Origin of the sequence: Pseudomonas purpurea (assembly GCF_039908635.1) — a bacterium.
Classification (GTDB): Bacteria; Pseudomonadota; Gammaproteobacteria; order Pseudomonadales; family Pseudomonadaceae; genus Aquipseudomonas; species Aquipseudomonas purpurea.
The window spans coordinates 2,648,015-2,763,357 of the sequence record NZ_CP150918.1 but is presented as its reverse complement, the minus strand read 5'-3'; the positions used below and the strand labels follow the sequence as shown (position 1 = coordinate 2,763,357).

Sequence of the window (115,343 nt, the reverse complement as noted above, 5' to 3'; positions counted from 1 at the left end):
TGGGAGTTCCTTCGCAGTAATGTCCGTCGCCAATCAAGTCCACTTCCTTGATAACAGAGGCCGACGGTATCGTCTGTCCACCCACCGGCACTTCGTACCACACTTTGATGTAGCCATTGGGTTGGCCACTGCCCGGTGCAGGCTGGATAGGCTTGATGTACTGAAGGTACGGTTTGATGTCGACCGCAAACTCCGTCTCCGCTCCACCAACTGTATAGGGCCCATAGAACTCAGTCCCGAGTATTGGTTGCAGACCCTCTTTGTCTAATGTACCGATCGAACGGACAACAACCACCTTGTTCTGCATGTATAACGGATCTACATCGACCTCTACTTTCAGCCAACGATCTGTAGACTCTTCATCGCCCCCCAGCGCCTCACAGTTGACCACATCCCCATCTTCGATCGGAATCGTGGGCGGCGGGAACGTCACACTTGCTTCTTCAACGGTTACCGTCTGTAACTGAGACGACATTCTGTTAGGTTGATTTGGGTATTCGATGGTCCAGTTAGCCTTAATGATTCCAGAGCCAACTTCTTCGAGGATCTCACGGGTGATAGTTGCCCTGAGTTCAGTTTCATCACCTTCCAGATTTTTTTGGAAAACCTGTTTCCCCCCGTACCACATAAAGACACGCTCATTCGCCCCGGACTTCCAGCCATTACCTGCTTCCACCATAGGGGTGGAAATGTAGACAGCGCCTTTCAAGTCTTCTGCCGTTAGTTTGTTCGGCACATTAGATGCGCCGATAACGGTTACATTGACCATGTTCTTGTTCGTATCACTTGGCAATTCTTCGGAAATCGGACCTGCGTAATTAAAGTTCAGAAGAAAAGTTTCTTGAGGTGAAGGCCTGGCGGCCTGGATACCCCGTTTGTGTTCGTAATATGCCATGACTTCGACGGAACCTTTAGCATCACCAAACAATGGCGCCAAGTGTTCGTGATAGTACATTGGGAAGGTCAGGAACAACTGACTTCCCAGGTCCCTTGTCCCCAACGAGTATTTTTTCGTACCGGCAAGGTCCGAGATGAACCCTTCGACCTTGTCATTGCTCAGCCCGTTTACAGGCCGTGTCACTTCTACAACAACGGTGCCTTTCAGATCGCCAAGGTCGAGCGTATCCGGCTTTATGGCACTGGGGACTTTCGGCTTATCAAGTACGGCTGCCGGATGGACATTCACTTCTATGAACTGATCACGCGAAACACTACTGACGTTCCCGGAGACATCAGTCAACCGGTAATACAGGTAATATTTTTTATTTTGCAGAGTGAGCCCGGCCACTGAAAAAAACACTTGGCCATTAGCGGGTAACGCGCCAGAGAACACAAGGTCTGATGGTGCTGATTGTGAATAGTTCTCTGAGAAGAACACCTCGACCTGGTCATCGGACCTATAGAACGCATAGTTAACCGGAATGTTCACTTCCACTAAAGTGTTCCTGTCCAGCCAGTCATTGTCCAGGTCCTTGCCTGGAAGCGGGCTTCGAAACACTCCACCTGTCGGCTGATTGACCGCGTCTGTCTGTTTGTTCTTGTAGGGTTGATAACGGTCCACCCCGAGTTTCACATAAGGTGGGGTGCTCCAGTTATTGCCTGTGCCGCTCTTGACCTCGATGCGTACCTCATACACTGTCGATGAGGTTTGCGATGTGCTCCAATTATCGAGCAACTTGTCGGTCGGGAAATCTATCTCCTTCGGCCATTTCCGATCAGCAACTAGCCCAAGGTCTGTCGAAGGAACAATGATGGTTAGTGGAAGGTTTGGCCCCCTGAGCCTGACTCGATACGTGTCTCCATCATGAGGAGGATTAATTGCATCCCCAACGTATTCGCTCAGTAGCGCCTTAATCGCTCCCACATTAAGCATCGACTTGGGTACCAGATTATCAACCAGCAAACCTTCAATAGTGGTTTCAGCAGCCGACGAGCCAGGCTCATCCGCCCCCAAACGAAGTTTAGCCCGGGATTGTTCAGCCAGTTCCCAGGCTGTCAGTGGCGCTGTTCCTAAATCCTGTTTAGCCGTCATTGCGTACGCTCCATCACCGTTAAACACTTAATTTGAACTCAGCCGCTCTACGCCTGAGATCGCATCAACCTCTCCCGCTGTTCATGACGACAGGAGCTGCTGATTCCCTTGTCCCGGTGAAAATTAAACGCCCTATCGCTGATACCGGCTACTGTCAGATCTGACAGGTCTTTAGACCGTTCGTCTGTTTTAGTACCTCTGTGCGGATTGGTCCGCCACCGACACACTTGACGCACACAAGGCTTTGGTGTTTTCTGAAACCGGTTTCAGCGCCACCCATGACAATTCCAAAAAAGGCTTCGAACCGTGAACACATTTTCCAGCGCCCAGCGCAGCCGCGTGACCATGCTCGATGTGGCCCAGCACGCCGGTGTGTCCAAGGCCAGCGTCTCGCGCTTCATCGGCGAGGACCGCGCCCTGCTTTCCGATGCCACAGCCTTGCGGATCGAGCAGGCCATTGCCGAGTTGGGTTACCGCCCGAACCAGATGGCCCGAGGCCTGAAACGCGGGCGCACGCGGCTGATCGGCATGCTGATGGCCGATATCCGTAACCCGTATTCGATTGCCGTGATGCATGGCGTCGAAACCGCCTGCCGCCAGCACGGCTACAGCCTGGTGGTGTGCAACACCGACCGCGATGACGAACAGGAACGCCAGCATCTGGCGGCGTTACGCTCCTACAACATCGAAGGCCTGATCGTGAACACCCTCGGCCATCACCTTACTGAGCTGCGCGAACTGCACCGCGAACTGCCCATGGTACTGGTGGACCGCAAGGTCGATCTGCTCGACAGCGACCTGGTCGGGCTGGACAACCCGGCAGCGGTGGACCTGGCGTTAAACCACCTGCATGAACGCGGTTACCGCGACATCCTGCTGGTCACAGAAGCCGACGACGGCACCAGCTCACGGGTCGAACGGATCAACCGTTTCAAGGCGCAGATGGCCCAAAAATCCGACTCACAAGGCTCAGTGCTTGAGATCGACAGCACGCTGAACTCGCACCTGAGCACCTTCCTTGCCTCGACCGGCCCCGGACCTAAAGCCTTGTTTTGTGCCAATGGTGTGGCGGCACTTGCCGGCACCCGTGCCTTGCGTGAGGTGGGCTGCCCACTGTTTGATGACATCGGCCTGATCGCCCTGGATGACCTGGACTGGTATCCACTGGTGGGCAGCGGCATTACCGCCCTCGCCCAGCCCACCGCCGAGATGGGTGCCAGCGCCTTCGACTGTTTGCTCAAGCGTTTGCGCGGCGACGACGGGCCGGTACGCCGGCTGGATTTTGCGGCACGGCTGATTGAGCGTGGGTCTACCCGTGGGATTTTGGGTTGACTATTTTTTTGAACAAAAATGAAACCGGTTTCAGGGACCAATAACAATGACTAAATCACCCGTTTCCATCAGCCTCTCCAGCTACGGCGCCGATCTGGTTCGTCAGCGTGGGCAGTTAGCGTTTGTCGAGTTGCTGGCCAAGGGCCGGTGCCGACTGCATCGAGCTGCGCGAAGAACTGCTCACCGATGAAGTACCGGAAACAGTAGCCAGCGCCGTCGCGCAGCACGGTTTGGCCTGCGTGTACTCCGCGCCGCTGGAGTTGTGGCTGGCCGGTCAGTCGCGGCCCAACCCGCTGCTGGCGGATACCCTGTTGCGGGCCCAGGCGTTCGGCGCTCGTTGGCTGAAAGTGTCCCTGGGGTACTTCACCGACACCCATGACCTGCAAGCACTTGCCCTTCTCCTCAACCGGAGCCCGTTGCGCCTGCTGGTGGAAAACGACCAGACCTTGCACGGCGGCCGGATCGAACCCTTTCAACGGTTTTTCGCCGAGGTCGAACAGCAGGCCCTGCCGATCCGGATGACTTTCGACATCGGCAACTGGCACTGGCAAGACCAATCGCCCCTCAGCGCCGCGCGATTGCTGGGGCGGTATGTCGGTTACGTGCATTGCAAAGCCGTGGAGCGGCGGGCCGACGGCAAAACAGTCGCCATCGCGCCCGCGCCAAGTGACCTGCTGCAATGGGAGCACCTGCTGCACCAGATGCCACACGGCGTGATACGTGCGGTGGAGTACCCGCTGCAAGGCAATGACCTGGTGCAGTTGACCGCCGAGCATGTCGCCACCCTCGCCCATCTCGGTCAATCCCGACGGGAGAATGCTCATGTCTGAATTCGATGTGCTGTCGTTTGGCGAAACCATGGCGATGTTCGTCGCCGAAACCTGCGGGGACCTGACGCAGGTTGAACACTTCCACAAACGCATTGCCGGCGCGGACAGCAACGTCGCCATCGGCCTTGCACGCCTCGGTTTCAACGTGGCGTGGCTGAGCCGGGTCGGGACCGACTCGCTGGGCAGCTTTGTCACTCAAACGTTAAAAGAAGAAGGCCTGGAGTGCGCGTACGTCGACATAGACCCTGTAAACCCCACGGGTTTTCAACTCAAGTCCCGCGCCAACGACGGCAGCGACCCGCAGGTCGAGTACTTTCGGCGCGGCTCTGCGGCCAGCCATTTGTCTGTGCAGTCGATTGTCCCTGAACTGCTCGGCGCCCGGCATCTGCATGCCACTGGCATCCCCCCGGCGCTGTCGCCCTCGGTGCGCGACCTGTCGTTTGAACTGATGAGCCGCATGCGGGCGGCCGGGCGCAGTATCTCGTTCGACCCCAACTTGCGTCCCAACCTCTGGGCCAGCGAACCGTTGATGATCCGCGAGATCAACCGGCTCGCCGCCCTCGCCCACTGGGTGTTGCCGGGGCTGAGCGAGGGGCGCTTGCTCAGCGGTTTCGACCAACCTTGCGACATCGCCGCGTTTTACCTGGACCTCGGCGCCGAGGCCGTGGCGATCAAACTCGGCCCTGAAGGCGCCTATTACCGAACACACACCGACGAAGGCTTCGTGCCGGGCGTACCGGTACAGACCGTGGTCGACACGGTCGGCGCGGGCGATGGTTTTGCCGTCGGCATGATCAGCGCTCTGCTGGAGAAACACAGCATCGTCGAGGCGGTGCAACGTGCCAACTGGATCGGCAGCCGCGCCGTGCAAAGCCGTGGCGACATGGAGGGCTTGCCGACCCGTGCTCAGTTATCCGTCGAGTTTGAGACCGCCAATCGCGAGCAGGCTCGCTCCCACAGGGGATCGGTTTCGAACATCAATTCTATTCCCGAGGCAAATGAACTGTGGGGGCGAGCTTGATCCGGGCGGCGATCCGACGATGAGGGCTGCACCGTCACTGAATGTTTGAACCGTTACCTGTTGCGACAAAAACAACAAGCTCAGGAGCACCACCATGCAAACCCCTACACTCGCCAGCCGTCGCTGGTGGTACATCATGCCGATCGTGTTCATCACCTACAGCCTGGCGTATCTGGACCGCGCCAATTATGGTTTTGCCGCCGCCTCGGGCATGGCCGCCGACCTGATGATTACCCCAGGCTTGTCATCGCTGTTGGGCGCACTGTTTTTCCTCGGTTACTTTTTCTTCCAGGTGCCGGGAGCGATCTACGCACAAAAACACAGCGTGAAGAAACTGATCTTCGTCAGCCTGATTCTCTGGGGCGGCCTGGCCACGCTGACCGGCGTGGTCTCCAACGCCTACATGCTGATTGTCATCCGCTTCATGCTCGGGGTGGTCGAGGCCGCCGTTATGCCGGCGATGCTGGTTTACCTGTGCCATTGGTTCACCCGTGCCGAGCGCTCGCGGGCCAATACCTTCCTGATCCTCGGCAACCCGGTGACCATGCTCTGGATGTCGGTGGTCTCGGGCTATCTGGTGCAGCACTTCAGCTGGCGCTGGATGTTCATCATCGAAGGCCTGCCCGCCGTGCTGTGGGCCTTTATCTGGTGGCGTCTGGCTGATGATCGGCCCGCCGATGCCAAATGGCTCAGCCCCGCAGAAAAGCGCGATCTGCAAAGCGCGCTGGCCGCCGAGCAGGTCGGGATCAAAGCGGTGAAAAACTACGCCGAGGCGTTCCGTTCACCAAAGGTAATCGTCCTCGCCCTGCAATTTTTCTGCTGGAGCATCGGCGTCTACGGCTTCGTGCTGTGGTTGCCGTCGATCCTCAAGCACGGCGCGCACATGGACATGGTCGAGGCCGGTTGGTTGTCGGCGTTGCCCTACCTCGCGGCGGTGATTGCCATGCTCGGGGTGTCCTGGGGCTCGGACCGGATTCAACGGCGCAAGCGTTTCGTCTGGCCGCCGCTGCTGATCGCCTCGATTGCCTTCTACGGTTCTTACGCCTTGGGCGCTGAACATTTCTGGTGGTCGTACACGCTGCTGGTGATTGCCGGCGCCTGCATGTACGCGCCCTACGGGCCGTTTTTTGCCATCGTCCCGGAAATCCTCCCGGCCAACGTCGCGGGTGGCGCCATGGCCCTGATCAACAGCATGGGCGCCCTCGGCTCATTTGGCGGTTCTTATCTGGTGGGTTACCTCAACAGTTCAACCGGCTCGCCCGGTGCGTCCTACCTGTTGATGAGCGGTGCCTTGCTGCTGTCGGTGGTGCTGACGCTGTTCCTCAATCCCGGCGCCAGTGACCGGGCACAACCCAAGGTCGCCGCGCATCGTCCCGTAGTCGCCCATTCCTGAATTGAAAACGAGACCGAACCGATGAAAAAACACGTCGTTGTGTACAAGAAACTTTCGCCGCCGTTGATGGCCCGACTTGAGGCACAGGCCCACGTGACGCTGATCGAAACCCTCGATACCGACGGCTTGGCGCAGCTGTGCCAGGCCCTGCCCCACGCTCAGGGGCCTGCTCGGTGCAAGCCTGAAACTCGACGCCGCGCTGCTCGACCTCGCACCCAGGCTTGAAGCCATCGCCAGCGTGTCGGTGGGCGTCGACAACTACGACATCGACTACCTGACCGAGCGCCGGGTCCTGCTCAGCAACACCCCGGACGTGTTGACCGAAACCACCGCCGACACCGGTTTCGCGTTGATCCTGGCGACTGCACGGCGGGTAGTGGAACTGGCCAATCTGGTGCGTGCCGGACAATGGACACGCAACATCGGCCCGGCCCATTTCGGCAGCGACGTGCACGGCAAGACGCTGGGGATTATCGGCATGGGGCGGATCGGGGAGGCACTGGCTCAACGTGGGCACTTCGGTTTTGGCATGCCGGTTATTTATCACAGCCACTCGCCCAAGCCGGCGGTGGAACAGCGCTTCAACGCGCAGTTTCGCAGCCTGAATCAGCTGTTGCAGGAAGCTGACTTCATTTGCCTGACGCTGCCGTTGACCACCGAAACCCAAGGCTTGATCGGCGCGCAGGCGTTCGCCCTGATGCGGTCCGACAGCATCTTCATCAATATTTCACGGGGCAAAGTGGTCGATGAGGCGGCGTTGATCGAAGCCTTGCAGCAAGGCCGGATTCGCGGGGCGGGGCTGGACGTGTTCGAACGTGAACCGTTGGCTGCCGACTCGCAGCTGTTGCAATTGAGCAACGTGGTGGCGACGCCGCACATCGGTTCCGCGACCCATGAAACCCGTGAGGCCATGGCGCGCTGCGCGGTAGAGAACCTGCTGACGGCATTGGCCGGCGAACGCCCGGCCAACCTGGTGAATCCCCTTGCGTGGCAGCCGAAAGCCTGACCACGCCAGAGGATCGAGCAGCACCGCGGTCTGCCTGGCAAACCGCGGTAACGCGCCGAATCAGGCCAGGCTTTTGCTGACCACTTCAAACACATCGCTGGACAGCTCGCCCGAGGCACGAATGCGCTCAAGCTCTGTCTTCATCAGGGCCTGACGCGCATCGTCGTACTTACGCCAGCGGGTCAACGGCGCCAATTGGCGCGAAGCGATCTGCGGGTTCAAGGCGTTCAACTCGATCACCAGGTCCGCCAGGAAGCGGTAGCCCGAACCGTCAGCGGCATGGAAGTTGATCAGGTTCTGCCCGGCAAACGCACCGATCAGTGCCCGCACCTTGTTCGGGTTCTTGATGTTGAACGCCGGGTGCTGCATCAGCGCCTTGACCCGTGCCAGACCACCCGGCAGAACGCTGCCGGCCTGCACACTGAACCATTGGTCCATGACCAGCGGGTTGTCCTTGAAGTGCTCGGCAAAACTGGCCAGCGCGGTGGCTTTTTCGGCCTCGAACGGCGAGTTCACCAACACCGCGAGCGCCGTCAAGCGCTCGGTCATGTTGTCGCACGTCTCGAACTGCTCCAGCGTCGCCGCCAGCACGTCAGGTTTGCCGCTGAGCATCAGGTACGACAGTGCGATGTTTTGCAGGCCACGCCGGGCAAAGTGCTCGGCTTCGGCAACGTAAGCGGTTTTCTTCGACAACTCGCGGTTGGCCTGATAACGCTGCCACAAGGCGTCGAACAGGTGCTCGGCCAGTTGCTTGCGCGCAAACTCTCGGGCGCTATGAATCGCCTCGACATCCGCCACTTCACTGATTTCGGTGAGGTAGGCTTCGCTTGGCAGCGAGAGCATTTCCGCGACCATGGCCTGATCCAGGGTGTCGTCCGCCAACACGGTGCGCAAGGCACTGACCAGACGCTGATCGAGCACCAACGGGGCGCCTTGCTGGTGCTGGGTGATGAGTTCCTGCAACACCTGCACCGACAACTGCTGGCCGGCATCCCAACGGTTGAACCCGTCGCTGTCGTGCTGCATCAGGAACATCAACTGATCGCGGCTGTACGGGAAGCTCAGTTTCACCGGCGCCGAGAAGCCACGCAGCAAGGATGGCAACGGTTGCTCAGCGACATCGACGAACGTGAAGGTCTGCTCGGCTTCGGTCACCGACAACACGCGGGACGTTTCGCCAGCCGTCGCTTCACCGGCCAGGCGCAGGGCCAGCGGCGCACCGTTACGGTCCAGCAGACCCAGTTCGACCGGAATCACGAACGGCAGCTTTTCAACTTTGTCCGGGGTTTGCGGGCAGCTCTGACGGAACGTCAAGCTGTAGGTTTGCGCAGCAGCATCATAAGACTCGCTGACCGCCAAACGCGGCGTGCCCGCCTGGCTGTACCAGCGCTTGAACTGGGTCAGGTCAACACCATTGGCGTCTTCCATGGCCTTGATAAAGTCGTCACAGGTCACGGCCTGGCCGTCGTGGCGCTCGAAATACAGGTCGCTGCCCTTACGGAAACCGTCGCCCCCCAGCAAGGTGTGGATCATGCGCACCACTTCCGAACCCTTTTCGTAGACCGTCAGGGTGTAGAAGTTGGAGATTTCGATAAAGCTGTCCGGGCGCACGGCGTGGGCCATGGGGCCGGCGTCTTCGGCGAACTGGTGCGTGCGCAGGTAGGCCACGTCCTGGATGCGCTTGACCGTGGCCGAGTTCATGTCGGCGGAGAAGACCGAATCGCGGAACACCGTGAAGCCTTCCTTGAGCGACAGCTGGAACCAGTCGCGGCAGGTCACGCGGTTGCCCGACCAGTTGTGGAAGTATTCGTGGGCCACGATGGCTTCGACACGCTGGTGCGCGGCGTCGGTCGCGGTTTCGGCGCGGGCCAGCACGGCGCTGGAGTTGAAGATGTTGAGGCCCTTGTTCTCCATGGCGCCCATGTTGAAGTCGTTGACCGCCACGATCATGAAGATGTCCAGGTCGTACTCGCGACCGTAGACTTCTTCGTCCCAGCGCATGGACTTCTTCAGGCTGTTCATGGCGTGCTGGCATTTGTCGATGTTTTCCGGCTCGACGTAAATGCGCAGCGCCACCGAGCGCTCGGTCATGGTGGTGAAGGCGTCCTCGACGCACCACAAGTCACCCGCCACCAGCGCAAACAGGTACGCCGGTTTCATGAACGGGTCTTCCCAGGTTGCCCAGTGACGGCCATCGTCCTGCGGGCCGCTGCCCACCGGGTTGCCGTTGGACAACAGCACCGGGTAACGATGCTGCTCGGCAATGACCGTGGTGGTGAAGACGCTCATCACGTCCGGGCGATCGAGGTAATAGGTGATCTTGCGGAAACCTTCGGCCTCGCACTGGGTGCAGTACATGCCGCCGGATTTGTACAGCCCTTCAAGGGCGGTATTGGTTTCCGGGTGAATCTTGACGCTGGTATCGACCGTGAAGTGTTCGCGGGTCGGGTGCAGGGTCAGGTGGCTGTCAGTCACTTGATAGTCAGCGGTGCCCAGTTCGGCGTCCGCCAGTTTCACCGACAGCAACTCCAACTGCTGGCCATCGAGCACCAGCGGCGGCAAACCCGCGCCACGGGCCGGATTGCGGCGCATCACCAGTTGCGCATGGACCAGGCTGTGGTCCTCGAACAACTCGAAGGTCAGGTGCGTCTCGTCGATCAGGTATTCGGGGGCCTGATAGTCCTTCAGGTAAATCATCTTCGGTTGTTCGGTGCGCATGCGGGAGTCCTTCTACTGGGGCACGCCTAGTGATGCACGGCGAGTTGGTAAGCCGTGTATTTACGAATATTGATGACACCAGTGTCGAAGATCAGGTACTGGCCCTTGATCCCCATCAGCGTGCCTTCGGCAATCGGGTTCTTGTCCAGGTTGAAGCTGACAATCTTGGCCGGGTACTGCTCGACCGGGTAACGGATTTCAATCGGCTCGATGTCGCTGACCGGTTGAATGGCTTGCAGCCCGAAGCGTTCCTGCAACCCTTGCAGGCCTTCGGCGCAACTGGCGAACAACTGATCGCGAACCTGAGCCAGGTCCACCGCGACCGCATCGCCCTTGAGCAACGCGCGCCAGTTGGTTTTATCGGCCACCTGACTGCGAAACAGGTCTTCGACGAAACCCGACTGCTGACGGGTCGAGACCCGCATGATCGGCAACGCCTGGCTCGCGCCCTGGTCGAGCCAGCGCGTCGGCAACTGGGTGGCGCGGGTAATCCCGACCTTGACCCCCGACGAGTTGGCCAGATAGACCACATGATCGGTCATGCAGAACTGCTCGCCCCAGGCCGGATCACGGCAGGTGCCGGCGTCGAAATGGCAGCGCTCCGGGCTCATGATGCAGAGGTCGCACTGCGCCAGTTTGGTCATGCACGGGTAGCAGTAACCCTGGCTGAAACTGGTTTTGGTCTTGCGTCCGCAATGGGTACAGTGAATCGCCCCCAGGTATTCCAGGCGCACGGTGCTGCCGATCAGGGGATTGACCGGCACCTCGGTGTCGTCCAGGCGAAACGCGTACTGCACGGCCGACGCGTCGAGGCGCGCCGACATCTTGCTGATTGCACCACGGCCAATCTCGATCAATGGATGGCATCCGACTTGAACAGGATATTCGGCACTTCGATCGACTTGGAGCTGCATTCCTGCGGCCCCATGTAACCGGTGCGCTCTTCCTCGGGCAGGTTCTGCATCTCCCAGGCGATCATCGCTTGCAGCGACAGTTCACGCTGTTCGGCGGTGAGCTTGCCACCGTCGGACCACTTGCCGATCTCGACCGCCAGTTTCAGGCTCTGGTAGATCTCGGGGGTGATGTTGTTGATCATTTCACTAAACGAGGACATGACGTCTCCACACAAAAATTTAGACGGCCAGTTTACGGCGGCTGTAGACGCCACCCAACAAACCGGTAAGGCATCCGACGAGCAGCCCGCCGACGTGCGCCGCATTGGCGATTTCGCCGAAACCGATCATCGAGACCAGCCCCGACAGGCACAGCAGCAGCCACACCAGCATCATCACCAGTACCCCGCGAGGCAGGCGATAGGCCGGGTTCGGCGACAGCAGTTGATAGATCCAGCAATGCCCGAGCAGGCCATACAGCACGCCCGACAGGCCGCCGAACAAACCCGGGCCGCCGTAATAGTACTGGGCGTAGTTCGACACCAGGCTGAACAGCAACGTCAAACCCAACAGGTTGATGCTGCCCTGACGCAACTCGATGCGCCGCCCCAGTTCCCAGTACCACATGCCGTTCATGGCCAGGTGCAGGAAGCCGAAGTGGATCAGCATCGGTGTGATCAGCCGCCACCACTGCCCCGCCGCCAGGCTGTCGGCCAATGGCGTGAACTGGATGTACTCGCCCGCGATGCGAAACTCAAGAAAGGTCAGCCAGCGCATCGTGTCGAGGTTGTCACCGAGCAGCGTCACCGCGCCGACAATCACACTCAGCAGCAACACCAGCGCCGTCATCGGGCTATGACGCAATTGCTCGACAAAGCCCGGGCGCTGCATTGGCACTTGCATCGCCGGAATGTCCAACTGCTGCTCGGGATCGCCGGCCGGAAAGCGTTCGTACAAGGAGCGCACATCTTCGCTGATCGAGTCCGGCACCCAGAGCACCTGTTCGCCCGCCTCTTCGCTGACGCGATGGGGCACTTGCATGCGTTGCAGCAACTGGACGAACCCGCTCAAGTCCACCGCCAGCGGCAGGCGTAATACCGCGACTGCACTCATTGCACCCCCTCCGGCCGCTCGACATCGACCCAGACAAATTTACGGGGGTCGAGACGGGTTTCCTGATCCAGTCGATACGCGACCAGTTTGCCGTAAAGCACGGCGCTGTAATCCAGGCATGCCAGGTTCGGCCGGATCGGCGCCGGTTTGCCACTGCGCCAGTAATGCCCGACGAACAGCAAGGGTTCGTCGACGCCGTAGCGCAGCAAGGTGTCTTTCTCCACCGAGGACAGTGGCGTGCGGGCGACCGGCTCAGGCAAGGCGTCGGGCTGGAACACGATGTCGCCGTAGGTTTGCGGGTTGTCTTCCCAGAACTTGGTGCGGAAGAACGAACGCGTCAGACCGTCGCCGCTGGTCATGGTCAACCCGTGCGGCAGGCGCATGTCGGTGCCGCGCAGCAAGCGGTCGAACGCCATGCAGGCGAAACTGCCGGACACGGCGGCAGCCTGGAGGAAGTGTTCATCGACGCAGCCATCGGGGTGCTGGCCACGCAACACGTCGATCAAGCCACCGTCCCAGCACGCATGCACCACCCGGAAACGACCGGCATCGACGAACAGCGGCATCTCGTAGAACCACGCGAGAAAGTCGTGCCAGTCCGCCGGATGGTGCGCAAATTGGGTCAGGGTCTCGTCGATCAGCCGGGCGTGGCGTGGCGTGTGATCGCGCACGTACTGCTTGCCGCTGCCGGGCGGTGCCGGGGTGCTCCAGCCCAGGGCGTTGAACTCATGGTTGCCCATGATGCACAGCGCCTGACCGGCCTCGACCATGTCGTGAACGATGTGCAGCGCCTCGCGAATCCGCGGGCCGCGGTCAATGATGTCGCCGAGAAACACGGCCATGCGGGATGGATGGCGCCAGACGCCTGCCACCTTGTGGTACCCGAGTCGGTCAAGCAGATGCTCAAGGGTATGAGCGCAACCGTGCACGTCACCGATCAGGTCGTAGCTACGCGCGGGATCGAGCATCAGTCGCCTCCACCCCCCAACCGGCTGCCCCAGCCAAGCTTGGTCCGGCAGACTTCGTAATAGTTGTGGTCCAGCGGATGAATCAGCCGCAGTTTCTGCGCCTTCTTGCTGACAGTGATGGTGTCACCCGGCGCGCAGGTGAAATGGTTCTGCCCGTCACAGGAGACTTGCGGGTAGATCTGCATATCCTTGGACACGACGATTTTCAACTCGCTGTTGCCATCGACCACGATGGGCCTTCCTGACAAGGTATGGGGGTACATCGGCACAATCACAATGGCATCGAGCTTGGGATGCATGATCGGCCCGCCCGCCGACAGCGCGTAGGCGGTCGAACCGGTGGGCGTGGCGACGATCAGGCCGTCGGCCTTCTGGCTGCACACGAACTGGCCGTCGATGTACAACTCGAACTCGATCATCCGCGTCGACTTGCCGGGGTGCAGCACCACGTCGTTGAGTGCATCGCCCTGGCCAATGGCCTCGGCGTGGCGACGGACTTCGGCTTGCAGCAGGAAGCGGTTCTCGACCAGATAATGCCCGTCGAGCACTTCGGCGACTTTGACTTCCAGTTCATCCGGGCGGATGTCGGTCAGAAAACCCAGGTTGCCACGGTTGATCCCCAGCACCGGGACGTTGTGCCGCGCCAGGGCCCGAGCCGCGCCGAGCAGGCTGCCGTCACCGCCCACGACGATGACCATGTCACAGACTTCACCGAGCATCTTGCGCGACGAGGTTTGCAAGCCGTGGCCCGGCAGGACTTCGGCGATGGTGTCCTCGAGAATCACGTGCAAATGACGGTCCAGCAGGAATCGTTTCAGTCGGCGAACGGTATCCAGCACCTGCGAACTGCCCAGGCGACCGATGATGCCGATATTACGAAATTGCTCCATGGGGCTCCTGCGAGGGTCTGCGACGGCGAAAACCACGATTATGGGCGAAAGCGGGCCGTAGACAAAATCCTTTCAGCCACGACGTTAGGCGCTATGCTCGCAACATGATCCTGTTCCCCGACTTGCTCGACCTGCCGCGTCAGTTGCGCCAGCCGCCCGTGCGCGATCTCGCGTGGGTCATTCTCGCCCCACCCATGCTCGACCAGACGCCCTGGCCACAGCGCCACCCGCTGGCCGGCAGCGACTGGGTGCAGGCACCCGAGCTGTTGGCGCATTGGCTCCGGCAACTGGACCAGGACAGTCACACCTTGCAGCACTGGCTGCAATTGGGCAGAACCCATCGCCTGGGCCTCTATTACGAACGCTTGTGGCAATTTGCGGTACAGCACGCGCCAGGCGTGCAGCTACTGGCGGCCAACCTGCCGATCCGGCGCGGCGGACATACCCTGGGCGAACTGGACATGCTGCTGCGTGATCGTGACGGAGTCCACCACCTGGAACTGGCCATCAAACTGTACCTCGGACCGCAAAACGGCAATGGCCAGCACACCGAGCAGTGGTTGGGACCCGGTTGCCATGACCGGCTTGACCGCAAGCTGGCCCACCTGAGCGAGCACCAACTGCCGATCTCCGCCCGGGCCGAAAGCCTGGAAATGCTCGGCGCCCTGGACATTCAACACTTCAGCGCACACCTGTGGCTCGGCGGATACCTGCTCTACCCCTGGCCCGGCAAGGCCTCGCCGCCCCTCGGCGCCCACCCGCAACACTTGCACGGGCGCTGGCTGCATCAGCGCGACTGGCCTGCCTTCATCGCCCAGAGCCCGCCCGGCCTCTGGCAACCCCTGCCACGCCACGCCTGGCTTGCCCCGGCGCACTACTCCCCCGAGCACACGTGGGACGAAGCACAACTGGCGCAATGGCTTGACGCACTGGCCGTCGATGCTCCGGCGCAATTACTGGTGCGCCTGGTGCAAACCCCTTCCGGGAACTGGGAAGAGGCCGAACGGTTGTTTCTGGTCGCTGACCGCTGGCCGAACGTCCCGGGGGTTTGAGCGGGTGCAGATTCAAACGGTTTGAGCACAGGCGTACCCCCATATATTTATTACCGTTAATGGCGTATTTGAAAAAAGAATAACGTTATGCAAAAACAGTATCCAAACGAACATGGAAAGCCGCTTTAACTTCTGCCGACGGGCTGTTATTGGCCAGCGAGTACTTAAATGCCGCACATACTGGGCAAGTCGCGATTGACGCACTGCATACCACCCAACCCGCTCATGACTTCAAAAAAATAACACCTACCAAATCTGGTAGGTGTCACAGAATCTGCCTTCCTACATATTCGGATCCGCTATATACGAATGCGACGAGCGCCATTGATAACTGCACGCTCAAGAAAAGTTCGCTCGCCACCTCTAATAACAGCAGATGCCTATTGATGACGCACTGTATACAAAGACCTATGCGTCAGACCCCTACTTAATATCAGACAAGCTTTAGAAGACGCATGGCCCGGACTTTCCACAGGGCCCGTCTCCAGGAAAACGTCGATGATCATTAAAGCCGGATGCTACCTTCTTTCGCTCTCACTGCTCAGCGCCACGCCTGCCATGGCGGCCGGTCAACCCGCTGAAGGCACGCCGCAACAGCGCGCCACGGCGCTGACCCAGTCCATGACCCTGGACGAAAAAATCTCGCTGCTGCACCTGCCTTTCGGGCTGCCGGTCAGGGGCACCCCCATACCGCCGGGCGCGCTGGGGACCGCGGCCTACTGGCCCGGGATCTCCCGCCTCAACCTGCCGGCCCTGCACATCAGCGACGCGAGCCTGGGCGTCGCCAACCCCAGCGGCATTCGTGTCGGCGACAACGCAACGGCCATGCCTTCAGGGCTGGCATTGGCAGCAACATTCGACCCTGCGCTGGCCCGGGCCCAAGGCGAGGTGATCGGCCAGGAAGCGCACGCCAAAGGCTTCGCAGTGATGCTCGCCGGCGGTGTGAACCTCACCCGCGAGCCGCGCAACGGCCGTAACTTCGAGTACCTGGGCGAAGACCCGCTGCTGGCAGGCACCCTGGCCGGCCAGAGCATCGCGGGCATTCAAAGCCGCAATGTGGTGTCAACCATCAAGCACTTTGCGCTGAATGCCCAGGAAACCGGCAAAGTCATGGTCAGTTCCAACCTTCAGGAAGCTGCGGCCCGTGAGTCGGACCTGCTGGCATTTCAACTGGCCATCGAAACGGGCAAGCCTGGCGCGGTGATGACCGGCTACAACCGCATCAACGGTGTGTACGCCGAAGAAAACGATTTCCTGATCAACCAGGTATTGAAAGGCGACTGGAATTACCCAGGCTGGGTCATGTCCGACTGGGGCGCCACCCACTCCACGGAAAAAGCCGTGTTGGCCGGGCTGGACCAACAGTCGGGCGAGAACCTGGACCCCGAGGTCTTCTTCGGCGCGCCGCTGAAAAAAGCCGTGACCGACGGTGCCGTATCGCAGGCCCGGCTCGATGACATGGTCAGTCGCATCCTGCGCAGCCTGTTCGCCGTGGGCAGCCTGGACAACCCGGCGACCGTTGCCGGCGTCGACTTCGACAGCCATGCTCGCGTCGCCCAGAGAATTGCCGAGCAAGGCATCGTGCTGCTCAAGAACGACCACAACCAATTGCCCCTGGCCAAGAACCTCAAGCGCATTGTGGTGATCGGCCGCCATGCCGACAAAGGCGTGCTGTCGGGCGGCGGCTCCAGCCAGGTCATTCCCGTGGGCAGCCTGCGGGTACCCTCGCCGGTCAAAAACAATCCGTTTATCGACACGATCATTTATCACCCCTCCTCGCCGCTGGACGCGATTCGCGCGCACGCCGGCAAGGCTGAAATCGTCTACAACGACGGTTCGGACCTGGCGAAAGCCACGCAACTGGCCGGTACGGCCGATGCGGTCATCCTGTTTGCCGAACAGTGGATGGCCGAGGCCATCGACGCCCGCGACCTGAGCCTGCCCAACGATCAGGAACGACTGATTCAAGCGATTGCCGCCGCAAACCCCAGGACCGTGGTGGTACTGGAAACCGGCGGGCCAGTGAAGATGCCGTGGCTCAAGCAGGTGCCAGCGGTGGTCGAGGCCTGGTATTCCGGTTCCAGGGGCGGCCAGGCGATTGCCGGCGTTTTGTTTGGCCGGGTCAATCCGTCCGGGCGCCTGCCCATGACCTTCCCCCAGGACGAGCAACAGTTGCCACGCCCGCTGATGCAGGACCCGGCGACCACCACGTCCAACCCGGGCGAACCGCGCCGGGGCCTGTTTGATGTGAGCTACGACATAGAAGGCGCGGACGTGGGCTACAAGTGGTTCGCCCGTGAAGGCAAGACGCCGCTGTTCCCCTTTGGTCACGGGCTGTCCTATACCCGTTTCAGCTACGACCAGCTCCACGCCAGCGTCGACGAAGACGCTCGACTGGTGATCCGCATGGCGGTGACCAACCACGGCGGCCGCGCCGGGACCGACACCCCGCAGTTTTACGTCAAGGGGCTTGAAGGCGTCCCCGCGCGCCTGGCGGGATGGCAACGCATCACCCTGGCCCCCGGCGAAACAGGCCAGGTGTCCGTGACTGTCGATCCGCGCCTGCTGGCCCGATTCGACTCGACGAACAGCGGCTGGCACATCCGCCCCGGCCAGTACCGCATCAGTGCCGGCATCAATGCCCTGGAGCACCCGCTGTCGACCCAGATAGAACTGAAAGAGCAACGCCTGGCCCCTTAGGCAGAGCGCGAGGACGGGGGAGCCGCCGCAGGGTCAATCCCCCCGTTCGTAACAGATGCCCATGCTCATCACGCAACGTGCCGAGCACCACCCGATGCACTCGACAACGGCCTGAACAGTTCATCAGTCCGTTGCACTCACTGTTTAAAAATAACTAATTAGTGGAGAGATGTATGGAAGCAACTCTGGATACTGTCACCGCTCGCCCGAACACTCACGCGATCCTTGGCGTCACCAATAACGATGACTCCAGCGCCTGCCTGATTATTAACGGCAAAATCATCGCGGCCGTACAAGAAGAACGTTTCAGTCGAATCAAGGGGCATAAGGGATGGCCGCACAAGTCCATCGAACATGTACTCAAAGCCGCCAACCTGAGTATCCACGAAGTGACAGACCTGGCTTATGGATGGTCGGCGGGGTTCAACCCCGAACTGCACTTGAACTTATATACCGAACGCCTGCGTGAAGTTGACAGCAACGATACTGTCACTTGGAACTGCATAAACGAGCGCATTCACAATGAAATAAAAAACGACAAAGGTGCACGCACCGAGTTTGTCGATTTTGCAACTACCAGCGGCTTCAGTGGCTCGACCCACATGCTCGACCACCATGAAACCCACGCACTGGGCGCATACATCTGCTCCGGGTTCGATGATGCCCTGGTGGTGACATGTGATGGCCGGGGGGACTTCCAGTCCCTCACCGTCACGGACTACACCCAACTGAACGCACAGGTGTTGCAACGCGAAACCTCGACCGACAGCCTCGGTTACTTTTACGGGCGCATCACCAAACTCCTGGGCTACCTGCCCAACCGCCATGAAGGCAAAGTCACGGGCCTGGCGGCAAAAGGCAACCCTGAAACCTGCATGCCCCTGATGCAGAAAATGATCGGCCTGGAAAACGGCAGGCTGCGCGCCAACTGCGGGCCGTGGTTTCAACCTTATTACGATGAATTCTCCGAGGAGCTGCGGCTGGAAGTCGCCAAGTACCGCCCGGAAGACATTGCCGCCGCCGCACAGAAACACCTCGAAGACCTGATTACCGCCATCGTTTCCAACCATATTGAAGTGGACCGTCCGCGCAACGTATGCCTGGCCGGGGGTGTCTTCGGCAATGTGAAACTCAATCAGCGCATACGCGAGCTCCCGGGTGTCAACACCGTCTACGTGCTGCCCTGCATGGGCGATGGCGGCCTGGCGCTGGCCGCTGCCGTCGCGGCTTCGGCGAAAAAGTACCGGTTGAGCCCCAACCTGGACACCATGGCCCTGGGCCCGGACCACGATGACACGGACATGATCGGTGGTGAACTGTCCAGAGACGGTTTGAATGTCTACGGTGCAAACATTCAGGACGAAATGATCGACCTGATCGGCCAGAGCAAAATCATCGGCGTGGTGCGCGGCGCAATGGAGTACGGCCCGCGAGCCCTGTGCAAACGCTCGATCATCTTTCATGCACGCGATAAAACCATCAATGACTGGTTGAACAAGCGGTTGAACCGAACCGAGTTCATGCCGTTTGCCCCCATCACCCCGGAAAACCTGGCCCACCTCTGCTACAACCAATGGTCTGTCGATGACCGTGCGGCGCACAGCATGACCATGACCTATGACTGCACCGACCTGATGAAAGAAATGTGCCCTGCCGTGGTACACGTGGACGGCACTGCCCGGCCGCAAATCATCTCCGAAAAAGCCGACCCGTTCCTTTATGAACTGCTGAACAAGTGGTTTCAGTTGACCGGTGAACCGTCCTTGATCAATACGTCGTACAACCGCCATGAAGAACCGATCATCAACACCCCGCAGGAAGCCGCCACCACGGTGCATGACGGGATCGTCGAAGCCCTGTTCATCAACGACCAGCTCGTCGTGAAACGAAAGTAAGGAGGCGTCATGCCAACGCCAGCGAAGAAAACAGCCCTGCTGCTCGACATGGACGGTGTGCTGATCGACTCACGGGAAGCGATCGAATGGGCATGGGCCGAGGCCGCGAAGCAGTTTGGCTACACGCTTGACGCCCAGCAGATAGAGGACCACATCCATGGCATTCCCGGTCCACAGACCCTGCTCCGGCTGTTTTCCGACCTGGCCCCGCACCACCGGCAACAGCTGTATCAACGGGTGTTCGAACTTGAGAAGGACGCTTTCTCACCACTGAACGTCGGCATGCAGGAGTTGATGACACAGAGCAAGGCCCAGGCCATGCCGTTGGGGCTGGTGACCAGCAGTTGGCGGGAACGGGTCGAGCATGTCCTGAACATCCATGACCTCACGTCGATGTTCGACGTGATCATCACCCGCAGTGACGTCAAACATGGCAAGCCGGCGGGCGATCCGTATGTCCAGGCCAAAAACGCCTTGAATGTCGAGCATGCGACGGCCATCGAAGACTCGATCTCCGGCGTAAAATCGGCGGTGGCGGCCCGCTGTTACACCTATGGCTACGCGAAAACAGCCAGCCTCGGGCAAGAGCTGATCAGTCACGGTGCCAGCCAGATCATTGACACCTTTGAAACACTGACGCTGCATAACGATTGAAAAATCTGCCAGGGAGGCGCCCGAACATCATGAAAATCAGTGTCATTATTCCGACCTACAATCGGCGGCAACTGCTGGATTTCACGCTGGACGCACTGCGCAAGCAGACGCTGGCCAAAGACCAATACGACGTCATCGTGGTCGATGACGGGTCAACCGATGACACCCGGGCAGTGGTCGACAGCCACCGGCCGTTCCAGGACATCAAGTACATCTATCAGGACGATCTCGGGTTCAGGGCCGCCGCCGCACGCAACCTGGGCATTGCCTCCAGCAAACATGAGATCTGCGTGGGCATCGACACCGGCATTCTGCTGCACAAGGATGCGTTGCGCTGCCATCAGGCCGCCCATGAAAGCACCACCCATGACATCGCCGTCAATGCCTACACCTACGCGTTCCAACAGCACGACGCCACGGCCCGGCAACTGATCCAGGCCATTGACCTACAGGACCTGGAAGGCACGTTGCGCACTTTCGAGCGTCAGAAAATCCACCTGGACATCCGCGAAGAGGTGTACAGCCACTTTGCCGATGACATGAACCGGATGCCCGCCCCGTGGGCCCTGTTCTGGGGGTGCCATACCTCGGTCAAACGCCAGGTGCTGCTGGACGTCGGGTTGTTCGATAACCGCTTCGAGTCCTGGGGCTGTGAAGACGATGAGCTGGCCTATCGGCTATACAAGCAGGGCATTGCCTTCAAACTGTGCCGAAACGCCTGCGGGATTCACTATCCCCATCCCAAGAACGAAACCGAAAACACCGACAGTGGCTTGCGAAACCTGGAATACATGTACGCCAAGCACAAGGACCCGGTGATTCTGGAGCGCGGCGAAAAAGGCTGGGAAAACCTTAACCTGATGTCCGCCTGAATCCCGGATCAACAGCTGCACGCCGCCTCAACCACGACCACGTAAACGGACCTACGATGAGCGAAAAGCCGACACGCACCCTGCAATGCGCCACCCAGCTCTGGGACTACATGTCTTCAGGCCGTCAACACACGCCCAGCGACGCGATCATCGTTTGTTGTTCTTATGACCTGAGGGTGGGAGAACACGCCTGCGCGCTGTACAAGCAAGGCCTGGCGCCCGTGATCATCTTCACTGGCAACAAGGGCAACTGGACTCACCACCTCTGGGAAGACCCCGAGTCCCACGTTTTCCGGCGCCTGGCCCTCGAGTCGGGTGTGCCTGCCAGCGCCATTTTTGTCGAGGACAAGGCCACCAATTTCGGTGAGAACATTGCCTTTACCAAAGCGCTGTTCGGTGAGTTGAACAGCGCCATCGTCCTGACCAAACCCAATGCCATTTTGCGCCTTGGCCTGGTCGTGAAAAAAGTCTGGCCCGAACTCCAGGCGTCCCTGGACGCACCGGACATCCGGTTCCCGGCCGATGTCTCCAACATCGTCGGTCTGTACGGTTTGATCGAGGAAATGGTCGGGGATATACAGCGGATCATCGAATACCCAAAGCTCGGCTTCCAGGCCGAACATGCCCTGCCAGAGTCGGTTCTCAATGCGTGGGAGTATCTGGTCAAGCAGGGTTTCAGCGGCCATTTGATCAAGGCCGCGCAAGAATGATGCGATGAGCGCCCCCTCCTCAGTCATGAGCCGAGGTGCCTTGCACCTGGCCTGGCCGATCCTGATCGAGCAACTGCTGCGCTTGTCCGTCGGGCTGATCGATACCTTCATGATCAGCCATATCTCGGACCAGGCCGTTGCGGCGGTGGGATCGACCAATCAGATCAATGTGCTGGCCATTCTGCTGTTCGGGCCGCTGGCCATTGGTTCGAGCATCCTGACCACCCACCACCTGGGCGCCAATGACCCTGCCGGGGCGAACCGGATCGCCAGGAATGCGATGACGGCCTGCACGTGGCTGGGCCTGATCATCAGCGCCTTGGTGTTGCTGTTTCCGGGCGACATATTCGCGGCCTTGCACCTGACCTTCGATTTGCGCGAACTGGCCTATCCGTTCTTGATGCTGGTGGGCGGCACGCTCTTCATCGAGGCGCAGATGCAATGCCTGTGTGCGATTCTTCGCGCCAACGGGCATACCAAGGCCCCCATGATCGTGGCACTTGCGCAGAACATCCTGACCCTGGGCGGCAACTACCTGCTGCTGTACGGGCACTTCGGCCTTCCCGAACTCGGGGTGTTGGGTGTGTCCATCTCCACGGTGGTCAGCCGGATCATTGCCTGCTGCATCCTGTGGTTTCTGGTGAAACGCCATACCGGCTTCGTCTTTGAGTTCAAGCACATCGTCAGCTTCGACCCGCGCACCTTCAAACGCATTCTCCAGTTGGGGCTGCCAGCGGCAGGCGAAGGCATTTGCTGGTTCCTGGGCTACATGACCATCACCGCCCTGTGCGCCAGCCTGGGTGGCAACACCCTGGCGACCCTGACCTACACGATTCAGATCGTCTTGATGGTGATGGTCTACAGCATCGCCATCGGCCTGGCCACGGAGATTATCGTCGGGCACATGATCGGCGCCGGGGACATCGAGGCGGCCAACCGACAATTGCACCGAAGCCTGAAAATCGGCCTGATGATTGCGGTGCCCATGTCCATTACCGTGGCGTGTGCCACGCCTTTCCTGCTCGCCCTGTTCACCGACAACCCCGAGATCATTTCCACCGGCGCCAAACTGATGCTCATCGGGCTCATTCTAGAGCCCGGCAGGGTCCTGAACTTTGTCGTGGTCAATGCCTTGAGGGCCACCGGGGATATTCGCTACATCCTCTTGGTCGCGCCCCTCTCCATCTGGGGAATCATGGTGCTCGGCGGCTGGACACTCGCCGCACACTTTGAACTGGGGCTGATCGGCATCTGGATCGCCATGACCCTGGACGAATGGTGCCGCGGCCTGCTGATGTACCGCCGATGGCGCAGCGGCCAATGGAAGCAGCATGCCCACCAGGCCAGGCTGGACGTCACGCTTGAGTATTGATCAACCGAGCCGCACGGGCTCAAACCACCTGCAATGGGAGTCAGTATGGATAAGGACAAGGATAACCAGGTGATCGGGATGTACGAGGCATACCCTTACCCCACCTTTGGCAACCACAACGATTACGCGGGGACATTCCTGATCCCGGCGATCAGGAGCAAGGCGATCAAGGGGCGCGCCCTTGAAGTCGGTTGCGGCACGGGCTGCGTCACCGTCGACTGGGCCGAACAGTGCCCGGAGCTTGAAATCCTGGCCTTTGACCGCTCACAGAACTCGATTCGTTATGCCCGTGACCTCAAAGTCTCCAGGGAAGTCGCCAACCTGACGTTCGAGCAGCGTGACCTGAACGAGGACAATCCCGATCTCAAGGGCTTTGATTTTGTCTATTGCCACGGCGTACTCCATCACCTGCATGACATCCAGGCAGGCTTGAACAAACTGTTCAACTTCGTGCGACCAGGTGGCTATTGCTACCTCTGGACTTACGCTTCGCTGGGGCGCCGGGAGCTGCATGATCTGCGCGAAATGCTCACGCACCTGGCGATCGACGCGTCCCACCCCGACAGATTGAAGCTGATCGAGGACCTGATCCCGGCGCATTTCCGCCCGCTGGTCTATGGCGAAGAGAAAACCGAACAAGAAAAACTGATCAACCTTCACGACGTGGTCTATCACCCTCGCGACGGCGATTTCCGGGTAGAAGAGCTCTACGGCCTCGTTGAGCAGGCTGGCTTCAACTTCATCCAGATCTTCGAGGCCAACGGCGCGCCCTGGCCTGCGCCGAGCGCCCTGGCGTGGTCGAAGACGCTGATTGAGCGCTGCGAGCACCTCCCACGCCGTCAGCAAGACACCTTGCTGGAGTTATTCCTCAAACCTGCGGGCATTGGCTTCATGATCCAGCGCCCGGAATAAACCCGTCAAACGGACAACCTCATCGCCAGGGCGGCCAGGGTCACCAGCAATACCGGCACCGTCAGCACGATCCCGACCTTGAAGTAGTACCCCCAACCGATGAGGATGTCCTTGCGTTCCAGCACATGCAGCCAGAGCAACGTGGCCAGGCTGCCGATCGGCGTGATTTTCGGCCCCAGGTCACTGCCGATCACGTTGGCGTAGACCATCGCCTCCTTCACCACCCCCGTGGCCTGGCTGGCATCAATCGACAAGGCGCCAATCAGCACGGTCGGCAGGTTGTTCATGATCGAGGACAGCAGCGCGGTCAGCAGCCCGGTGCCCATCGCGGCGCCCCACACCCCGTAACCGGCAAAAACGTCGAGCCAGCCGGCCAGGTACGCGGTCAGGCCCGCGTTGCGCAAGCCGTACACCACGAGGTACATGCCCAGCGAAAAAATCACGATGTGCCAGGGCGCCTCTTTCATCACCTTGCGCGTGGAGATCTTGTGCCCTCGTGCGGCAATGGCCAACAGCAACGCAGCGCACACCGCCGAGATTGCACTGATGGGAATGCCCCAGGCTTCCAGGACAAAACAGCCGAGCAGCAAAATCACCAACACGCACCAGCCAGCCATGAACGTGGCTTTGTCGTGGATTGCACTGGCCGGGTCTGCCAGGTCTTCGGGAGCATAATCACGCGGAATGTCTCGACGAAAAAACCACATCAATACCGCCAGCGTCGCGCCGACACTCACCAGGTTCACCGGCACCATCACCGCCGCGTAGCGATTGAAACCGATGTGAAAAAAGTCCGCCGAAACAATGTTGACCAGGTTCGACACCACCAGCGGCAGGCTCGCGGTGTCGGCGATAAACCCGGCGCCCATCACAAATGCCAGGGTCGCGGTTTTTGAAAAACGCAACGCCAGCAGCATCGAGATGACAATCGGCGTGAGGATCAGCGCCGCGCCGTCATTGGCAAACAAGGCTGACACCAGCGCCCCCAGCAACACCATGTAGGCGAACAGCTTGCGTCCGCTGCCGCGCCCCCAACGCGCAACATGCAACGCCGCCCAGGCAAAGAACCCGGCCTCGTCCAGCAGCAGGCTGATGATGATCAGTGCAACAAAAGTCCCGGTGGCGTTCCAGATGATCTCCCAGACCACCGCAATATCGCTGACCTGCACCACGCCGGCCAACAGCGCCAGCACAGCGCCCAGCACGGCACTCCAGCCAACGCCCAGGCCTTTGGGTTGCCAGATCACCAAGGTAATGGTCAGCAGAAAAATCAACGACGCGGTCAGCATGCGCAACAGCCTTTGAATAACAGAATGTGAAAGGTAGGAATCAGCAGCAGCGTGTCGGCCGCTCGTTCATGGCTTGCAAGCGCTGCACGTCGGCAGCGAGCCAGGGCCTGATTGGCCTCAAGCGTGCCTTGCAGCAAAGTGACCGCCCATGGCGACAGTTGCGGGTGCAGGCGATAAAAAATCCATTGCCCCTGACGGCGATCCGCCAGTACCCCGGTGCTGCGCAACTGCGCCAGATGGCGAGAGATTTTAGGTTGGCTGAGCTCCAGCGCTGCGGTCAGCTCGCACACGCACAGCTCGCCTTCGCGAACAACCAGCAAGGCAATTCGGCTGCGGGTTTCGTCGGCCAGAGCCTTGAACAGCTCTGTGGGATTGAGGATTTCGGACATGAGCAGGAAATCGAAACACATATGGATTGGCGAATATATTGAATTGCGCCCATCCCGTAAAGCCACGGGTTCAATCATCCCCGAATGGCGCGCGGTATCCCCGCGCACCGTCCGGCATTGCGTCAGGCCTTCTTGTGCAACTCGACCCAGGCGCCATAGGCATCGATAAATTTTTGCAGGAACGGCCTCGTCGCTTCGGATAACTTGCCTGCCTCATCAAACATCGAGCCTGCGCCGCTCAGGTAGGCCTCGGGCTGCTGCATGCAAGGCACATCGAGGAACACCAGCGACTGACGCAGATGGTGATTGGCACCAAAACCGCCAATGGCGCCGGGCGATGCGCTGATCACGGCACCCGGCTTGCCACTCCAGGCACTCTTGCCATAAGGCCGCGAACCGACGTCAATCGCGTTCTTCATGGGGGCCGGAACCGAGCGGTTGTATTCCGGTGTCACGAACAGCACTGCGTCGGATGAGCTCACCTGATTTCGGAAAGTGCTGTAGGCTGCGGGCGGTGCTACGTCGATGTCTTCGTTGTAGAGTGGCAAATCGCCAATTTCGACGATGTTCAGCTTGAGATTTGCCGGAGCCAATTCGGCCAGCGCCAACGCGACTTTGCGGTTGATCGACTGTTTTCTCAAGCTACCGACCAGCACAGCAACCGTATAAACCTTGCTCATGGGGAGTTCCCGACTATCTGGCTAAAGGAGCCAGTAGTTATAGATGATTCGGTGCAATCAATGCACGCCGATTCACAGAATCGCCCCACTCGACTATTTTTTTCCCGCAGGAAAACTTACCGCGCTTAACGACGGTCTACAGAACCGCAAATTGAGTGTCTTATCTCCAGAGGTTCTAAGCAGATGGCAGCAGTACTCGTCGGACAATTCCATGCAAGAGACGCCGAAGGCCGTGTCTATTCAGTGCATGAGTTCCAGGAATCCACCCCGTCTTCAGACGGCATCGCCGGCTCGGAGCCCGTCACCACCTATCGTCTGGCCATTGGCGATCGCGTCAACAAGCTCGACGAGAATGAGTTCTTGTTGGTGCAGTCAAATGTCACCATCATCCGCGAACCGGAAACCAACGTTGCCTCATAACCCGCCGTTATGAGCAGAAGTCATATGCGCGGACTTGGGTTAGGATTCAGTCACTGAATCCCTCACCTGCTGAACATGGACTTCACGCATGCGTTTACGTCATATCGAAGTGATCCAGGCGCTCCTGCAAACCAGCCATTTGGGCACCGCCGCCGAAATGCTGCAGTTGTCGGTGGCTGAGGTCGAAGGGATTTTGCGCGACGCCGAGGGGCAACTCGGTTTCATGCTGTTCGCCAGTGTACGTGGGCGCTTGCAGGCGACCCGCGAAGCACGTGAGCTGCACGTCGAGATTGCCCACGTCTACGAAGCCATTGAACCGCTGCAACGGCTCGCCAGCAGCCTCAAGCAGTACCAGGCGCCACCGCTGCGAATCATCTGCACCCCGCCGCTGGCAGAACACTTGTTGCCACACAGCATCGCGGCCTTGCGCCGCCGCATCCCCGATGTCCCTTGCTCACTCCTCGCCCAGCCCACCCGCGACATCGTCAGGAGCCTGCTGCTGCGCGAAAGCGACCTGGGTTTGAGCCTGCATGACCCCGAACACAGCGATATCCACTGCCAGGCAATCGCCCAGGGCAAGCTCCAGTTGCTCGCCCCTCACGGCTGGCTGCAACCCAAGCAAAAATACATTGCCCTGCAAGACCTGGCCGGTCAGGCGTTGTTGGGGCTGGAAGGACATGACCCGCTGAATGCAGTGTTCGACAGCAAGTTGCAGGCCTTGCGCCCCGCGCCGGTGATCCAGACACGCGTGCAGACCCACCAGATGATGCGCTGCATGGTCGAGGCCGGGGAAGGTCTGGCCATCGTCGACCCGTTCACCGCACGCGGCGCCAAGGCCAGCGGGCTGGATGTCTGCCCCGTGTCACCCGCCGTGCCGATCAGCCTTTACGCCCTGACCCTGGCCAATGCCACGCCCTCGCCTGCAACACAAACACTGCTGGCCATCATCACCGAGCAAGCTACAACGCTGTTGACGAGTTGAGCACGCTCTCCAGCGGGTTATCAAACAGGCGATACCAGAAAATCGCCACCTCGGCGGTGTTCGGGTCGATCCCGCGATAACGCAGATGGTCGATCCCGCCCAACACATACCCGCAGCGCTCATAGAGCCGACAGGCGCCAAGGTTGTTGTTCTGGGTTTCCAGCATGATGCCCGGCAGCTTCTTCTTGCGACTCCAGAACTGCGCAACGTCCAGTAAAGCCTTGGCCACGCCATGACGGCGTGCCGGAGCATGCACTGCCAGTTCGTCGATATGGGCAAAGCCGTTCCAGTTAGTGCTGACCACCACGTGCCCGACCGGACAGTCGTCCAGGAACGCCATGAAAATCTCGCTGTCGGGCGCATCGCGAAAGCTGCTGAACTCCTCCGGATCAATGCCGTAGCACTTGCGATACGGGGTGATCGCCTCAAGCGGCCACTGCTCGACTGCTTGCCCCAGTTGCGGCGTGGCGTAGGCACTGACATTGAAACTGAAATCGCTGCCCCAGACATATGGGGCAAAGCCCTCGTCGGCGACGCGCACCGCGAGTCCGGGGTGCTTGGGGTTCATGACCGGTTGCATGCTGGGAAACGTCCTCAAACCTTGATGCAATCGACGGTATAGACCCGCCCATTGCCCTCGTCTTCATGTTGCAAGCCATGCACATCGGCAACAAAGCCCGGAAAGCTGCTGTCGAAGGTGCGGGCAAACGCCAGGTAATCGTTGATCGAACGGGTCGACTCGGTGAAGCGTTCGCCGGGCATGATCAGCGGAATCCCCGGTGGGTACGGCACCAGCATTACCGCAGCGATACGGCCCTGCAACGCATCGATCGAGACGGCCTCGACCTCGCCACGAACCAGATGATCGTAGGCATCGGCCGGTTTCATGGCGATGTCCGGGAGCACGGTGTACATGCGCTTCAAGTGTTTGGCCGTGGCATTGCTGCGGTAACAGGCGTGCAGTTGATCGCACAGATCGCGCAACCCCATGCCCTGATAACGCGCGACATCCTGCCGGGCGATGCACGGCAGGCAGGTCACCAGACTGGTGTTGGCGTCGTAGCTGCGCTTGAACTCCAGCAGTTCGGTCAACAGCGTGCTCCATTTGCCTTTGGTAATGCCCATGGAAAACAGCACCAGGAACGAATACAGACCGGTCTTCTCGACCACCAGCCCGCGCTCCCAGAGAAACTTGCTGACCACCGCCGCCGGAATCCCGCGCGCGCTCAGGGCGCCACCCGCCGTCAGGCCGGGCATGACCAGGGTCACCTTGATCGGGTCGAGCAGCACATAGTCGTCCGTTACTCCGCCAAAGCCATGCCAATCGGCATCGGGCTGCAACAGCCAGTCTTCGGTGACGACCCGGTCGATGCCTTCCACCGAGGGTGGCTGCCAGATGGAAAACCACCAGTCATCCGCGGCGATGTGCTGACGCAAATTGGCCAGCGCACGACGAAAACTCAGGGCCTCATCAAACATTTCCTGCAACAGCGACCGGCCGGCCGGACCTTCCATCATGGCCGACGCTACGTCCAGTGAAGCGATGATGCTGTATTGCGGCGACGTCGAGATGTGCATCATGAACGCTTCGTTGAAACGGTCACGGTCCAGTTGCCGGGCGCCACCGTCCTGCACATGAATCATCGACGCCTGGCTGAACGCCGCGAGCAGCTTATGCGTCGAGTGAGTCGTGAACACCAGCGGGCTGTCGGCGGTGCGCGAAGTGCCCATGCCGTAACGCCCGGCGAAAAACTCGTGAAACGCCGCATAGGCGTACCAGGCCTCATCGAAATGCAGCACCTCGACGCTGTTGCCCAGGCTTTGCTTGATCAGCTCGGCGTTGTAACAGAGGCCGTCGTAGGTAGAGTTGGTGACCACGGCCATTTTGACTTTGGGCACCCGACCCACCGTCAGCGGGCTGGCGTCGATCTTGGCCTGGATCGACTCGCGACTGAACTCGCTCAGTGGAATCGGCCCGATAATCCCCAGCTCGTTACGTTCAGGGCACAGGTACAGCGGGATCGCCCCGGTCATGATGATCGCGTGCAACACCGATTTATGGCAGTTGCGGTCCACCAGCACCAGATCGTCGCGCCCAACCATGGCGTGCCAGACAATCTTGTTGGCGGTCGAGGTGCCGTTGATCACGAAGAACGTGTGGTCGGCACCAAAGTTCAGCGCTGCACGTGCCTCGGCTTCGGCCAGCGGACCGGTGTGATCAAGCAACGAACCCAGCTCCGGCACCGAAACCGACAAGTCCGAACGCAAGGTGTTCTCACCAAAAAACTGATGAAACGCTTGCCCCACCGGGCTTTTATGGTAGGCCACGCCGCCGCCATGGCCGGGGGTGTGCCAGGAATAGTTGGAGTCGGCGGTGTGCTGCACCAACGCTTTGAAAAACGGTGGCAACAGACCATCGAGGTAGTTGCGCGCTGCCCGCGCCACTTGCCGGGCGAGGAACGGTACGGTGTCTTCGAACAGGTAAAGAATGCCGCGCAACTGGTTGAGCTCACTCATGGCATCGGCCGGAGCGTTTTCCAGCGTGACCTGTTCGCCCAAGGCAAAAATCGGCAGGTGCGGCGCACGAACACGGGCCAGGCGAATCAACTCGACCATGTTCTGTAACAGATGGGTGTTTTCCCCGGCGCCTTCGGCGGCAATCAGCATGCAGGCCAGGCCGTGGTGCGTCGACGCGACCAGCCGTCCTTCGGCGTAATCGACCGCCGAGAAAATGCTGAAACCTTCCTGCTCCAGCTCCCGGGCGATACCGCGCACCCGATCACCGGCGACCGTGTCGGCCTTGATGTCGCGGTGAACGATAAGGATCGGGAATTTCAAGTCTTTGTACATGGGGCTCGGCGTCCTGAAGCGGCGGGCCGTGGCCTGCCAATGACCTCAGCGTAGAAGCTTGAGGCACTGCACGTCATCCCACGGCGCGCTGTCTTGTAACAAAAGGTCGCCCGCCCACATTACTGAGCCGGGTTTTCGGCCTCGAGCAACTGAGTCCACAGTGCCGGGGCACCGGCGGATTTGGCAATGATTTCAAGCCGGGCAGCGTGGGCTGCCAGGTCCGCTTCGCTGGCGCGAATGATGCGGGTTGGCTGGCGATCCACTGGCAAACGACGAATCTCGCTGGCACGGTTACCCGAACCTTCACCCGAGCCGTTGCCGTCAGAGGCGTTACCGGCCAGCGACAGGCTGGTCTGGCCGCCGGTCATGGTCAGGTAGACGTCGGCAAGAATCTCCGAGTCGAGCAATGCGCCGTGCAGCTCACGGCCGGAGTTGTCGACGCCGTAGCGTTTGCACAAGGCATCGAGGCTGTTGCGCTGCCCCGGGTGACGCTCACGCGCCATCATCAGGGTGTCGAGGATCGAGCAGTGCTGCGTGATGTCAGCCCGATCTTTCTGGCCCATCAGGGCGAATTCGTTATTGATGAAGCCGACGTCGAACGCCGCGTTATGGATGATCAGCTGCGCGCCCTTGATGAATTCAAAGAACTCATCGGCCACTTCAGCGAAACGCGGCTTGCCCACCAGGAACTCGTTGGTGATGCCGTGGACGCCAATCGCGCCCTCGTCACTCTCGCGGTCCGGTTGCAAGTAAACGTGGAAATGCCGGCCGGTCAGGCGCCGACCGATCAACTCGACGCAACCGATTTCGATAATCCGGTGGCCGTCGGTCACCGGCATGCCGGTGGTTTCGGTATCGAGTACAACGGATCTGTTGGCCATCAGTGGTCAGCTCTCAACGGGTCTATCGTGCAAAAGGCGCGGATTTTAGCATGCTCTTGGGCACCGGGGCGCTTGCCGACGGGCAGAGCGCGCTGCGCAGTTTTTAACAATCCTTAGCAAAGCTCATAAAGATTGGCGAGGCGTCCGTTGTTAGCGTGCATGCCTGCATTATTCACAGGCATTGCGCACCTCATGACAACGACAACCCTACTCATCACCGCCCTGGTGATGGGCAGCCTGATCAGCACCACCGTGCGGGCGACCAGCCTGGTGATCAGCACCGACATTACCCTGAGCCTGACCATGAGTTCCACCAAGGGCACCAGCGGTTCGTTCAAGGATGACAAGATTGTAGTGGCCGCCAAGGACGATGCGGCGGCATTCGTGGCCAGCGAAGGGAAGATTCGCGGGGTCCGGATTGAAGCGGCGCTGGAGCGGATGCGCAGTGTGCTGGCCGGTCAGGTGTACTCGGACCAGCAACTGGCAACCGTTATCCTGATGCTGTGATTTCCTGTGGGTGCCGGTGCAATCATCAGTCTTGTTTGTAACCGCGCACTTCATCAACGCCACGGTTGGCCAACTGGTCGGCACGTTCGTTGCCGTGGTGGCCGATGTGCCCGCGTACCCACTTCCACGTCACGTTATGGCGGTTGACCTGCTCGTCGAGCAACTTCCACAGGTCAGCGTTTTTCACCGGCTCTTTCGCGGCGGTTTTCCAGCCGCGCTTTTTCCAGTTGTCCATCCACTCGTTGATGCCTTTCATCACGTACTGCGAGTCGGTCACCAGCAGCACGTCGCAGGAACGCTTGAGTTCTTCCAGGCCACGAATGGCGCCCATCAACTCCATACGGTTGTTGGTGGTGTTGGCTTCGCCGCCCCACAGTTCTTTTTCAACGCCCTTGCACACCAGCAATGCGCCCCAGCCGCCAGGGCCAGGGTTGCCCTTGCAGGCGCCATCGGTGAAGAGTTCTACGCTATCGCTCATGCCAATCTATCCAGAAAATGCCTGTGGCTTGCCCATCAATGATCGGCAACGCCTGAGGCCGGGCGCAGGCCCGGCCGGAAATTTAGAGTACTCAGGGGTCCATATGATGGCGACGGTTGACCTTGGCCATCGGCAGCGGAATCAGTTTGCCCATCGGCTCGCGACGCACCTGTCGCACCGGGCGTAACCCGACCACGATCTTGCGTGCCACCAATAGATAGAAACCACCGCCAGACAACTGCCAGTCACCGGCCTTGCGCTCCCACCCGGCCAGCCGAGCCTGCCAGGCCTGGGACGCAAGCGGCGGACGATAGCACCCGAAGCGGCGTTTCTCCAGCGCGAAGCCCAGCAGGTTCAACCAGTCGGCCACCCGCGACGGCGAGATGCAGCGCGCCTTGCGCAAGGCATCCTGGGCGAATACGTGGCGCAAGCCCCAACTGCTCCAGGGGTTGATGCCGATAATCAGCAAATGCCCGCCGGGACGCACCGCGCTGGCGGCCTCACGCAGCAAGCCGTGGGGCGACAGGCAAAAATCCAGGCCATGTTGCATCACCACCACATCGGCCGCGTGCTCACTGATCGGCCAGGCCTGTTCTTCGCAGACAATCTCGACACCGGGCAACGGTGCGCCCAGGCGCACGTTGCGCTGCACTTGCGGCGCAGCGGGCGGGGTCTCGGCCGATGGCCCGTAATGCACCAGGTAACCACCGAAGAACCGCCCCAACTCGTCTTCGAGCATGCGCCGTTCTTCATCCAGCAAAAACTGCCCGAGGGGACCTGCCAGCCACTCACGGGCCGCACTGATCAGTGTCAGCCAGTCAGGATCAGCCTGAGCGAACGCTTTATCAGTCATTGCATTCTCCAACTCGGCAAGAAGTTCTAAGATGCGCCAATGTTTTCCGCTTGGCGACTCCGACGATGATACAGATCAGTGCCCTGCCCGCCTTCACCGACAACTACATCTGGTTGTTACAGGACCACCGCACCCAGCGTGCCACCGTGGTCGACCCCGGCGATGCCGCGCCCGTGCTCGCGTGGTTGACGGCTCATCCGGGCTGGACGCTCAGTGACATCCTGGTCACCCATCACCACCACGATCATGTGGGCGGTGTCGAACACCTGAAAGCAATCTCCGGGGCCACGGTGTACGGTCCGGCGAGCGAAAATATTCCGGCCCGCGACGTGGCGCTCCAGGACAACGACCAGGTCAACGTACTCGGTTGGGCGTTCGACGTGTATGCGGTGCCAGGTCACACCCTGGGCCATATCGCGTATTACCACCACGGGCTGCTGTTCTGTGGCGACACCTTGTTCGCCGCCGGTTGCGGGCGCCTGTTCGAGGGCACGCCCCGACAAATGCATGATTCGCTGAGCCGTCTCGCAACGCTGCCCGAGGATACGCTGGTCTACTGCACCCACGAATACACCCAGAGCAACCTGCGTTTCGCCCAGGCCGTGGAGCCGAACAACCCGGACATTGCCGAACGCGTGGAGAAAGTCCGTCAACTGCGCGAGTCCGGCCGCATGACCTTGCCTTCCACCCTCGCCCTGGAAAAGCTCACCAACCCGTTTCTGCGTACCGGTGAAACATCTGTTAAAGAAAAAGTGGACGAACGGAACGGGGTAGATAACCGGGCTCCAAGTGAGGTTTTTGCAGCCCTGAGAGCTTGGAAAGATAAGTTCTAAGGGGGGGGCATTATTGGTCCAAAAATTCTGAATGGTTGACCGCACCCCCTGCGCTTTCTAGAATCGCCCGACATTTTTGCCCGGAACTTACTTCCAGCCAATGTCGTCATCTATCCGTAAATCCATCCATTCAGACGCATTGACGCGCTTGGCGCAGGCCATCGCAGTGGCTGTGTCCGCCACACTGGCGGGCTGCCAAAGCTCCGGCCACGTGCCGCAGACCGACGCGGCGCACGCTCAAAATCTCTCCACCCGGGTCAAGCAGAAGCCAGTCTGGCTCAACGAGAAACCGGCTCCACAGGTTCCGCAGGACGTCTGGGAACGCATGCGCCAGGGCTTCCAGTTGCAGGAAGGGCTTGGCGTCAACCCGCGTATCGAGCAGCAACGCCTGTGGTTTGCCAGCAACCCTTCGTTCCTTGAGAACGCCGGCGAACGCGGCAGCCTGTACATCCATTACATCGTTGAACGCCTTGAAGAACGCAACATGCCGCTCGAACTGGCGCTGCTGCCAGTGATTGAAAGCGCCTACAACCCGATGGCCTATTCCCGCGCGGATGCCGTCGGCCTGTGGCAGTTCATTCCGTCCACCGGGCGTTACTTCAACTTGCGCCAGACCCGGTTCTACGATGGCCGCCGCGATATCACCGCGTCGACCACCGCAGCCATGGACTACCTGACCCGCCTGCACGACATGTTCAACGGTGATTGGCTGCTGGCCCTGGCGGCTTACAACGCTGGCGAAGGCACCGTGAGCCGGGCCATCGAGCGTAACGAGAAGCTCGGCCTGCCCACCGACTACTGGAACCTGCCGCTGCCGTCGGAAACCCAGGCTTACGTCCCCAAGCTGCTGGCCCTGTCACAAGTGGTACTGGCGCCGGAAGCCTACGGCGTGAACCTGAACCCGATCGCCAACGAACCTTACTTCGAAGTCGTCGAAATCAACCAGCGCATGGACCTGTCCAAGGTTGCCGCGGTGGCCAACATCGACGAAGACGAGCTGTTCCAGCTCAACCCGGCCTTCAAGCAGCGCACCACCATCGACGGCCCGCAGCACCTGCTGGTGCCGACGTCGAAGGCGCAACTGCTGACCGCCAGCCTGTCGACCATGAAACCCGAAGAGCTGATCAGCAAGCGTGCGCTCAAACCGGTCTTCGACGGCGCCGACAGCCAGGAACTGGCCAAGCTCAAGCGCGCCTACCGGGTCAAACGCGGCGACAACCTGGCGCAGATCGCCAAGGCCAACAAGGTCGACGTCAAGGACCTGCAACGCTGGAACAACATGAGCGGCAACAACCTCAAGGTTGGCCAGACGCTGGTCATGCAGGACACCCGCCGCAAAACTACTACGGTTGCCAGCAACAACAAGAAACAGACCCAGTACAAGGTCAAGCAAGGCGATTCGCTGTACATCGTCGCCAAGCGTTTCAATGTTGAGATGCAACACCTCAAGCGCTGGAATCCACGCGTCGGCCAGGCCCTCAAGCCCGGCCAGATGCTGACGGTATCTTCCCCGCACTGAGTGTCGAAAAAAGGCCACCGGAAGGCTTTGCGCGGTGGCCTTTTTCCTGCTGATACAAGCTGTTACTGTACCGACCATAAAGCCCAAGCCGCCTGGATCGGATCTCTGACTTGATGCGTCCCCTCCTCCTGCTCTTCATCAGCCTGGCCTTGAGCTTTCCCGCACTGGCAACGATCACCGAAAGCCACGGTTATGCGCAGTTCGGCACACTCAAGTACCCCGCCAGATTTACCCACTTCGACTGGGTCAACCCGCAAGCGCCCAAGGGCGGCACCTTGCGCGTCATGGCATTTGGCACCTTCGATACGCTCAACCCCTATACCTTCAAAGGCACCAGCCCGGTCGCCACGCCGAACTTCCTGCAGTACGGCATCAATGAGCTGAATGAGCCGCTGATGGTCGGCACCGGCCAGTACGCGCCGTCCGGCGATGAACCGGCGTCCAGTTATGGGCTGATCGCCCAGTCGGTCGAATACAGCGAAGACCGCAGTTGGGTGGTGTTCAACCTGCGCCCCGAAGCACGCTTTCACGATGGCACGCCGATCACCGCTTATGACGTGGCATTTTCCTATCGCTTGCTGCTCAAGGAAGGTCACCCGCAGTACCGCACCAACCTTCAGGAAGTGTCACGGGTCGACATCCTCAACCCGCAGCGCATCCGGTTTGTGTTCAAGCGCGCCGGTAATCCGCTGCTGATCCTGCGCCTGGGCGAACTGCCTGTGTTGCCGCAGCACTACTGGAAAGACCGCGACTTCAAGGCCACCACCTTCGAACCGCCATTGGGCAGCGGGCCGTACCGGATCACCCAGGTCCAGCCTGGACGGCAACTGGTCTTCGAACGGGTCAAGGACTACTGGGGCAAGGATTTGCCGGTCAACCGCGGCAAGTACAACTATGACCGGATGGACGTCGAGTTCTATCGCGACAGCGACGTGGCCTTCGAGGCGTTCAAGGCTGGCGAATTCGATATTTACATCGAGCATCAGGCCAAGAACTGGGCCAACGGCTATCACTTCCCGGCCGTGCGGCGCGGCGACGTGATCAAGGCACAGATCGCCCACCAGATCCCCACGCAAACCCAGGGCCTGTTCATGAACACCCGGCGCGGCACGTTTGCCGACGACAAGGTGCGTGAAGCCCTGGGCCTGATGTTCGACTTCGAATGGACCAACCGCACGCTGTTCAGCGGCGCCTACAAACGGGCGATGAGCGACTACCCCAACAGTGAGTTTTCCGCCACCGGGCTCCCGGTCGGCCATGAATGGCTGATGCTGTCGCCCTACCGCGAGCAACTGCCGGCCAAACTGTTCACCGAACCCTTCAGCCTGCCGCAAACCGACGGTCGGGGCATCCCCCGGGAAACCCTGCGCCAGGCACTCGGCCTGCTCGCGCAGGCAGGCTGGAAGCTCAACGGCCAACGCCTGCAAAACGCCGCCGGGCAGCCGTTGCGCTTCGAAATCCTGCTGGTCAACCCGAACCTTGAGCGCATCCTCCAGCCCTACGCCGAGAACCTTGCCAGCATCGGCATCGACGCGAATCTGCGCACCGTCGACCGCGCCCAGTACAAGCAACGCCTGGACCAGTTCGATTTCGATATGATCCTGATGACCCTCGACCAGACCCTCAGCCCGGGCCTTGAACAGTGGCAGTACTTCCACTCCAGCCAGGCGGGCGTCAAGGGCAGCAAGAACTACGCGGGCGTGGCCAATCCGGTGGTCGACCACCTGCTGGAACAGTTGCTGGCCGCCAAGAACCGCGACGAACAACTGGCGGCCGGTAAAGCCCTGGACCGGGTACTGCTCTGGCAGCACTACAGTATCCCCAACTGGTATCTCAACTATCATCGCCTGGCGTACCGCAACCGGTTCGCGTTCGTCACCACACCGCCCTACACCCTGGGCCTGAATGCGTGGTGGCTGAAGTCTTCGGAGAACGTCCAATGATGTCTTTGCGTACTTTGCCGGGTCTGGTCTTTGCGGCACTTGTCGGCGTCGCTCACGCCGCGCCGCAACATGCCCTGACCCTGTACAACGAGCCGCCCAAGTACCCGGCGAACTTCAAATACTTCGACTTCGTGAACCCCGATGCCCCCAAGGGCGGCACATTCCGCCAGTCCGGATTCGGTGGCTTCGACAGCCTCAACCCGTTTATCAGCAAAGGCGTGCCGGCCGGGAACATTCTCCTGATCTACGACACGCTGACCCGTCACGGCCTGGATGAACCGTTCACCGAGTACGGCCTGATCGCCGGCAAGATCGAAAAAGCCCCGGACAACAGCTGGGTGCGTTTCTACCTGCGCCCCGAAGCGCGCTTCCATGACGGCCATCCCGTACGGGCCGAAGACGTGGTGTTCAGCTTCCAGACCCTGATCAAAGATGGCGCCCCGCTCTATCGCACCTACTACGCCGATGTCGACGAAGTGATTGCCGAAGACCCGTTGCGGGTGCTGTTCAAATTCAAGGACACCAGCAACCGCGAATTACCGCTGATCCTCGGCCAAATACCGATATTGCCCAAGCACTGGTGGGAAACCCGCGACTTCAACAAAGGCAACCTGGAAGCCCCGCTGAGCAGCGGGCCGTACAAGGTCGGCGAGGTCAAGGCCGGGCGCTCGATCCGTTATGAGCGGGTCAAGGACTATTGGGGCAAGGACCTGCCGGTCAATCGCGGCTTCTACAACTTTGATGTGATGACCACCGATTACTTCCGCGACAACACCGTAGCGCTGGAAGCCTTGAAGGCCGGGCAGTTCGATTACTGGCTGGAAATGACGGCCAAGGCCTGGGCCAATGCCTTCAACATCCCGGCGGTGACCGAAGGGCGGCTGATCAAGGAACAGATCCCCAACGGCAACCCGACCGGCATGCAAGGGTTCGTCTACAACCTGCGCCGCCCGGTGTTCCAGGACGTGCGCGTGCGCCAGGCCCTGAGCCTGTTGCTGGATTTCGAGTGGACCAACAAACAGCTGTTCAACGGCGCCTATGTGCGCACCCGCAGTTACTTTGAAAACTCGGAGATGGCCGCCACCGGCCTGCCGGACGCCGAGCAACTGGCGATTCTCGAACCGTTCAAGGGCAAGGTCCCCGTTCAGGCCTTTACCGAACCCTTCCAGAACTCGGTGTCCGACGGCAGCGGGATGGTTCGCGCCCAACAACGCCAGGCCTATCAGCTCCTGCAAGAGGCGGGTTGGCGGATTGTCGACGACAAAATGGTCGACGCCACCGGCAAACCGGTGGTCATCGAGTTCCTGCTGGCCCAGACCGAGTTCGAACGCATCCTGCTGCCGTTCAAGCGCAACCTCAGCGATCTGGGAATCGAACTGGTGATTCGCCGGGTCGACGTGTCCCAGTACGTCACCCGCGTGCGCTCACGGGATTTCGACATCATCGTCGGCAGTTTTCCGCAGTCCAACTCTCCGGGCAACGAGCAACGCGAGTTCTGGAAAACCGACAGTGCCGACAAGCCCGGCAGCCGCAACACCATGGGTCTGAAGGACCCGGCGGTCGACGTACTGGTCGAGGAACTGATCAACGCCGACTCGCGCCACAGCCTGGTAGCCCATGCCCGTGCGCTGGACCGGGTACTGCAGTGGGGCTACTACGTGATCCCGAACTGGCACATCAAGAGCTGGCGCGTGGCCTACTGGAACCACATCGGCCACCCGAAAACCTCACCGACCTACGACATCGGCATCGACACCTGGTGGATCAAACCCGACGCGAAACCGGCCATCGAAGTGTTGACCCAAGAAAAAGCCGAGCCTGCGGGCGTGGAGCACTGACATGCTGGCGTATATCTTTCGGCGATTGCTGCTGATCATCCCGACACTGTTCGGCATTCTGCTGATCAACTTCATCATCATCCAGGCCGCTCCCGGTGGCCCGGTGGAACAGATGATCGCCAAGCTCGAAGGCTTCGAAGGCGCTACCAGCCGCATTGCCGGCGGCGGTGCCGAGGTATCGGTGGCCGGTTCCAGCTATCGCGGCGCCCAGGGCCTGGACCCGGCGCTGGTCAAGGAAATCGAAAAGATGTACGGCTTCGACAAATCGGCGCCGGAACGCTTGTGGATCATGATCAAGAACTACGCCCACCTGGATTTCGGCGACAGCTTCTTTCGTGACGCCAAAGTCATCGACCTGATCAAGGAAAAGATGCCGGTATCGATCTCACTCGGGCTGTGGAGCACGTTGATCATGTACCTGGTGTCGATCCCGCTGGGGATCGCCAAGGCCACCCGGCACGGCAGCCATTTCGACGTCTGGACCAGTTCGGCAATCATCGTCGGTTATGCGATTCCGGCGTTCCTGTTCGCCATTCTGCTGATCGTGGTGTTTGCCGGCGGCAGTTACCTGGACTGGTTCCCCTTGCGCGGCCTGACTTCCAACAACTTCAACGAGCTGAGCTTGAGCGGCAAGGTCCTCGATTACTTCTGGCACCTCGCATTGCCGGTGACCGCACTGGTGATCGGCAACTTCGCGACCATGACCCTGCTGACCAAAAACAGCTTCCTCGACGAAATCAACAAACAGTACGTGGTCACCGCCAAGGCCAAGGGCCTGACCAACCACCGCGTGCTGTATGGCCATGTGTTCCGCAACGCCATGCTGCTGGTGATCGCCGGTTTCCCCTCCGCTTTCATCGGGATCTTCTTCACCGGTTCGCTGCTGGTGGAAGTGATCTTCTCCCTCGACGGCCTCGGCCTGATGAGTTTCGAGGCGGCCATCAACCGTGACTACCCGGTGGTCTTCGGCACGCTGTTCATCTTCACCCTGCTGGGGTTGGTGGTGAAGCTGATCGGCGACCTCACCTACACCCTGGTCGATCCGCGCATCGACTTCGAACACCGGGAGCATTGAGATGACCCTTTCCCCTCTCAATCGCCGACGTTTCGAGCTGTTCAAAGCCAACAAGCGTGGCTGGTGGTCACTCTGGCTGTTCCTGGCGCTGTTCGGCCTGAGCCTGGGCGCCGAGCTGATTGCCAACGACAAACCGCTGGTGGTGCATTACGACGGCGGCTGGTACTTCCCGGCGCTCAAGCGTTACCCGGAAACCACCTTCGGCGGCGAGTTCCCGCTGGAAGCCAACTACAAGAGCCCCTACATCCGCGAACTGCTCAAGGCCAAGGATGCCTGGACCTTGTGGGCACCGATCCCGTTCAGCTACCAGAGCATCAATTACGACCTGAAAGTCCCGGCCCCGGCGCCTCCCTCTCCAGACAACTGGCTGGGCACCGACGATCAGGGCCGCGACGTGCTCGCGCGGGTGATCTACGGTTTTCGGGTGTCGGTCCTGTTTGCCCTGACCCTGACCCTGCTCAGCTCGATCATCGGCGTCATCGCCGGAGCCTTGCAGGGCTTTTACGGCGGTTGGGTCGATCTGGCGGGACAACGTTTCCTGGAGATCTGGTCCGGCCTGCCCGTGCTGTACCTGCTGATCATCCTGGCCAGCTTCGTACAGCCGAACTTCTGGTGGCTGCTGGGGATCATGCTGCTGTTTTCCTGGATGAGCCTGGTGGACGTGGTCCGCGCCGAGTTCCTGCGCGGGCGCAACCTCGAATACGTGCGCGCCGCCCGGGCGCTGGGCATGCAGAACGGCGCGATCATGTTCCGCCACATCCTGCCCAACGCCATGGTTTCGACCATGACGTTCATGCCGTTCATTCTCACTGGCGCCATCGGCACCCTGACCGCGCTGGACTTCCTGGGCTTCGGCCTGCCGCCGGGCGCGCCGTCCCTGGGTGAACTCGTGGCGCAGGGCAAATCCAACCTGCAAGCGCCGTGGCTGGGTATGAGCGCTTTTGCGGTGTTGGCGGTGATGTTGAGTTTGCTGGTGTTTATCGGCGAGTCCGCTCGCGATGCCTTCGACCCGAGGAAGTGAAATGAATCAGGACAATCTGATCGAAGTACGCGACCTCTCTGTCGAGTTTGTGGCCGGTGAACGCGTGCATCGGGTGGTGGAAGGCATCAGTTTCGACATCAAGCGCGGCGAAACACTGGCATTGGTGGGCGAAAGCGGCTCGGGCAAGTCGGTGACCGCTCACTCGATCCTGCGCTTGCTGCCCTACCCGCTGGCGCGGCACCCTACCGGCACCATCAACTACGCCGGGCATGACTTGCTGTCGCTCAAGGAAAAAACCATCCGGCACATTCGCGGTAACCGTATCGCGATGATTTTCCAGGAGCCGATGACCTCGCTGAACCCGCTGCACTCGATTGAAAAGCAGATCAACGAAGTGCTGGGCATCCACAAGGGCCTGACCGGCAAGGTCGCGACCCGGCGCACGCTGGAGTTACTGGAACTGGTGGGCATTCCCGAGCCGCACAAACGGCTCAAGGCCCTGCCCCATGAGTTGTCCGGCGGGCAGCGGCAACGCGTGATGATCGCCATGGCCCTGGCGAACGAACCTGAATTGCTGATTGCCGACGAGCCTACCACCGCGCTGGACGTGACCGTTCAGCTGAAAATCCTCGAACTGCTCAAGGAGCTGCAAGCGCGCCTGGGCATGGCGTTGCTGCTGATCAGCCACGACTTGAACCTGGTGCGACGCATTGCCCACCGCGTGTGTGTCATGCAGCGCGGTTGCATCGTCGAGCAGGCGCCGTGCGAAGAACTGTTCCGCGCACCGCAGCACCCCTACACTCAGGAACTGCTGGCCGCCGAGCCCAGCGGCACCCCGGCGAACAACTCGATTGGCCCGCCGTTGCTGCAAGTCGAGGACTTGAAAGTCTGGTTCCCGATCAAGAAAGGCTTTTTGCGTAACACCGTCGATTACGTCAAGGCAGTGGACGGCATCAACTTCAGCCTGCCGCAGGGGCAAACGCTGGGGATCGTGGGGGAAAGTGGTTCCGGCAAGTCCACGCTCGGCCTGGCGATCTTGCGGTTGATCGCCAGCAAAGGCGCGATTCGCTTCGAAGGCAAGGCGCTCGACGGTCTGTCACAGCAGCAAGTACGACCGCTGCGACGGGAAATGCAGGTGGTTTTCCAAGACCCGTTCGGCAGCCTGAGCCCGCGGATGTGCGTGAGCGAAATCGTCGGCGAAGGCCTGCGGATACACAAGATCGGTACAGCGGCCGAACAGGAACTGGCGATTATCGCAGCCCTCAAGGAGGTAGGCCTGGACCCGCAAACCCGCCACCGCTACCCCCACGAATTTTCCGGTGGGCAACGGCAACGTATCGCCATTGCCCGGGCACTGGTTTTAAAACCGGCGTTGATGCTGCTGGACGAGCCGACTTCGGCGCTGGACCGCACCGTGCAACGCCAGGTGGTTGAACTGCTGCGCAACCTGCAAAGCAAGTACAACCTGACGTATCTGTTTATCAGCCATGACCTGGCGGTGGTGAAAGCGCTGAGCCACCAGTTGATGGTGGTCAAGCACGGCCAAGTGGTCGAACAAGGCGATGCGCAGCGTATTTTTGCGGCGCCGCAACACCCTTATACACAGCAGTTGCTGGAGGCCGCTTTCCTGGCCCCGACAGCTGTCGATTAACCTGAAAGAGGAGCAACACATGGGTTTTCTCGCCGGTAAGCGCGTACTGATCGTCGGTGTCGCCAGCAAACTGTCCATCGCATCCGGCATTGCTGCCGCCATGCATCGCGAGGGCGCTGAGCTTGCCTTCACTTATCAGAACGACAAACTCAAGGGCCGCGTTGAAGAGTTTGCACAAGGCTGGGGCTCGAGCCCGGAGCTGTGCTTCCCGTGCGATGTGGCCAGCGACGAAGAAATCGCCAAGGTCTTCCAGGCGCTTGGCAAAAAGTGGGACGGCCTGGACTGCATCGTGCATTCCGTGGGCTTCGCCCCGGGCGACCAGCTCGACGGCGACTTCACCGAAGCCACCACCCGCGACGGTTTCCGCATCGCGCATGACATCAGCGCCTACAGCTTCGTGGCCCTGGCCAAGGCTGGCCGCGACATGATGAAGGGCCGCAACGGCAGCCTGCTGACCCTGTCGTACCTGGGCGCCGAGCGCACCATGCCGAACTACAACGTGATGGGCATGGCCAAGGCTTCGCTGGAAGCGGGTGTGCGTTACCTGGCCGGCTCGCTGGGCCCGGACGGCACCCGCGTCAACTGTGTCTCGGCTGGCCCGATCCGCACGCTCGCCGCGTCCGGCATCAAGAGCTTCCGCAAGATGCTGGCCGCCAACCAAGCGCAAACTCCGCTGCGTCGTAACGTCACGATTGAAGAAGTGGGCAACGCCGGCGCGTTCCTGTGCTCGGACCTGGCGTCCGGCATCAGCGGCGAAATCATGTACGTGGACGGCGGCTTCAACACCACCGCCATGGGCAACCTCGAAGAGTGATGCCCACGCGGTAAAAAACCCGCCTCGGCGGGTAATGCCGGGCAGTCAAGAAAACTCAGCGTCTGAATGCTCTGTTCTGACCCGAAATCTACCCCTCACCCCAACCCTCTCCTCAAAGGGGCGAGGGGAAAGGGAGCAGATCTCCATGCCTTTCAAAACCTGAGTTCGACTCGGGCTTTCAGGTCGATGTCACTCGAATGAACACCGCCGTCAGTTCCCTCGCCCCCTCAACTTCCCACCACGGGGCACGGCCCACCGGCCGCCGCCCAGAGTTTGAACTGGGTGACGAAAATATCGTGGGGCACCGGCACCGGCTCACGATTGCCACCGGGGTTCCAGCCCCAGAGCACCAGTTTGTCATCGCTGACGTGCTGGATCAGCGCGGCAAAGTCCCGATCGCCATTGCTCGAACGGTCCTTGATCATCTGGCACAACTTGTCGGCCGGCAGCCCGATCCAGGCCATCTTGTGCGCGGCGGACGGCAGCCCCCAGTGTGGCGCACCCGGCGGCGCATGCGGCCCGTAACTGGCCGGTGGATTGCTTTCGGCGTGACAGGTCGCGCAGGGCAACCCCGGCGAGCCCTTGCCATCCACGCCGCGAACCACACTCATGGCGTGGGGCACGCCCGCATCGAACTGCAACGGCGAGTCGCCGGGAATGTGGCAATTCTGGCAACGCGGGCTCTGGAAGACCTTTTGCACGGTGGCAAACGCCGCGAGCGCCGCCGGGTCGTCGGCAAACAGCTCCGACGCGTAGCCTCCCAACCCGAACAACAACAGCGAGCCCATGAATAGATGCCGTTTCATCTCACACCCCCGCCAGTTGCAGGGGCAAATCCCGCAGGCGCTGGCCGGTCAGGGCAAACACCGCGTTAGCCACGGCGGGCGCGGTGGGTGGCACGCCCGCCTCGCCGATTCCACCCGGCTTGTCACTGCTGGGCACGATATGCACCTCGACCCTGGGCATTTCGTTCAACCGCAAGACTTGGTAATCGTGATAATTGGACTGCACCACCCGGCCGTCCTTGAAGGTGATTTTGCTATGCAAGGCGAACCCCAGCCCGAAGGTGATGCACGACTCCATCTGCGCGGCGATGCTGGTCGGGTTGACTGCAATTCCGCAGTCCACGGCGCACACCACCCGATGCACGCGGATCGTGCCGTTGTCCTCGGACACTTCGGCCACCTGTGCCACGTAACTGCCGAACGACTCATGCACCGCCACGCCCAGTGCACGTCCATTGGCCAACGGTGAACCCCACCCGGCCTTCTCGACCGCCAGGTTCAACACGCCCAAATGACGTGGATGGTCCTTGAGCAGCACCCGGCGATAGGCCACCGGGTCCTGACCCGCCGCAGCCGCCAGTTCGTCGATCAGCGACTCCATGACAAACGCCGTGTGGCTGTGCCCCACCGACCGCAGCCAAAGCACGTTGATGCCGGTTCGCGGCGAATGCAGGTCGACCTGATGATCCGCCAGGCCCTTGATGTAAGGGCTGTCGGCCACACCCTCGACCGAGGTCCCGTCGATGCCGTTCTTGACGAACCCGGCTTCGAACGAGGTTCCGGCCATGATCGACTGTCCCACCAGCACATGCCGCCACGCCACCGGCAACCCGTCGGCGCCCAGACCGATCCGGGCGTGATGCAGGAACGCCGAGCGATAGTAACCGCCACGCACATCGTCCTCCCTCGCCCAGACGGTTTTCACCGGCGCCTGTGCCGCTTTGGCGACGTGCACCGCTTCGGCCACGAAGTCCGACGCCGGGTTGGCGCGCCGCCCGAAACCGCCGCCCAGGAACCGTGTGTGGATCTGCACCTGCCCGGGTTTGAGGCCGGTGATTTTGGCCGTGATCTGCTGGTCCATGGTCTGGAACTGCGTACCGGTCCAGATCTCGCACGTGTCCGCGCCGAGTTTGACCGTGCAATTGAGCGGCTCCATGGGTGCATGGGCCAGGTACGGCACGGTGTACTCGGCCTCGATGGTTTTCGATGCCTTCGCCAGTGCCGCCGCCACATCACCGGCCTGGCTGGCCGAGGTGCCTTGAGTGGCGGCCAGTTTGCGGAACGATTCACGCAGTGCATCGCTGTCCAACCCGACATTGGGCCCCAGGTCCCACTCGACTTTCAACGCATCGCGTCCCAGTTTCGCCGCCCAGTAATGGTCGGCCACCACCGCCACGCCGCTGGGCACCTGCACCACTTTTCTCACCCCTGGCAACGCCAGCGCCGCGCTGCCATCGAAGGACTTGACCGAGCCCCCAAACACCGGAGGCCGTGCCACCAACGCCGTCAGCAGGCCATCAAACTGCACGTCCATGCCGAATTGCGCCCGACCGGTGATTTTCTCCGGGGTGTCGAGGCGCTTGGTGGGTTTGCCGATAACCTTCCAGTCCTTGGCGGATTTGAGTGTGATGCTCTCGGGGGCCGGCACCGGCAGTTGCCCGGCCTCGTTGGCCAGTTCGCCATAACCGACGCGTTGGTTGGCGACCATCACGTGCCCCTGCTCGGTGTGCAGGCTGGAAGGCGCCACGTTGAAGCGCTTGGCGGCGGCCTCGATCAGCATCAACCGGGCGGCGGCGCCGGCCTGGCGATAACGATCGAACTCCATCCAGGTCGACGTGGAGCCCCCGGTAATCTGCATCCCGCCGAACGCTGGCAACCCGTAGGCCACATCGGCGGGCGCATGCTCGACGCGAATTTTCGACCAATCGGCGTCCAGTTCCTCGGCGATCAACATGGTCAGCCCGGTCCAGATGCCCTGCCCCATCTCGGAATGGCCAAGCAACACCGTCACCGTGCCGTCACTGGCAATGCGCAAGAAGGCATTGGGCGCGAAGGTAGAATCCGGTGCGGATGCCGCCCGGACAAAACGGTTGGCGCCCGGAATGACAAACGCCACCACCAAGCCACCGCCCAGCAGCACGGTGCTTTCCAGGAAGGTGCGGCGCGAAGGATTGATGACTGTGTTCATGCTCATGCCCTCCCGATTTCAGCCGCGCGCTTCACCGCTGCGCGAATCCGTGGGTAGGTGCCGCAGCGGCAGATATTGCCCGACAACGCCTGATCGATGTCGCTGTCGGTCGGCGAAGGAATCTTCGCCAGCAGCGCGGCCGCCGACATGATCTGTCCCGACTGGCAGTACCCGCACTGCACCACGTCCAGTTCAGCCCACGCTTGTTGCACCGGGTGCGAACCATCACTCGACAGGCCTTCGATGGTGAGGACTTTTTGCCCGTTGGCCACTGCCGCGACGGGCGTGATGCACGAGCGCAACGGCGCACCGTCGACCTGCACCGTGCAGGCGCCGCACTGGGCCATGCCGCAACCGAACTTGGTGCCGGTCAAGTGCGCCACATCCCGCAGCACCCACAGCAGCGGCATGTCGCCAGGCACGTCAAACGACTGGTCATGACCATTGATGTTGAGCGTCAGCATGGTTCATCTCCTCAGGACTCACGGCGTCCCGCAACGGCGTCGCTGTGGCAATGACTGCCTACGCGCGCATCGGGTTATCCATTGAGCTAAGCGTAAATTCCCCAAGGCTCTGGCTGGCGCGACAACCGGTCACAAAAAGGGCCGCCTCTTTCAAGGCAGCCCTGTGACTGAACGTACAACGCCTACTGACGCGGTGTGAGCAATGTCCGGGTGTAGCCCTGCACAAACACTGCGAACGCGGCGCACCACAACACCACCGACAGCCCCAGCCCGATGCTGGCAAAGGGCACCACAAACACCCGGCACACCCCGGCCAACAGCACCAGCGCAAACCCGAGCGACACGGCGCTTGACGGTTTCAGCGGCCGGCCGGTATGGCCGAGGCTGACACGGGCGATCATCGCCAGAATCAATCCGCCCATGCCGCCGACCGCCAGGGAATGGGTCGCCAGGCTTTGCTGGGGCAATACGCCCAGTTGCCACAACGCCATGGCCAGTACCGCGATCAGCAGCCAGGCGTACGCCAAGTATAACGACCAGAGCAGCGGCACTCGCCAGATTCCACGGTCGTACCAGCGCCACAAGCGCAGCAGGTGCAACGTGCCGATCAGCGCATACAAGGCAGCCAGCCATGGCTGCGGGACCTCGTTGAACCCGGTGCCGATCAGCAGCGCGGCCAACAGGCTGGCAATCAACAAGGCCTGGGTTTGCCGAGGATGGCCCACCGCACCGTTGGTACGGTTCAACCCGCGCTGGATAAAGAACGGAATGACCCGCCCGCCAATCACACTCATCAGCGCCGCGATCAACCACAACGCGGCCAGCGCGCCGCGCCGTTGCAGGCCCGCGTCGTCCTGGGCGATGCCTGCCAGGGTCAACGCCTGACACCCGGCCAACAAGGCAAGCACCACGAGGATCGGGTAGTTGTCGCGTTTGCCCGCCGCCATCAACTCGCGTCCCAACACCAGAACCAGCAGCGGCAAGAACGGCAGTTGCAGCGCCAGCAAACCGCTCTGCGGAATCGGCAACCACCAAGCCAGGCGCGCCGCCAGCCAGACCAGCAGCAAGCCCAACAACGGCCAACCACTCAGGCCGGGGCGACCGGTCCAGTTCGGCACTGCCGTCAACAGGAAACCGCCAATGATTGCCGTGGCAAAACCGAAGGGCATCTCATGACGGTGCCAGGCGAGCATGCCGACCGTTGCCTGTGCCTGGGGAAAATGCCCGTACAGCCACAGCCCCCATACCGCCAGCGCAACGCAGGCAAACATCGCACCGGCCAGAAAGAACGGCCGAAACCCCAGGCTCCACAGTGGAACGTGCTTGAGCGACCCCATCTCAGGCCCCCGCACTTAGAAGGCGTTTGGCAGGTTTGCCCAACTGATACTGGGCCAGCAGGCGCATCACGTAACCGACCTTGAGCAGGGTCGGGCCAAGGATGGTCATGGCATGCATCGACACCAGCGTAACGAGCCCAAGTTGGCCTTCGTAGCCATAAGCGCCAATCACGCCGACGGCCAGCAGGAACAGACCGAACCCGAGCACTCGGCTCGACAGGTGCAGGACTTTCTCGGGGTGGCTGAAGAACTCGAACATTTGGGCGTACTCCTGAAGCTGTTCAGTTGTACGTATGACTTATCAAATCCCGTGCCAGCCCTAAAAGCCCTGTAAATCAGCCACCTGGGGCAACGATAGTCAATATGACACAAGGTGAATAATGTCATTACGACAACACAAGGAGTCATATCGACTACATACCAGTACTCACTGAACCTTCAGATAAGCCCCGTCGCACGCCCCGCGCTCACCCATGGACTTCAACACGGCGCCACCCTTGAGCAGTTGAATCCGGTACTCCGGTTCTTTCGAAGCCCCCGTGAATAACAGGTTGTTTGACCACATCCCAACACGCTGCATTGTGGTCGTCGACGGTTGGCCCTTGAGCAAGGTGCTGATCTGGACGTCCGCCGTCCCGGAGGCGTCAAGCGGGTAGCCTGAGACCATTTTGAGGGTGAGTTCGCAGGAACGACGCGCATCCCCGTCCTTCATCACATAGCGCCCGTCGCGTTGGCCGTCAGTCACCAGGGCCGAGGCTGACGGAACTGACCGGCACCTCGACCGCACTCATGCGCGCCGTGAAATCACGCTCGCCACTGAGCCAGCGGCCGATGCGGCCACCGCCACTTTCGGTTCGCTCATCGAAATGCCAATGGCCGGTCATCTGGCCGTCGGCGGCAAACTCGTGGAGGGTGATCTTGCCTTCCTCCGTCTGTTCGCCAATCAAGCGGATCGGCTGGCCGCTGCCGCTTTTGGTGTAACGCACCTCGCCAATAAAGGCTTCGCCCTGACGTTGCCACCAAAGGTCCACGGCGAGCTTGCCGTTCAGCGTGCCCCGCAGCATCACCGGGTCTTCGGTGTAAGGGCCCACAAAACGCGAAGTTTCCTTCCACTGACCGTCGACCAGTTCGCGATCAAGTTCCTGGATGTACCCCTGCGGCAACATTGGCCATTGGGCATATACACCGGCAGTGGCGTCTTCGATCTTTTCACCGACCATCTGCGGCACATTGTCGATCACAGCCCAGGTCGCTTGCTGATGCCAGCAGCAGCCGCTTTTCGATGAGGTGTACAAACGCTGAGCCTTGGCGTCAGCACCGAACATCCCCAACTGCCCATCCCGGGTCAGGCTGGAAAACGCAGCATTGAAGTGCAGCATCGAACTCGCCGGATCAAACAGATAGACGTCATAGGAAGGCCCGCCATAGCCGCCCTCGCTGCCATTGCGCACGGCCAGGTCCTGATGCCCGTCAAAGTTGAAATCATCGAAAAACAGCACGCTCTGATCGCCATACATCGGCGCCCGATTGATCGCCAACTGATCGCCTTTCTCCGTGAACGTCGCATAGGCGTCCTGCGACTCGATGCGTTGCAGCTCACGGCCGCTGGCCTTGTCATGCAGGATGACCGTGGCTGGCGCACCCTCGTAACTCTTGGGCGGCGGCGTCGGAAACACCACGTCGATCGCGTATTTTTGCGCAGGGTCGGTGAGGTGATAGGTCAACGGCTCAGCGCAGGCGGACGCTGCGGCCAACAGACTGGAAACGGCGACTAAACGACGGGCAAGCATGATGCGGAGCGTCCTTGCGGCAAATTCGGGCGGCAAGTCTAGCGGCAATCCGCACGGGCCGACATCCGCATCCGCCAAAAGCAAACCAATACCCTTTTCGCCTCACGCTCCATTCCCGCCTGTACGCACGTCACCTTGCCCCCATCGGTACAAGCGTTAGTGACTGCCTATGCAAAGCGTCAGCGGGTCAACGCTCTGCCCGGATTAAACGACGACCTGTTTAATATCCACGACCTCTTATCCATTTATAACTATCGAAGTTCCTGAACAGTCACTGAACCGGGGACAACACCGGACATTTAACATTGACTTTACTTACCCATCTGAGTAGATTGCCCGGGCCGGTAACTCAGGCCTTTTTTAAACCTCACAAAAGAAGCCAATGGACACAGTATCTAGTCGCTGTCCGGTCACCGTGAATGCGGAGATCCGGGCGCTAAACCCAGACATTGACGGGACTCGCCTGCACGGCGGGGTCAACTGCGCTAGAGCCTGACGCTCCAACGTAACGACCTCCCCGGCGCCAGTCCGGTCGCGAGGTGTGTTATGACCTTTAAAACCCATGTTCTACCCGGCGTTCGCGCCTTTGCCTCCAGCATGCGCGTGAAGCACGACGTTGCTTCCCGTGCCCGTGCGCCCTTCTCTGCCCCCGTTCCCGGCGTAAAGCCTGCGCACCGCCAGGTGCATTGGCGCGTCAGCCCTGCCACAGGTCAACTGGAGCAGCGCTGGAGCCTGGCCGATTCCCAAGACCCGCAGAGTAGAAGCTTTTTCGGCCAGTTTGCCCGGGCGAGCCTGTTGCCGAGCGTCTATACAGGCGCTCACGCGGGATAAGCATTAAATAATAACGGCCAGGACTTTCTCTTCGAGACGCTCTTGCCCCTTATTATTTTCCGGCTAAAAACCACTGTTAATGAACTGGAGTTCTCTATGGACGAAGCCAGTAGTTACCCGCTGCGCGCTTAATTAATAGCGGTGTTATAGCGGGACTTGAATTCACAACTAAAAACTTATTTAAACCGATCGCGAATTCCGCGACTCGGCATGCTTTTGCTCGCCTTCAATAAGGTTGGTTGCAGGTGTGTTTTGTCGAGTATTGGCGACAGGAGTACATACAATGAGCACAGTAAAAAACACCAGGGTTCGAGACAAGAACAGCGCCAGCGACACCAGCAAGCTGTCGATGCGTGCCGCCCGGGAAGCTCAAAACGGTCTCTCGGCCACCCTGGCCAATGTCAGGGCAACCCCTGATGGCCTGACCGAACTGGACGCCGAGGGCCGCCTGCAACGCGAAGGCTACAACGAGGTCGATCACGACCGGCCGCCTCACGCCCTCGTGCAGTTTCTCCTGGCCCTGCATAACCCCTTCATCTACGTACTGCTGACCCTGGGCATCATCAGCTTCGTCACCGACTTCTGGCTCCCGGAGCGTGACGGCGAAGACGGCGACCTGACCAAGGTCATCATCATCGGGCTGATGGTCGGCCTCAGCAGCCTGCTGCGGTTCTGGCAGGAACACCGCTCGGCCAAATCGGCCGAAGCCCTCAAGGCGATGGTCCGCACCACGGCCACCGTCCTGCGGCGCGAAGAAGTCGGCGCCAAAGCGACCGTGCGGGAAGTGCCGATGCGCGAACTGGTGGCGGGCGACATCGTGCAACTGTCGGCCGGGGACATGATCCCCGCCGACATTCGCCTGATCGAGTCCCGAGACCTGTTCATCAGCCAGGCCGTGCTGACCGGTGAAGCCTTGCCGGTGGAGAAATACGACACCCTGGGCGATGTGACGCAAAAATCCGCCAGCCACACCGCAGCCGATCAGAGCAACCTGCTGGACCTGCCGAACATCTGCTTCATGGGCACCAACGTGGTCAGCGGCACCGCACGTGCGGTGGTGGTCGCGACCGGTCCGCGCACCTACTTTGGCTCGCTGGCCAAGGCGATTGTCGGTTCACGGACACAAACCGCCTTCGACCGAGGGGTCAACAGCGTCAGTTGGTTGCTGATCCGCTTCATGCTGGTCATGGTGCCCATCGTGTTTTTCCTCAACGGTTTTTCCAAGGGCGATTGGGGCGATGCCTTCCTGTTTGCCTTGGCGGTTGCGGTCGGTTTGACCCCGGAAATGCTGCCGATGATTGTCAGCGCCAACCTGGCAAAAGGCGCCACCGCCATGGCCAGGCGCAAAGTGGTGGTCAAGCGCCTGAACGCGATCCAGAACCTGGGTTCGATGGACGTGCTGTGCACTGACAAGACCGGCACCCTGACCCAGGACCACATCATCCTCGAGCACCATGTCGACACCCGCGGCAAGCGCGACGAATCGATCCTGGCCCTGGCCTGGCTCAACAGCCACCACCAAAGCGGCATCCGCAACCTGATGGATCAGGCGGTGGTGCAATTCTCCCGGCAAGACCCCAAGTTCAAAGTGCCCTTCGCCTACAGCAAGGTCGATGAACTGCCTTTCGACTTCGTGCGCCGTCGTCTGTCGATCATTGTCAAAGACAGCCGCGATGACCACCTGCTGGTGTGCAAAGGCGCCGTGGAAGAAATGCTCGGCATTGCCACCCATGTGATGGAAGGCGACACCGTCGTCGCTCTGGATCAAGCACGCCGCCAGCAATTGCTGACCCTGGCCAACGAGTACAACGAGGATGGTTTCCGCGTGTTGGTGGTGGCGACCCGCGAGATTCCCAAGGCGCAGTCGCAGAACCAATACCACACCGCCGATGAGCGGGACCTGGTGATCCGTGGCTTCCTCACGTTCCTCGATCCGCCGAAAGAAACCGCTGGCCCGGCGATTGCTGCGCTGCGGGACATCGGCGTCGCGGTCAAGGTACTGACCGGCGACAACGCCGTGGTCACCAGCAAGATCTGCCGTCAGGTCGGGCTGGAACCCGGCGCACCGCTGCTGGGCCCGGAAATCGAGGCGATGGACGACGTCACGCTCAAGCAGCAGGTCGAAGAGCGCACGGTGTTTGCCAAGCTCACCCCGCTGCAAAAATCCCGGGTGCTCAAGGCGCTGCAAGCCAACGGTCATACCGTGGGCTTTCTCGGCGACGGCATTAACGATGCCCCGGCCCTGCGTGACGCCGATGTCGGTATTTCGGTGGACAGCGGCACGGACATCGCCAAGGAATCGGCCGACATCATCCTGCTGGAAAAGAGCCTGATGGTGCTGGAAGAAGGCGTACTCAAAGGTCGCGAGACCTTCGGCAACATCATGAAGTACCTGAACATGACCGCCAGCTCCAACTTCGGCAATGTGTTCTCGGTGTTGGTGGCCAGTGCGTTCATTCCGTTCCTGCCGATGCTGTCGATCCACCTGCTGCTGCAAAACCTGATGTACGACATCTCCCAACTGGCGTTGCCGTGGGACAAGATGGACAAGGAATACCTGCAAAAACCACGCAAGTGGGACGCCAAAAACATCGGGCGCTTCATGATCTGGATCGGGCCGACCTCGTCGATCTTCGACATCACCACCTTCGCCCTGATGTGGTACGTGTTCTCGGCCAACAGCGTGGAAATGCAGACCCTGTTCCAGTCCGGCTGGTTCATCGAGGGGCTGCTGTCGCAAACCCTGGTGGTGCACATGCTGCGTACCCGCAAGATCCCGTTCTTCCAGAGCACCGCCGCGTGGCCGGTGATCATGATGACCTGCATTGTGATTGTGCTGGGGATCTACGTGCCGTTCTCGCCACTGGGCACCCTGGTGGGCCTGGAGCCGCTGCCGCTGGCGTACTTCCCTTGGCTGGTGGGCACCTTGCTCAGCTACTGCTGCGTCGCGCAACTAATGAAGACGATCTACATCCGCCGCTTCAAGCAGTGGTACTGAGCTGAACCGGCATGGGCTGGCGCCTTGCCGCGCCGGCCCATGCCCCCCGATTGCGTGGAGACGGAACATGAACCCAGCGTCCAAGACCCTGCAGTGGATAGACCACTGCATGCGGGCCCTGTCTGTTTTTTGTCTGGCTAACGCCGCGAAAGGTTTGATGGTCGTCAGTGTTCGCCTGTACGCCCGTGGATGGCTGAGCGCCGTGGAAGTGCGCTTCGCCCTGGGCTTTTGCAGCACCTTGAACACCACCAGCGTCAGGTTATTGCGGCCTCGTAAAAAATAAATGTTTGTTATGTGGAGATTCCTCATGCCGGGAACCACTCTCTTGCTGAACCTCGCGGGCGCCATCGCACTGTTGCTGTGGGGCACCCATATGATCTCAACCGCCCTGCTGCGCGGGTTTGGCACCCAACTGCGCAACTGGATGGGGCGTCACCTGAATAATCGCTGGATGGCGCTGATTTCCGGAATCGGTATCACCGGCGTGCTGCAAAGCAGTACGGCGGTCAGCCTGATGGCCACCTCGTTTACCGCGGCCGGCACCCTGAGCCTGGCACCTGCCCTGGCGGTGATGCTGGGGGCGAATATCGGTTCGACCCTGGTGGTGCAACTGCTGAGCTTCGATACGTCACTGGTGACGCCGCTCATCTTGCTGGCAGGTTTTATCGTCTTTCGGCTGCGCGATGATTCGCGCTTTGAAAGCGTCGGCTGCGCCCTGATCGGCCTGGGGCCTGATGCTGTTGGCCCTGGGCCTGCTCAGCGCCAGCCTGGGCCACATGGAAGAAACCCCGGTGTTTCGCGTGGTCATGCAAAGCCTTGAAGGCGATCTGATCATTGCGGTGGTCGCCACGGTCCTGTTGACCTGGGCCTGCCACTCCAGCGTCGCGGTGGTCCTGCTCATCGCCTCCCTGGCCGGTACCGGAATGATGACGCCCGTCACCGCGATGGCCCTGATGCTCGGTGCCAACATCGGCGGGGCCTTGCCATCAGTGATGAGCGCCGGGTCGAACATGGCGCGGCGCCTGCCAGTGGGCAACCTGTTGATCCGCCTGCTGGGCACCCTGGCATTGCTGCCTTGCCTGCCGTTCCTGGCCAGTCACTTGGCCCGGATCGATATTGGCCCCGCGCACCTGGTGGTCTACCTGCACACCGCGTTCAATCTGGCGCTGGCGGTGCTGTTCATCGGCCTGACCGAACCGTTCGCACGCGTGTTGACCCGTGTGCTTCCCCAGCCAGAGCGCCCGGCGGACCCCGGTATGCCGCAATACCTCGATGAGGCCGGGCTGGAAGTGGCCAACATCGGGCTCTCCAATGCCGTGCGCGAGGCCTTGCGCCTGGCGGACATGGCGTCCCTGATGCTCAATCAGGTCCTGCAACTGTTCGAGAAGCCCGACCAGCTCACCGCCGACAAGGTCCGCCAACTGGACCACTCCGTGGACCTGCTCAGTGCCGCGATTCGCGCCTATCTCGCGGACATCGGCCAGGATGGCCTGAGCGATGCCGATGCTGACCGCGCCCAGGAAATCCTGATGTTCGTGATCAATCTGGAACATGCTGGCGACATTCTCGGCAACCTGGCGCAGTTGGCGATCCGCAGGACTCGCCGTGGCGAGCACTTTTCAAAATTCGAACTGATCCATATCCAGGCCTTGCACCTGGCCTTGCTGGACAGCCTGAACCTGGCCATTACCGCGTTCTTGAGAGAGGACGTCTCGGCGGCCCACGCCCTGGTCAGCCACAAGGAAACCGTACGCAAACTTGAAGCCAGTGCCAGTCGGGAACACTTTCGCAAATTGCAGAATGACAAGACGGCGTGGGCCGAGTCCGGGGATATTTTCCAGCGGGTGCTGCGCGATTATCGTCGCGTTCATCACCACATTGCAGCCCTGGGCTACCCGGTACTGGAACGCTGCGGGGAGCACAACGACACCCTGATCCCGGACCGTTGCGAAGCACTGGCACCGCACAAGGACACCGTCACATGCGCGTCCTGATCTGTGCCGGCCGGCACTACGCCGACACCCCGATGTCCCGACAAGTGCTGGATGCCTATCACCGCCTCAAGGCCATTGATGTGCTGATTCACGGCGGCAGCCAGTTCCTGGGCAGCGCGATAGAGGACTGGGCCCGTGAGGTCGGGGCCGACGTGGTCCGCTACCCGCCGAACTGGCAGTTGCATGGCAAACAGGCCGAGCGCCAGCGCAACCACTTCATGCTCAGGGACAGTCGCCCTGACGTCGTCATCGCCTTGCCCGGCGGCGAGGACACCAGTGAGCTGGTCAGCCAGGCCAAGGCCGCCGGAATTCATGTTTTATCGGTCGAGAGTTGACCCTTTATCCCCACCAGGAGCGTGCCCAATGACCGAAGACCCCAGTTGTCGTCGCGATAGAAGCCACCCGTTCAATACCCTTCTCGACCATGCCCCGCCTGCCTTCCATTCGGCACGCAGTCGGGGTCGTCGTGAGCCTTTGTCAGTCGAGGTCCACCATGCACACACTCAACCGTCGCCGCCCTGAAAACACCACACCGTCGGTATTCCCGCGCTCCGTTCTCCAGCAACTGCCTCCCTCCCGACAACGCGCCCTGCGCCGCAACGTGTTTTTCATCGGCATGACACTCGGCGCCGTCGCCTCCCTCAGCCTGCTCTCCAAGGCGTTCGCGGCCGCAGGTTCGTACGCCGTCGACGATGGCGCGATCAACCGTCCCGGCGAGTGCAACATCGACGCCTGGTTCACCCGCAACCGCCATGACGGCGCCACCCACAACGCCGTCATTTCTCAAGGCTGCACCTCCCGGGGCCTGCCTTGGCTGCAATGGGGAGGCGCCGTGCAGCAAGGTCACGGCGATGACGGCACGCAGACCCAGTTGAGTCCGCAACTCAAGGCGCAATTGTATTCAAACCAGGACCTGGGGCTGGAAATCGCCCTGTCGGGTGCCGCGCATTTTGCCCTGAACCGCGCCCACAGCTTCGACGGCGCCGACCTGAGCGTGCCGCTCACCTGGCAACCGTTCGATGCCCTGCGACTCAACGTCAACGGCGGTTGGGCCCATGCCTATGACGACGGCGAGCAAAAACACCGCATGACCTGGGGCAGCGGCGTTGAATACGCGGTTGCCGATTCACTGACCTTGATTGCCGAACGCTACGGCCAGGAAGGCGGCGAACAATCCTGGCAGGCCGGGCCAAGGTTTCATCTCGGGCAAGCCGTGGACCTGGACCTGGTGCTGGGTCGTAACCTCACTGGTGATCGCGACCGTTGGCTGACGACGGGCGCTACCGTTCGCTTCTGAGGGTACGCTCAGGCTGCGCGGTGCTGGCAAAGCCCGCGCAGTGTTGATGGCCAACGAGGTGTAGCCCGAAGGGAGCCGACCGGCATCCGCAACACCTAAAAGCAAACCAATATCATTTGCACCCTGTCGGGCCATTTGCTTTAATCGCGACCCATTCCCATTTGCACTCGCGGCGCCTCGTCGCCCATGGATACGTGCTCTCAATGCCGGTCGCCGATTCCTGCTCTGTTTCGAACCTCTACACCAGTCATCATCGCTGGCTGTATGAATTGTTGCGCCGACGCCTGAGCAACGCGTTCGATGCGGCGGATCTGGTGCATGACACCTTCATCCGTGTGCTCAAACGCCCGCAGGCCTTTGAATGCGAGGTGCATGAACGCTCCTACCTGGCGACCATCGCCCGTGGGCTGTGCATCGATCACTGGCGCCGCCGACAACTTGAGCAGGCCTGGCTGCAAGCGCTGGCCGAACGGCCGCAGGCGCTGCAACCCTCGCCGGAACACCGGGCGATCATTGTCGAAACCCTGCACGAAGTGGACGCCATGCTCCAGCGTTTGCCCGCGCGAGTGCGGGACGCCTTTGTACTCGCCCAACTGCAGGGCATGCCGTACAAAACCATCGCCATTGAGATCGGTGTGTCCGAACGCATGGTCAAGAAGTACCTGGCCCAGGCGCTGATGCATTGTGCCCTGCTGGAGGCCGAACTCGACGGCCTGCTGATCGAGTAACCCATGCCCTTGAAAACCCTCAGCCACACCAGCCTGCAACAGGCCGCCCACTGGTACGTCCAGCTCAACGATCAACAGGTGGGCGAACACGAGCGCCAGCGCTGGCAAGCCTGGCTGGCGCAAAGCGGTGAGCATCAGGAGGCGTGGCGCTACGTGGAACGGGTCGGTCAACGCTTCGCGCCGCTGCATGACGACACCGATCCGCTGGCCAGCAGCCAGGCACTGCGCAGCCCGGGCCGAGGCCGCGTCAGCCGTCGCAGCGCCCTCAAATCCTTGCTGATCCTGACCGGCGGCAGCCTGCTCGGCTGGAGCACCTGGCGCGGCACCCCGCTGTCCGACACGTTGAGCCGCTGGACGGCGGACCTCGCGACAGGCGTTGGCGAAACCCGCGAAACCCTGCTCAGCGACGGCAGCCGGATCTGGCTCAATGCCCTGAGTGCGCTGGATGTACGCTTCAGCAACCGCGAGCGGTTGCTGCATCTGCGGGTCGGCGAAGTGCTGATCGACACTGCCAAGGACCTCGACCGGCCCTTCCTGGTGCAAACCGCGCAAGGTCGATTGCGGGCACTGGGCACCCGATTCAGTGTGCGCGAAGAAAACGGCCAAACACGCCTCAATGTGTTCGACGGCGCGGTGCAGGTGCGCACCGTCCACGGCCAGGAGCAGACCGTGCCGGCCGGACGCCAACTGGCGTTCACCCAGCATGGGTTTGAACCGTCGTCGGTGGCGGTTGCCGCCCGTGAAGCCTGGCGGCGCGGCGTGCTGTTGGCCGATAACCTGCCACTGGGCCAGTTGCTGGAAGAACTGAGCCGTTATCGCCTAGGGCATCTGGGCTGCGACCCGCGCATCGCCGGGTTGCCGGTGATGGGTTCATTCCCGCTCAAGGACACCGATCAGGCACTGCGCCTGCTGGAAGCCGCGCTGCCGATCCGGGTCGAAAAGCCGCTGTCCTGGTGGGTCAACGTCGGCCCCACGGTTTGAAACCCCGACGTTTGGATTTTTTTCAGACGCAGGTTCCCTTTTACGTTTCTCGTTCGGTTAACCCCTCAGAAGCACTTCAATTGCCGATCGACTCGATCCAAAGGGACCTCCATGTCGCCACACGTTGCCGCCCGTTTCCGTTTTGCCTTGCGCCCTTTGGCGCTGGCCCTTCCGGCCGCCCTGCTGAGCCTCGCCCCGACCATCGCCCAGGCTCAGGAACAAACGGGCAGCCAACAGGCCAGCAGTTCGAAACGCCATTACTCGATTGCACCGGGTCCATTGGTCAGCGTGCTCAACCGCTACGCCGAGCAAGCAGGGATTTTCCTCGCCGGGCATAACGATCTGGCCAGCGGCAAACGCAGCCCGGGCCTGGAAGGCACCTTCAGCGAGCAGGAAGCGTTGCAACGTTTGCTTCAAGGCACCGGCCTGCAAGCCCAGCCCCAGGCCAACGGCGGTTACGTGCTGCACGCCGCCCCGCAGGCCAACGGCACACTGGAACTGGGCGCCACGACAATTTCCGGCCAAGGGCTGGGCGCGACCACCGAAGACACACATTCCTACACCACTGGCGCGGTGTCTTCGGCCACCGGCCTGCCGCTGTCGATTCGTGAAACGCCGCAGTCGGTGACGGTCATCACCCGCCAGCAAATGGACGACCAAGGCTCCACCAGCATCGCCGATGCCCTACGCCGCGCCCCCGGCATCAGCGTGCAGAACTACGACAGCGAACGCTGGGAGTTTTCCAGCCGTGGTTTGCCGATCACCAATTTCCAGTACGACGGCGTCAACACCGACTATGACGGCGTCTACGATTACGGCACCACCAGCACCGACATGGCGACCTTCGACCGCGTCGAAATCATCAAGGGTGCGACTGGCCTGATGACCGGCTCGGGCGATCCGTCGGCCACCGTCAACCTGATCCGCAAGCGCCCGACCAAAGAGTTCAAGGCCTCGGTCACCGGCACGGTCGGCTCCTGGGACAACTACCGTACCGAAGGCGATATCTCCGGCCCGCTGACCGAGAGCGGCAACGTGCGCGGGCGTTTTGTCGGGGCCTATCAGGACCGCAGCGCCTACATGGATCACTACCAGAACACCAAGGACATCGCCTACGGCATCCTTGAAGCGGACCTGACCCCGGACACCCTGGTGACCTTCGGCATCGACCAGCAGAACACCCGCTCCCGCGGCGCCAGTTGGACCGGTTTCCCGATGTACAACAACGACGGTTCGCGGACGAACTTCTCGCGCTCCTTCAACCCGGCCACCGACTGGAGCCGTCGCGACTTCACCAACCAGACGATCTTCGCCTCGGTGGAGCAGCAACTGGCCTACGACTGGAAACTCAAAGTCAGCTACGACCGCAAGCATCGCCAGCATGACACCCTGCTCGCCTCAGCCAGCGGCGGTAACCCAAACCCGGTAACCGGTGAAGGCATGTACATGTTCATGGGCAAGTTCAAGGGCGATCAGGTCCAGGACAACCTCGACGTCAACCTCACCGGTCCGTTCAGCCTGTTCGGCCGCGAGCATGAGTTGATCGCCGGGTTCATGTCGATGAACACCCGCCAGGACATTCCGGTGCATGGCTCGGTGTATCCGCCCGTGCCAGGCAGCATCTTCGACTGGCGCGGCGAGTTCCCCAAGCCGGACATTCCACGCGTCGGCAGCAATGACATCGTCCAGCGCCAGACCGGCGCCTACCTGGCCACCCGGCTCAAGCCGACGGACGACCTGTCGGTGATCATCGGCACCCGGGTCAGCAATTTCACGGCCAACGACGACCTCGACTACACCGACCCGACCCGACCGGGCCTGCACGACAGCTACCGCCAGACTGGTGTGGTCACGCCGTACGCCGGGCTGGTCTACAACCTCGACGACACGTATTCCGTGTACACCAGCTACACCAACATCTATCAGCCGCAAATGAGCAAGGACGCCGAGCGCAAACTGCTCGACCCGGTTGAAGGCGACAGCTACGAAGCGGGGATCAAGGCCGCGTACTTCGACGGTCGCCTGAACGCCAGTTTCGCGGTGTTCCGCATCGAACAGGACAACGCCGCCCAGTACGTCAGCGGCGTCGAAACGGAGTCGGTGTACCGCGCGGTGCAGGGCGCGACCACCAAAGGTTTCGAATTCGAACTGGCCGGTGAAGTGCTGGAAGGCTGGAACCTGTCGGCCGGTTACACCTACAGCCACACCCGCGACGCCGAAGGCAATTACGTCTACGGCTCAGTGCTGCAAACCACCGCCCCGCAGCAAGTGGTGCGGGTGTTCAGCACCTACCGGTTGCCCGGCGAATGGGAAAACCTCACCGTCGGCGGCGGTGTGAACTGGCAGAGCGAGTTCTTCGGTAACGTGTTCCAGCCCAACCCGAACGACAGCGTCAACTTCGGCCAGTACTCGCGCATCACCCAGGACAGCTACTACCTGGTGGACCTGATGGCGCGCTACCGCTTCAACGATCACCTGAGCACGACCCTGAACGTGAAGAACCTCTTCGACAAGAAGTACTACACCGGCCTGGGCAACTTCGGCACCGGTTTCTACGGCGAGCCGCGCGCCCTGCAACTGACCACCAAGTGGGACTTCTAAGCTGACCCAACGCCGCTGCCGAGGGATCGGCAGCGGTGCTTGTGCGTACTTGTCGATCTGCGGTGCAGCCAGACGACTACGGGCTGACTACGCTGATAATCCAGCGTGCCAATCCGCAGAGGAGCACCGTCATGTCGCGCATTCAAAAACTCACCCCCTGCCTGTGGTTCGACGACCAGGCCGAGGCCGCCGCGCAGTTCTATTGCTCGGTGTTCGAACACTCCACCATCACCGCCATCACCCGCTACGGCGCGGCCGGTTTCGAGTTCCACGGTCGGCCCGAAGGCTCGGTGATGACCGTCAGCTTCGAACTCGACGGTCAAAGCTTCACCGCCCTCAATGGCGGGCCGGTGTTCCGGTTCAACGAAGCCATTTCGTTTCAGGTCAATTGCCACAACCAGTTCGAGGTCGATCACTTCTGGAACGCCTTGTCCGTGGGCGGCGACCCGCAGGCGCAGCAATGCGGCTGGCTCAAGGACCGGTTCGGTCTGTCGTGGCAGATCGTGCCCATCGCCCTGACCGACATGATGAAAGACCCCGACACCGCCAAATCGCAACGTGTGATGCAAGCCCTGTTACGGATGAAGAAACTCGACATCGCGATCCTCGAACGAGCCTTTAACGGCCAGAGCTAATACACTCCAGCCCTGGCCTGCCGAGGGACGCTCATCGATGAAACACGCGATTGCCAAGAACACCGACACCGCCCCGCGCTTCTGGCGTGACAACGCCCTGCCCTTCATCGAGGCCCGCGCCATCGCCGACGGTCGCGAGGTCTGCTACGCCCGGCACTCTCACGAGCACTTCTCCATCGGTGCGATTACGGCCGGGCGCAGCACCTATGTCAACGAGCGCTCCGCGTTCGAGGTCAGCACCGGCACCGTGGTGCTGATGAACCCCGGCGACGTACACGCCTGCAACCCCATCGACGATCAACCCTGGTCTTACCGCATGCTGTACGTCGATACGCCTTGGCTGACCGAGCTTCAGCATCAATCGGGTTTCAGCGAGCAGTTGGACTTTCGACGCTTTGAGCTCACGCACAGCACCGACACCCGCCTGTTTGAAGGGCTCAACCGGTTGTACGAAACCCTGGTGGACGAACAGGTCGACACCCTGGAGAAACACAGCGTGGTCGTGGCGTTTTTCAGCGAAGTCCAACAACAGCTCAACCCGGCAGGCGAGACGTTACGTGAGGCCAACCTCAAGCTGGAACGGGCGGCCGACTACATCCGCGAGCATTGCACCCTGGCGCTCAAGCTGGAGGACATTTGCCAGGCCGCCGACCTGTCGGCCTCGTACCTGATTCGCGCCTTCAAGCAGCATTACGGCATGACGCCCCACGCGTTCCTGGTCAACCGGCGCATCCAGTTCGCCACCGCACAATTGCGCAGGGGCAAGCTGATCGCCGACGTGGCCCTGGAAGCCGGTTTTGCCGATCAGGCGCACTTTCAACGCGCCTTCAAGCAGCACCTGGCCGCCACGCCGGGACAGTATCGCGGTTAAACGTTCAAGGTTTGGGGTACCACCAGATACCCCGCGCTGACCGCCAACAGCAAGGCCATCACCCGATTGAACACGCGCATGCCTCGCGGGTTGCCCAGGTAGCCGCGCAAGAATGTCCCGGCATAGGCCCAGCAGCCGACCGACAGGTAACAGACCACCAGGTACACCGCCGCAAACTGCCAGACCAACTGCGCCTCTCCGTCGGCGACGAATGCGCCCATCCCGGCAACACAGGCCAGCCAGGCCTTGGGGTTGAGCCACTGCATCAGCGCGCCGTAGAACATCGTGGGCGCCTGGCCGTCGTCATCGGTGCTGAGCCGCCCGTCATCGGCCGCCAGTTTCCAGGCCATAAACAACAGAAACGCCACCCCCGCCCACTGCACCACCCGGGTCAGGACGGGCCAGAGTGTCAACAGTTCATGCAGCCCCAACCCCATCAGCACCAACAACAGCACAAAGCCCAGCGTGGCACCCGCCACATGCCGCTGACTGGCGCGAAAACCGTACTGGGCGCCCGAGCTCAGGGCGACGATGTTCACCGGGCCCGGCGTGATCGAGGACGCCAGCGCAAATGCGGCCATAGAATGGATCAAACTCATTGCACACCTTCTTCAATACAGTCGTAGGATTGGAGGCACTCACCGTAACGAGCGCCCCCGGTGCCTGTATTGAAGAAAACTGCCCCGCTCGCGGCAGGTCAGGCTGTCGATGTGTCCAGCCTTTGTGGCTGGTCGAGGTACACGCTTGAGCATGCCCTCAATGAGGGCGATCTGACGCTGTCGCGTCAGCCCTCTTTCATGGCATGGTTAAGCCTCCGCCCGCAGATAACTTGAGACATTGCCGTGAATCTGAGCATTTTTTTCGCCTTGGCCGCCGCCGCACTGTTTGGCGCCAGCACCCCGTTGGCCAAACTGCTGGGCGCCACGTTCTCGCCGGTCATGCTGGCCGGGCTTCTGTATTTGGGAAGCGGCATCGGCCTGACCCTCTGCCGGTTGATCCGTGACCGCCAATGGCGCCCCAGCGGCCTGAAAGCATCGGAGTGGCCATGGCTGATCGGCGCCATTGTATTCGGCGGGATACTCGGCCCCGTTGCGCTGATGGTCGGCCTGACCCTGACCCCCGCCTCAACCGCGTCGCTGATGCTCAACCTGGAAGCTGTGCTGACCGCGTTGCTGGCCTGGCTGGTGTTCAAGGAGAACGCCGACCGGAGGATTGTCGCCGGGATGCTGGCCATTGTCGCCGGGGGCGTCGTCCTCGCCTGGCCGCACGACTCCACCCAGGCGCTGGGCTGGACCGGACCGCTGCTGGTGGCGCTGGCCTGCGCCTGCTGGGCCATCGACAACAACCTGACCCGCAAGGTTTCGGCCTCCGACGCCCTGTTCATCGCCGGGACCAAAGGCTGGGTTTCCGGCGCGGTCAACTGCTCGCTGGCGGTGTTTCTCGGCGCCCGGCTCCCCGACGCGGCGACACTCGGCCCCGCGTTACTTCTCGGTTTTCTGGGCTACGGCGTCAGCCTGGTGCTGTTTGTGCTGGCGCTCAGAGGCTTGGGCACCGCACGCACGGGCGCCTACTTCTCGACCGCCCCGTTTCTTGGCGCAGCCCTGTCAATTCTGCTGCTGGGCGAGCCGGTGTCATGGACGTTCTGGCTGGCCGCCGTGCTGATGGGCGCGGGGGTGTGGATTCATCTGCGCGAACACCACGCCCACGAGCATCAACACGATCCATTGCACCATGAGCACCGGCATGTTCACGATGAACACCATCAACATGAACATGCCGATGAATGGGACGGCACCGAACCTCACAGCCACCCCCACCAGCATGCTGCACTGCGCCACAGCCATGCGCACTTCCCGGACATTCACCACCGGCACCGGCATTGACGGCTGAACACGGGCAACACACTGACCCTCAACCTCATGACTCATGGTTTACACAAAAAGGACTGACCCGCGATGGATACCAGCGATACCGTTTTTCATGCCCTTCATCACCATGGTTTGCTGATACTGCCCAATGTGGCCGACGCCGGCGGTGCGCGCCTGGTCGAGCAACGGGGCAGCAAGGCCGTGGCCACCAGCAGTGCGGCGGTGGCCTGGTCCCACGGCTACCAGGACGGCAATCAATTGCCATTGCCCTTGCTGAGCAGCACCTTGCAGTCGATAGCCCGCGTCATCAGCGTGCCGCTGACCGTGGACATCGAGGCTGGCTACTCGGACGACCTGCAACAGGTTGCCGGGGTCATTGAAGCGGTGATCGGCGCCGGGGCCGTAGGGATCAATCTTGAAGACGGCTATGGCTCGCCTGACCTGCTGGCCCGCAAGATCGAAACGGCCCGTCAGGTGGCCGACATTCGAGGCGTGAAACTGTTCATCAACGCCCGCACCGACGTTTACCTGAAAAACCTGGTGCCCGCCGAATCGCGTCTGGCCGAAACCTTGAAGCGTGCCGCGCAGTACCAGGCAGCGGGTGCAGACGGATTGTTTGCGGCCGGCATGAGCGAGCCCACCGAGATTGCCGGGTTGTGCTGCGGCACGTCGCTTCCGGTGAACCTGCTGTCCCGCGAAGGCTTGCCTTCGCCACAAGCCTTGCAAGCCCTGGGCGTTCGCCGGCTGACGGCCGGTTCGAGCATCGCCGAGTTCCTCTACGGCGCCATGGGCAGCCTGGCCAGCGGTTTTCTGCAGAACGGGCAACTTGAGACTCAGCACCTGAAAGCCTTCAGTTACGGCGAGTTGAACGCGTTGATGGCGCCCTAGCTCTCCATCGAGTTTGAGCGCAAGAGACCGGGTGTCATCCTGCGGGCAGGTCACTAACCTGTCCACACTTGCCCACTACGGCCCGGAGCCCCTATGCCTTATCACCACGCCAGTGAGTTCCTGGCCTCCATCGACCCGGACTGGGCGCGGCACATCAGGGCCATCGGCCCATGCCTGCATCAGCCCAAACCGGCCCGTGATCCGTATGAAGCGCTGGTGCGGGCGATTGCCTATCAGCAACTTCACGCCCGCGCCGGGGATGCGATTCTGGGACGCTTGATTACGCTGTTTCCCGGGATGCCGTTCCCGACACCCGAACGCCTGTTGGCCACCGAGGTGGACGTGCTGCGCGGCTGCGGTTTTTCCGCAGGCAAGATCGCCACCCTGAAGGGCATCGCCCAAGGTGCACTGGACGGCCTGGTTCCGGACGATGCAACGGCGCGGGCGATGAGTGATGACGCGCTGATCGAACGCCTGACCGCATTGCGCGGCGTCGGGCGCTGGACCGTGGAAATGCTGCTGATCTACACCCTCGAACGCCTGGACATTCTGCCCGCCGACGATTTTGGCGTGCGTGACGGTTACCGGCGCCTCAAGGGCCTGGCGCAGACGCCCAGCCGCCAGCACATGATCGAGATTGGCCGGCCTCTGAGCCCCTATCGAACCGTGGCAGCCTGGTATTTGTGGCGAGTGCCGAAGCCTTGAAGCGCTATGCATTGCTTGACGCTCAGGGCCAGCCGATACGCAGCGCCGAGCGCGGGACCGTCGGCGGTCATCGGCGCTCACGCCTTTATGGTTGCCTCGACTGCCCGGCCGCCCTGCGTGCCATTGCTCGCGGCGGGTACGTGGCCCATCGCGTGTTCTTCAAGGACGAAGCCACCGCCCGCGCCGCAGGTTACCGGCCATGTGCGGTGTGCATGGCCAGGGCCTATACCGAGTGGAAAGCCCTGGCACCCTGAGCACGCCCTCACCGCTTATCCGAACCGTTAGCGCGCAGAGCCGTCAGACCCCGCCTTTGGCTTGTTGCTCCAGGTGCAGTTGCAGCTGCGGATCGAGTTTCAATGCACTGGCCAATTCGTCCAGGTAAGTGCGTTCGGCCTCTTGCTGGTCGTCCACCAGCATGACACTGGCCAGGTACATTTCCGCGGCCATGGCCGGGTCCTGGGCAGACTGCGCCACATCGGCCGCGTCCAGGGGCCGGGCAACTTCGTCATCGAGCCATTGCTGCAGTTGCGGATCGTCGGTATGCCGACCGATTTCAGCACTGATCATCTGTTGCTCCTGCTCGTCGATCCGGCCGTCGGCCTTGGCCGCCGCGATCAAGGCCCGCAGGATCGCGTGGCTGTGATCATCCGCCTCGGCCCCGGACAATTGATCCACGGTGCGTAATGCCTGCTGCGGCGCGGATGCCTGTTGCTGCTGCCAGTTCTGGTAGGCCTGGAACGCCATCATGCCCAGTGATGCCAGCGCGGCGTAGTTAGTGCCACCCGCGCGCGCCTGCCCGGTGCCGCCACCAGACGAACCGCCCAGCAGGCCTCCCAACAATCCCCCCAGGCCAGCGCCGCCACCCGAGCCCGCACCGCCCATCAGGCCACCGAGCAGCCCGCCAAGACCACCGAGCCCGCCCTGTGTCGAAGCGCCTCCTTGTTGAGTCATCGAGGCCTGGCCGGCCTGCAGTAATTGTTCGAGCAAATCGCTGGTGTTCATGGCAAGACCCTCGTCGATAACCGGCATTCAGACAGCCAACAATAGCCCCTGCACACCATTGCGCCACCGCCGTCTGGCTGACACCGAATTACATCAGGCGCAACTCCAGATACTGCAACAGCATGATGGTCTTGCCATCGGCGATCTCACCGCTGCCCACCATCGCAATGGCCTGTTCGAAACCCAGTTCCAGCACCTCTATGTCTTCACCCTCATCCGCCAGGCCACCGCCGTCGCCGACACGGTCATGGGGTTGATATTCGCCGATAAAAAAATGAATCCGTTCGGTCACCGAGCCCGGACTCATGAAGGCCTCGTAAATTTTCTGGACGGATTCGACGCGGTAGCCGGTTTCTTCCTCAGCCTCTTTGCGAATGCGTTCTTCGGGGCTGGCGTTGTCCAGCAGGCCCTGCGGCGGTCTCGATCAGATAGCCGTCATGCCCGTTGACGTACGCCGGCATGCGGAACTGACGCGTGAGCAACACCGTACGTCGCTCGCGATTGAACAACAGGATGGTCGCGCCGTTGCCACGGTCATACACCTCGCGGGTCTGTGCCTGCCAACTGCCGTCGCGGCGGCGCAGGTCGAAACTGAACTTCTTGAGCACATACCAATTGTCGGACAGGGTTTCTTGCGCCGTGATGCGAACAGGACCGGGCTTCATTGCACATCCTTTTTCAGTGGGTTGGCCTCAGCATCTCGTTTGAAATCGCGCACCGTCAAGGCCGTTTCCATGGTCGAGCCGCGCGAGACCGTTCATTCGCCAGCCGCACTACACGTAAGCACCCACAATCCGCTTCACCGTCATCAGCGCCTGTCGAAGCGAGCCGGTGTCCACAGACCCCAATGCCAAGCGGATCGCATGCGGTACGTGGACAGAGGTCGCAAAAGGCTGGGCGGTCGAGACCGAAATGTGTTCGCGCATCAACGCCATTGCAATCTGGTCAGCCCTGGCATCCTCCCCCAAGGGCAACCACAGAAAGTAGGAAGAAGGATGGCGAACGTATCGCAGCCCTGCCAATACATCGCTGGCCATGGCCTGCCTCGCTTGTGCGTCTGCACGTTTTTGCACTTCCAACTGGCTGACGGTGCCATCGTCGAGCCACGCACAGGCGATCGCGGTCATCACCCCGGGCGTGTTCCAGGTGGTCGCCCTGATCGTGCGCTCCAGTGCCGGCACCAGGTGGGTCGGTGCGGCAACAAAGCCGACGCGCAACCCGGTGGCGATGCTCTTGGATAACCCTGAAACGTACACCGTTCGTTCTGGCGCCCACTCCGCTAACGGTGGCGGCGCCTCTTGCGCCAGAAACGCGTACGCCGCGTCCTCAATGATCAACAGTTCATGCTTGCGCGCTATCGCCACGAGCTGCTCACGCTGCCCCGCCGCCATCACCCATCCCAACGGATTGTGCAGGGTCGGCATGCTGTAAACGGCGCGCACCGAGCGGCTCCGGCAGAGTTTTTCGAGGGCATCGAGATCAGGCCCATCGTCCGTTGCCGGAATGGGCACCACTTCAAGCCGCAGCGTTTCGGCCAGCACCTTGAACCCAGGGTAGGTCAACGCGTCGGCCGCGATGACGTCACCGGGTTGCAAGAGCGCCATCATGGTCACCGCCAACCCATGCTGGGCACCGCTGACGATCAACACCTGCTCGGCGGGCACTGTCAGCCCGCGTGTACTCAGATGGCGCGCGACCGATGCCCGCTCATGCAGGCGCCCCGCGTGCGGCTGGTAGCGTAGGTGGGACTCCAGGTCACCGGACAACGCGAGCTGGCGCAAGGCGTGGCGCAACAGCTCGGTTTGCCCCGGCAATGAGGGATAGTTGAAGTTGAGATCGATCATCCCGGCAGCAACGTCTTGCTGATCTATGCCCAGCCCGGGAGACAAGGACGTTTCCCGGACAAAAGTGCCGCGCCCCGTTTCCCCGCTGACCAGGCCCATGGCCTCAAGCTCTGCATAAACCCTGCTGGCGGTGACCAGGGCCAGCCCTTGCGTGGCGGCGAGGTGGCGGTGGGTCGGCAAGCGTGTACCGGGCGGCAAACGCCCGGAGCGGATATCGGCGGCAAAGGTGTCGACCAGCGACTTGTACCGGGAACGAGGCATGTCGAGATGTATCCATGACAATATTTTGATTGTCTTGATGTTCGGTCATACGCTCCGCTGCATGCAACCCCCCAATTGAGTGTGGCCCGCCATGGAACGTACCTCGCTGCTAAACACCCCGACGCTGGAAAAGAACACGAGCGGGTGGATCAACGGATTCATCGGCGTCCTGATCTTCAGCGGCTCGCTGCCGGCGACACGGGTGGCGGTTCTGGAGTTTGACCCGGTCTTTCTGACCGTTGCCCGCGCGACCATCGCCGGCGTGCTGGCGCTGTGCATGCTTTTGTTGTTCAAGGAAAAGCGCCCCGCTCGACGCCAACTTTTACCCTTGGTCATTGTGGCAATGGGCGTGGTGATCGGGTTTCCGCTGTTGACTGCACTGGCCTTGCAGCACGTGACGTCTGCACATTCCATTGTCTTCCTCGGTCTGTTGCCGCTTGCGACTGCACTATTCGGCGTCTTGCGCGGTGGCGAACGTCCCCGGCCGGCATTCTGGTTCTTCTCGGTCCTGGGAAGCCTGACAGTGGTGGCGTTCGCCGTCTCCCAGGGCCTGAGCGCATCTCCCGAGGGTGACATCCTGATGCTGTTGGCCATCATTGCCTGTGGCCTCGGTTACGCCGAAGGGGCAAAGCTTTCAAGAGCGCTGGGCGGTTGGCAGGTGATTTCGTGGGCATTGGTGCTGTCGCTGCCCGTCGTAGCGACGCTGACCGGGCTCCAGGCACCCGCTTCGTTCTCGGGAATCAGCCCGCCCGCCTGGTTCAGCCTGGCTTACGTTTCGCTCTTCAGCATGCTGATCGGTTTCGTATTCTGGTATCGCGGCCTTGCCCAGGGAGGCATTGCCGCCGTGGGCCAGCTTCAGTTGCTACAGCCATTCTTTGGCCTGGCGCTGGCGGCCACCTTGCTTCACGAAACCGTCAGCATCGGCATGCTTGGGGTGACCGTCGCGGTGATTCTCTGCGTTGCCGGGGCGAAGAGGTTTGCGAAGTAGATGTGCAAGGCAATGGGGAGCTCAGCCGCCGCGTGACAAGGGTAAGGCGATCTAGAGATACATCCCTCAGGCAGCATCAAAGGGTGTACCGCTTTGGGGCGTGAAGCAGTCGTTGATGACCGGGAGGCAAACCGTCAGTCCGTGATACTCAAGTGATCAACAAGCGCCCACTACCCTGAAGAACGTGACAACCCTCATGACGGAGGCGACAACCATGAAGAAGGAGACGATCGGCGCAAAGGAAGAAGTCGCGGCAGGCACTGTTTCTCAGTTGATCGACGAGAGAATCAAGGAACTGAGTGACTGGCGAGGCGAGATGCTCGCTTGGGCCCGGACACTCATCAAACAGGCTGACCCCGAAGTCGTCGAGGAATGGAAATGGAGAGGCGTTCCAGTGTGGTCACACGGCGGGATCATCTGCACGGGTGAAACCTACAAGCACGCCGTGAAGATGACTTTCGCCAAGGGCGCTTCGCTGGAGGACCCTTCAGGTCTCTTCAATGCCAGCCTCGAAGGCAACACTCGACGTGCCATTGATCTCCATGAAGGCGACAGGATTGATGAGGCCGCGCTAAAAACGTTGATTCGCGCGGCCGTGGATCTCAATACATCCGTACGAACGAGCGCTCGCAGAAAACCGACTGAGTAAATGCTCTTGCAAACCGCTGGTGTGTGATGAGAGTCATCATTGCGGCGTATTGGGCGTCACGCCTCATTTTCCAGATGCCCATCGAACGTATCTGTGACGATGAGCTATCCAGCCCTGGCGCGTTTGAATCCCCCGGCCTTTAACAGTCTTTGACAGTTTCCCGACAAAGCTCTCAAAGATTGCCCGTAACCACTCCCCTAGCATGGCGGCATCCACTATTGAACCGGGTGTCCCATGCTTCGCGCGACTCGCTTCGTCCCCATGCTCGGACTTTTGCTCGGCAGCCTCGGTTGTCACGGCCAGCCACCTGCTGTGCCGACGATTCACAAAGGGGACTATGCGGCCATCGTCCACTACCTGCAAAAACACATACCGCGCGAGATGGCCGAGCACAATGTGCCGGGGCTGTCGGTGGCGCTGGTGGATGGCCAACAACTGATCTGGGCACGCGGCTTCGGTTACGCCGACATGACACGCGGCGTGCCGGTGACGGAAAACACCGCATTTCGTGCCGGGTCGATTTCCAAACTGTTGACCGCCACAGCCGCCCTGCAATTGGTCGAGAGCGGCGCACTCTCGCTCGATGCACCGGTGCAACACACCCTCGAAGAGTTTTACGTGCGCTCGCACTTTCATGTCGGCCAGGGTGATGCCAACCGCGGGGTGACGCTGCGTCGCCTGCTCAGCCATCAGGCCGGCATCCCCAACGAATACCTGCCCGACCTGCAACAACCCTACGACCTGGCTCAATTGCCGCTGCGGGTATCCGGAGTCTGGTTGAGTCACCCACCCGGCAGCCAGGTGGCCTACTCCAATCTCGGCTATGCACTGGCGGGCGCAGCGATTGAGCGCAGCAGCCAGCAAGACTTTGAAAGCCAGTTGCAACACACCCTGCTGCGACCTCTGAAAATGAGCCAGTCCAGTTTCGTCGGCAACGCGGCGGACGCCGTGTTCCGCGCCCGTGGCTATCCGGCACGCGCCAGGCGTGCTGACAGCGATACCCGCGACATGCCCGCCGCAGGCCTGTGGACCAGCCCTCGGGACCTCAGTCATTACGTACAGATGTTGTTTGCCCAGGGCCGCTACAACGGCGAGCAAGTGCTGGCGGCCGAGTCGATCCGCGAGATGCTCCGCTCCCAGAACACCCGCAACCCGCTGGATTACGACTGCCAGGTCGGCCTCGGCTGGTTCCTGTCGGCCTGCGGCGGCGAGGACATCCACCCAGGTGTTCCCATTGTCCAGCACAGCGGTTCCAGCGGCGATTTCGTCGCGCAATTGAGCGTCCTGCCAGAACAGCAACTGGCAGTGATCGTCATGAGCAACGCCGGCAACAGCCAGGAACTGGTCACGCCCCTGGTTACCCGCACCTTGCGCTTGATGCTCCAGGCCCACGGTGATCCGAGCGAGTGCGCAGAGGACTGCAACCCACACGCCTCCAATGCCCACGCAGTACGTACCCGCACTGCCCGAGGCATGGGCCATGCCGTCAGCCGCCAGCTCAATGACACCAGCGCCCCCTTCAATCCTCTCCTTCCACCCAACAACAACCTGAGTTTCTGACCCTCCATGAAAACCCTGATCAGCTCCAAAACGTTCTGCCTGTCACTCACCTCTTTATGTGTGCTGGCTTCGACCGACTCCCTGCACGCCGAAGACTGGCATTACAGCGTAAAGGGTGGCGCCGCCAGCGTGCCGCGCTACAGCGGCAGCGACGAACGTGTTGTCACCCCGTTGTTGGGCGGCGAGATTGTCAGCCCCTACGGCGTATTCCTCGATACCTCGCGGGGGTTGGGCTGGCAAAGCGAATGGGGCAACCTGGCGCTCAGCACCTACGTCGGCCCCAGCCAAACTCGCAAGGATCGCCAGTCGACACTGGGTGGCTCGGACGACTTGAAGGGCATGGGCTCGATCAAATCGCGGGCGCAACTGGGCGTCAGCGCAAGCTATACCCTCGGCGCGGTGGTGCTGGGTGCGACGGCGGAACATGCGCTGAAAAAGAGTGACGACAATCACGACACCGATTCGGCGTACAGCCGCCTGGAACTGAGCGTCAGCACGCGGCTGTACGAGGGCGACTATGGCAGCCTCGACGGCAGCCTCAACAGTCAGTTTGGCAACGCGGACTATATGCGCACCTGGTATGGCGTCAGCGACGCTCAGGCAGCACGCAGCCGATTCCGGGCCCACGACACCCACGGTGGGCTGGTCAGCCGTGGCGCCAACCTGACCTGGGCTGTGCCGATCAATGACCAGACCGAGTTCAGCACCGTGCTGGCGGTGCAGCACCTGAGCAAGGAGGCGGCTGACAGCCCGATTGTCGAGCAGCGCTTGCAGACGTCACTGGCCGGGCAAGTGAAATACAGTTTCTGATTGATCGCCAGCGGCTACGTTACGGATGAGGCGCCGAGCTTGAAAGCCGCCTCAATCCGCGGCCGCCCAGGTCATGCGAAACGACGCCCCGCCCCAAGGCGAATCGCCGACTTCAACCTTGCCGCCGTGCCCTTGCGAGACTCGCCTGACCAGGGCCAGCCCCAGCCCGAAACCACCGGTGCGGCGATCACGGCTGGCGTCCAGCCGGGCGAACGGTTCGAAGATTTTTTCGCGCCCGTCCAGCGGCACTCCCGGCCCGTCGTCATTGACCAGCACTTCGTAACCCTGCTCGCCCAACACCAGCGACACCTCCACGCGCTGGTCCGCATACCGAATGGCGTTGCGCAGCAAGTTGATCACCGCCCGGGCCATAAATCGCGGTTCGATACAGATCGACTCGACCTCACAGGCACGGATCGACAACACAACCCCCGCCGCCTCCGCCTCCAGAGCAACACTGCCCACCACGCTGTCGAGCCAACTGAGGGCCTGAATGTTTTCACGGTTGACCACCGTGGCGTTGCGTTCAAGGCTGGCGTAGGTCAACAGCTCCGAAACCATTTCTTCCAGCTCGCCAAGGTCGGCGTACATGTCGGCGATCAGCTCGCGTTTCGCCTGCGGGTCGGACAGCTGTTTGAGCTGATCGAGTTCAAAAGACAATCGTGTAATCGGCGTGCGCAGCTCATGGGAAACCGCATTGGTCAGCTCACGCTGATTGGCGATCAAGCCTTCGATACGGGCGGCCATTTGATTGAAGTGTCCGGCCAGGTCGCGAATGTTCGAGCGCTTCGAGAGCTGGATGCGTGAGCTCAGGTCGTTGTCGCCGAAACGTTGCGCGGCAAGGCGTAGTTTCTCCAGATCACGCCAATGAGGGCGAACCCAAAAGAACAACACGATCCCCAGCAACACCCCGAGCATGGTGTACGCCGCTATCAGGTAGAACGCGTTCATGTTGGGCTCTTCGGGGAGCTTGATACTGAGCAACTGCGGACCGTTGTCGATGACCGAGATAAACTGCGTGTACTTGTCCCGAATTACCAGTTGGCCCTCATCGAGCAAGGTCTTTTCCCGCTCACTCAGTGCCAGTGCTTCGCGCTGTACCAGTTGCAGCTGCAAACCGTAATGGGGCTTGAGCACCTGCAATTGCTGCTCGCGGCCCGCCTCATCGAGGGGTTGGAGTTGCTGCACCAGCGAATACGCCGGGCCTCTCATGGCATCGCGGTTGTAGGTCTGCAGCGTGCCGTCGAGCAGCGCGGTAAACGTGCGATCAACCACCTCCAGCGCCGCCACCATGCCAATCGCCAGAACAATAAAAAGCCCAAAGAAAAGACGCAGCATTTACAGCTCCCAGGCGAACGGGTTGAACAGATAACCCTTGCCCCAAATGGTCTTGATGCACACCGGCTCCCGAGGGTTGTCCTTGAGCTTGCCGCGCAACTTGCTGATGTAGACGTCGACGCTGCGGTTGAGGCCGTCGAAGGCAATTCCGCGCATGCGATTGAGGATGTCATCGCGCGACAGAATCTTGCCCGCCGCACTGGCCAACAACCACAGCAATTCAAATTCCATGGTCGTCAGTTCGATGACCTCGCCCGCCAGCCGTACTTCGCGGCAACTGCGATCAATCGACAGGTTGCCGAACGCCAGGGAGCCGCGCACGGTGGTTTCGGGAATCTGCCGCCGCTGCAACGCGCGCAGGCGAGCCAATAGCACAGGCGGCTTGATCGGTTTGATCACGTAATCGTCGGCCCCGGATTCCAGGCCCAGGATGTGATCCAGGTCGTCTTCCTTGGCGGTCAGGATGACAATCGGCGTCTCCGAAACGCTGCGAATCTCGCGGCACACGTGCAAACCGCTTTGCCCTGGCAGCATCAGGTCGAGCACGACGATTTTCGGTTTGAAATCGAGAAACGCCGCCAGCGCCAGATCGCCCCGATGCACGGTCATGACCTCAAAGCCATGTTGCGACAGAAAGTGCGCGATCAGCGTCGCGAGCCTTTCGTCGTCTTCAACGAGCAATACTTTGCCAAACCCCAGGTTATCCATAACGACCGTCTGCCAACCCTTGTGTGAAGTGGGCCGTATTATGGCGCCAATTGGGAATGGGACGGTTATCGCAGGCAGCAAAAACCGGCCTCGGGGGCCGGTTTTCAGTGATCTTTCATACTCTTAAGAGTTTTTAACAATATCAAATCAAACAATCACTTTTGCAGGCGCCTGGCTTGTCAGTGATGGGGATCTCAAGGACGCCGTCGCCGGCAAGCCGTGCGCCTACAGGGTTATGCGGCGGTCGGCACACCGCTGTGGAAGCGGAACTCCACATCCGGCGACTCGATGAGTTCCTGTTCCGCCGTGCGGACTCTTTCGATCACCTGAGCAATGTCCTTGGCGTCGCCATACTGATAAGCCAGCTTCAGGTAACCCTGAAAGTGCCGGGCTTCGCTTTTCAGCAGGCCGAAGTAGAACTTGCCCAGTTCCTCGTCCAGATGCGGCACCAGCGCCTCGAAGCGCTCGCAGCTACGCGCCTCGATAAATGCACCGACCACCAGCGTGTCCACCAGCTTCACCGGTTCATGGCTGCGCACCACTTTGCGCAGGCTCGAGGCGTAGCGCCCGGCGGACAGCTGCCGCAACTCGATCTTGCGCTTTTTCATCAGGCGCATGACTTGCTCGTGATGCACCAGTTCTTCCCGGGCCAGACGCGACATCAGGTTGATCAAATCAACATGGGAGTGGTACTTGGCAATCAGGCTGAGCGCCGTACTGGCCGCCTTGAACTCGCAGTTCTTGTGGTCGATCAGCAAGGTTTCCTGATCCGCCAGCGCGGCCTCGATCCAACCCTGCGGCGTGCGGCAGCCGAGAAATTCATGGATTTCGGGAAGGATCATTGGGTAGCACCACACGGCAGGACAGCGACGATTTCGGGGATCAGTAACATGAGGCTCACGAAAAAAGGGTTCACAGCGAAGGCCGCCGATTATACCGGCCTGCCGGCAGACCACCAGCCACCGCACTTGATATGCATCAAGACCCGAGTTCACGAGCAGCAACTATAGTTGTGCAACGCAGCGTCTTTTCATTCATCGGAGATCCCGATCATGCAAGCCATCCGCAGTATCCTGGTGGTCATCGAGCCTACACCGGCCGAAAGCCTCGCCCTCAAACGCGCCAAGCTGATCGCCGGGGTGACCCAGGCACACCTGCATTTGCTGGTCTGCGACAAGAAGCATGATCATTCGGCGCTGTTGAGCGTGCTCAAGGCCAGCCTCCAGGAAGAAGGCCATAGCGTCACCACCGAACAGGCGTGGAACGAAAGCCTGCACGAAACCATCATTGAGGTGCAGCAAGCCGAAGGCTGCGGGCTGGTCATCAAACAACACTTCCCCGATAACCCGCTGAAAAAAGCCCTGCTGACCCCGGCGGACTGGAAACTGTTGCGCCAGTGCCCGAGCCCGGTGCTGCTGGTAAAAACCGCCACGCCGTGGGCGGGCGGAACCATTCTTGCCGCCATTGATGTGGGCAACAGCGACCCGGAACACCGCGTGTTGCACGCCACCATCGTCGATCACGGCTTCGATATCGCGCACCTGGCCAAGGCTCACCTGCATGTGATCAGTGCCCATCCCTCGCCGATGCTCTCGGCGGCCGACCCGGTGTTCCAGCTCAAGGAAACCATCGAGGCCCGCTACCGCGAGCAGTGCAAGGCGTTCCAGGCCGAATTCGATATCGACGACGCCCACCTGCACATCGAGGAAGGTCCGGCGGACGTGCTGATTCCCCACATTGCGCATAAATTGCAGGCCGCCGTGACGGTCATCGGCACTGTGGCGCGCACCGGGTTTTCGGGCGCGCTGATCGGCAACACCGCCGAGGTGGTGCTCGACTCACTGGAAAGTGACGTGCTGGTGCTCAAGCCGCAGGAAATGATGGATCACCTGGGGGAGTTGGCGACCAAGGCATAGATTCATCGGTATTTGATAGATCGCTTTCGCGGGCAAGTCGGTATCTACAGGTGCAGTGGTGCCGTTGTAGGAGCAAGGCTTGCCTGCGATGCTTTCAGGGATCAGTCGCCAAACGCGTCCTTGAGGAACCCCGGCGCGATATAGCGCTGGTAATGCGCTTCGGACAGCAGGAAGAATTCCCGATCAATGGCGTCGCGCAACTCGGGCAGGTTCCAGTCGCGAAACTCCGGCAACAACACCATGCCATACGCCTCCAACTGGTTGATCACCCGTGCACCGCGGGCGATCAGTTGGTACGCCCAGCAGTAAGGGGACTGATGGGGCACGAAGCGGATTTTTCGTTGTTCCAGCTGCAAGCGCAGCCGTGCGGAATCGAATATTTCCAGTTTTCCGGCCATTACCTGTACCAGTAACTGTTCAAGGCGCAGCCACACCGCGCGCTTTTCTTCCTCGTTGTAACCGTTCCAGTGAATCACTTCATGGTGGAAACGCTTGCAGCCACGGCACACCAGATCACCGTAAACAGTGGAGCAGAGGCCGATGCAGGGAGTCTTGATGGTCTGATTGGGCATAGGTAGGCAAAACGCGAGAAAGCAAAACAGGCCGGCATGTTAGCCCTTTGTCTAACATTGATCACCCCTCAAACTTCAGGGCATCAGGGTCTGTTGGACTTTGGTGACGACCGCGACGGATGCCCGCGCCTTGCCTCGCACACGTTGGCCCAGCAACGCGGCTCGCCACCAAAGTCCAATAGACCCTGACTTACCTTTAGATTTTTTTTGCCGTAGAATCAGCCAGCCTTTTAAGGCGCCAATGTCCGTTAGAAGCTGTTTTCAAAGCGTCACGAGCACAGTCGTTCCTTCAGAGCGGTGTTGGCGAGGAGTTTTTCCAGCGGGGAACACTCAGCGCCAACCCTCATCAGCTCCGTTCTGCAGGCGTAAAACTTTGAAAGCAGCTTCTGTGAGGAATTCCGGCAACTCAGGCTTTGCGGCTCAAAAAGCCCCCAAGCGCTGAGTGCCGTGAGTTTCTGGATGAGCGTCCCGGACACCCATTTGGGACCACTGATGAGGGTAATAACTGTGCTTGAAGCCTACCGCAAACATATCGAAGAGCGTGCAGCACTGGGTATCGTTCCCCAGCCGCTTAACGCCGAACAAACTGCAGGCCTGGTCGAGCTGCTGAAGAATCCCCCGGCAGGCGAAGAAGCTGTTCTGCTGGACCTGATCACCAATCGCGTTCCACCTGGCGTGGACGAAGCGGCCTATGTAAAGGCAGGCTTCCTGTCCGCACTGGCCAAAGGCGAAGCCACGTCCCCTCTGATCGACAAGAAACGCGCTGTTGAACTGCTCGGCACCATGCAGGGCGGCTACAACATCGTGACCCTGGTTGACCTGCTCGACAGCGCTGAACTGGCACCTGTTGCCGCAGCGCAACTCAAGCACACCCTGCTGATGTTCGATGCTTTCCACGACGTCGCGGAAAAAGCCAAGAACGGCAATGCTCACGCCCAAGGCGTACTGCAATCCTGGGCTGACGGCGAATGGTTCAAGAACCGCCCGACCCTGGCCGACAAGATCAGCCTGCGCGTGTTCAAGGTCACCGGCGAAACCAACACCGACGACCTCTCCCCTGCGCCTGATGCCTGGTCCCGCCCGGACATCCCGTTGCACGCCCTGGCCATGCTGAAAATGGCCCGTGACGGCATCGTTCCTGACGTACAAGGCTCCATCGGCCCGATGAAACAAATCGAGCAGATGCGCAACGACGGCTTCCCGATCGCCTACGTCGGTGACGTGGTCGGTACCGGTTCGTCGCGTAAATCGGCCACCAACTCGGTGCTGTGGTTCTTCGGCGACGACGTTCCTTACGTGCCGAACAAGCGCTCCGGCGGTTTCTGCTTCGGCAGCAAAATCGCTCCGATCTTCTACAACACCATGGAAGATGCCGGCGCACTGCCAATCGAATTCGACGTTACCAACATGAACATGGGCGACGTGATCGACCTGTACCCGCATGCTGGCAAAGTCTGCAAACACGGTACTGACGAAGTCCTGACCACCTTCGAAATGAAGACCCCGGTGCTGTTGGACGAAGTCCGTGCCGGCGGTCGTATTCCTTTGATCATCGGCCGTGGCCTGACCGAGAAGGCGCGTACCGAGCTGGGTCTGCCACCTTCGGAGCTGTTCAAGAAGCCTGAAGCACCGGCTGAAAGCACCAAGGGTTTCACCCTGGCGCAGAAGATGGTCGGCAAGGCGTGCGGCGTAGTGGGCGTTCGCCCAGGTACGTACTGCGAGCCGAAAATGACCACCGTCGGTTCCCAGGACACCACTGGCCCGATGACCCGTGACGAACTGAAAGACCTGGCATGCCTGGGTTTCTCGACCGATCTGGTCATGCAGTCCTTCTGCCACACCGCTGCTTATCCAAAGCCGATCGACGTCACCACTCACCACACCCTGCCCGACTTCATCATGACCCGCGGCGGCGTTTCCCTGCGTCCGGGCGACGGCATCATCCACAGCTGGCTGAACCGCATGCTGCTGCCGGACACCGTCGGTACCGGTGGTGACTCCCACACCCGTTTCCCGATGGGCATCTCGTTCCCGGCCGGTTCCGGCCTGGTCGCGTTCGCCGCAGCCACTGGCGTGATGCCACTGGACATGCCGGAATCGATCCTGGTGCGCTTCAAAGGCAAAATGCAACCGGGCGTCACCCTGCGTGACCTGGTTCATGCCATTCCTTACTACGCGATCCAGGCTGGCCTGCTGACCGTAGAGAAGAAAGGCAAGAAGAACGCCTTCTCCGGCCGCATCCTGGAAATCGAAGGCCTGGACAACCTGAGCATCGAACAAGCCTTCGAGCTGTCCGACGCCTCGGCCGAACGTTCCGCTGCCGGTTGCACCATCAAGCTGTCGAAAGAGTCGATCACCGAGTACCTGAGCTCCAACATCACCCTGCTGCGCTGGATGATCGGCGAAGGCTACGGCGATGCGCGTACCCTGGAACGTCGTGCTCAAGCGATGGAAGCCTGGATCGCCAACCCTGAGCTGATGGTTGCCGATGCTGACGCCGAATACGCTGAAACCATCGAAATCGACCTGGCCGACATCAAGGAGCCTGTGCTCTGCGCGCCGAACGACCCGGACGACGCCCGTCTGCTGTCCAGCGTTGCTGGCGAGAAGATCGACGAAGTGTTCATCGGTTCGTGCATGACCAACATCGGTCACTTCCGCGCTGCCGGTAAACTGCTGGATCAGGTCAAGGGTCAGCTGCCAACCCGTCTGTGGCTGTCGCCGCCGACCAAGATGGACGCTCACCAACTGACCGAAGAAGGCTACTACGGCATCTACGGCAAGGCTGGCGCACGCATGGAAATGCCGGGCTGCTCGCTGTGCATGGGCAACCAGGCACGCGTAGAACCGAACTCCACCGTCGTGTCCACGTCGACCCGTAACTTCCCGAACCGTCTGGGCGATGGCGCCAACGTTTACCTGGCTTCGGCCGAGTTGGCGTCGGTGGCTTCGATCCTGGGTCGCCTGCCGACCGTCGAGGAGTACATGGCCTACGCGAAGGAAATCGACACCATGGCCAGCGATGTGTATCGCTACCTGAGTTTCGACCAGATCGCCGAGTTCCGTGAAGCTGCAGCGAACGCCAACATTCCGGTCGTTCAAGCCTAACGTTACAACGCCATAAAAAACGCCGCCCATCCCACGATGAGCGGCGTTTTTTTTATGCCCGGCGTTCCGCCTCTTGCACCGCACCGTCCACGCTCAGGCCGCTGAGGCTGACCCGTGAACGCTCGACCTCCGGCAGCGAGGCCAGCACGCTCAGCGCTTCATGCTTGAGGCGCGCCAACACCAAGCGCTTGCCTTCAAGACGCACACGAAGGAAAAACTCCTCCAGCGCCTCGATACTGGTGCCGTCCAGGTCCGGCGACTCCTCCAGGCTGAGAATCACCGTATGAATCGGCACCTCGGAATGTCGGACCAGTCGTAACGCAGCCCCCAGAATCCGCTCGGCGTTGGCGAAGAACAGCGCCTCGCTCGGCCGGACAATCAGCACACCCGGCACGGCTTTGGCCAAAGGATGGCGTTGCAGGTCGACAAAATCATGCCCGCCGCCGATCTGCCCGAGGATCTGGATATCCGCCGCCGACATCTGTTTGAGCATCAGCAACACACTGATCGCCACCGCCAGCAACAGACCGTCCAGCACGCCGAGCACCAGCACTGCCGCCACGGCGCAGATCACCAGCAGGCGATCACGACGCCAGATGAAGTAACGGCCCAGCGGCTGCAAGCTCAGGCCACGGCCCAGCGCATGCATGACAATGGCCGCCAACACCGGCTCCGGGGTCAAGGCGATGTAGGGCAACACCGTCAGCACAATCAGCAACACCACCAGCGCCGCCAGCCCACCGGCCAGCCGCGAGGTCGCGCCCGCCGCTTCATTGGCGGACGTCGCGGAATACCCCGCCCCCGCCGGCATGCCATGGAACAGCCCGGACAGCAGATTGGCCGCGCCGAGGGCCAGCAAGTCCCGGTTGGAGGTCACCCGATCACCGTGCTTGAGTGCGAAGGCGCTGATCGAGCCGTAGGACTCTGCGTAAAGAATCATCACCATGGCAAACCCCAGCTCCCCCAGCCGCAGCCAATCGGCAAAGGGCAGCGCTGGCAACCGTGGCACCTCCAGGCTGAGGTCAATCGCACCTATCAACGGGACGCCATGATCTGGCAGATTCAGCCATTGACCCGCCCCGATACCGATCATCACCACCAGCAGTCCACCGGGCAAACGCCGGAAGTGTGCGAAGCACCACAACAACATCAACGCCACCGCCGCGACACCCGCGCCCGCCCAGTTCCACCGAGGCAGTTGCTCCAGCAACTGAGGCAAAAAGCGGATCAGGTTGCCGTCACTCAAGTGCACACCGACCACACTGGCGAGTTGTTTGAGGATGATCGTCAGCGCCAGGCCAAAGGCAAACCCGCGCAGCACCGGCTTGGCAATAAAGGACGTAACGCTGCCGAGCCGGAACAACCCGGCCAGTAAAAAGAACCCGCCGGTGACCAACACCAGGCCGAAAGCCAGCGTGGAGCGCAGCGCCGGATCACCGCCTGACAGCGTCATGCTGGCCGCCGCCAGTACCGCCGCCGAAGACGACGTCGCCGAGACAATCGCAAACCGGCTGGTGCCCAGAAGCCCATAGCACAGCAGCCCGGCAAACAATGCAATGACGCCAGCCTGAGGCGCCAACGCGGCAATGCTCGAGTAAGCGACCGCTTCTGGCAGCAATAAACCGGCAATCGACAACCCTGCCAACAGGTCCTGCCAACGGTTCGGCCGGTCGCGGACGCTGGAAGGCTCAGCCGGCAATCGGGCCTCCCTGGCCCGCGCAAAGGCAGGCCTCCCAACGAGGCACGGTGGTCAGTAGCGAGTGTTCGCGAGCCATCTAGCGTCTCCAATCAGGCCTTTTCGGGTCGGTGAGGGAGTGTAGCGTCTATTCGGCCCATCGCCGACCAACGGCGCAGCTTACCCCGGCGCACCCGCTCCGCTACCAGATCAGGTAGTTGTCCCGACCCGGTCTGCGGATAAGAATCCCTCCCACTGCACGCGACCCGCAGACACGCTTGCACCTCGATCCGGCGCTGCAACTCAAGGAGGAGTTATGCGCATTATCATGATCGCCATCGGCTCGGAGGGCGACGTCCGTCCCTTCATCAGCCTGGGTAAGGCACTGGTGCGCCGTGGGCACCCTGTGACGGTGTGCAGCCTGCCCGCGTTTGCCACGACAATTGAACACAACGGCCTGGAGTTTGCCGCCATCTGCGACGAAACGACCGGCAACGCGGCCATGAGCGACTCGAAACCCCGGGGCTCCAGGACCTCGTTTTCTGCGCGGTGGAAAGCCCTCTCGGGCATGCTCGAACCGGTCTACGAGTACATCGCCGCCCGGCGACACGACGACATCGTTGTCGTGGGTTCGTTATGGGCGCTGGGGGCACGGGTCGCCCAGGAAAAATTCGGCATGCCTTACCTCTCGGTGCAGGTCTCCCCCGCCACGCTGATCTCTGCCCACCTGCCACCGGTACACCCCCGGTTCAAGGTTCCGCAGGGCATTCCGCTGGTCATGCGCAAAATGCTCTGCCGCACGATTGAATACCTCAAGATGGATCGGATCTGCGCCCCGCAGATCAATGCCCTGCGCCACAAGAAAGGTTTGCAGGGCACGGTAAAACACGTGTTCAGTCAGTGGATGCACGCGCCCGATGGCGTCATCTGCCTGTTTCCCGAATGGTTCGCCCCCGTCCAGCAAGACTGGCCGCAGCCGCTGCACATGACGGGTTTTCCGCTGTCCGAACGTACCGACGAAAGCCTTGACGATGAATTGCAGGCCTTCCTTCGCGCAGGCCAGCCGCCCATCGTCTTCGCACCGGGTGCGGCCCGGCAGTTTGACGAACACTTCTACCCCCTGGCCCTGTCGATCCTGCAAAAACTCGGGGCACGAGGGATTTTCCTCGGCGAGCACCGGGCGCCCCTCAAACGCCTGCCCCTGAGCGCGTTGCAGCGCGAGCACGCGCCCATGGGGGCCCTGCTGCCACACACGGCGGGCCTGGTCCATTCAGGTGCAATCGGAACCATGAGCCTGGCGCTGGCCGCCGGTGTCGGGCAAATCGTCATGCCGGCCGCCCACGATCAGTTCGACAACGCCGAGCGACTGGTACGCATGGGGTGCGGCATCAAACTGAGTTTGCCGCTGGACGAAGCCCGCCTGCGTGACGCCTTGATCGATTTGCTGGAGGACGCTCGCATGGTGGCGGCCTGCGCCCGCACTCGCCAGCTTTCACCGCCCGCCACGCTGGCCTGCGAGCACGCGGCCAGCATCATCGAACGCTGCCGACCGCCAACAAAACCGCGCCTGCTGCGCACAGCGTCGTGAAGAACCCCATGCCAGAGCGTTCACCTTGAAAAAATAAGCGTTTGAAACGTTGACAGACGGTCGTCGTGAACTAGATTGCTTCCTGTGCACGGATGCACGGCAGCAGGACGGACGACCATGGAAAAGGAATCAGGCTTCATGCACTGGTGGAATGACCTGCGCATGGAGATGCTCAAGCTAGAAGAAGCCCCACAGATCTTTGCGCTTCTGGAGCAGGAAGTTCAGCGGCTGGGTTTTGATTACTACGCTTACGGTGTGCGCCATTCGGTCCCCTTCACCCGCCCGAAAACCGACATCTACGGTTCATACCCCAAGCATTGGCTAGAGCATTATCAGCAGAACAACTACGCGACAATCGATCCGTCGATCATGAACGGGCTGCGCTCGACCCAAATGATGCTCTGGAACGATGCGCTGTTCGAGAACAGCCCATGTTTATGGAGCGAGGCACAGGACTGGGGGCTGCGATTCGGGGTGACCTTGCCGATGCGTTCACCCAACAACACCTTGAGCGTGCTGTCACTGGCCCGCACCTACACCCCCATCGGGGCGGCGGAATGCGAGCATATACGCCTGCGCCTGCACTGTATCGTCGAAGTACTGAACTCGCGCCTGGCTGACATCGGCCATCAACAAACGACGTCGGAACTCATCGAGCTAAGCCTGCGCGAGCGGGAAGTACTGCAATGGACCGCCGATGGTAAAAGTTCGGGTGAAATCGCGCTGATCCTCGGCATCTCGGTGAACACCGTGAATTTTCACTTGAAGGTCATTCAGAAAAAATTCGGCGCGGCCAATAAAACCCTCGCAGCGGCCTATGGCGCCGCGCTGGGCTTGATCTAGCGCCACCCCCCAACGATAAGGATATCGACCCATGATTACCGTGATATCACGGCATCGTCAGGAGCTCACGCCTGCGTTGCATGACGACCTCGGCCGCTACCGGCACAACGTTTTCGTCAAGCAACTGGGCTGGGAGTTGAACACCAGCAGCCCATTGCCAGACCGCGAGTTCGACCAGTTCGACCATGCCGATACCCGCTACATCATCGCCCTGGACCGCGACCAGCGTGTCCACGGCTGCGCCCGGCTGTTGCCGACCACTCAACCGTACCTGCTGTCCGACGTGTTTGGTTTCTTGTGCGATCAAGCCGTCCCCCGGCGTAGCGATACCTGGGAGATCTCACGCTTTGCCGCCAGCGCACTCGAGAATGGAAAACTGCCCATGCGGGTGTTCTGGAACAGCCTGCACAGCGCCTGGTCGCTGGGTGCGACCGAGGTCGTGGCAGTCACGACCCCTTCGCTTGAACGCTACTTCCTGCACCATGGCGTGCAACTGCGCCGGCTCGGCCAGCCACAGCGGTTGAACCGCGATCACGTGGTGGCACTGAGTTTTGCGGCCTATCAAAAAAACGGCCGCGCCGCGCTTCATGCGCAGTCAGCGGCCGTTAATTCGCTCAATCAGGCATTCCTGCGGTCCGGCTCAGCGCTGGCGCACCAGGCTGAGCAAGCGCAGGCTTAGGCGGTCAGCGAGTAGATCAACGCCGAAATCGCTACCAGGCCCACCAGCGTCACGAAGACGTTGGAGGCCTGGCCGCGATAACGTGCCATGGCTGGAACCTTGCGGATCGCATACATCGGCATCAGGAACAGGATGGCCGCGATGATCGGCCCGCCCAGGGTTTCGATCATGCCCAGGATGCTCGGGTTCAGCGTGGCAACGATCCAGCACACCACCAGCATGAAGGCTGCGGTCATGCGGTCCAGCGTCTTGGGTGCTGGACGCTTGCCGCTCTTGACGATCAAGCCCTTGAGACCTTCGCTGGCGCCGATGTAGTGGCCCAGGAACGACTTGGAGATGGCCACGAATGCAATCAACGGCGCCGCGAAGGCGATCGTCGGGTTGCTGAAGTGGTTGGCCAGGTACGACAGAATCGACAGGTTCTGCGCCTTCGCTTCAGCCAATTGGGCCGGCGACAGGGTCAGCACGCAACTGAACACGAAGAACAGCACCATGACCACCATCAGCAGGTGGGCGCGGGACAGGATCTGCGAGCTGCGCTCTTCGGCATGAACGCCATAACGACGCTTCTGGTCCACCGCGAACGCCGAGATGATCGGCGAATGGTTGAACGAGAACACCATCACCGGAATCGCCAGCCACAGCGTGTGCATCAACGCCGACGGTTCAGGCAGCGTGCTTGCCGTGGTGAGGATGCCGCCATTCCAGTGCGGAATCAGGAACACCGCCAGAAACAGCAGCGCCACAATGAACGGATACACCATCAGGCTCATGGCCTTGACGATCACCTGCTCGCCACAACGCACCACGCCCAGCAGGCCGAGGATCAACACGAACGACAGAATCGCCCGCGGTGGCGGCATGATGTGCAACTGGTGTTCAAGAAAGCTGCCCACGGTGTTGGTCAGGGCCACGCTGTAAATCAGCAGGATCGGGAAAATCGCGAAGAAGTACAGCAAAGTGATCAGGGCACCGGCCTTGATCCCGAAATGCTGCTCGACCACTTCAGTGATGTCCGCGCCTTCACGGCCGGAAAGCACAAAACGGGTCAGACCGCGGTGTGCATAGAACGTCATCGGGAATGCCAACACCGCCAGAATCAGTAGCGGCCAGAAACCGCCCAGGCCTGCGTTGATCGGCAAAAACAGGGTACCCGCACCAATCGCCGTGCCAAACAGGCCCAGCATCCAGGTGGTGTCATGGCGATTCCAGCTTGCAAGGCTAGCTGGTGCCGCCGCTTCAAAGCGTTCATCAACGCTATTGGCCTGATCATTCATCCGGTCGGATCTCCGCATTCCGGTCATTTGCCACACAGTCGGGACGAGTCAGAAAAGGCTGACAGGCAGCGCCCCGGCCGTAACAGGGGCGCGATTGTCCGGGATTAATCAACAGAAGCAAAGACTTAGCTGAGGAGTGGTTATGCGGATCAGTTCATGTGAGATGGCTTTTTGACGCACAGCCCGCGAAAACCGGGCCATCCACCGAAATACAATCAAGAAAAGCAAGATGCGTAACCAGCAATCACCACGCTTGAAATATTCAGCAACAACGAAGTTGACAGGCCCTTTGCAGCCACAGCATGATCGGGCCATGAACATTTTGACGCTGAACCTCACCCGCACCACCACGACCGCCCCCGGCGGGTCGAGTGGTGGCTGGCTGATATGAACACAGCGCAGTGACCCCAAGGCCCCGCCAGCAATGGACGGGGTCTTTTTTTGGCCTTGCTTTTGGCCTTTCAAGGAGAAAAACCATGGCATCCCCTGCTTCCAGCCGCTCTGCCCTGTTGATTGTCGACATGCAGGTCGGGCTATTCAACGGCCCGGAAAAACCCTATGAGGGTGAACGGGTACTGGACAACATCCAGCAACTGATCCGAAAAGCCCGCTCAGCCTCGGCACCGATCTTCGCCGTTCGTCATACCGGCCCGGCCGGTTCACCCATCGCGGCCGGCAGTGCGCTCTGGCAACTGCTGCCCGCCCTTGAGCTGGACCCGGCGCTGGACACCCTGTTCGACAAAACCAGGCCCAGCAGTTTTTTCGCAACCGGACTGGCGCAACAGCTCAACGACGTGGGTATCAAGCACCTGGTGATCGTCGGCATGAAAACCCAGTTTTGCATCGACACCACATGTCGGGTCGCGGTGGAATCAGGCTTTGACGTGACGCTGGTGGCCGATGCCCATACCTGCATGGACACCCCGCAGTTATCGGCCAAAATGATTATTGAGCATCACAATGCAACCCTTGGCGCAGCGCTGGTCAAACGGCTGGACACCGCGCAGGTGAGATTCTGACCGACACACGGTCGCGCAGTGCACATCCTTGCCAGACACGGCGTCAATGCCCGGGCTTGAGCCTGGCCATTGACGCCGCGCAGGCACACTTTTTCGTTTGATCATCCCTCAGGAGCCCAGCATGCCTGCAACCGTTCTGGTACTGGTTGAAACCATCAATGACTACCTGCCGATTCTTGAGCATCAGGGCTTTCATCTGATTCTCGCGCCGACGCCCAGCGAACGCGCCCAGGCGATTGCCACTCATGGAGGGCAAATCAAGGCCGTGCTCACACGCGGCCCGCTGGGCCTGTACGCCGAAGAGATCACCGCGCTGCCACAGCTGCAGATCATCTGCGTGATCGGTGCCGGCTTCGAACATGTCGACCTGCAAGCCGCCAGCAACCGTGGTATCACCGTAACCAACGGCGCCGGGGTCAACGCTTCGTCAGTGGCCGACCACGCGATGGCCTTGCTGCTGGCACTGGTGCGCGACATCCCCCGGGCCGATGCGGCGGTACGTCGTGGCGAGTGGCCGAAAATCATGCGCCCGTCCCTGGCCGGCAAACACCTGGGGGTCCTGGGGCTCGGTGCCGTCGGCATGGCCATCGCGCAACGGGCGACCCTGGGCTTCGACATGAGCGTCAGCTACCACAATCGCCAGCATCGCAGCGACGTGCCCTACCGCTACTGCTCAACCCCGACGGAACTGGCGCGGGCCTCTGATTTCCTGGTCATCGCCACCCCTGGCGGCATTGGCACTCGCCACCTGATCAACAAACAGGCGCTCGACGCACTGGGCCCCAATGGCTTCCTGGTCAATATTGCCCGGGCCAGTGTCGTGGTCACCGCCGATCTGATTACCGCCCTGGAGCAACGGCGGATTGCCGGTGCCGCCCTGGACGTGTTCGACGCAGAACCTCAAGTCCCCGACGCGCTCAAGACCTTGAGCAACGTGATCCTTACGCCCCACGTCGCCGGGCTCTCACCGGAAGCCACCCAGGCAACCGTGGAACTGGTGGGCAAAAACCTGCAGGCGTTCTTTGTCGGGCGACCGGTGTTGACGCCTGTTGCCCTGCCTCCGCCCACCCAATCCGAGCACGCCTCCTAGGGGCACCCCGGTGAGGGACGACTGCGCATCAGGAACGCTGATTATCCGGCAACACGCTAACCTATAAGGCCTTGCCGCGCTTGTGGCTCTGCGGGCGCGCCATTAGATTAGCCAATGATGTCTGGCCTCCAAAATAAGCAGAAGGGATAAGCATGGCGCTTACTGACCAGTCCACCCGTATCCGTGCGGGCGAAGAACTCGATGCCAGCCTGATCGACCCATACCTCAAGGCACATATCGCGGGTTTGCGTGGCACGCCGCAGATCAGCCAGTTCCCCGGGGGTGCATCGAACCTGACCTACCTGCTGGAATACCCGGATCAGGAGTTCGTGCTGCGTCGGCCGCCGTTCGGCCACAAGGCCAAGTCCGCCCACGACATGGGCCGCGAATTTCGCATCCTCAATCAGCTCAAGGATGGTTTTGCGTATTGCCCAAAAGCCTACGTGCACTGCACCGACGAATCGGTGATCGGCGCCGAATTTTATGTGATGGAGCGGGTCAACGGGATCATCCTGCGTTCCGAACTGCCGCCGGAGCTGGGCCTTGATGCCGATAAAACCCGGACCCTGTGCAAGAGCTTCATCGACAAATTCGTTGAACTGCACCGCGTCGACTACAGGGCCTGTGGTCTGGGCGATCTGGGCAAACCCGAAGGTTACGTCGCCCGGCAGATCAAAGGCTGGAGCGAACGCTACGAAAAAGCCCTGACGCCCGACGCGCCGGACTGGGAAGCGGTCAAGGCCTGGCTCAACGCCAAAATGCCGGCCGACCACCCGACGTCGAGCATCGTTCACAACGACTACCGCTTCGACAACGTGATCCTCGACCCGAACAACCCGATGCAGATCATCGGCGTGCTGGATTGGGAACTGACGACACTCGGCGATCCGCTGATGGACCTGGGCAACACCCTCGCCTACTGGATCGAAGCCAGCGACCCGGCGCCGGTGCAACTGATGCGCCGCCAACCCAGCCACGCTCCCGGCATGCTGACCCGCCGCGAGTTCGTCGACTACTACGCTGAACGCTCGGGCATCCAGATCGACAATTTCGACTTCTACTACACCTACGGGCTGTTCCGCCTGGCCGGTATCGTGCAGCAGATCTACTACCGTTTCTTCCATGGCCAGACCCAGGACAAACGCTTCGCGCAGTTCATTCACATGAACAAACTGCTGGAACACATGAGCCTGCAAGTCATCCAGAAATCCAGCCTCTGATCGCGCCTGGCGCCACGCCCCTCACAAGGAAACACCATGTCCAAGACTCAGTTGTTCGACCTCGACGGCAAAATCGCTTTCGTTTCCGGCGCCAGCCGTGGCATTGGTGAAGCCATCGCCAAACTGCTGGCCCAACAAGGCGCCCATGTGATCGTCTCAAGCCGCAAACTCGAAGGCTGCCAGCACGTGGCCGACGCGATCATCGCCGATGGCGGCAAAGCCACCGCCGTCGCTTGCCACATCGGTGAAATGGAACAGATCAGCCAGGTCTTCGCCGGCATTCGCGAACAGTTCGGGCGCCTGGACATCCTGGTCAACAACGCCGCCACCAACCCGCAGTTCTGTAATGTGCTGGACACCGACCTCAGCGCCTTCCAGAAAACCGTCGACGTCAACATTCGCGGGTATTTCTTCATGTCGGTGGAAGCCGGCAAGCTGATGCGCGAGCACGGCGGTGGCAGCATCATCAACGTCGCCTCGATCAACGGCGTCTCACCGGGTGTGTTCCAGGGCATCTACTCGGTGACAAAAGCGGCGGTGATCAACATGACCAAAGTGTTCGCCAAGGAATGCGCGCCATTCGGCATCCGTTGCAACGCCCTGTTGCCAGGGCTGACCGACACCAAGTTTGCTTCGGCATTGGTGAAGAACGACGCTATTTTGAAGACCGCGCTGCAACAGATTCCGCTCAAGCGTGTGGCTGATCCGAGCGAAATGGCCGGCGCGGTGTTGTATTTGGCCAGTGATGCGTCGAGTTATACGACCGGGGTTTCGTTGAATGTGGATGGGGGGTTCTTGTCTTGAAACCCGACATTCAAGGGTGATCGACCTTTATTGAGCGACACCTGTAGCGACAATAAGCAGCACACCAAAAATGCCTTGCCCTCAACCGGGCAAGGCATTTTTGCTTCAGGTAATAAGCGTGACACTGTCATTCAGCCAAGTTGATTCACTCCCTTCAAACAAGCATCGAAACATTCCAGCCCAGCCCCAAAACTGTAAGAACAATCACTGCCGCACCACATTCGCACTAAGTTAAACATTTAGAAGCGCATTCTCCGCACTACTTACAACAAAACCCGTTAGCCTCAAACCCGCAGCCAGACACTTCAACAACCCAATATCATTAATCCACTTGCTGCGCCACACTCATGCGCCAACACTTCCCACCCCGAAAAACAAAGGAAATAGCGCGCATGCCATTTATATAATCGGAAACATACTCATGAACTTACGACTCAAACTTTCTTTAACCATGGCCTGCCTGATAACAACCGGCTTCAGTGGACATCTTTACGCAAACAATGATGAATACGGCGCAAAGATCGGGGCACAGGTCAGCGCAAACTATGCGGATACCCGTGACTCCTGCCGTGGCTACGCACAACCGGCTTTCGCCTGTTCAGGCGTCATCATCAGGTCCACGCGTTATTCGGATGCCTATCGTTCGTGGGAACCAAGCCCAAAATCCAAAGCTTCCGGCGGAGTATCGTTCTCTTACCTCAGGGCCGACTCGAAGTTCAACGAAATGGCGGGGGGAGGTCGCAACGGCTTCATCCGCTACCCGGATTATCAAATGCCTGCTGGAATGAGTCGCACACAAGTTATTTGTGCGTTCCCAATTGATGGCGGCACTGATGAGCGGCAAGTATTAGGGTGCGACGACTCCAACCTGACCCCTGAATTTGAAAGCAGTTGCCAACAGCAAGGAATCACCACCGCCGAACAGTGGTATGCCCTTTATGTCAAAAATAACAAGTCACATCATCGCCAATGTTCTTTCGACATCATCACCAACCCAACCGGCCCCGCAGCAAAAGAGTTCATTGAAACCCTGCGGGCGATGCAATACATACAGGATGAAAGTTTTGGTCTTCTAGGAAAGAGCAATAACGAATTGCGCCTCGCCACATGGGCAAATGGCCTTGGAAAAGCATTTCCGGTCATGTCGTTCTTTTACATTGAAGGTGGCCTTGACGCCGCACAAAAAGATCAAAAGGCATTCCATGCCGAAACGGGACGGTTCGTTCCAGTCCTGAACGTCACCTTGCCCCGATCCCCCTCGGAGGATGCGACATTCACTTACCTGCCCTCTGATCAACTCACACTGAACGGTGTGTCCGGCCACTAAAGCACTGCATTCAGCTCAAAGCATTCACAAAGGGCCGTCGACCACCGACGGCCCATTCAGTCGGGCAGTGGCCTGATGCCGATTGCCGAAAATCTTTGAACCCCGAATAAAGAATATTTATTCCACAAATTGATTAAAATGAATTTATATTCCATAAGTAAGCCTCCTGACCACACCCACGCCAGAGGCCCCATCATGCAAGCACTCGGAATCGTACTCATCGGTACAGGCTTCATGGGGCGCGCCCATGCCTTGGCCTTTCGGAACGTCAGCGCAGTGTTCAACCTGCCTTTCACAGTGCGCCTGACGGCCCTCGCCGATGCCGACCCGCAACGCGCCCTTCACTGCGCCAATGCCTGGGGCTTTGAACAGACCCACAACGACTGGCAACAGCTGATTGATAATCCCAAGGTGCAATTGATCGCCATCACCACCCCCAACCACCTGCACTACCCCATGGCCATGGCGGCCCTGGCGGCAGGCAAACCGGTGTATTGCGAAAAGCCCCTGGCCGTCAGCCTCGAACAGGCCAGTGCCATGCGCTTGGCGGCGAAGGCGGCAGGCGTCGTCACCCGGGTGGGCTACAACTATCAGCACAACCCGATCATCACGCTGGCTCGTGAGTTGATCCACAACGGTGACCTTGGCGAGATCATCAGTTTTCAAGGTGAGTTCAGCGAAGACTTCATGGCCGATCCGATGTCGCCGTGGTCGTGGCGGTGCGAAGCCTCGCAGGCGGGCGGCGCCCTGGCGGACCTGGGCAGCCATTTGCTGGCCATGGCGCGTTATCTGGTGGGCGATGTTCAGGCCGTGTGTGCCGATAGCCAGACCGTCCACCGGCAGCGGCCCGCGACGGCGGGCAGCCAGGAACGACGCGAGATTGCCGTCGACGATCAGGTTCACGCCCTCCTGCGTTTTGCCAACGGCGCCCGCGGCACCGTCAGCAGCAGTTGGCTCAAGCAAGGTTACAAAAATCACCTGGCCTTCGAGATCAGCGGCACCCTCGGCACCCTGGCGTTCGATCAGGAGCGTCTGAACGAATTACGCCTGTACCGCGCCGGCCAGGACGGGTTCCAGCGGATACTGGCCGGGCCGAACCTGCCCGGATACGCCGCGTTCAGCCCTGCACCGGGCCATCAACTGGGCTACAACGAACTGAAAACACTGGAGGTACACGCCCTGATCATGGCGCTGGCCGGGCAAGGCCGGGACGGCACTGACTTCGAGCAGGCCCTGGGAAGTGGAACGACTGGCGGCGGCGATCCGAATGGCGGCGCAGGAACAACGCTGGGTCAGGATCGAAGAGATCTGACACGCTCGTCGGCGGGACCGATCACCCGAGCACCAAGCGCTGCGCCAGGGCCTTGGCTTGGCTCGCTACATCGGTCACCGCCGTGCTCTCCCACCACATCCCGCGCAACGGCGGGCCCATGGCGAACAGCCGATTTGAGACTTGGCCTTCAGCATCCAGCACCGCACCACCCGCATCTGCCGCGATCCCCAGCGCCAACGGCCCCGGCTGAACCAGCCCGCGCGCCAACAACTGCTGCGGTAACGGTCGGGCGACGCGACGCCAGTCATATTCGATACCGCTGGAGTTGATCAACCCATCGCCAGATACCTGCGTCACTTCGGTTTCGCCGCGACGCCGGATGCAAACACTCACACGGCCATCCAACGAGAGTGCCAGACCTTTGAAGGAAGCGACCTGGATCCGCAGTCGCCCCTCGCTGTGCAAACGCGCCACCAAGGCGGCGCTCAAGGGTGGCGAACGGTGATGATGACTCTCCCACCACGGCCGTACGTGGCGCACAAACTGACGCCGCTGTCTATCCGTCGCCTGGCTCCACAAGCGGGCGATATGGGCGCGCACCGTATCCAATGGCGCTTGCCAGTCGATACCTTGGGCCATCGCCGCACGACACTGACGCCGTACTTCCCGAACCAACTGCCGAGGGCTGCGAATAGCGTGGTCCTGTTCCAGAAAGTCATCCCACACCGGCGGTTGGCGGCGGACATGGGGAAGCAAGCCGTGACGGGAGAACACCTCTATCGGCCCACGATGCCCGGCCTGCTCCAGCGAAACCACGGCATCGACCATGGTCAGCCCCGAGCCGATGATCAATACCGTCGACTGCGGATCAAGCTGCGTCATCGCCGCCACATCCCAAGGGTCGAGCGCTGCCGCGTTCAGGCCACTGGACTCGGTTTGTGGCGTGCGCGCAGCAGGAAACAGGCCGGTGGCGAGCACCGCGACACGCCCCCGCAGCCGGGTGCCGTCGCTCAATGTCAGCAACGCCGATTGCGCCTCGGTTTGCAGGTCGACCACCTCGCCCCGCACGTGTTCGACGCTTGCCCCCTGAGGCGCGCCCACCACCCGGGCCTCGGCCAGGCGTTGTTGCACATACAAACCGAAAATTCCGCGCGGCGGGAACAGCTCGGCCACCGGCACCGACTGCTGATCCGACTCCGGCCAACCGCCCTGGGCGATAAATGCAGCCAGCCATTGAGTCAGGTCATCCGGATTGTCCGGGTCAACGCTCATGCGCGCCGCGTTGCCATTCAGCGTGTGGCCGAGCTCGACGGCGCTGTAGGCCTCGCCCCGACCCAACTCGGCACGCGGTTCGATCACCAGTACCCGACGCTCGCCAGGCAACCGCAACAGCTGCGCCGCCAGCAACGTGCCGCTCAAGCCGCCGCCGACAATCAGCACATCGGCGTTGCGCAGAACGTCACGGTCTTGCCCGTCAGAGGTTGAAATCATGCTGTGTTCACCGATCAGCGCTACCGGGATAGAAAGAAATCGCGGCTTCCATGCACACGGAATGTAGCATCAGGTCGCCATCGTCGCCGGCTGAAAGCCGTAGGCAGAGATGCGTGCTGGAAGCACCGGTGCTTCGCTCAAATCACCACATTGCGCACAAACCGCACCGCCACGGCGCCTTCATTACGATAGGCATGACGGCGATTGCTGGCGAAGCTGACGAACTCCCCTTGCGCGATCAGCCGTCGCTCTTCACCGATCACCAGCGTCAAGCCCCCTTCAAAGACATAGAGCTGCTCGCTCCAGCCATCGGCATCGGCTTCAGAGAGGTATTCCTCGCCCGGCTCCAACCGCCACTCCCACAGTTCGACTTCGCGGCTGGCATTGGCCTTGGCCAGCAAAACGGCTTTGCTGCCGGGGATCAGGCCGGCCCAGGCCAGTTCGTTGATGCGGCTCGGGTCACGCGCGTCGGGGGCCTGGATCAAGTCGCTGAACGCCACCTCCAACGCCTCGGCCACGCGGTCGAGGGTGGTCAGGCTGACGTTCTTTTCACCGGCCTCGATGGCCACCAGCATCCGCCGGCTGACCCCGGATTTTTCTGCCAGGGCGGTCTGGCTCAGCCCGGAGAGATGCCGCAATCGGCGGACATTCTGGCTGACGTGTTGCAGGACGGACGCCCGTTGTGTTGAATCGTTGTGCACTATATTGCTCACTGGGTGACGTTGGGCAGTATACTGCCCAACTTCGGGCGCATTGTGCGTCCCACTCAGGTAGTGCGCAAGGTCATGACGTCGTCGAACACTTCCCAGCCGTCCTCCCGGTTTTCACGGCTCAGCAAGGCTGAATGCGTGCTGGTGCTGATCACCATGGTCTGGGGCGGGACATTTTTGTTGGTGCAACATGCAATGACGGTCAGCGGGCCGATGTTCTTCGTCGGCCTGCGCTTTGCTGCCGCCGCCAGCATCGTCGCGCTGTTCTCCTGGCGCAGCCTGCGGGACCTGACCTTGTTCGAACTCAAGGGCCGGCGCCTTCATTGGCGTGGCGATCATGCTCGGCTACGGTTTGCAGACGGTCGGTTTGCAGACCATTCCCAGCAGTCAGTCCGCATTCATTACCGCGGTGTACGTGCCCTTCGTGCCCCTGCTGCAATGGTTGATCATGGGCAAGCGCCCTGGGTTGATGCCGAGCATCGGCATCATGCTGGCGTTTACCGGGCTGATGATGCTCTCCGGACCTGCCGGGGCCTCGCTGAATTTCAGCCCCGGCGAAATCGCCACGCTGATCAGTGCCGTCGCCATCGCCGCCGAAATCATTTTGATCAGCACGTATGCCGGCCAGGTCGACGTGCGCCGGGTGACCGTCGTGCAATTGGCGGTCACCTCAGTGCTGGCATTTTTGATGGTGGTGCCGACCCAGGAAACGATTCCCGGATTTTCCTGGTTGCTGCTGTTCAGCGCCGTGGGCCTGGGGGCCGCCAGTGCGGCGATTCAGGTGGCGATGAACTGGGCGCAAAAAAGCGTTTCACCGACCCGCGCCACCCTGATTTATGCCGGCGAACCGGTCTGGGCGGGCATCGCCGGGCGTCTCGCGGGTGAACGCTTGCCGGCGCTTGCGCTGTTCGGCGCAGCCTTGATTGTCGCGGCGGTGATCGTCAGCGAACTGAAAACCAAGGGCAAGAACGATACCGCGCCGCAAGAGGCCCCCCTGCGCGAGCCCGTTGATTCGAACGACTGAGTTCACCGTGCCGAAGTACGCAGAATCTCTTGCAGATCCTTGCGGGTAATCTCTCCGGACTTTACCGCCGCCGCCACATCGGCCCGGGAAATCGCCGGGCGCCGGACGTTTGCTGCAGCGTCCGGCCCCTCAACGTCTGACAACCACAATGGCGCGATCAGCACGCCACCATACTTGGGCTCCATCGGCACCTCGTCATGCGCGATGGGGCCTTTATAGTTGAAGTAAACGATGTACCGGGTGAATCCCTCTGCATAGTTCTGGTCGTGATAGAGCACTGTGCCCGCAGGCAACCTGTAATCACGCCCATCGTTATCGGGGCTTTCGATCACGAACGGCTCCTGAGTCTTGAGCATTGTCCGCCCCCAGATCTTTGAAGGACCGTTGAACAACATCAGGGCGGCGCCCAGCAAGAGGCCACACACCACGCCCATGAACAGGTAGGCGAGTTTTTTACTGAGGGCTGTTTTATCCATAAAAGTGCATCGCTGTATTCCCTTCACGTTTGGCCTGCGTTTTTGGCGGGCGTCAAAATACCACTTCCAGAGGCGGTTGAACGGGGTCTTGACCGCACCAGCTCCTGTGAATCCATTCCCAGGAAACAAGGATAAACAGGAGTTTTCCACCTACCTTGTAGGATCCTGCCACAGCTTGACGGTTGGTGATCCGGGGTCCGGCACGTATGATCCTTCACAAACTTCCGCAGATTAGAAGCCTATGTCCCTGATAGTTCTACTGCTTCTGCCATTCATTGGCAGCTGTCTGGCGGCCTTGCTGCCGCACAACGCGCGTAACACCGAATCCTTGTTGGCGGGCCTGGTCGCATTGATCGGCACCGTCCAGGTGGCCCTGCTGTACCCGCAAATCGCCCATGGCGGCGTCATTCGTGAAGAGTTCCTCTGGCTACCGAGCCTGGGCCTGAACTTCGTCCTGCGCATGGACGGGTTCGCCTGGTTGTTCTCGATGCTGGTGCTGGGCATCGGCACGCTGGTGTCGCTGTACGCACGGTATTACATGTCACCGGAAGATCCGGTGCCGCGCTTCTTCGCGTTTTTCCTGGCGTTCATGGGGGCCATGCTCGGGCTGGTGATCTCCGGCAACCTGATTCAAATGGTGTTTTTCTGGGAGCTGACCAGCCTCTTCTCGTTCCTGTTGATCGGCTACTGGCACCACCGCGCCGATGCCCGCCGTGGTGCCTACATGGCGCTGATGGTCACGGGTGCCGGGGGGTTGTGCCTGCTGGCGGGGGTCATGCTGCTTGGCCATGTCGTCGGCAGCTATGACCTGGACAAGGTCCTGGCCGCCGGCGATCTGATTCGCGCCCACTCCCTCTACCCCATTTTGTTACCCCTGATCCTGATCGGCGCCCTGAGCAAAAGCGCCCAATTCCCCTTTCATTTCTGGCTTCCCCACGCCATGGCCGCACCGACACCGGTCTCGGCCTATTTGCACTCGGCCACCATGGTCAAGGCAGGCGTGTTTCTTTTGGCCCGGTTATGGCCGTCGTTGTCCGGCAGTGAAGAATGGTTCTACATCGTCAGCGGTGCTGGCGCCTGTACGCTGTTGCTCGGCGCGTATTGCGCGATGTTCCAGAACGACCTCAAGGGCCTGCTCGCGTACTCGACCATCAGCCATCTGGGCCTGATCACCCTGCTGCTGGGGCTGAACAGCCCACTGGCCGCCGTGGCAGCGGTGTTCCACATTCTCAACCACGCCACCTTCAAGGCGTCGCTGTTCATGGCCGCCGGGATCATCGACCACGAAAGCGGCACCCGCGACATTCGCAAACTCAGTGGCCTGATCAAACTGATCCCCTTCACCGCGACCCTGGCCATGGTGGCCAGCGCCTCGATGGCGGGCGTGCCGCTGCTCAACGGCTTCCTGTCCAAGGAAATGTTCTTCGCCGAAACCGTGTTCATCAATGCCACCGCCTGGGTCGAAATGAGCCTGCCGATCGTGGCGACCATCGCTGGCACCTTCAGCGTCGCGTACTCCCTGCGGTTCACCGTGGATGTGTTCTTCGGCCCCACCGCCACCGACCTGCCCCACACCCCGCACGAACCACCACGCTGGATGCGTGCGCCGGTTGAGTTGCTGGTGTTCACCTGTCTGGTGGTGGGGATTTTCCCGGCCCAAGTGGTGGGCCCGCTGCTCGCCGCAGCGGCGTTGCCCGTGGTGGGCGGAACCCTGCCCGAGTACAGCCTGGCCATCTGGCACGGCTGGAACGCGCCGATGATCATGAGCCTGATCGCCATGTCCTGCGGCATTCTGCTTTACCTGCTGTTGCGCAATCAGCTCAAGCGCGGGCGTTTCAAGTACCCGCCGCTCATCGGCCGCTTCAACGGCAAACGCCTGTTCGAGCGCAGCCTGGTGGTCATGATGCGTGCAGCCCGGCGCATTGAACGGCGAGTCACCACCCAACGCCTGCAAACCCAATTGTTCCTGCTGGTGCTGCTGGCGGTCCTCGCCGGGCTGATTCCGATGCTTCACAGCAGCCTGACGTGGGGCGACCGGCCGAAGATTCCGGGCTCTATCGTCTTCGTCACCCTGTGGCTGCTGGCAATTGCCTGTGCACTGGGCGCCGCCTGGCAGGCCAAGTACCACCGGCTCGCGGCCCTGACCATGGTCAGCGTCTGCGGGTTGATGACCTGCGTGACATTCGTCTGGTTCTCGGCCCCCGACCTGGCGCTGACGCAACTGGTGGTTGAAGTCGTGACCACGGTGTTGATCCTGCTCGGTTTACGCTGGCTGCCGCGCCGGATCGAAGACGTCTCGCCGCTGCCCAGCAGCGTGCCGAAAGCCCGGGTCCGCCGTCTGCGCGACTTGCTGCTGTCGATTGCCGTCGGTGTCGGCATGGCCGTGCTGTCCTACGCCATGCTGACGCGCCAGACGCCCAACTTCATCTCCTCGTTCTACCTCAGCCGCGCCTTGCCCGAGGGGGGCGGCAGCAACGTGGTCAACGTGATGCTGGTGGATTTCCGTGGCTTCGACACCCTCGGCGAAATCACTGTGCTGGTGGCCGTAGCCCTCGCAGTGTTCGCCCTGCTGCGACGCTTCCGCCCACCGAAAGAAAGCATGCAACTGCCGGCGCAACAGCGCTTGCTGGCGCCGGACGTGGTCACCGATCTGGTCAACCCGCGTCAGGCCAGCGACACCGCGCTGGGCTTCATGATGGTCCCGGCTGTGCTCGTGCGGCTGCTGCTGCCGATTGCGCTGGTGGTGTCGTTCTACCTCTTCATGCGCGGACACAACCAGCCGGGTGGCGGCTTTGTCGCCGGGCTGGTGATGTCCGTGGCGTTCATCCTGCAATACATGGTGGCCGGCACCCAATGGGTCGAGGCGCAGATGAGCCTTCGGCCGTTGCGCTGGATGGGCATCGGGTTGTTCTTCGCCACCGTAACCGGCCTCGGTGCAATGGCGGCCGGCTATCCGTTCCTGACCACCCACACCTGGCACTTCACACTGCCGGTGCTGGGTGACATTCATATCGCCAGTGCCTTGTTCTTCGACGTCGGCGTGTACGGCGTGGTCGTCGGCTCGACCTTGCTGATCCTCACCGCCCTGGCTCACCAGTCGGTGCGTGGCCACAAGCCGGGCTACCAACCCAAACCCATTGCCAAGCCAGGAGCCGCCTGATGGAAGAAGTCATCGCAATTGCCATCGGCGTACTGGCGGCCTCCGGGGTCTGGCTGGTGCTGCGCCCCCGGACCTTTCAGGTGGTGATGGGCCTGTGCCTGCTGTCCTATGGGGTCAACCTGTTCATCTTCAGCATGGGCAGCCTGTTCATCGGCAAAGAACCGAACATCAAGGACGGTGTGCCGCAGGACTTGCTGCATTACACCGACCCGCTGCCCCAGGCGCTGGTGCTGACGGCTATCGTCATCAGCTTCGCCATGACGGCGTTGTTTCTCGTGGTACTGCTGGCCTCCCGGGGCCTGACCGGCACCGACCATGTGGATGGCCGGGAGCCTAAAGAATGACCTTGATGCCTCATTTGATTGCCGCACCGATCCTGCTGCCGCTGCTGACCGCCGCGCTGATGCTGATGCTGGGCGAGAAGCATCGTCCGCTCAAAGCCCGGATCAATCTGTTTTCCAGTCTCGTGGGCCTGGGCATTGCCGTGTTGCTGCTGCAATGGACCCAGCAAACCGACGTGCCGGGCTCCATCGGCGTGTACCTGCCGGGCAACTGGCAAGTACCGTTCGGTATCGTCCTGGTGGTCGATCGCTTGTCGGCGCTGATGCTGGTGCTCACCGGCATCATCGGCGTGAGCGCCCTGCTCTTCGCCATGGCCCGCTGGGACCGTGCCGGCGCAAGTTTCCACGCGCTGTTCCAGATTCAGCTGATGGGCCTCTACGGGGCCTTCCTGACGGCGGACCTGTTCAACCTGTTCGTGTTCTTCGAAGTGCTGCTCGCGGCGTCCTATGGCTTGATGCTGCACGGTTCGGGTCGGGCGCGGGTGTCGGCGGGCCTGCACTACATTTCCATCAACCTGCTGGCGTCTTCGTTATTCCTGATTGGCGCGGCGCTGATCTATGGCGTCACGGGCACCCTGAACATGGCGGACCTGGCGCTGAAGATTCCACTGGTGCCAGAAGCCGACCGCGGCTTGTTGCACGCTGGTGCGGCGATTCTGGCCGTGGCGTTCCTGGCCAAGGCTGGCATGTGGCCGCTGAACTTCTGGCTGGTGCCAGCCTACTCCGCGGCCAGTGCGCCGGTGGCGGCGATGTTCGCGATCATGACCAAGGTCGGCGTCTACACCTTGCTGCGCCTGTGGACGCTGCTGTTCTCCGGCCAGGCCGGTGCATCGGCCTACTTTGGCGGTGAATGGCTGACCTACGGCGGCATGGCCACGATTGTCTGCGCCGGGCTGGCGATACTCGCGGCCCAGCGGCTGGAGCGCATGGCCAGCCTGAGCATTCTGGTCTCGGCCGGGATTCTGTTGTCGGCCATCGGTTTTGCGCAGCCCAACCTGATCGGCGCGGCGCTGTTCTACCTGGTCAGTTCGACCCTGGCCCTGAGCGCACTGTTCTTGCTGGCGGAGTTGATCGAGCGCTCGCACTCGGTCAACGAGGCGCCGCTGGACGATGAAATCGAAGCCCTGCCGCGACCGCTCGAATCCACTCAGCCCACCAAAGGCATCAACCTGGATGACGACCAGAAAGCCGTGGTCGGCCAGGTGATTCCCTGGACCATGGCGTTCCTCGGTTTGAGCTTCATTGCCTGTGCGCTGCTGATTATCGGCATGCCGCCGTTGTCAGGGTTTATCGGCAAGCTGAGCCTGCTCAGCGCCCTGCTCAACCCGCTGGGCCTGGGCAATGACAACCCCGAACCGATCTCGAACGCTGCCTGGGGACTGCTCGCCCTGCTGATTCTCTCGGGGCTGGCGTCGCTGATCGCCTTCTCGCGCCTGGGCATCCAGCGCTTCTGGACGCCAGCGGAGCGCCCGTCGCCTGTGCTGCGGCGCTTCGAATGCATTCCCATCATCGCCCTGCTGGGCCTGAGCATTCTGCTGACCTTCAAGGCCGAACCGCTGCTGCGTTATACCCAGGCCGCCGCCGACACCTTGAACGACCCGAAACAGTACGTCATGGCCGTGCTCGGCACTCGCGCGGTGCCTAGCCCTGAAGCCAAAACCGCCCTGCAGGAGGTGCAACCATGAAACGCCTGTTCCCTGCACCCTGGCTGTCGCTGGCGCTCTGGCTGTTGTGGCTGGTGCTGAACCTGTCGGTCAGCCCTGGCAACCTGTTGCTCGGCGCGCTGCTGGGGTTCTGTGCGCCATTGATGATGCGCAAGCTGCGACCGTTGCCGATCCGCATTCGTCGCCCCGGCATCATTGTGCGGCTGTTTTTCCTGGTGGGTCGGGATGTGCTGGTGTCGAACATTCTGGTCGCCTGGGGCGTGCTGAACGCCCGTCGCTGCCCGCCGCGCTCACAGTTCATCAAAGTACCGCTGGACCTGCGCGATGCCAACGGCCTCGCAGCGCTGTCGATGATTACCACCGTGGTTCCCGGCACCGTGTGGTCGGAACTGGCGCTGGATCGCAGCATTCTGCTGCTGCATGTATTCGACCTGGATGACGAGGCGCAGTTTATCGAGCACTTCAAGACGACGTACGAGCGCCCCTTGATGGAGATTTTCGAATGAGTGCCCTACTCTCGAACGCCATTGTGTTCAGCCTGTTCCTGTTTTCCGTGGCCATGGTCCTGACCCTGATTCGCCTGTTCAAAGGGCCGTCGGCACAGGACCGGGTTCTGGCGCTGGACTACCTGTACATCCTCGCCATGCTGATGATGCTGGTGCTGGGAATCCGTTATGCCAGTGACACGTACTTTGAAGCGGCGCTGCTGATCGCGCTGTTTGGCTTCGTCGGCTCGTTTGCCCTGGCGAAATTCCTGCTGCGTGGCGAGGTGATTGAATGAACGCGATGGATAATTTGCCGCTGTGGGCGGAAATACTGGTGGCGGTGCTGCTGGTGATCAGCAGCCTATTTGCCTTGATCGGTGCAGTGGGCATGCTGCGCATGAAGGATTTTTTCCAGCGCATGCACCCGCCCGCATTGGCCTCGACCCTGGGGGCCTGGTGCGTGGCGCTGGCCTCGATCATCTATTTTTCGGCACTCAAATCGTCGCCGGTCATACACGCCTGGCTGATTCCGGTGCTGCTGTCGATCACCATGCCTGTGACCACGTTGCTGCTGGCGCGGGCGGCGCTGTTCCGCAAGCGCATGGCCGGCGATGACGTGCCAGCCGAAGTCAGCAGTCGGCGGACTGAAAGCGGAAGCTGAATTCGAAAGGGCTGGCTGGCCTCATCGCCAGCTCGCCGCCCGGAGCGGGCCTGTCCAGACGGCGAGCCGACGATGCTTTTCAGACCCAGGCAATGACCAGTAATCCAGCCCCCAGTATCAGGCACAGCGGTGAGTAGACCAAGGTATCGAGACGGGCAAACGTCGACGCGACCTTCTCCTTGAAGAACCCCACCTGATTGGAATCGCCGATTGCCCGGGCGAACATCAGCATCGCAATCGCGCTGATCAACCACTGCAACGCCCAATGCCTGATCGGCGCCATAAACAACCCGGCCCGCAGACTCACCAACCCGGCAATCACCAGCAACGCCACGGCAACCGCCGAAGTAGCCAGCGCTGACGGTTTGAACGCGGGCCGCAAAGCCCCGTCTTCACCGCCCTTCACCTGCGGCACCACCGCTTCGATGGCCCATTGGCCACCAGCCGCCCAATACACATGAACCAGGCTGATCAGCACAAAAAACACAACAATCCCTTGAGAAACCACCCACGTCATGACCAGACCTCCTTGATTTGGAAAGCAGAAGAATGGACCTGGAACAGATTTTTTGTAAGTATGTTTTTCATGGGTAATGTTAAAGTGCCGCCCCATGAAACTCGCCCGAACCGACCGCTCGCTCATTGCCTGGATGCTCTATTGCTGCGTCCTGTTCAATGTATTCGCCTGCAGCCTCGGTCACGGGCAAATGGTCGGCATGCAGCTCAACGGCATCGGCGGCCAGTTCTGTACCGTCGACCCGGCAACCCAGGCCCCTGCGCAATCAAGTCCGACGGAAGAGAAACTGCCGACCCTGTCCAAGGCATTCGGCTGTCCGCTGTGTTCCACCGGCGGCATGGGCCCGGCGCTCAACTCCAGCCTGACCCTGGCGGTGCTTGCGCAACAACACAGCCTGCCACCGGCGACCGTTTCCAACGCTGAAATCCCTGCACGCTTCACCTGGCCGTCGGCCAACCCTCGCGCACCTCCTGTCGCTTAAGCCCTTCGCCTTTTTTGCTCTGCTCACCGCGCCAACGCGTGGCGTGCGTGTGTGAGCGACTTCCTAGCCAAGTCTTCAGGATGTACCGATGAAACATATTTCCCTGCTCGCAGGCCTTTTCGGCTGCGCGTGCGCCCCTGCCTGGGCACAAACCACCATCAACCTGGCGCCGACCACCATCGATGCCAGTGAACAGGAATCCACTGCGGGCCTGAGCCTCGACCAATCCAGCGGCATGGCTTCACGCCTTGGATTGAGTGTGCGCGAAACACCCGCGTCGGTAGCCGTGGCCAACCGCAACGACATCGAACGCCACAGCGCGCAGAACTTTCAGGATGCCGCCAATACCTTGCCCGGCGTGAATGCCAGCGCCCCGCCGGGGTTCGGTGGGTTTGTGTCCTATCGTGGTTTCACCAGCAGCCAGATCACCCAGATGTTCAATGGCATCAATGTTGCCGGTGGCCTCGCACGGCCGGTGGACGCGTGGATCTATGACCGAGTGGAACTGGTCGGCGGACCTTCGTCCTTGATCAACGGTGCGGGCTCGGTTGGCGGGTCGCTGAACTACGTCACCAAACTGGCCACCCGCGAGGAGCAGGCGGCCGAAGGCCGGGTCAGCTATGGCAGCTACGACACCACCGAGACGGCGTTCGGCGTCAACCACGCACTGACTGACGCCAGCTCGGACGTTCAGCACTATGCGCGGCTGGATGTCAGCCACAACACCGGCAATGGCTACATTGATCGCCAGGAGCGCGACGCCTGGAGTGCCGCGTTCTCGCTGCTCAGCGACCTGACACCCGATCTGTCACACACCCTGGCGCTGGAGTACCAGGACGAACATGAGGACAGTCCTTACTGGGGCACCCCAGTACTTAATCCAAAAGCGGGCGAGTTGCAGATAGACAGGCATAACCGCTTCAACAACTACAACGTCGAGGACGGTCGGTATGAACAGCGCACACTGTGGCTGCGCTCGATCATCGACTACCGCCTCAACGACAGCACCCGCCTGCGCAACACCCTGTATCACCTGGACAGCCAACGCGATTACCGCAACCTGGAAACCTACCAGTACAACGCTGACAACAGCGCAGTGAACCGCTCCACCGCGTATCAGGTCCGGCATCAGGGCGAACAGAACGGCAACCAGTTCGAACTGAGCCACGACACACGTCTCTTTGGCCTGGACAGCACCTGGTCCGGTGGTTTCGAGTACAAGGTCAACCAGACGACCAATTCGCCATTGAACGTCAAAGGGGCAAGCTCGGTTAACCCCGACCACTATCAGCCGGGGCACTTTTACGACATTCCCGGCACGAAATCAGGGTATGTCAGCGACAAGACCAATGAGGTCACCACGCGAGCACTGTTTGTCGAAAACCGCCTGGCGCTCACCGAGACCCTGTCGCTGTTGACGGGCGTGCGCTATGACGATATCGCCCTGGACGTGACCAATCACCGAGCCGTGACCGCCAGCAATCCACGCCATCTCAAGCGCAGTTGGGAACCGGTTACGGGGCGTGTCGGCCTGACCTGGCAGTTCATTCCCACGGCCAATGCCTACGTGCAATACAGCACCGCCGTTGAACAACCGGGCGGCACTCAGGATTTTGATGTCTCGACAGGCAAGCAATGGGAAATCGGCAGCAAGTTCAACTACCTCGACGGTCGCGGCTCGGCAACCGTGGCGGCGTATCGCATCGAACGCAGTGACTTCGCCGTGACCGATCTACAGGACCCGACCAAGAGCATCCCGGTGGGACAGCAGACCTCAAAAGGCATCGAACTGGCGAGCTCCTTCAAGATCACGCCCAAGCTCCTGGCCGAAGGCAACATTGCCTGGGTGGATGCCCGATACGACGACTTCAACGAAAAAAATGCAGCCGGCATGGTGATCTCGCGCAAAGGCAATACACCCACCAACGTCCCTGACCGTGTCGCCAACCTGTGGCTGACGTACGACTTCGCTCCACGCCTGCAAGGTGGGGTGGATGCGCGTTATGTGGCCTCGGTCTACGCGGACAATGCCAACACCCTGACTGTGCCGTCGTACACCTTGTTCGGGACATTCCTGAGCTTCAAGGTGGATCAGCACACCACGGTCACTGGCCGGGTGCGTAACCTGACCAACGAGGTGTATGCCGAGTTTGCCCATGTTTCACCGGCGTACTACCTGGGCAGCCCGCGAACATTCGAGCTGGCGGTGCAAAGCCGATTTTAAAAGCTGCGACGAAGCGGTAGCAGGCACGCCACAGCATGCCTGCCTATCCGCTTATTTCAGTTCGGCAAAGACCTTATCCGCCACATCCTTGGGCACCCAGGCCTGCCACACGTCCGGGTGCGCCTTCATGAACGCTTCGGCAGCCTGACGCGGTGGCGTATGCGCCTCACTCATCTGGGCCAGGGCCTTGTTCAAAGGCCCGATGGGCAAGTCGACCTTGCTGAAAAACGCTACGATTTGCGGGTACTGCTTCTGGAACGGCGTGGACACGCCAATCGAAAGCTTGGAGGGCAGCGAGCGGCTGGGTTTCGGGTTGGGGTTATCGGCATCCGTCAGGGTCTTCCAGGCTTGGGCGTCGAACGGTGGCTCCTCCAGCTGGATCAACTTGAACCGGCCCAGCAAGGGTGTCGGCGACCAATAGTAGAAAAGGACTGGTTTGCCACGACGGATCGACGAGGTGATCTCCGCATCCAGCGCGGCGCCCGAGCCGCTGCGAAAGTTCACGTAACTGTCCGTCAGCCCATACGCCTTGAGTTTTTGCTGGTTGACCACTTCAGAGGTCCAGCCAATCGGGCTGTTGAGAAAGCGCCCCTTGCCCGGACTCTCCGGGTCGCTGAACACATCCTTGTAACGCGGCAGGTCCGACACACTGCGCAAGTCCGGCGCCAGTGCCTGAATGCCCTTGGCCGGGTCGCCCTTGACCACATATTCCGGCACCCACCAGCCTTCGGTCGCCCCTTTGACCGTGTCCCCCAGGCTCACCACCTTGCCTTCAGCTTCGGCCTTGACCCACACAGGGCTGCGACCGGCCCATTCCTCGCCAATGACCTGGATGTCATTGTTGGCCAGCGCGGTTTCCAGAGTGATCGTGGTGCCGGGCAACGTATCGGTCGGCAGGTCGTAACCTTTTTCGACAATGATCCGCAAAATGTCGGTGATCAAGCTGCCGCTTTCCCAGTTCAAATCGGCAAAGTGAATCGGCGCCGTGGCCGCAGAGACCGGAAGCGGTGACAACAAGACACCCATCGAGACCAGTAAACCGACCAGTAACTGTCGAAATCCTTTCATGCTTATTGCACCTCGTTCTTGAACCTTATGGCGTTCACAGAAGTAGCAGGATGGCCTTCAGGCAAAGACCGCGAGCCCCTGGATACTCAGTCCACTGACTGTAGTAGAGGTTCCTGCGCTTGAGGTTCAAGAATCAAGATTCGGAAGAGTCCTGCAATCGTTGCAGCTCACGTCGCACCATGCTGGCGTACTCCGCCGGACGCAACATATAGACCTGCGACGCCACCCAATTGAGCCAGGCGCCCTGCAAAACCGGCTTCTGGGCGAACAATCGTTGGGCTTCTGCCTCGGCGCCCTGGGCATGCTGCTCATGAAACCCGGCGCGGGTAAGGGTCACTATTCGCTGGCCTTGAAGGTCACGAGTTCGCCCTTGCGCCACTTGGCGGCTTTACCGGTGACGGCTTTCAAGGTCTTGGTCAGACCTTCCTGCAACTGTTGGTTGGCCGCAAACACGGTGACAACGCTATGACCTTCCTTGAACAGAATCGCGTGACCGTCGGCGGTGGACACAAATGCGTAGTCACCCAGGCCATAAACCGTCAGTTTGATTTCTCGGAACTTGATTTCGAACTTGCCGCCTTCACGGCTGGGTAATACCGCCGCACGGAGATGATCACCCACCTTGAGTTCAAGGCGCGGCTTGTCATCCACCACCAGCGCCGTTTCGGTATCGATCTCGGCAACATAAATGCCTTCGGGAGTCTGTTCGGTGATGTACACAAAGCGCGACTGAAACTGTTTAACGAGCTTTGCGCGCAGATCACCCAACACAAACAATGCGTGCATATCGAGATTACTTACTGCCAAGGAAACATCCCCACATGTGTAAATGACGTTGCCCGCAAAAAAAACGGACAGCAAAAAAACGGCTACGCCGACGGTGTTGCCACAATGACCCAAGCTGAAACCTTGAACCGAGCAGGATGCTCATTCATCGCAAGGCAGGAGAAGACTAATGGAAGGCCGCTCGCCCCGTCTTCCCTGGCAGTCGTCAGATGTTGAAGGAAAACGCCCTTCTAACGGCCAGAGAACAATTGACTATCAACTTTAGGGAAAAAACTCTTTTAGAAAAGCACTTTTCTGACATATCGACCGAAAAAAATTGCTTTAGATAAACACAAGCCTTCAACAGCTGGAGGTGATTCTAGTTCAGCAACACTCTATCAGACTACTCAAAAGCGACGGATCAACCGCAGCGAACTACAGAAAAGGACTTCATATGTGCACGCTGACAACCTTTACACCTGCGCCAGGCCATTGCACGAACACCCCGCCAATGATGCCTTGCGATACGTTTTATTCTTCACGACTGTCGCCTCAACGACCTGAACCACCGCGCTACCGCGTGGTTCTGGCCGGGAAGGAGTTTTTCCATATCAAGGACAGCACGACAGGCCAGGTAAGAGGGTTTCGCGGCGACCACAACGAAGCCTGTGCTCTTGCCAGAAACCTTGAGATCAGCACCTGAACCCGTTTCACGCTGTCTGCCGATGCGTTCGTTTCGTCAGTGCGCTGACTTAACTCAGCCACCGGCAGGCAACAACTGCCATACTGCCCGAGCATTGAAAGCCAGCCCTCTGGGCGGCGGCGCTCAAAACAACAGAATAATCTTCAAGGGAAGGCGCTACGTGACGGAATTTGATATTGGCGAATTTTTTATCCACGGTGAAGCCAGAGAAGTTGAAGGAGAGTTTCAAGCCGTCATCGTGATGCGCGCCAAACCACCGCTGACCACCGTGACGTATCACCAGGTCGAAAAGGATCGCTGGTTCAAAACAGCCGATGTGGCCGCTACCGCCGCCAAAGAATCCGCCAAGGCCTTGAAACTGGCCGTTGATGAAGGCGCGCTGAAAGTCTGACTGGCGTAACCGGCCTTCAAGGAAGAGGCCTCCCCCCGCGCGACCTCCATGACCACCACCGCACTGTATCAGGCATCGGCAGGGTCGAAACGTCGGCGTGATGCCACGTGTATGGCGCCAGACAATCAGGGGCCAAAAACCCTATCGAGCACGACCTGAACCTGAGTGTGCATCTATTCAATCAGCCAGCCTTTTCAGTGCAGGCTGTCGGACTTTTCGACGTGCAGTTGCGCCAGCCACGCAGCCCTGCACTCCTCGGCTTCGTCGCGACTGGCGAACGCCGTGCCGCGTTGTTCTCCGTTCAACAGCACGACCCAGCACACGCTCTGGCCCATTGCCCGCAGCCCCTGCGGCACGCCACTGCCAATCATCACCGCGACATCGACTTTGCACTGCATGACTCAACCCCGATCTTTTAATTAGCCGCCTAACTATGTGGCCATAGTAAGGCGCTCATTCGTGGGGAAACAGCTGGGACCTTGCACAGCTTTCTTGTGTATCCGGTAACAATCGCAGCGGCTGGAACCGCTCCTCAGTGCGCGCCTTCAGGCTTGTAGCCCAGGCGCAAACCGCCCCAATGGCGGCCCTTGAGGATGATCGGCACCGACAGGTCGTGCATCAGCTCCCCGGTGTCACGGGTGTAGGTTTGCAGCAATACAGGCTTCTGATGGCTACCGCAGCGAATGCCGGTACGGTCGGCGAATTTACGTTTGGTGCGACTGTGCAGGCTGTCGACCTGCGCATCGCCGGTCAATGGCTGGCTGAACACCGCGTTATGGGTCGGCACATAGCCCTGCTGCGTGCAGGCGATGGCAAACACCAGCCCCTCGTGACGCGGCAGCAGCGGCTCCTGAATGGCTGGCAAGACCTGATCAGTGTAACGGTCGAAACGGGTCTGGTACTTGGCCGGCGTGGTATTGGGAAGGGTCTGATAGTTGCGGTCGAACAAGTCGTCGAGGCTGATGCGCCCTTGTTCGATGTCGGCCTCGAAACGCGCCGCAATCTGACTCGCCCCTTCCCGCGCCAGGTCGTAGATGCGTTGGTGATAGTCATCCAGCCCGACTTCGGCCAGGCGCTCGCTGATGGTTTCGGCCTGCCCCTCCATCTGCACCGCCGCGTCGGCCAGGTGCCGAGTCTGCTGATCGCTGACCGCCAGATCGCTGCGCATTTGCTCGACCGCGTAAAACAGGCTGTCCAGTTGCTCACGGTTAGTGTCTGCGCCCTTGGCGATGTCGCTGACCTGGCCTTCTACACCAGCGGCCAGTCGCGCAATATTTTCCAGATGCTGGCCGGTGAGTTCCACCCGCTCGACGCCCACTTCAAGGTCGCTGGACAACTGGCGGATCTGCTCCACCACTTGTGCCGTACGCTGCTGGATATCGGCCACCATTACCCCGACTTCATCGGTGGCGGTCGCCGTGCGTCCGGCGAGGCCGCGAACTTCGTCGGCCACCACGGCAAACCCACGACCATGCTCCCCGGCCCGTGCAGCTTCGATGGCCGCGTTCAGGGCCAGCAGGTTGGTCTGGCTGGCAATCGATTGAATCACCAGGGTCACGCGCTGGATGTCTTCGCTGCGCAGACTCAAGGCTTCGATCAACTCGCGGCTATCGTTGGCGCGCTGACTGAGCTGATGCATGCGCACGATCGAGTCGGCGAGCACAGTACGCCCTTCGGCGCTGCTTTGATGCGCCTCGCTGGCGGCGCCGAGCGCCTGCCGGCTGAGCTGGGAAGTGGTTTTTTCGGTGCCGATCATCACTTCGGCGCTGCTGACGATTCGGGCGGCGGCATCGAGTTGGGATTGCAGTTTGCCGGCCAACTGCTTGACCGAAAAGGCCACGCCGGCGGCGGACAGCGCGTTATGAGTGGTGCTATAGGAAAGATCGCGAGTCAATTCGCCGAGGGCACCGGCGTTATCGGTGACTGGCAATTGCGCGACGGCCCGCGAGCGCAAGCGCGGTAACCAGACAATCACGACGGCCACAGGCAGGCCGACATACAGTGACCATTCCCACACAGCCATGCCACACAACAACAGCATCAGGGCGATGCTTTGCAGCGTAGGTGCCAGCCAGCGATTGCGCTCGCCGCACGTCGCCGCCCATTGCGGTGCTGCGCCAGCCAGAGATCCATCTCTCGTCATGTTCATTACCCCATACGGCTTCTATTTGTTGTACCTGCATTAAACGCCACTAGAAGGCCATTATCCATGGTCCCTTAGTCGGGGGCTTGAAGCAGATCAATAGAAGCGCCGGGATATCTTCAAGACGGCAAAAAGCTTCGCGGGCAAGCCCTGCTCCTGCGGTCATTAACCGTAGGAGCGAGGCTTGCCCGCGATGAGAACGCCGCCGTATCAGGCTTGACGCTGGTGCTTGTCGATTTGCTCGTGACGCTCTTGAGCTTCGATGCAGTACTTGGTGGTCGGGCTGATCAGCAGGCGTTTCAGGCCGATTGGCTCACCGCTGTCGTCGCACCAGCCGAAGGTGTCTTCAGCGATACGGCCCAGGGCCATTTCCAGCTGAGGCAGCATGCGTTGGTCACGGTCGATGACATTGACCAGCCAGTGACGCTCTTCTTCAACGGAAGCAGCGTCCGCAGGATCGGCAGGCGTGTCCAGGCTTTCGATGGCTACACGGCTTTGCTCGATACGCTCGTGGGTTTCGACCTTCATGGCTTGCAACAGCGCAGTGAAGAAAGCCAGTTGCTCGGCATTCATGTAGTCATCTGCCGGCATGGCCAGCAACTTTTCCTTTGTCATTGATTTCTCTATAAAAAATACGTGCATTAAGGCGAATTAGGGAGCGTTCCGGTCGACCCGTTGCGGTCTCGGAAAGGCGCCATACATTCCAAGCGCCACCCGGCACTCAATTTACGAGGGGCGGCAGTCTAAGGCCGACTTGAAGCCTCAGCAACTGAAAAGACAGGGAATTTGTCTGACAAAGCCCTTAAATTGCTCTACGGCAAGCTTTGGGGCGGTTATCGGAGTGCGTTTATAGCAAGAAATTCAATCGAGCGGCTGTATATAGAAGACAAACGGCAACGCCATGCGGGTCGGCATGGCGTAACGGGTCGTAAAAATAGCGCCTCAGATCACGGTTTTGGGGTGGCAGGTCAACCGCGTGACGCCCTTCGCGAGCAAGCAAAACGTTCAGCGCTTCATTTTGCGCTTGTTGCGGTACTGGTCGATGACCACCGCGACCACAATGATCAGGCCCTTGATGATGTCCTGGATGTAGGCGTCGACCCCGACAAAGGTAAACCCGCTGGCCATGACGCCGAGGATCAGTGCGCCGATCACGGTGCCGGTGATGCGCCCCACTCCGCCTGCCAGGCTGGTGCCGCCGATCACCGCCGCGGCAATCGCGTCCAATTCATACGACATGCCCATCCCCGCCTGCCCCGTCGCCGCCCGGGCCGATGCCACCACCCCGGCCAGCCCTGCCAGCAAACCGGCGATGCTGTAGACGATCACCAGATGGCGTTTGACGTTGATCCCCGAGGTGCGCGCCGCCTGCATGTTGCCGCCGATGGCGTAGGTGTACTTGCCGTACTTGGTGTAGCGCAGCGCGATGTGGAAGATCACCGCCACCACCAGAAAGATGATCACCGGCATCGCGCCATGGCCGATGGCGGTGTAGGAATCCGAGAGCATGCTCACCGGTTGACCTTCGGTGTAGAACCGCGCCAGGCCACGGGCCGAAACCATCATGCCCAACGTGGCAATAAAGGGCGGAATCCCGGTGATCGCGATGATGCTGCCGTTGATCGCCCCGGCCAGCAGCCCGACCCCGAGCCCGGCGACCACCGGAATCCACACCGGCAAATCGGTCAGCGAGGGAAACACCGCCCGGGCAAAATCCGAGGTCTGCGCCAGGCTCGCGGCAATCATCGCCGATAAGGCCAGCACCGAGCCGGACGACAAGTCGATGCCGGTGGTGATGATCACTTGGGTCACACCGATCGCCAGCAGGCCGATGATCGAGACTTGCAGGATCATCAACACCAATCGCTGGGAGTTCATCAGGAAGCTCTGGTCACGCACGATCCAGCCGAACACCTCAAACACCAGGCCGATACCGATCAGCACCAGGAAGATACTCAACTCGGTCGGAAAGCGTCGACGGCTCTTGGCTGGCGCCGTTGCAGGCTTGTTTTCCAGTATCGCGTTCATAACCACTCACCCTTCTATTGCGTTGCCGGGGGCGAACAAAACCGCCACCGACCTCAATTCGTTGGAAATCTAGTGAACCGCCGTCATCCCGGAAGCCAGTTGCATGACCCGCTCCTGGGTCGCCTCGCTGCGGTCCAGGGTGCCCATCAGGT

General features: G+C 60.8%; 102 protein-coding genes and 8 pseudogenes (2 of these 110 running past the window's edge). 65 read left to right on the top strand and 45 right to left on the bottom strand.

Annotated elements, in window-relative coordinates; translation table 11 throughout:
- Positions 1 to 2,032 carry the 5' portion of a hypothetical protein gene (locus tag AABM54_RS12410; protein ID WP_347905923.1) on the bottom strand. The gene continues 11 nt to the left of window position 1, outside the view, so 2,032 of the gene's 2,043 nt are visible here — the first part of the coding sequence; it begins with the start codon at positions 2,030 to 2,032; its stop codon lies off the left edge, out of view.
- 306 nt (positions 2,033 to 2,338) lie between these two features.
- Here AABM54_RS12410 and AABM54_RS12405 point away from each other — a divergent pair, with 306 nt between their 5' ends.
- The 5 genes and pseudogenes from AABM54_RS12405 to AABM54_RS12385 all read left to right on the top strand — a co-directional run bounded on the left by AABM54_RS12405 (position 2,339) and on the right by AABM54_RS12385 (position 7,614).
- Positions 2,339 to 3,364, top strand: a complete 1,026-nt coding sequence (locus tag AABM54_RS12405; protein ID WP_347905921.1) for a LacI family DNA-binding transcriptional regulator — start codon at positions 2,339 to 2,341, stop codon at positions 3,362 to 3,364.
- Between the two features lie 46 nt (positions 3,365 to 3,410).
- A pseudogene (locus AABM54_RS12400) lies at positions 3,411 to 4,194 on the top strand (sugar phosphate isomerase/epimerase family protein).
- A complete protein-coding gene (locus tag AABM54_RS12395) occupies positions 4,187 to 5,215 on the top strand; it encodes a sugar kinase (protein ID WP_347905920.1) in 1,029 nt (342 codons plus the stop codon). The pseudogene AABM54_RS12400 and the gene AABM54_RS12395 overlap by 8 nt, the downstream one beginning before the upstream one ends.
- A gap of 94 nt (positions 5,216 to 5,309) precedes the next feature.
- Positions 5,310 to 6,608: an MFS transporter gene (locus AABM54_RS12390; protein ID WP_347905918.1), complete on the top strand. Its 1,299-nt coding sequence runs from the start codon at positions 5,310 to 5,312 to the stop codon at positions 6,606 to 6,608.
- Between the two features lie 21 nt (positions 6,609 to 6,629).
- Positions 6,630 to 7,614 (top strand): annotated as a pseudogene (locus AABM54_RS12385) (NAD(P)-dependent oxidoreductase).
- Between the two features lie 60 nt (positions 7,615 to 7,674).
- Here AABM54_RS12385 and pepN read toward each other — a convergent pair.
- From pepN to AABM54_RS12355, 6 genes are read right to left on the bottom strand one after another with little or no spacing between them, the layout of a single operon-like run.
- Positions 7,675 to 10,332: an aminopeptidase N gene (pepN, locus tag AABM54_RS12380; RefSeq protein ID WP_347905917.1), complete on the bottom strand. Its 2,658-nt coding sequence runs from the start codon at positions 10,330 to 10,332 to the stop codon at positions 7,675 to 7,677.
- Positions 10,333 to 10,358: 26 nt separating this feature from the next.
- Positions 10,359 to 11,189 carry a DUF2797 domain-containing protein gene (locus AABM54_RS12375; protein WP_347905915.1) on the bottom strand — a complete coding sequence of 277 codons (831 nt, stop codon included), beginning with the start codon at positions 11,187 to 11,189 and terminating at the stop codon, positions 10,359 to 10,361.
- On the bottom strand, positions 11,186 to 11,446 hold the full coding sequence (locus AABM54_RS12370) for a DUF1315 family protein (RefSeq protein ID WP_347905913.1): 261 nt from the start codon (positions 11,444 to 11,446) through the stop codon (positions 11,186 to 11,188). Before AABM54_RS12370 ends, AABM54_RS12375 begins: the two co-directional genes overlap by 4 nt.
- A gap of 19 nt (positions 11,447 to 11,465) precedes the next feature.
- Positions 11,466 to 12,338, bottom strand: coding sequence for a rhomboid family intramembrane serine protease (locus tag AABM54_RS12365; protein WP_347905911.1), 873 nt, complete (start codon positions 12,336 to 12,338; stop codon positions 11,466 to 11,468).
- A complete protein-coding gene (locus AABM54_RS12360) occupies positions 12,335 to 13,306 on the bottom strand; it encodes a metallophosphoesterase (protein ID WP_347905909.1) in 972 nt (323 codons plus the stop codon). Before AABM54_RS12360 ends, AABM54_RS12365 begins: the two co-directional genes overlap by 4 nt.
- Positions 13,306 to 14,196, bottom strand: a complete 891-nt coding sequence (locus AABM54_RS12355; protein WP_347905907.1) for an NAD(+) kinase — start codon at positions 14,194 to 14,196, stop codon at positions 13,306 to 13,308. The genes AABM54_RS12360 and AABM54_RS12355 overlap by 1 nt, the downstream gene beginning before the upstream one ends.
- A 104-nt stretch (positions 14,197 to 14,300) precedes the next feature.
- Between AABM54_RS12355 and AABM54_RS12350 the strand changes: the two genes are divergently transcribed.
- From AABM54_RS12350 to AABM54_RS12315, 8 genes are all read left to right on the top strand, one after another.
- Positions 14,301 to 15,248 (top strand): DUF1853 family protein, encoded by a 948-nt coding sequence (locus AABM54_RS12350; RefSeq protein WP_347905906.1) that lies wholly within the window; start codon positions 14,301 to 14,303, stop codon positions 15,246 to 15,248.
- A 498-nt stretch (positions 15,249 to 15,746) separates the two neighbouring features.
- Entirely contained in the window at positions 15,747 to 17,948 is a 2,202-nt protein-coding gene (locus AABM54_RS12345; protein WP_347905904.1) for a glycoside hydrolase family 3 C-terminal domain-containing protein, read from the top strand.
- Positions 17,949 to 18,121: 173 nt separating this feature from the next.
- Positions 18,122 to 19,843, top strand: a complete 1,722-nt coding sequence (locus tag AABM54_RS12340; protein ID WP_347905903.1) for a carbamoyltransferase C-terminal domain-containing protein — start codon at positions 18,122 to 18,124, stop codon at positions 19,841 to 19,843.
- 9 nt (positions 19,844 to 19,852) lie between these two features.
- Positions 19,853 to 20,497 (top strand): HAD family phosphatase, encoded by a 645-nt coding sequence (locus tag AABM54_RS12335; RefSeq protein WP_347905901.1) that lies wholly within the window; start codon positions 19,853 to 19,855, stop codon positions 20,495 to 20,497.
- 29 nt (positions 20,498 to 20,526) lie between these two features.
- Positions 20,527 to 21,369 (top strand): glycosyltransferase, encoded by an 843-nt coding sequence (locus AABM54_RS12330; protein WP_347905899.1) that lies wholly within the window; start codon positions 20,527 to 20,529, stop codon positions 21,367 to 21,369.
- A gap of 56 nt (positions 21,370 to 21,425) precedes the next feature.
- The gene (locus tag AABM54_RS12325; protein ID WP_347905897.1) at positions 21,426 to 22,079 is read left to right on the top strand and encodes a YdcF family protein; all 654 of its coding nucleotides are present in this window, start codon (positions 21,426 to 21,428) and stop codon (positions 22,077 to 22,079) included.
- Positions 22,080 to 22,083: 4 nt separating this feature from the next.
- A complete protein-coding gene (locus tag AABM54_RS12320; RefSeq protein WP_347905895.1) occupies positions 22,084 to 23,451 on the top strand; it encodes an MATE family efflux transporter in 1,368 nt (455 codons plus the stop codon).
- Between the two features lie 45 nt (positions 23,452 to 23,496).
- Positions 23,497 to 24,363 carry a class I SAM-dependent methyltransferase gene (locus AABM54_RS12315; protein ID WP_347905893.1) on the top strand — a complete coding sequence of 289 codons (867 nt, stop codon included), beginning with the start codon at positions 23,497 to 23,499 and terminating at the stop codon, positions 24,361 to 24,363.
- Positions 24,364 to 24,368: 5 nt separating this feature from the next.
- Here the strand turns inward: AABM54_RS12315 and AABM54_RS12310 are convergent, their stop codons facing one another.
- From AABM54_RS12310 to AABM54_RS12300, 3 genes and pseudogenes are all read right to left on the bottom strand, one after another.
- Positions 24,369 to 25,652 carry an arsenic transporter gene (locus AABM54_RS12310; RefSeq protein WP_347905891.1) on the bottom strand — a complete coding sequence of 428 codons (1,284 nt, stop codon included), beginning with the start codon at positions 25,650 to 25,652 and terminating at the stop codon, positions 24,369 to 24,371.
- A 40-nt stretch (positions 25,653 to 25,692) separates the two neighbouring features.
- Positions 25,693 to 26,041, bottom strand: a pseudogene (locus tag AABM54_RS12305) (metalloregulator ArsR/SmtB family transcription factor).
- Between the two features lie 122 nt (positions 26,042 to 26,163).
- Positions 26,164 to 26,721 (bottom strand): NAD(P)H-dependent oxidoreductase, encoded by a 558-nt coding sequence (locus AABM54_RS12300; RefSeq protein ID WP_347905890.1) that lies wholly within the window; start codon positions 26,719 to 26,721, stop codon positions 26,164 to 26,166.
- Between the two features lie 183 nt (positions 26,722 to 26,904).
- Here AABM54_RS12300 and AABM54_RS12295 point away from each other — a divergent pair, with 183 nt between their 5' ends.
- Both AABM54_RS12295 and AABM54_RS12290 read left to right on the top strand, forming a co-directional pair.
- Positions 26,905 to 27,141 carry a hypothetical protein gene (locus AABM54_RS12295; RefSeq protein ID WP_347905888.1) on the top strand — a complete coding sequence of 79 codons (237 nt, stop codon included), beginning with the start codon at positions 26,905 to 26,907 and terminating at the stop codon, positions 27,139 to 27,141.
- 88 nt (positions 27,142 to 27,229) lie between these two features.
- Positions 27,230 to 28,123: a LysR substrate-binding domain-containing protein gene (locus tag AABM54_RS12290; protein WP_347905887.1), complete on the top strand. Its 894-nt coding sequence runs from the start codon at positions 27,230 to 27,232 to the stop codon at positions 28,121 to 28,123.
- On the opposite strand, the gene AABM54_RS12285 is transcribed toward AABM54_RS12290, so the two are convergent.
- The 3 genes from AABM54_RS12285 to dnaQ form a co-directional block, all read right to left on the bottom strand.
- Positions 28,101 to 28,703 carry a GNAT family N-acetyltransferase gene (locus AABM54_RS12285; RefSeq protein ID WP_347905885.1) on the bottom strand — a complete coding sequence of 201 codons (603 nt, stop codon included), beginning with the start codon at positions 28,701 to 28,703 and terminating at the stop codon, positions 28,101 to 28,103. The genes AABM54_RS12290 and AABM54_RS12285 overlap by 23 nt on opposite strands.
- Positions 28,704 to 28,717: 14 nt before the next feature.
- Positions 28,718 to 30,973, bottom strand: coding sequence for an Orn/Lys/Arg decarboxylase N-terminal domain-containing protein (locus AABM54_RS12280; RefSeq protein ID WP_347905883.1), 2,256 nt, complete (start codon positions 30,971 to 30,973; stop codon positions 28,718 to 28,720).
- A gap of 119 nt (positions 30,974 to 31,092) precedes the next feature.
- Positions 31,093 to 31,854 carry a DNA polymerase III subunit epsilon gene (dnaQ, locus tag AABM54_RS12275; protein ID WP_347905881.1) on the bottom strand — a complete coding sequence of 254 codons (762 nt, stop codon included), beginning with the start codon at positions 31,852 to 31,854 and terminating at the stop codon, positions 31,093 to 31,095.
- Positions 31,855 to 32,046: 192 nt separating this feature from the next.
- On the opposite strand from dnaQ, the gene AABM54_RS12270 reads away from it, so the two are divergent.
- A complete protein-coding gene (locus AABM54_RS12270) occupies positions 32,047 to 32,361 on the top strand; it encodes a DUF2388 domain-containing protein (RefSeq protein WP_347905880.1) in 315 nt (104 codons plus the stop codon).
- Between the two features lie 25 nt (positions 32,362 to 32,386).
- Here the strand turns inward: AABM54_RS12270 and rnhA are convergent, their stop codons facing one another.
- Positions 32,387 to 32,839: a ribonuclease HI gene (gene rnhA, locus AABM54_RS12265; RefSeq protein ID WP_347905878.1), complete on the bottom strand. Its 453-nt coding sequence runs from the start codon at positions 32,837 to 32,839 to the stop codon at positions 32,387 to 32,389.
- Between the two features lie 91 nt (positions 32,840 to 32,930).
- The gene (locus AABM54_RS12260; RefSeq protein WP_347905876.1) at positions 32,931 to 33,692 is read right to left on the bottom strand and encodes a methyltransferase domain-containing protein; all 762 of its coding nucleotides are present in this window, start codon (positions 33,690 to 33,692) and stop codon (positions 32,931 to 32,933) included.
- 65 nt (positions 33,693 to 33,757) lie between these two features.
- On the opposite strand from AABM54_RS12260, the gene gloB reads away from it, so the two are divergent.
- The 8 genes from gloB to fabI all read left to right on the top strand — a co-directional run bounded on the left by gloB (position 33,758) and on the right by fabI (position 44,347).
- Positions 33,758 to 34,525: a hydroxyacylglutathione hydrolase gene (gloB, locus tag AABM54_RS12255; RefSeq protein ID WP_347905874.1), complete on the top strand. Its 768-nt coding sequence runs from the start codon at positions 33,758 to 33,760 to the stop codon at positions 34,523 to 34,525.
- Positions 34,526 to 34,625: 100 nt separating this feature from the next.
- Positions 34,626 to 36,044, top strand: coding sequence for a LysM peptidoglycan-binding domain-containing protein (locus AABM54_RS12250; RefSeq protein WP_347905873.1), 1,419 nt, complete (start codon positions 34,626 to 34,628; stop codon positions 36,042 to 36,044).
- A 113-nt stretch (positions 36,045 to 36,157) separates the two neighbouring features.
- Positions 36,158 to 37,987, top strand: a complete 1,830-nt coding sequence (locus AABM54_RS12245; protein ID WP_347905872.1) for an extracellular solute-binding protein — start codon at positions 36,158 to 36,160, stop codon at positions 37,985 to 37,987.
- Positions 37,984 to 39,825 carry an extracellular solute-binding protein gene (locus AABM54_RS12240; protein ID WP_347905870.1) on the top strand — a complete coding sequence of 614 codons (1,842 nt, stop codon included), beginning with the start codon at positions 37,984 to 37,986 and terminating at the stop codon, positions 39,823 to 39,825. Before AABM54_RS12245 ends, AABM54_RS12240 begins: the two co-directional genes overlap by 4 nt.
- Position 39,826: 1 nt before the next feature.
- Entirely contained in the window at positions 39,827 to 40,900 is a 1,074-nt protein-coding gene (locus AABM54_RS12235) for a microcin C ABC transporter permease YejB (RefSeq protein WP_347905869.1), read from the top strand.
- A 1-nt stretch (position 40,901) separates the two neighbouring features.
- Positions 40,902 to 41,921 carry an ABC transporter permease gene (locus tag AABM54_RS12230; RefSeq protein ID WP_347905867.1) on the top strand — a complete coding sequence of 340 codons (1,020 nt, stop codon included), beginning with the start codon at positions 40,902 to 40,904 and terminating at the stop codon, positions 41,919 to 41,921.
- 1 nt (position 41,922) lies between these two features.
- Positions 41,923 to 43,533 (top strand): ABC transporter ATP-binding protein, encoded by a 1,611-nt coding sequence (locus tag AABM54_RS12225; protein ID WP_347905866.1) that lies wholly within the window; start codon positions 41,923 to 41,925, stop codon positions 43,531 to 43,533.
- A 19-nt stretch (positions 43,534 to 43,552) separates the two neighbouring features.
- Complete coding sequence (gene fabI, locus AABM54_RS12220; protein ID WP_347905864.1) at positions 43,553 to 44,347, top strand: enoyl-ACP reductase FabI; 795 nt, start codon at positions 43,553 to 43,555, stop codon at positions 44,345 to 44,347.
- 227 nt (positions 44,348 to 44,574) lie between these two features.
- Here the strand turns inward: fabI and AABM54_RS12215 are convergent, their stop codons facing one another.
- The 7 genes from AABM54_RS12215 to AABM54_RS12185 form a co-directional block, all read right to left on the bottom strand.
- Entirely contained in the window at positions 44,575 to 45,153 is a 579-nt protein-coding gene (locus AABM54_RS12215) for a hypothetical protein (protein ID WP_347905862.1), read from the bottom strand.
- A gap of 1 nt (position 45,154) precedes the next feature.
- A complete protein-coding gene (locus AABM54_RS12210) occupies positions 45,155 to 47,320 on the bottom strand; it encodes a xanthine dehydrogenase family protein molybdopterin-binding subunit (protein ID WP_347905860.1) in 2,166 nt (721 codons plus the stop codon).
- 2 nt (positions 47,321 to 47,322) lie between these two features.
- Positions 47,323 to 47,784, bottom strand: a complete 462-nt coding sequence (locus AABM54_RS12205) for a (2Fe-2S)-binding protein (protein ID WP_347905858.1) — start codon at positions 47,782 to 47,784, stop codon at positions 47,323 to 47,325.
- Positions 47,785 to 47,966: 182 nt separating this feature from the next.
- Positions 47,967 to 49,121, bottom strand: a complete 1,155-nt coding sequence (locus tag AABM54_RS12200; RefSeq protein WP_347905857.1) for an NnrS family protein — start codon at positions 49,119 to 49,121, stop codon at positions 47,967 to 47,969.
- Position 49,122: 1 nt separating this feature from the next.
- Positions 49,123 to 49,380 (bottom strand): transmembrane sensor/regulator PpyR, encoded by a 258-nt coding sequence (locus tag AABM54_RS12195; RefSeq protein WP_347905855.1) that lies wholly within the window; start codon positions 49,378 to 49,380, stop codon positions 49,123 to 49,125.
- A gap of 168 nt (positions 49,381 to 49,548) precedes the next feature.
- Entirely contained in the window at positions 49,549 to 49,866 is a 318-nt protein-coding gene (locus AABM54_RS12190) for a hypothetical protein (protein WP_347905853.1), read from the bottom strand.
- The gene (locus AABM54_RS12185) at positions 49,859 to 50,911 is read right to left on the bottom strand and encodes a hypothetical protein (RefSeq protein ID WP_347905852.1); all 1,053 of its coding nucleotides are present in this window, start codon (positions 50,909 to 50,911) and stop codon (positions 49,859 to 49,861) included. Before AABM54_RS12185 ends, AABM54_RS12190 begins: the two co-directional genes overlap by 8 nt.
- Positions 50,912 to 51,457: 546 nt before the next feature.
- Here AABM54_RS12185 and AABM54_RS12180 point away from each other — a divergent pair.
- The 11 genes and pseudogenes from AABM54_RS12180 (at position 51,458) to AABM54_RS12130 (ending at position 63,847) form a co-directional block, all read left to right on the top strand.
- Positions 51,458 to 51,742 (top strand): hypothetical protein, encoded by a 285-nt coding sequence (locus AABM54_RS12180; RefSeq protein WP_347905850.1) that lies wholly within the window; start codon positions 51,458 to 51,460, stop codon positions 51,740 to 51,742.
- A gap of 283 nt (positions 51,743 to 52,025) precedes the next feature.
- A complete protein-coding gene (gene mgtA / locus AABM54_RS12175) occupies positions 52,026 to 54,740 on the top strand; it encodes a magnesium-translocating P-type ATPase (protein ID WP_347905848.1) in 2,715 nt (904 codons plus the stop codon).
- A 67-nt stretch (positions 54,741 to 54,807) separates the two neighbouring features.
- Complete coding sequence (locus tag AABM54_RS12170) at positions 54,808 to 55,023, top strand: hypothetical protein (RefSeq protein ID WP_347905846.1); 216 nt, start codon at positions 54,808 to 54,810, stop codon at positions 55,021 to 55,023.
- Between the two features lie 24 nt (positions 55,024 to 55,047).
- Positions 55,048 to 56,734 (top strand): annotated as a pseudogene (locus AABM54_RS12165) (Na/Pi cotransporter family protein).
- Positions 56,722 to 57,069: an SLOG family protein gene (locus tag AABM54_RS12160; protein ID WP_347905844.1), complete on the top strand. Its 348-nt coding sequence runs from the start codon at positions 56,722 to 56,724 to the stop codon at positions 57,067 to 57,069. Before AABM54_RS12165 ends, AABM54_RS12160 begins: the two are co-directional and overlap by 13 nt.
- 281 nt (positions 57,070 to 57,350) lie before the next feature.
- Positions 57,351 to 58,031: a hypothetical protein gene (locus tag AABM54_RS12155; protein WP_347906174.1), complete on the top strand. Its 681-nt coding sequence runs from the start codon at positions 57,351 to 57,353 to the stop codon at positions 58,029 to 58,031.
- Positions 58,032 to 58,234: 203 nt separating this feature from the next.
- Positions 58,235 to 58,759 (top strand): sigma-70 family RNA polymerase sigma factor, encoded by a 525-nt coding sequence (locus AABM54_RS12150; RefSeq protein ID WP_347905843.1) that lies wholly within the window; start codon positions 58,235 to 58,237, stop codon positions 58,757 to 58,759.
- 3 nt (positions 58,760 to 58,762) lie between these two features.
- The gene (locus AABM54_RS12145; protein WP_347905841.1) at positions 58,763 to 59,740 is read left to right on the top strand and encodes a FecR domain-containing protein; all 978 of its coding nucleotides are present in this window, start codon (positions 58,763 to 58,765) and stop codon (positions 59,738 to 59,740) included.
- Between the two features lie 111 nt (positions 59,741 to 59,851).
- The gene (locus AABM54_RS12140) at positions 59,852 to 62,341 is read left to right on the top strand and encodes a TonB-dependent siderophore receptor (RefSeq protein WP_347905839.1); all 2,490 of its coding nucleotides are present in this window, start codon (positions 59,852 to 59,854) and stop codon (positions 62,339 to 62,341) included.
- A gap of 131 nt (positions 62,342 to 62,472) precedes the next feature.
- Entirely contained in the window at positions 62,473 to 62,976 is a 504-nt protein-coding gene (locus AABM54_RS12135) for a VOC family protein (RefSeq protein WP_347905837.1), read from the top strand.
- Positions 62,977 to 63,013: 37 nt separating this feature from the next.
- On the top strand, positions 63,014 to 63,847 hold the full coding sequence (locus AABM54_RS12130) for an AraC family transcriptional regulator (protein ID WP_347905835.1): 834 nt from the start codon (positions 63,014 to 63,016) through the stop codon (positions 63,845 to 63,847).
- Here AABM54_RS12130 and AABM54_RS12125 read toward each other — a convergent pair.
- Positions 63,844 to 64,446 carry a LysE family translocator gene (locus tag AABM54_RS12125; RefSeq protein ID WP_347905833.1) on the bottom strand — a complete coding sequence of 201 codons (603 nt, stop codon included), beginning with the start codon at positions 64,444 to 64,446 and terminating at the stop codon, positions 63,844 to 63,846. The two genes, AABM54_RS12130 and AABM54_RS12125, sit on opposite strands and share 4 nt — an antisense overlap.
- Positions 64,447 to 64,689: 243 nt before the next feature.
- Between AABM54_RS12125 and AABM54_RS12120 the strand changes: the two genes are divergently transcribed.
- From AABM54_RS12120 to AABM54_RS12105, 4 genes are all read left to right on the top strand, one after another.
- Positions 64,690 to 65,730: an EamA family transporter gene (locus AABM54_RS12120; RefSeq protein WP_347905831.1), complete on the top strand. Its 1,041-nt coding sequence runs from the start codon at positions 64,690 to 64,692 to the stop codon at positions 65,728 to 65,730.
- Between the two features lie 72 nt (positions 65,731 to 65,802).
- A complete protein-coding gene (locus AABM54_RS12115; protein ID WP_347905829.1) occupies positions 65,803 to 66,603 on the top strand; it encodes an isocitrate lyase/phosphoenolpyruvate mutase family protein in 801 nt (266 codons plus the stop codon).
- A 93-nt stretch (positions 66,604 to 66,696) separates the two neighbouring features.
- Positions 66,697 to 67,308, top strand: a complete 612-nt coding sequence (locus tag AABM54_RS12110; protein ID WP_347905827.1) for a DNA-3-methyladenine glycosylase 2 family protein — start codon at positions 66,697 to 66,699, stop codon at positions 67,306 to 67,308.
- Positions 67,305 to 67,562 carry a metal-binding protein gene (locus AABM54_RS12105; protein WP_347905826.1) on the top strand — a complete coding sequence of 86 codons (258 nt, stop codon included), beginning with the start codon at positions 67,305 to 67,307 and terminating at the stop codon, positions 67,560 to 67,562. The genes AABM54_RS12110 and AABM54_RS12105 overlap by 4 nt, the downstream gene beginning before the upstream one ends.
- Positions 67,563 to 67,605: 43 nt before the next feature.
- Here the strand turns inward: AABM54_RS12105 and AABM54_RS12100 are convergent, their stop codons facing one another.
- The 3 genes and pseudogenes from AABM54_RS12100 to AABM54_RS12090 all read right to left on the bottom strand — a co-directional run bounded on the left by AABM54_RS12100 (position 67,606) and on the right by AABM54_RS12090 (position 70,415).
- Entirely contained in the window at positions 67,606 to 68,310 is a 705-nt protein-coding gene (locus AABM54_RS12100) for a DUF533 domain-containing protein (protein ID WP_347905825.1), read from the bottom strand.
- Positions 68,311 to 68,398: 88 nt separating this feature from the next.
- Positions 68,399 to 68,975: pseudogene (nudK, locus tag AABM54_RS12095) on the bottom strand (GDP-mannose pyrophosphatase NudK).
- Positions 68,976 to 69,083: 108 nt separating this feature from the next.
- A complete protein-coding gene (locus AABM54_RS12090; RefSeq protein WP_347905823.1) occupies positions 69,084 to 70,415 on the bottom strand; it encodes a PLP-dependent aminotransferase family protein in 1,332 nt (443 codons plus the stop codon).
- Between the two features lie 91 nt (positions 70,416 to 70,506).
- Here AABM54_RS12090 and AABM54_RS12085 point away from each other — a divergent pair, with 91 nt between their 5' ends.
- From AABM54_RS12085 to AABM54_RS12070, 4 genes and pseudogenes are all read left to right on the top strand, one after another.
- Positions 70,507 to 71,403: a DMT family transporter gene (locus AABM54_RS12085; RefSeq protein ID WP_347905821.1), complete on the top strand. Its 897-nt coding sequence runs from the start codon at positions 70,507 to 70,509 to the stop codon at positions 71,401 to 71,403.
- A 214-nt stretch (positions 71,404 to 71,617) separates the two neighbouring features.
- A complete protein-coding gene (locus AABM54_RS12080; protein WP_347905820.1) occupies positions 71,618 to 72,052 on the top strand; it encodes a DUF1801 domain-containing protein in 435 nt (144 codons plus the stop codon).
- 234 nt (positions 72,053 to 72,286) lie between these two features.
- A pseudogene (locus AABM54_RS12075) lies at positions 72,287 to 73,441 on the top strand (serine hydrolase domain-containing protein); the annotation flags it as partial.
- Positions 73,442 to 73,618: 177 nt separating this feature from the next.
- Complete coding sequence (locus tag AABM54_RS12070; protein ID WP_347905818.1) at positions 73,619 to 74,422, top strand: MipA/OmpV family protein; 804 nt, start codon at positions 73,619 to 73,621, stop codon at positions 74,420 to 74,422.
- A gap of 51 nt (positions 74,423 to 74,473) precedes the next feature.
- On the opposite strand, the gene AABM54_RS12065 is transcribed toward AABM54_RS12070, so the two are convergent.
- From AABM54_RS12065 to AABM54_RS12055, 3 genes are all read right to left on the bottom strand, one after another.
- Complete coding sequence (locus AABM54_RS12065; protein ID WP_347905817.1) at positions 74,474 to 75,760, bottom strand: ATP-binding protein; 1,287 nt, start codon at positions 75,758 to 75,760, stop codon at positions 74,474 to 74,476.
- A complete protein-coding gene (locus AABM54_RS12060; protein WP_347905815.1) occupies positions 75,761 to 76,468 on the bottom strand; it encodes a winged helix-turn-helix domain-containing protein in 708 nt (235 codons plus the stop codon).
- A gap of 233 nt (positions 76,469 to 76,701) precedes the next feature.
- Positions 76,702 to 77,310 carry a tRNA isopentenyl-2-thiomethyl-A-37 hydroxylase MiaE gene (locus AABM54_RS12055; protein ID WP_347905813.1) on the bottom strand — a complete coding sequence of 203 codons (609 nt, stop codon included), beginning with the start codon at positions 77,308 to 77,310 and terminating at the stop codon, positions 76,702 to 76,704.
- Positions 77,311 to 77,520: 210 nt separating this feature from the next.
- On the opposite strand from AABM54_RS12055, the gene AABM54_RS12050 reads away from it, so the two are divergent.
- Positions 77,521 to 78,384: a universal stress protein gene (locus tag AABM54_RS12050; RefSeq protein ID WP_347905812.1), complete on the top strand. Its 864-nt coding sequence runs from the start codon at positions 77,521 to 77,523 to the stop codon at positions 78,382 to 78,384.
- A 101-nt stretch (positions 78,385 to 78,485) separates the two neighbouring features.
- On the opposite strand, the gene AABM54_RS12045 is transcribed toward AABM54_RS12050, so the two are convergent.
- Positions 78,486 to 78,956 carry a DUF1289 domain-containing protein gene (locus tag AABM54_RS12045; RefSeq protein ID WP_347905810.1) on the bottom strand — a complete coding sequence of 157 codons (471 nt, stop codon included), beginning with the start codon at positions 78,954 to 78,956 and terminating at the stop codon, positions 78,486 to 78,488.
- A gap of 507 nt (positions 78,957 to 79,463) precedes the next feature.
- Here AABM54_RS12045 and acnB point away from each other — a divergent pair.
- Positions 79,464 to 82,064, top strand: a complete 2,601-nt coding sequence (acnB, locus tag AABM54_RS12040) for a bifunctional aconitate hydratase 2/2-methylisocitrate dehydratase (RefSeq protein ID WP_347906173.1) — start codon at positions 79,464 to 79,466, stop codon at positions 82,062 to 82,064.
- A 52-nt stretch (positions 82,065 to 82,116) separates the two neighbouring features.
- On the opposite strand, the gene AABM54_RS12035 is transcribed toward acnB, so the two are convergent.
- A complete protein-coding gene (locus AABM54_RS12035) occupies positions 82,117 to 83,763 on the bottom strand; it encodes a SulP family inorganic anion transporter (protein WP_347905808.1) in 1,647 nt (548 codons plus the stop codon).
- Positions 83,764 to 84,055: 292 nt separating this feature from the next.
- On the opposite strand from AABM54_RS12035, the gene AABM54_RS12030 reads away from it, so the two are divergent.
- The 3 genes from AABM54_RS12030 (at position 84,056) to AABM54_RS12020 (ending at position 86,849) form a co-directional block, all read left to right on the top strand.
- A complete protein-coding gene (locus tag AABM54_RS12030; RefSeq protein ID WP_347905806.1) occupies positions 84,056 to 85,327 on the top strand; it encodes a glycosyltransferase in 1,272 nt (423 codons plus the stop codon).
- 117 nt (positions 85,328 to 85,444) lie between these two features.
- Entirely contained in the window at positions 85,445 to 86,170 is a 726-nt protein-coding gene (locus AABM54_RS12025; protein WP_347905804.1) for an autoinducer binding domain-containing protein, read from the top strand.
- A 31-nt stretch (positions 86,171 to 86,201) separates the two neighbouring features.
- Positions 86,202 to 86,849, top strand: a complete 648-nt coding sequence (locus AABM54_RS12020) for an acyl-homoserine-lactone synthase (protein ID WP_347905802.1) — start codon at positions 86,202 to 86,204, stop codon at positions 86,847 to 86,849.
- Here the strand turns inward: AABM54_RS12020 and AABM54_RS12015 are convergent.
- Positions 86,846 to 88,126, bottom strand: a complete 1,281-nt coding sequence (locus tag AABM54_RS12015) for a serine/threonine transporter (RefSeq protein ID WP_347905801.1) — start codon at positions 88,124 to 88,126, stop codon at positions 86,846 to 86,848. The two genes, AABM54_RS12020 and AABM54_RS12015, sit on opposite strands and share 4 nt — an antisense overlap.
- Before the next feature lie 476 nt (positions 88,127 to 88,602).
- Between AABM54_RS12015 and AABM54_RS12010 the strand changes: the two genes are divergently transcribed.
- The 6 genes and pseudogenes from AABM54_RS12010 to AABM54_RS11985 all read left to right on the top strand — a co-directional run bounded on the left by AABM54_RS12010 (position 88,603) and on the right by AABM54_RS11985 (position 94,898).
- Positions 88,603 to 89,145 carry a cysteine hydrolase family protein gene (locus tag AABM54_RS12010; RefSeq protein ID WP_347905799.1) on the top strand — a complete coding sequence of 181 codons (543 nt, stop codon included), beginning with the start codon at positions 88,603 to 88,605 and terminating at the stop codon, positions 89,143 to 89,145.
- Positions 89,146 to 89,266: 121 nt separating this feature from the next.
- A complete protein-coding gene (locus tag AABM54_RS12005; RefSeq protein WP_347905797.1) occupies positions 89,267 to 90,235 on the top strand; it encodes a 2-hydroxyacid dehydrogenase in 969 nt (322 codons plus the stop codon).
- A gap of 152 nt (positions 90,236 to 90,387) precedes the next feature.
- Positions 90,388 to 91,455 (top strand): phosphotransferase family protein, encoded by a 1,068-nt coding sequence (locus AABM54_RS12000; RefSeq protein ID WP_347905795.1) that lies wholly within the window; start codon positions 90,388 to 90,390, stop codon positions 91,453 to 91,455.
- Between the two features lie 36 nt (positions 91,456 to 91,491).
- Positions 91,492 to 92,259: an SDR family oxidoreductase gene (locus AABM54_RS11995; protein WP_347905793.1), complete on the top strand. Its 768-nt coding sequence runs from the start codon at positions 91,492 to 91,494 to the stop codon at positions 92,257 to 92,259.
- A gap of 421 nt (positions 92,260 to 92,680) precedes the next feature.
- Positions 92,681 to 93,586 carry a halovibrin HvnA gene (locus tag AABM54_RS11990; protein WP_347905791.1) on the top strand — a complete coding sequence of 302 codons (906 nt, stop codon included), beginning with the start codon at positions 92,681 to 92,683 and terminating at the stop codon, positions 93,584 to 93,586.
- 195 nt (positions 93,587 to 93,781) lie between these two features.
- Positions 93,782 to 94,898 (top strand): annotated as a pseudogene (locus tag AABM54_RS11985) (Gfo/Idh/MocA family protein).
- A gap of 21 nt (positions 94,899 to 94,919) precedes the next feature.
- Here AABM54_RS11985 and AABM54_RS11980 read toward each other — a convergent pair.
- The 3 genes from AABM54_RS11980 to AABM54_RS11970 all read right to left on the bottom strand — a co-directional run bounded on the left by AABM54_RS11980 (position 94,920) and on the right by AABM54_RS11970 (position 97,368).
- A complete protein-coding gene (locus AABM54_RS11980; RefSeq protein ID WP_347905789.1) occupies positions 94,920 to 96,350 on the bottom strand; it encodes an FAD/NAD(P)-binding protein in 1,431 nt (476 codons plus the stop codon).
- A 137-nt stretch (positions 96,351 to 96,487) separates the two neighbouring features.
- A complete protein-coding gene (locus AABM54_RS11975) occupies positions 96,488 to 97,051 on the bottom strand; it encodes an XRE family transcriptional regulator (RefSeq protein ID WP_347905787.1) in 564 nt (187 codons plus the stop codon).
- A gap of 65 nt (positions 97,052 to 97,116) precedes the next feature.
- Positions 97,117 to 97,368 carry a hypothetical protein gene (locus tag AABM54_RS11970; RefSeq protein ID WP_347906317.1) on the bottom strand — a complete coding sequence of 84 codons (252 nt, stop codon included), beginning with the start codon at positions 97,366 to 97,368 and terminating at the stop codon, positions 97,117 to 97,119.
- Here AABM54_RS11970 and AABM54_RS11965 point away from each other — a divergent pair.
- Positions 97,256 to 98,084 (top strand): annotated as a pseudogene (locus AABM54_RS11965) (DMT family transporter). The gene AABM54_RS11970 and the pseudogene AABM54_RS11965 overlap by 113 nt on opposite strands.
- Positions 98,085 to 98,086: 2 nt before the next feature.
- Here the strand turns inward: AABM54_RS11965 and AABM54_RS11960 are convergent.
- On the bottom strand, positions 98,087 to 98,560 hold the full coding sequence (locus AABM54_RS11960) for a hypothetical protein (RefSeq protein ID WP_347905785.1): 474 nt from the start codon (positions 98,558 to 98,560) through the stop codon (positions 98,087 to 98,089).
- A gap of 241 nt (positions 98,561 to 98,801) precedes the next feature.
- On the opposite strand from AABM54_RS11960, the gene AABM54_RS11955 reads away from it, so the two are divergent.
- From AABM54_RS11955 to AABM54_RS11930, 6 genes are read left to right on the top strand one after another with little or no spacing between them, the layout of a single operon-like run.
- Complete coding sequence (locus AABM54_RS11955) at positions 98,802 to 101,720, top strand: monovalent cation/H+ antiporter subunit A (RefSeq protein WP_347905779.1); 2,919 nt, start codon at positions 98,802 to 98,804, stop codon at positions 101,718 to 101,720.
- Positions 101,720 to 102,064 carry a Na+/H+ antiporter subunit C gene (locus tag AABM54_RS11950; RefSeq protein ID WP_008029186.1) on the top strand — a complete coding sequence of 115 codons (345 nt, stop codon included), beginning with the start codon at positions 101,720 to 101,722 and terminating at the stop codon, positions 102,062 to 102,064. The genes AABM54_RS11955 and AABM54_RS11950 overlap by 1 nt, the downstream gene beginning before the upstream one ends.
- A complete protein-coding gene (locus AABM54_RS11945) occupies positions 102,061 to 103,746 on the top strand; it encodes a monovalent cation/H+ antiporter subunit D (RefSeq protein ID WP_347905777.1) in 1,686 nt (561 codons plus the stop codon). Before AABM54_RS11950 ends, AABM54_RS11945 begins: the two co-directional genes overlap by 4 nt.
- Positions 103,743 to 104,231 carry a Na+/H+ antiporter subunit E gene (locus AABM54_RS11940; protein ID WP_347905775.1) on the top strand — a complete coding sequence of 163 codons (489 nt, stop codon included), beginning with the start codon at positions 103,743 to 103,745 and terminating at the stop codon, positions 104,229 to 104,231. The genes AABM54_RS11945 and AABM54_RS11940 overlap by 4 nt, the downstream gene beginning before the upstream one ends.
- Positions 104,228 to 104,506, top strand: a complete 279-nt coding sequence (locus tag AABM54_RS11935) for a K+/H+ antiporter subunit F (protein ID WP_347905773.1) — start codon at positions 104,228 to 104,230, stop codon at positions 104,504 to 104,506. The genes AABM54_RS11940 and AABM54_RS11935 overlap by 4 nt, the downstream gene beginning before the upstream one ends.
- The gene (locus AABM54_RS11930) at positions 104,503 to 104,871 is read left to right on the top strand and encodes a Na+/H+ antiporter subunit G (protein WP_347905771.1); all 369 of its coding nucleotides are present in this window, start codon (positions 104,503 to 104,505) and stop codon (positions 104,869 to 104,871) included. Before AABM54_RS11935 ends, AABM54_RS11930 begins: the two co-directional genes overlap by 4 nt.
- 79 nt (positions 104,872 to 104,950) lie before the next feature.
- On the opposite strand, the gene AABM54_RS11925 is transcribed toward AABM54_RS11930, so the two are convergent.
- Positions 104,951 to 105,388, bottom strand: a complete 438-nt coding sequence (locus AABM54_RS11925; RefSeq protein WP_347905769.1) for a DUF3995 domain-containing protein — start codon at positions 105,386 to 105,388, stop codon at positions 104,951 to 104,953.
- A 94-nt stretch (positions 105,389 to 105,482) separates the two neighbouring features.
- Here AABM54_RS11925 and AABM54_RS11920 point away from each other — a divergent pair, with 94 nt between their 5' ends.
- Positions 105,483 to 105,869 (top strand): DUF2946 domain-containing protein, encoded by a 387-nt coding sequence (locus AABM54_RS11920; protein ID WP_347905767.1) that lies wholly within the window; start codon positions 105,483 to 105,485, stop codon positions 105,867 to 105,869.
- Between the two features lie 88 nt (positions 105,870 to 105,957).
- A complete protein-coding gene (locus AABM54_RS11915) occupies positions 105,958 to 108,093 on the top strand; it encodes a TonB-dependent receptor (protein ID WP_347905765.1) in 2,136 nt (711 codons plus the stop codon).
- A 51-nt stretch (positions 108,094 to 108,144) separates the two neighbouring features.
- Here the strand turns inward: AABM54_RS11915 and AABM54_RS11910 are convergent, their stop codons facing one another.
- The 3 genes from AABM54_RS11910 to AABM54_RS11900 all read right to left on the bottom strand — a co-directional run bounded on the left by AABM54_RS11910 (position 108,145) and on the right by AABM54_RS11900 (position 109,968).
- The gene (locus AABM54_RS11910; protein ID WP_347905763.1) at positions 108,145 to 109,161 is read right to left on the bottom strand and encodes an ABC transporter substrate-binding protein; all 1,017 of its coding nucleotides are present in this window, start codon (positions 109,159 to 109,161) and stop codon (positions 108,145 to 108,147) included.
- Positions 109,162 to 109,294: 133 nt separating this feature from the next.
- A complete protein-coding gene (locus AABM54_RS11905) occupies positions 109,295 to 109,498 on the bottom strand; it encodes a hypothetical protein (protein WP_347905761.1) in 204 nt (67 codons plus the stop codon).
- On the bottom strand, positions 109,498 to 109,968 hold the full coding sequence (locus AABM54_RS11900) for a hypothetical protein (protein WP_347905759.1): 471 nt from the start codon (positions 109,966 to 109,968) through the stop codon (positions 109,498 to 109,500). Before AABM54_RS11900 ends, AABM54_RS11905 begins: the two co-directional genes overlap by 1 nt.
- Positions 109,969 to 110,437: 469 nt before the next feature.
- Here AABM54_RS11900 and AABM54_RS11895 point away from each other — a divergent pair, with 469 nt between their 5' ends.
- Positions 110,438 to 110,629, top strand: coding sequence for a hypothetical protein (locus AABM54_RS11895; protein WP_347906172.1), 192 nt, complete (start codon positions 110,438 to 110,440; stop codon positions 110,627 to 110,629).
- Positions 110,630 to 110,789: 160 nt separating this feature from the next.
- A complete protein-coding gene (locus tag AABM54_RS11890) occupies positions 110,790 to 111,020 on the top strand; it encodes a hypothetical protein (protein WP_347906171.1) in 231 nt (76 codons plus the stop codon).
- Positions 111,021 to 111,214: 194 nt separating this feature from the next.
- Here AABM54_RS11890 and AABM54_RS11885 read toward each other — a convergent pair whose 3' ends face one another.
- The 5 genes from AABM54_RS11885 to AABM54_RS11865 form a co-directional block, all read right to left on the bottom strand.
- Complete coding sequence (locus AABM54_RS11885; protein ID WP_347905757.1) at positions 111,215 to 111,418, bottom strand: hypothetical protein; 204 nt, start codon at positions 111,416 to 111,418, stop codon at positions 111,215 to 111,217.
- A 134-nt stretch (positions 111,419 to 111,552) separates the two neighbouring features.
- The gene (locus AABM54_RS11880) at positions 111,553 to 113,163 is read right to left on the bottom strand and encodes a methyl-accepting chemotaxis protein (protein WP_347905755.1); all 1,611 of its coding nucleotides are present in this window, start codon (positions 113,161 to 113,163) and stop codon (positions 111,553 to 111,555) included.
- Positions 113,164 to 113,373: 210 nt separating this feature from the next.
- Positions 113,374 to 113,778, bottom strand: coding sequence for a TraR/DksA C4-type zinc finger protein (locus AABM54_RS11875; protein WP_347905753.1), 405 nt, complete (start codon positions 113,776 to 113,778; stop codon positions 113,374 to 113,376).
- Between the two features lie 390 nt (positions 113,779 to 114,168).
- Positions 114,169 to 115,191 carry an ABC transporter permease gene (locus AABM54_RS11870; protein WP_347905751.1) on the bottom strand — a complete coding sequence of 341 codons (1,023 nt, stop codon included), beginning with the start codon at positions 115,189 to 115,191 and terminating at the stop codon, positions 114,169 to 114,171.
- A 69-nt stretch (positions 115,192 to 115,260) separates the two neighbouring features.
- A protein-coding gene (locus AABM54_RS11865) for a sugar ABC transporter ATP-binding protein (protein ID WP_347905749.1) crosses the window boundary here: on the bottom strand, positions 115,261 to 115,343 show its final stretch. The gene runs 1,483 nt beyond the window's last position; the window shows 83 of its 1,566 coding nt (coding positions 1,484-1,566); the start codon falls outside the window, past its right edge — the gene reads right to left on this strand; the stop codon is at positions 115,261 to 115,263.

Bases quoted from the DNA above. Each gene is read 5' to 3' on its own strand.
- AABM54_RS12395 (WP_347905920.1), top strand. From the start codon at position 4,187: ATGTCTGAATTCGATGTGCTGTCGTTTGGCGAAACCATGGCGATGTTC.
- AABM54_RS12390 (WP_347905918.1), top strand. From the start codon at position 5,310: ATGCAAACCCCTACACTCGCCAGCCGTCGCTGGTGGTACATCATGCCG.
- pepN (WP_347905917.1), bottom strand. From the start codon at position 10,332: ATGCGCACCGAACAACCGAAGATGATTTACCTGAAGGACTATCAGGCC.
- AABM54_RS12370 (WP_347905913.1), bottom strand. From the start codon at position 11,446: ATGTCCTCGTTTAGTGAAATGATCAACAACATCACCCCCGAGATCTAC.
- AABM54_RS12365 (WP_347905911.1), bottom strand. From the start codon at position 12,338: ATGAGTGCAGTCGCGGTATTACGCCTGCCGCTGGCGGTGGACTTGAGC.
- AABM54_RS12360 (WP_347905909.1), bottom strand. From the start codon at position 13,306: ATGCTCGATCCCGCGCGTAGCTACGACCTGATCGGTGACGTGCACGGT.
- AABM54_RS12355 (WP_347905907.1), bottom strand. From the start codon at position 14,196: ATGGAGCAATTTCGTAATATCGGCATCATCGGTCGCCTGGGCAGTTCG.
- AABM54_RS12350 (WP_347905906.1), top strand. From the start codon at position 14,301: ATGATCCTGTTCCCCGACTTGCTCGACCTGCCGCGTCAGTTGCGCCAG.
- AABM54_RS12345 (WP_347905904.1), top strand. From the start codon at position 15,747: ATGATCATTAAAGCCGGATGCTACCTTCTTTCGCTCTCACTGCTCAGC.
- AABM54_RS12340 (WP_347905903.1), top strand. From the start codon at position 18,122: ATGGAAGCAACTCTGGATACTGTCACCGCTCGCCCGAACACTCACGCG.
- AABM54_RS12335 (WP_347905901.1), top strand. From the start codon at position 19,853: ATGCCAACGCCAGCGAAGAAAACAGCCCTGCTGCTCGACATGGACGGT.
- AABM54_RS12330 (WP_347905899.1), top strand. From the start codon at position 20,527: ATGAAAATCAGTGTCATTATTCCGACCTACAATCGGCGGCAACTGCTG.
- AABM54_RS12325 (WP_347905897.1), top strand. From the start codon at position 21,426: ATGAGCGAAAAGCCGACACGCACCCTGCAATGCGCCACCCAGCTCTGG.
- AABM54_RS12320 (WP_347905895.1), top strand. From the start codon at position 22,084: ATGAGCGCCCCCTCCTCAGTCATGAGCCGAGGTGCCTTGCACCTGGCC.
- AABM54_RS12315 (WP_347905893.1), top strand. From the start codon at position 23,497: ATGGATAAGGACAAGGATAACCAGGTGATCGGGATGTACGAGGCATAC.
- AABM54_RS12310 (WP_347905891.1), bottom strand. From the start codon at position 25,652: ATGCTGACCGCGTCGTTGATTTTTCTGCTGACCATTACCTTGGTGATC.
- AABM54_RS12300 (WP_347905890.1), bottom strand. From the start codon at position 26,721: ATGAGCAAGGTTTATACGGTTGCTGTGCTGGTCGGTAGCTTGAGAAAA.
- AABM54_RS12295 (WP_347905888.1), top strand. From the start codon at position 26,905: ATGGCAGCAGTACTCGTCGGACAATTCCATGCAAGAGACGCCGAAGGC.
- AABM54_RS12290 (WP_347905887.1), top strand. From the start codon at position 27,230: ATGCGTTTACGTCATATCGAAGTGATCCAGGCGCTCCTGCAAACCAGC.
- AABM54_RS12285 (WP_347905885.1), bottom strand. From the start codon at position 28,703: ATGCAACCGGTCATGAACCCCAAGCACCCCGGACTCGCGGTGCGCGTC.
- AABM54_RS12280 (WP_347905883.1), bottom strand. From the start codon at position 30,973: ATGTACAAAGACTTGAAATTCCCGATCCTTATCGTTCACCGCGACATC.
- dnaQ (WP_347905881.1), bottom strand. From the start codon at position 31,854: ATGGCCAACAGATCCGTTGTACTCGATACCGAAACCACCGGCATGCCG.
- AABM54_RS12270 (WP_347905880.1), top strand. From the start codon at position 32,047: ATGACAACGACAACCCTACTCATCACCGCCCTGGTGATGGGCAGCCTG.
- rnhA (WP_347905878.1), bottom strand. From the start codon at position 32,839: ATGAGCGATAGCGTAGAACTCTTCACCGATGGCGCCTGCAAGGGCAAC.
- AABM54_RS12260 (WP_347905876.1), bottom strand. From the start codon at position 33,692: ATGACTGATAAAGCGTTCGCTCAGGCTGATCCTGACTGGCTGACACTG.
- gloB (WP_347905874.1), top strand. From the start codon at position 33,758: ATGATACAGATCAGTGCCCTGCCCGCCTTCACCGACAACTACATCTGG.
- AABM54_RS12250 (WP_347905873.1), top strand. From the start codon at position 34,626: ATGTCGTCATCTATCCGTAAATCCATCCATTCAGACGCATTGACGCGC.
- AABM54_RS12245 (WP_347905872.1), top strand. From the start codon at position 36,158: ATGCGTCCCCTCCTCCTGCTCTTCATCAGCCTGGCCTTGAGCTTTCCC.
- AABM54_RS12240 (WP_347905870.1), top strand. From the start codon at position 37,984: ATGATGTCTTTGCGTACTTTGCCGGGTCTGGTCTTTGCGGCACTTGTC.
- AABM54_RS12235 (WP_347905869.1), top strand. From the start codon at position 39,827: ATGCTGGCGTATATCTTTCGGCGATTGCTGCTGATCATCCCGACACTG.
- AABM54_RS12230 (WP_347905867.1), top strand. From the start codon at position 40,902: ATGACCCTTTCCCCTCTCAATCGCCGACGTTTCGAGCTGTTCAAAGCC.
- AABM54_RS12225 (WP_347905866.1), top strand. From the start codon at position 41,923: ATGAATCAGGACAATCTGATCGAAGTACGCGACCTCTCTGTCGAGTTT.
- fabI (WP_347905864.1), top strand. From the start codon at position 43,553: ATGGGTTTTCTCGCCGGTAAGCGCGTACTGATCGTCGGTGTCGCCAGC.
- AABM54_RS12215 (WP_347905862.1), bottom strand. From the start codon at position 45,153: ATGAAACGGCATCTATTCATGGGCTCGCTGTTGTTGTTCGGGTTGGGA.
- AABM54_RS12210 (WP_347905860.1), bottom strand. From the start codon at position 47,320: ATGAACACAGTCATCAATCCTTCGCGCCGCACCTTCCTGGAAAGCACC.
- AABM54_RS12205 (WP_347905858.1), bottom strand. From the start codon at position 47,784: ATGCTGACGCTCAACATCAATGGTCATGACCAGTCGTTTGACGTGCCT.
- AABM54_RS12200 (WP_347905857.1), bottom strand. From the start codon at position 49,121: ATGGGGTCGCTCAAGCACGTTCCACTGTGGAGCCTGGGGTTTCGGCCG.
- AABM54_RS12195 (WP_347905855.1), bottom strand. From the start codon at position 49,380: ATGTTCGAGTTCTTCAGCCACCCCGAGAAAGTCCTGCACCTGTCGAGC.
- AABM54_RS12185 (WP_347905852.1), bottom strand. From the start codon at position 50,911: ATGCTTGCCCGTCGTTTAGTCGCCGTTTCCAGTCTGTTGGCCGCAGCG.
- AABM54_RS12180 (WP_347905850.1), top strand. From the start codon at position 51,458: ATGACCTTTAAAACCCATGTTCTACCCGGCGTTCGCGCCTTTGCCTCC.
- mgtA (WP_347905848.1), top strand. From the start codon at position 52,026: ATGAGCACAGTAAAAAACACCAGGGTTCGAGACAAGAACAGCGCCAGC.
- AABM54_RS12170 (WP_347905846.1), top strand. From the start codon at position 54,808: ATGAACCCAGCGTCCAAGACCCTGCAGTGGATAGACCACTGCATGCGG.
- AABM54_RS12160 (WP_347905844.1), top strand. From the start codon at position 56,722: ATGCGCGTCCTGATCTGTGCCGGCCGGCACTACGCCGACACCCCGATG.
- AABM54_RS12155 (WP_347906174.1), top strand. From the start codon at position 57,351: ATGACACTCGGCGCCGTCGCCTCCCTCAGCCTGCTCTCCAAGGCGTTC.
- AABM54_RS12150 (WP_347905843.1), top strand. From the start codon at position 58,235: ATGCCGGTCGCCGATTCCTGCTCTGTTTCGAACCTCTACACCAGTCAT.
- AABM54_RS12145 (WP_347905841.1), top strand. From the start codon at position 58,763: ATGCCCTTGAAAACCCTCAGCCACACCAGCCTGCAACAGGCCGCCCAC.
- AABM54_RS12140 (WP_347905839.1), top strand. From the start codon at position 59,852: ATGTCGCCACACGTTGCCGCCCGTTTCCGTTTTGCCTTGCGCCCTTTG.
- AABM54_RS12135 (WP_347905837.1), top strand. From the start codon at position 62,473: ATGTCGCGCATTCAAAAACTCACCCCCTGCCTGTGGTTCGACGACCAG.
- AABM54_RS12130 (WP_347905835.1), top strand. From the start codon at position 63,014: ATGAAACACGCGATTGCCAAGAACACCGACACCGCCCCGCGCTTCTGG.
- AABM54_RS12125 (WP_347905833.1), bottom strand. From the start codon at position 64,446: ATGAGTTTGATCCATTCTATGGCCGCATTTGCGCTGGCGTCCTCGATC.
- AABM54_RS12115 (WP_347905829.1), top strand. From the start codon at position 65,803: ATGGATACCAGCGATACCGTTTTTCATGCCCTTCATCACCATGGTTTG.
- AABM54_RS12110 (WP_347905827.1), top strand. From the start codon at position 66,697: ATGCCTTATCACCACGCCAGTGAGTTCCTGGCCTCCATCGACCCGGAC.
- AABM54_RS12100 (WP_347905825.1), bottom strand. From the start codon at position 68,310: ATGAACACCAGCGATTTGCTCGAACAATTACTGCAGGCCGGCCAGGCC.
- AABM54_RS12090 (WP_347905823.1), bottom strand. From the start codon at position 70,415: ATGCCTCGTTCCCGGTACAAGTCGCTGGTCGACACCTTTGCCGCCGAT.
- AABM54_RS12085 (WP_347905821.1), top strand. From the start codon at position 70,507: ATGGAACGTACCTCGCTGCTAAACACCCCGACGCTGGAAAAGAACACG.
- AABM54_RS12080 (WP_347905820.1), top strand. From the start codon at position 71,618: ATGAAGAAGGAGACGATCGGCGCAAAGGAAGAAGTCGCGGCAGGCACT.
- AABM54_RS12070 (WP_347905818.1), top strand. From the start codon at position 73,619: ATGAAAACCCTGATCAGCTCCAAAACGTTCTGCCTGTCACTCACCTCT.
- AABM54_RS12065 (WP_347905817.1), bottom strand. From the start codon at position 75,760: ATGCTGCGTCTTTTCTTTGGGCTTTTTATTGTTCTGGCGATTGGCATG.
- AABM54_RS12060 (WP_347905815.1), bottom strand. From the start codon at position 76,468: ATGGATAACCTGGGGTTTGGCAAAGTATTGCTCGTTGAAGACGACGAA.
- AABM54_RS12055 (WP_347905813.1), bottom strand. From the start codon at position 77,310: ATGATCCTTCCCGAAATCCATGAATTTCTCGGCTGCCGCACGCCGCAG.
- AABM54_RS12050 (WP_347905812.1), top strand. From the start codon at position 77,521: ATGCAAGCCATCCGCAGTATCCTGGTGGTCATCGAGCCTACACCGGCC.
- AABM54_RS12045 (WP_347905810.1), bottom strand. From the start codon at position 78,956: ATGCCCAATCAGACCATCAAGACTCCCTGCATCGGCCTCTGCTCCACT.
- AABM54_RS12030 (WP_347905806.1), top strand. From the start codon at position 84,056: ATGCGCATTATCATGATCGCCATCGGCTCGGAGGGCGACGTCCGTCCC.
- AABM54_RS12025 (WP_347905804.1), top strand. From the start codon at position 85,445: ATGGAAAAGGAATCAGGCTTCATGCACTGGTGGAATGACCTGCGCATG.
- AABM54_RS12020 (WP_347905802.1), top strand. From the start codon at position 86,202: ATGATTACCGTGATATCACGGCATCGTCAGGAGCTCACGCCTGCGTTG.
- AABM54_RS12015 (WP_347905801.1), bottom strand. From the start codon at position 88,126: ATGAATGATCAGGCCAATAGCGTTGATGAACGCTTTGAAGCGGCGGCA.
- AABM54_RS12010 (WP_347905799.1), top strand. From the start codon at position 88,603: ATGGCATCCCCTGCTTCCAGCCGCTCTGCCCTGTTGATTGTCGACATG.
- AABM54_RS12005 (WP_347905797.1), top strand. From the start codon at position 89,267: ATGCCTGCAACCGTTCTGGTACTGGTTGAAACCATCAATGACTACCTG.
- AABM54_RS12000 (WP_347905795.1), top strand. From the start codon at position 90,388: ATGGCGCTTACTGACCAGTCCACCCGTATCCGTGCGGGCGAAGAACTC.
- AABM54_RS11995 (WP_347905793.1), top strand. From the start codon at position 91,492: ATGTCCAAGACTCAGTTGTTCGACCTCGACGGCAAAATCGCTTTCGTT.
- AABM54_RS11990 (WP_347905791.1), top strand. From the start codon at position 92,681: ATGAACTTACGACTCAAACTTTCTTTAACCATGGCCTGCCTGATAACA.
- AABM54_RS11980 (WP_347905789.1), bottom strand. From the start codon at position 96,350: ATGATTTCAACCTCTGACGGGCAAGACCGTGACGTTCTGCGCAACGCC.
- AABM54_RS11960 (WP_347905785.1), bottom strand. From the start codon at position 98,560: ATGGATAAAACAGCCCTCAGTAAAAAACTCGCCTACCTGTTCATGGGC.
- AABM54_RS11955 (WP_347905779.1), top strand. From the start codon at position 98,802: ATGTCCCTGATAGTTCTACTGCTTCTGCCATTCATTGGCAGCTGTCTG.
- AABM54_RS11950 (WP_008029186.1), top strand. From the start codon at position 101,720: ATGGAAGAAGTCATCGCAATTGCCATCGGCGTACTGGCGGCCTCCGGG.
- AABM54_RS11945 (WP_347905777.1), top strand. From the start codon at position 102,061: ATGACCTTGATGCCTCATTTGATTGCCGCACCGATCCTGCTGCCGCTG.
- AABM54_RS11940 (WP_347905775.1), top strand. From the start codon at position 103,743: ATGAAACGCCTGTTCCCTGCACCCTGGCTGTCGCTGGCGCTCTGGCTG.
- AABM54_RS11935 (WP_347905773.1), top strand. From the start codon at position 104,228: ATGAGTGCCCTACTCTCGAACGCCATTGTGTTCAGCCTGTTCCTGTTT.
- AABM54_RS11930 (WP_347905771.1), top strand. From the start codon at position 104,503: ATGAACGCGATGGATAATTTGCCGCTGTGGGCGGAAATACTGGTGGCG.
- AABM54_RS11925 (WP_347905769.1), bottom strand. From the start codon at position 105,388: ATGACGTGGGTGGTTTCTCAAGGGATTGTTGTGTTTTTTGTGCTGATC.
- AABM54_RS11920 (WP_347905767.1), top strand. From the start codon at position 105,483: ATGAAACTCGCCCGAACCGACCGCTCGCTCATTGCCTGGATGCTCTAT.
- AABM54_RS11915 (WP_347905765.1), top strand. From the start codon at position 105,958: ATGAAACATATTTCCCTGCTCGCAGGCCTTTTCGGCTGCGCGTGCGCC.
- AABM54_RS11910 (WP_347905763.1), bottom strand. From the start codon at position 109,161: ATGAAAGGATTTCGACAGTTACTGGTCGGTTTACTGGTCTCGATGGGT.
- AABM54_RS11895 (WP_347906172.1), top strand. From the start codon at position 110,438: ATGATGCCTTGCGATACGTTTTATTCTTCACGACTGTCGCCTCAACGA.
- AABM54_RS11885 (WP_347905757.1), bottom strand. From the start codon at position 111,418: ATGCAGTGCAAAGTCGATGTCGCGGTGATGATTGGCAGTGGCGTGCCG.
- AABM54_RS11880 (WP_347905755.1), bottom strand. From the start codon at position 113,163: ATGACGAGAGATGGATCTCTGGCTGGCGCAGCACCGCAATGGGCGGCG.
- AABM54_RS11875 (WP_347905753.1), bottom strand. From the start codon at position 113,778: ATGACAAAGGAAAAGTTGCTGGCCATGCCGGCAGATGACTACATGAAT.
- AABM54_RS11870 (WP_347905751.1), bottom strand. From the start codon at position 115,191: ATGAACGCGATACTGGAAAACAAGCCTGCAACGGCGCCAGCCAAGAGC.